The 114,134-nt window shown below is 71.0% G+C and carries 96 protein-coding genes and 1 pseudogene (1 of these 97 running past the window's edge); 21 read left to right on the forward strand and 76 right to left on the reverse strand.

The features are described from left to right. Positions 1-231 precede the first annotated feature (231 nt). The 30 genes from B5F23_RS08475 to B5F23_RS08620 form a co-directional block, all read right to left on the reverse strand. A complete protein-coding gene (locus B5F23_RS08475; protein ID WP_087353735.1) occupies positions 232-1,155 on the reverse strand; it encodes a TIGR02452 family protein in 924 nt (307 codons plus the stop codon). A gap of 130 nt (positions 1,156-1,285) precedes the next feature. After that, a complete protein-coding gene (gene recN, locus B5F23_RS08480) occupies positions 1,286-2,923 on the reverse strand; it encodes a DNA repair protein RecN (RefSeq protein WP_087353739.1) in 1,638 nt (545 codons plus the stop codon). Positions 2,924-2,966: 43 nt separating this feature from the next. Continuing rightward, complete coding sequence (locus B5F23_RS08485) at positions 2,967-3,824, reverse strand: NAD(+)/NADH kinase (RefSeq protein ID WP_087353742.1); 858 nt, start codon at positions 3,822-3,824, stop codon at positions 2,967-2,969. 96 nt (positions 3,825-3,920) lie between these two features. Beyond that, complete coding sequence (locus tag B5F23_RS08490) at positions 3,921-4,658, reverse strand: TlyA family RNA methyltransferase (RefSeq protein ID WP_087353745.1); 738 nt, start codon at positions 4,656-4,658, stop codon at positions 3,921-3,923. Between the two features lie 2 nt (positions 4,659-4,660). Then, positions 4,661-4,960: an exodeoxyribonuclease VII small subunit gene (locus B5F23_RS08495; RefSeq protein WP_087353747.1), complete on the reverse strand. Its 300-nt coding sequence runs from the start codon at positions 4,958-4,960 to the stop codon at positions 4,661-4,663. A 4-nt stretch (positions 4,961-4,964) separates the two neighbouring features. After that, positions 4,965-5,489 carry a transcription antitermination factor NusB gene (gene nusB / locus B5F23_RS08500; RefSeq protein WP_087353750.1) on the reverse strand — a complete coding sequence of 175 codons (525 nt, stop codon included), beginning with the start codon at positions 5,487-5,489 and terminating at the stop codon, positions 4,965-4,967. A 1-nt stretch (position 5,490) separates the two neighbouring features. Continuing rightward, complete coding sequence (locus tag B5F23_RS08505) at positions 5,491-5,853, reverse strand: Asp23/Gls24 family envelope stress response protein (protein ID WP_087353753.1); 363 nt, start codon at positions 5,851-5,853, stop codon at positions 5,491-5,493. 159 nt (positions 5,854-6,012) lie between these two features. After that, positions 6,013-6,576 (reverse strand): elongation factor P, encoded by a 564-nt coding sequence (efp, locus tag B5F23_RS08510; protein ID WP_087353756.1) that lies wholly within the window; start codon positions 6,574-6,576, stop codon positions 6,013-6,015. Between the two features lie 90 nt (positions 6,577-6,666). Further along, positions 6,667-7,050: a DUF956 family protein gene (locus B5F23_RS08515; RefSeq protein ID WP_087353759.1), complete on the reverse strand. Its 384-nt coding sequence runs from the start codon at positions 7,048-7,050 to the stop codon at positions 6,667-6,669. A 121-nt stretch (positions 7,051-7,171) separates the two neighbouring features. Then, positions 7,172-8,116 (reverse strand): PTS system mannose/fructose/sorbose family transporter subunit IID, encoded by a 945-nt coding sequence (locus B5F23_RS08520; protein WP_087353763.1) that lies wholly within the window; start codon positions 8,114-8,116, stop codon positions 7,172-7,174. Positions 8,117-8,135: 19 nt separating this feature from the next. Further along, positions 8,136-8,948 carry a PTS mannose/fructose/sorbose transporter subunit IIC gene (locus B5F23_RS08525; protein ID WP_087353766.1) on the reverse strand — a complete coding sequence of 271 codons (813 nt, stop codon included), beginning with the start codon at positions 8,946-8,948 and terminating at the stop codon, positions 8,136-8,138. Positions 8,949-8,961: 13 nt separating this feature from the next. Then, positions 8,962-9,960, reverse strand: coding sequence for a PTS sugar transporter subunit IIB (locus B5F23_RS08530; RefSeq protein ID WP_087353770.1), 999 nt, complete (start codon positions 9,958-9,960; stop codon positions 8,962-8,964). 309 nt (positions 9,961-10,269) lie between these two features. Next, a complete protein-coding gene (locus B5F23_RS08535; RefSeq protein WP_087353772.1) occupies positions 10,270-11,394 on the reverse strand; it encodes a M24 family metallopeptidase in 1,125 nt (374 codons plus the stop codon). Between the two features lie 26 nt (positions 11,395-11,420). Beyond that, a complete protein-coding gene (locus B5F23_RS08540) occupies positions 11,421-12,656 on the reverse strand; it encodes a hypothetical protein (protein ID WP_087353776.1) in 1,236 nt (411 codons plus the stop codon). Beyond that, the gene (locus tag B5F23_RS08545) at positions 12,653-13,198 is read right to left on the reverse strand and encodes a shikimate kinase (protein WP_087353779.1); all 546 of its coding nucleotides are present in this window, start codon (positions 13,196-13,198) and stop codon (positions 12,653-12,655) included. The genes B5F23_RS08540 and B5F23_RS08545 overlap by 4 nt, the downstream gene beginning before the upstream one ends. A 403-nt stretch (positions 13,199-13,601) precedes the next feature. Continuing rightward, a complete protein-coding gene (locus tag B5F23_RS08550; protein WP_087353780.1) occupies positions 13,602-14,105 on the reverse strand; it encodes a YqeG family HAD IIIA-type phosphatase in 504 nt (167 codons plus the stop codon). Between the two features lie 3 nt (positions 14,106-14,108). Further along, complete coding sequence (mltG, locus tag B5F23_RS08555; protein ID WP_087353783.1) at positions 14,109-15,389, reverse strand: endolytic transglycosylase MltG; 1,281 nt, start codon at positions 15,387-15,389, stop codon at positions 14,109-14,111. A 9-nt stretch (positions 15,390-15,398) separates the two neighbouring features. Next, entirely contained in the window at positions 15,399-15,812 is a 414-nt protein-coding gene (gene ruvX / locus B5F23_RS08560) for a Holliday junction resolvase RuvX (RefSeq protein WP_087353785.1), read from the reverse strand. A 13-nt stretch (positions 15,813-15,825) separates the two neighbouring features. Further along, positions 15,826-18,489 carry an alanine--tRNA ligase gene (gene alaS / locus B5F23_RS08565; RefSeq protein ID WP_087353788.1) on the reverse strand — a complete coding sequence of 888 codons (2,664 nt, stop codon included), beginning with the start codon at positions 18,487-18,489 and terminating at the stop codon, positions 15,826-15,828. A 270-nt stretch (positions 18,490-18,759) separates the two neighbouring features. Beyond that, positions 18,760-20,079: an AI-2E family transporter gene (locus B5F23_RS08570; protein WP_087353791.1), complete on the reverse strand. Its 1,320-nt coding sequence runs from the start codon at positions 20,077-20,079 to the stop codon at positions 18,760-18,762. A 42-nt stretch (positions 20,080-20,121) separates the two neighbouring features. Next, on the reverse strand, positions 20,122-20,907 hold the full coding sequence (locus tag B5F23_RS08575) for a SigB/SigF/SigG family RNA polymerase sigma factor (protein ID WP_087354027.1): 786 nt from the start codon (positions 20,905-20,907) through the stop codon (positions 20,122-20,124). Positions 20,908-20,971: 64 nt separating this feature from the next. After that, on the reverse strand, positions 20,972-21,340 hold the full coding sequence (locus tag B5F23_RS08580) for a hypothetical protein (protein WP_087353795.1): 369 nt from the start codon (positions 21,338-21,340) through the stop codon (positions 20,972-20,974). Between the two features lie 8 nt (positions 21,341-21,348). Then, positions 21,349-21,894, reverse strand: coding sequence for a DUF948 domain-containing protein (locus B5F23_RS08585; RefSeq protein ID WP_087353797.1), 546 nt, complete (start codon positions 21,892-21,894; stop codon positions 21,349-21,351). Positions 21,895-21,943: 49 nt separating this feature from the next. Beyond that, positions 21,944-23,314: a replication-associated recombination protein A gene (locus B5F23_RS08590; protein WP_087353800.1), complete on the reverse strand. Its 1,371-nt coding sequence runs from the start codon at positions 23,312-23,314 to the stop codon at positions 21,944-21,946. A gap of 274 nt (positions 23,315-23,588) precedes the next feature. Next, positions 23,589-24,836, reverse strand: coding sequence for a deoxyguanosinetriphosphate triphosphohydrolase family protein (locus tag B5F23_RS08595; protein ID WP_087353804.1), 1,248 nt, complete (start codon positions 24,834-24,836; stop codon positions 23,589-23,591). Between the two features lie 13 nt (positions 24,837-24,849). After that, the gene (locus B5F23_RS08600) at positions 24,850-26,235 is read right to left on the reverse strand and encodes a hypothetical protein (protein WP_087353806.1); all 1,386 of its coding nucleotides are present in this window, start codon (positions 26,233-26,235) and stop codon (positions 24,850-24,852) included. A 201-nt stretch (positions 26,236-26,436) separates the two neighbouring features. Beyond that, entirely contained in the window at positions 26,437-28,251 is a 1,815-nt protein-coding gene (locus tag B5F23_RS08605; protein WP_087353809.1) for a GNAT family N-acetyltransferase, read from the reverse strand. A gap of 104 nt (positions 28,252-28,355) precedes the next feature. Next, entirely contained in the window at positions 28,356-29,129 is a 774-nt protein-coding gene (locus B5F23_RS08610; protein WP_087353811.1) for a metallophosphoesterase family protein, read from the reverse strand. 120 nt (positions 29,130-29,249) lie between these two features. Further along, on the reverse strand, positions 29,250-29,801 hold the full coding sequence (locus B5F23_RS08615; protein ID WP_241145841.1) for a very short patch repair endonuclease: 552 nt from the start codon (positions 29,799-29,801) through the stop codon (positions 29,250-29,252). Further along, the gene (locus B5F23_RS08620; protein ID WP_087353818.1) at positions 29,795-30,772 is read right to left on the reverse strand and encodes a zinc dependent phospholipase C family protein; all 978 of its coding nucleotides are present in this window, start codon (positions 30,770-30,772) and stop codon (positions 29,795-29,797) included. Before B5F23_RS08620 ends, B5F23_RS08615 begins: the two co-directional genes overlap by 7 nt. A 174-nt stretch (positions 30,773-30,946) precedes the next feature. Between B5F23_RS08620 and B5F23_RS08625 the strand changes: the two genes are divergently transcribed. After that, entirely contained in the window at positions 30,947-32,188 is a 1,242-nt protein-coding gene (locus tag B5F23_RS08625) for an MFS transporter (RefSeq protein WP_087353821.1), read from the forward strand. Between the two features lie 315 nt (positions 32,189-32,503). Here the strand turns inward: B5F23_RS08625 and B5F23_RS08630 are convergent, their stop codons facing one another. The 14 genes from B5F23_RS08630 to dnaE form a co-directional block, all read right to left on the reverse strand. Then, on the reverse strand, positions 32,504-33,562 hold the full coding sequence (locus tag B5F23_RS08630) for a type IV toxin-antitoxin system AbiEi family antitoxin domain-containing protein (protein WP_087353823.1): 1,059 nt from the start codon (positions 33,560-33,562) through the stop codon (positions 32,504-32,506). A gap of 490 nt (positions 33,563-34,052) precedes the next feature. Next, the gene (locus B5F23_RS08635; RefSeq protein WP_241145842.1) at positions 34,053-35,315 is read right to left on the reverse strand and encodes an acetylornithine/succinylornithine family transaminase; all 1,263 of its coding nucleotides are present in this window, start codon (positions 35,313-35,315) and stop codon (positions 34,053-34,055) included. Between the two features lie 20 nt (positions 35,316-35,335). Then, a complete protein-coding gene (gene argB, locus B5F23_RS08640; protein WP_087353827.1) occupies positions 35,336-36,211 on the reverse strand; it encodes an acetylglutamate kinase in 876 nt (291 codons plus the stop codon). A gap of 76 nt (positions 36,212-36,287) precedes the next feature. After that, positions 36,288-37,574 carry a bifunctional glutamate N-acetyltransferase/amino-acid acetyltransferase ArgJ gene (argJ, locus tag B5F23_RS08645; protein ID WP_087353830.1) on the reverse strand — a complete coding sequence of 429 codons (1,287 nt, stop codon included), beginning with the start codon at positions 37,572-37,574 and terminating at the stop codon, positions 36,288-36,290. 21 nt (positions 37,575-37,595) lie between these two features. Then, positions 37,596-38,669: an N-acetyl-gamma-glutamyl-phosphate reductase gene (gene argC / locus B5F23_RS08650; RefSeq protein WP_087353833.1), complete on the reverse strand. Its 1,074-nt coding sequence runs from the start codon at positions 38,667-38,669 to the stop codon at positions 37,596-37,598. A gap of 333 nt (positions 38,670-39,002) precedes the next feature. After that, positions 39,003-39,584: a DJ-1 family glyoxalase III gene (locus tag B5F23_RS08655; protein ID WP_087353836.1), complete on the reverse strand. Its 582-nt coding sequence runs from the start codon at positions 39,582-39,584 to the stop codon at positions 39,003-39,005. Between the two features lie 69 nt (positions 39,585-39,653). Then, positions 39,654-40,112, reverse strand: a complete 459-nt coding sequence (locus B5F23_RS08660) for a PTS sugar transporter subunit IIA (protein WP_087353838.1) — start codon at positions 40,110-40,112, stop codon at positions 39,654-39,656. A gap of 128 nt (positions 40,113-40,240) precedes the next feature. Next, entirely contained in the window at positions 40,241-41,305 is a 1,065-nt protein-coding gene (gene ruvB / locus B5F23_RS08665) for a Holliday junction branch migration DNA helicase RuvB (RefSeq protein ID WP_087353841.1), read from the reverse strand. Then, a complete protein-coding gene (gene ruvA / locus B5F23_RS08670) occupies positions 41,305-41,940 on the reverse strand; it encodes a Holliday junction branch migration protein RuvA (RefSeq protein WP_087353843.1) in 636 nt (211 codons plus the stop codon). The genes ruvB and ruvA overlap by 1 nt, the downstream gene beginning before the upstream one ends. After that, on the reverse strand, positions 41,937-42,443 hold the full coding sequence (ruvC, locus tag B5F23_RS08675; RefSeq protein ID WP_087353846.1) for a crossover junction endodeoxyribonuclease RuvC: 507 nt from the start codon (positions 42,441-42,443) through the stop codon (positions 41,937-41,939). Before ruvC ends, ruvA begins: the two co-directional genes overlap by 4 nt. 70 nt (positions 42,444-42,513) lie before the next feature. Further along, positions 42,514-44,364, reverse strand: coding sequence for a hypothetical protein (locus B5F23_RS08680; protein WP_087353849.1), 1,851 nt, complete (start codon positions 44,362-44,364; stop codon positions 42,514-42,516). 78 nt (positions 44,365-44,442) lie between these two features. Beyond that, positions 44,443-45,192: a PASTA domain-containing protein gene (locus tag B5F23_RS08685; protein WP_087353852.1), complete on the reverse strand. Its 750-nt coding sequence runs from the start codon at positions 45,190-45,192 to the stop codon at positions 44,443-44,445. Between the two features lie 85 nt (positions 45,193-45,277). After that, complete coding sequence (locus B5F23_RS08690; RefSeq protein WP_087353856.1) at positions 45,278-45,658, reverse strand: desulfoferrodoxin; 381 nt, start codon at positions 45,656-45,658, stop codon at positions 45,278-45,280. Between the two features lie 112 nt (positions 45,659-45,770). Continuing rightward, positions 45,771-49,601 carry a DNA polymerase III subunit alpha gene (gene dnaE / locus B5F23_RS08695; protein WP_087353859.1) on the reverse strand — a complete coding sequence of 1,277 codons (3,831 nt, stop codon included), beginning with the start codon at positions 49,599-49,601 and terminating at the stop codon, positions 45,771-45,773. Positions 49,602-50,204: 603 nt separating this feature from the next. Here dnaE and B5F23_RS08700 point away from each other — a divergent pair. After that, positions 50,205-51,260: a type IV toxin-antitoxin system AbiEi family antitoxin domain-containing protein gene (locus B5F23_RS08700; protein ID WP_087353862.1), complete on the forward strand. Its 1,056-nt coding sequence runs from the start codon at positions 50,205-50,207 to the stop codon at positions 51,258-51,260. Between the two features lie 205 nt (positions 51,261-51,465). On the opposite strand, the gene B5F23_RS08705 is transcribed toward B5F23_RS08700, so the two are convergent. The 3 genes from B5F23_RS08705 to B5F23_RS08715 form a co-directional block, all read right to left on the reverse strand. Next, a complete protein-coding gene (locus B5F23_RS08705; RefSeq protein ID WP_087353865.1) occupies positions 51,466-55,005 on the reverse strand; it encodes a UvrD-helicase domain-containing protein in 3,540 nt (1,179 codons plus the stop codon). After that, positions 55,002-58,277: a PD-(D/E)XK nuclease family protein gene (locus B5F23_RS08710; protein ID WP_087353867.1), complete on the reverse strand. Its 3,276-nt coding sequence runs from the start codon at positions 58,275-58,277 to the stop codon at positions 55,002-55,004. The genes B5F23_RS08705 and B5F23_RS08710 overlap by 4 nt, the downstream gene beginning before the upstream one ends. A 264-nt stretch (positions 58,278-58,541) precedes the next feature. Beyond that, the gene (locus B5F23_RS08715; RefSeq protein ID WP_087353870.1) at positions 58,542-58,832 is read right to left on the reverse strand and encodes a YerC/YecD family TrpR-related protein; all 291 of its coding nucleotides are present in this window, start codon (positions 58,830-58,832) and stop codon (positions 58,542-58,544) included. 136 nt (positions 58,833-58,968) lie between these two features. On the opposite strand from B5F23_RS08715, the gene B5F23_RS08720 reads away from it, so the two are divergent. The 3 genes from B5F23_RS08720 (at position 58,969) to B5F23_RS08730 (ending at position 63,294) form a co-directional block, all read left to right on the forward strand. Then, on the forward strand, positions 58,969-59,808 hold the full coding sequence (locus B5F23_RS08720) for an HAD family hydrolase (RefSeq protein ID WP_087353872.1): 840 nt from the start codon (positions 58,969-58,971) through the stop codon (positions 59,806-59,808). Positions 59,809-59,884: 76 nt separating this feature from the next. Continuing rightward, on the forward strand, positions 59,885-62,854 hold the full coding sequence (locus B5F23_RS08725; protein ID WP_087353874.1) for a glycoside hydrolase family 2 TIM barrel-domain containing protein: 2,970 nt from the start codon (positions 59,885-59,887) through the stop codon (positions 62,852-62,854). A gap of 74 nt (positions 62,855-62,928) precedes the next feature. After that, a complete protein-coding gene (locus B5F23_RS08730) occupies positions 62,929-63,294 on the forward strand; it encodes a phage holin family protein (protein WP_087353877.1) in 366 nt (121 codons plus the stop codon). Between the two features lie 202 nt (positions 63,295-63,496). Here B5F23_RS08730 and B5F23_RS08735 read toward each other — a convergent pair whose 3' ends face one another. The 6 genes from B5F23_RS08735 to fucO form a co-directional block, all read right to left on the reverse strand. After that, entirely contained in the window at positions 63,497-64,675 is a 1,179-nt protein-coding gene (locus B5F23_RS08735; RefSeq protein ID WP_087353880.1) for an Mbeg1-like protein, read from the reverse strand. Positions 64,676-64,868: 193 nt separating this feature from the next. Next, positions 64,869-66,269, reverse strand: a complete 1,401-nt coding sequence (locus B5F23_RS08740) for a CotH kinase family protein (protein ID WP_087353883.1) — start codon at positions 66,267-66,269, stop codon at positions 64,869-64,871. Between the two features lie 2 nt (positions 66,270-66,271). Continuing rightward, positions 66,272-66,943 (reverse strand): DUF4956 domain-containing protein, encoded by a 672-nt coding sequence (locus B5F23_RS08745; protein ID WP_087353886.1) that lies wholly within the window; start codon positions 66,941-66,943, stop codon positions 66,272-66,274. 52 nt (positions 66,944-66,995) lie between these two features. Next, a complete protein-coding gene (locus B5F23_RS08750; protein WP_087353889.1) occupies positions 66,996-67,673 on the reverse strand; it encodes a polyphosphate polymerase domain-containing protein in 678 nt (225 codons plus the stop codon). Next, the gene (locus tag B5F23_RS08755; RefSeq protein WP_087353892.1) at positions 67,663-68,685 is read right to left on the reverse strand and encodes an anti-sigma-I factor RsgI family protein; all 1,023 of its coding nucleotides are present in this window, start codon (positions 68,683-68,685) and stop codon (positions 67,663-67,665) included. Before B5F23_RS08755 ends, B5F23_RS08750 begins: the two co-directional genes overlap by 11 nt. Positions 68,686-69,233: 548 nt before the next feature. Then, positions 69,234-70,397 carry a lactaldehyde reductase gene (gene fucO / locus B5F23_RS08760; protein WP_087353896.1) on the reverse strand — a complete coding sequence of 388 codons (1,164 nt, stop codon included), beginning with the start codon at positions 70,395-70,397 and terminating at the stop codon, positions 69,234-69,236. Between the two features lie 193 nt (positions 70,398-70,590). On the opposite strand from fucO, the gene B5F23_RS08765 reads away from it, so the two are divergent. Continuing rightward, positions 70,591-71,754: a M20/M25/M40 family metallo-hydrolase gene (locus B5F23_RS08765; protein ID WP_087353899.1), complete on the forward strand. Its 1,164-nt coding sequence runs from the start codon at positions 70,591-70,593 to the stop codon at positions 71,752-71,754. Between the two features lie 74 nt (positions 71,755-71,828). Here B5F23_RS08765 and B5F23_RS08770 read toward each other — a convergent pair whose 3' ends face one another. Further along, positions 71,829-72,056 (reverse strand): hypothetical protein, encoded by a 228-nt coding sequence (locus B5F23_RS08770; protein ID WP_087353901.1) that lies wholly within the window; start codon positions 72,054-72,056, stop codon positions 71,829-71,831. A gap of 183 nt (positions 72,057-72,239) precedes the next feature. On the opposite strand from B5F23_RS08770, the gene B5F23_RS08775 reads away from it, so the two are divergent. Then, entirely contained in the window at positions 72,240-72,926 is a 687-nt protein-coding gene (locus B5F23_RS08775; protein WP_206392345.1) for a C39 family peptidase, read from the forward strand. Positions 72,927-73,003: 77 nt separating this feature from the next. Here the strand turns inward: B5F23_RS08775 and B5F23_RS08780 are convergent, their stop codons facing one another. Both B5F23_RS08780 and B5F23_RS08785 read right to left on the reverse strand, forming a co-directional pair. Next, entirely contained in the window at positions 73,004-74,212 is a 1,209-nt protein-coding gene (locus B5F23_RS08780) for a sensor histidine kinase (protein WP_206392346.1), read from the reverse strand. Then, the gene (locus B5F23_RS08785) at positions 74,202-74,915 is read right to left on the reverse strand and encodes a response regulator transcription factor (protein ID WP_087353907.1); all 714 of its coding nucleotides are present in this window, start codon (positions 74,913-74,915) and stop codon (positions 74,202-74,204) included. The genes B5F23_RS08780 and B5F23_RS08785 overlap by 11 nt, the downstream gene beginning before the upstream one ends. A gap of 124 nt (positions 74,916-75,039) precedes the next feature. On the opposite strand from B5F23_RS08785, the gene B5F23_RS08790 reads away from it, so the two are divergent. Next, a complete protein-coding gene (locus B5F23_RS08790) occupies positions 75,040-75,900 on the forward strand; it encodes a LysR family transcriptional regulator (RefSeq protein ID WP_087353910.1) in 861 nt (286 codons plus the stop codon). 294 nt (positions 75,901-76,194) lie between these two features. Here B5F23_RS08790 and B5F23_RS08795 read toward each other — a convergent pair whose 3' ends face one another. The 4 genes from B5F23_RS08795 to B5F23_RS08810 all read right to left on the reverse strand — a co-directional run bounded on the left by B5F23_RS08795 (position 76,195) and on the right by B5F23_RS08810 (position 78,802). After that, on the reverse strand, positions 76,195-76,404 hold the full coding sequence (locus B5F23_RS08795; protein WP_087353912.1) for a Sec-independent protein translocase subunit TatA/TatB: 210 nt from the start codon (positions 76,402-76,404) through the stop codon (positions 76,195-76,197). Between the two features lie 140 nt (positions 76,405-76,544). Continuing rightward, positions 76,545-76,973 carry an amino acid-binding protein gene (locus B5F23_RS08800; protein ID WP_087353915.1) on the reverse strand — a complete coding sequence of 143 codons (429 nt, stop codon included), beginning with the start codon at positions 76,971-76,973 and terminating at the stop codon, positions 76,545-76,547. After that, positions 76,973-78,283 carry a phenylacetate--CoA ligase family protein gene (locus B5F23_RS08805; protein ID WP_087353918.1) on the reverse strand — a complete coding sequence of 437 codons (1,311 nt, stop codon included), beginning with the start codon at positions 78,281-78,283 and terminating at the stop codon, positions 76,973-76,975. The genes B5F23_RS08800 and B5F23_RS08805 overlap by 1 nt, the downstream gene beginning before the upstream one ends. Positions 78,284-78,382: 99 nt before the next feature. Next, positions 78,383-78,802 carry a hypothetical protein gene (locus B5F23_RS08810; RefSeq protein WP_087353921.1) on the reverse strand — a complete coding sequence of 140 codons (420 nt, stop codon included), beginning with the start codon at positions 78,800-78,802 and terminating at the stop codon, positions 78,383-78,385. 541 nt (positions 78,803-79,343) lie between these two features. Here B5F23_RS08810 and B5F23_RS08815 point away from each other — a divergent pair. Next, complete coding sequence (locus tag B5F23_RS08815) at positions 79,344-80,423, forward strand: 6-phosphofructokinase (protein ID WP_087353925.1); 1,080 nt, start codon at positions 79,344-79,346, stop codon at positions 80,421-80,423. 208 nt (positions 80,424-80,631) lie between these two features. On the opposite strand, the gene B5F23_RS08820 is transcribed toward B5F23_RS08815, so the two are convergent. From B5F23_RS08820 to B5F23_RS08845, 6 genes are all read right to left on the reverse strand, one after another. Further along, positions 80,632-81,972: a M18 family aminopeptidase gene (locus B5F23_RS08820; protein WP_087353928.1), complete on the reverse strand. Its 1,341-nt coding sequence runs from the start codon at positions 81,970-81,972 to the stop codon at positions 80,632-80,634. A gap of 59 nt (positions 81,973-82,031) precedes the next feature. Further along, positions 82,032-82,994: a 3'-5' exonuclease gene (locus tag B5F23_RS08825; protein WP_087353931.1), complete on the reverse strand. Its 963-nt coding sequence runs from the start codon at positions 82,992-82,994 to the stop codon at positions 82,032-82,034. 382 nt (positions 82,995-83,376) lie between these two features. Beyond that, positions 83,377-83,901, reverse strand: coding sequence for a nitroreductase family protein (locus B5F23_RS08830; protein WP_087353934.1), 525 nt, complete (start codon positions 83,899-83,901; stop codon positions 83,377-83,379). A gap of 36 nt (positions 83,902-83,937) precedes the next feature. Next, on the reverse strand, positions 83,938-84,417 hold the full coding sequence (locus B5F23_RS08835) for a phage tail protein (protein ID WP_087353937.1): 480 nt from the start codon (positions 84,415-84,417) through the stop codon (positions 83,938-83,940). 554 nt (positions 84,418-84,971) lie between these two features. Continuing rightward, complete coding sequence (locus B5F23_RS08840) at positions 84,972-85,328, reverse strand: hypothetical protein (RefSeq protein ID WP_087353940.1); 357 nt, start codon at positions 85,326-85,328, stop codon at positions 84,972-84,974. A gap of 35 nt (positions 85,329-85,363) precedes the next feature. Beyond that, complete coding sequence (locus B5F23_RS08845) at positions 85,364-85,618, reverse strand: hypothetical protein (protein WP_143786397.1); 255 nt, start codon at positions 85,616-85,618, stop codon at positions 85,364-85,366. A gap of 267 nt (positions 85,619-85,885) precedes the next feature. On the opposite strand from B5F23_RS08845, the gene B5F23_RS08850 reads away from it, so the two are divergent. Continuing rightward, positions 85,886-87,799, forward strand: coding sequence for an alpha-amylase family protein (locus tag B5F23_RS08850; protein WP_087353946.1), 1,914 nt, complete (start codon positions 85,886-85,888; stop codon positions 87,797-87,799). 211 nt (positions 87,800-88,010) lie between these two features. Here the strand turns inward: B5F23_RS08850 and B5F23_RS08855 are convergent, their stop codons facing one another. Beyond that, positions 88,011-88,892 (reverse strand): LysR family transcriptional regulator, encoded by an 882-nt coding sequence (locus B5F23_RS08855; RefSeq protein ID WP_158096156.1) that lies wholly within the window; start codon positions 88,890-88,892, stop codon positions 88,011-88,013. Positions 88,893-89,014: 122 nt separating this feature from the next. Here B5F23_RS08855 and B5F23_RS08860 point away from each other — a divergent pair, with 122 nt between their 5' ends. After that, positions 89,015-91,393, forward strand: coding sequence for an HAD-IC family P-type ATPase (locus B5F23_RS08860; RefSeq protein WP_087353954.1), 2,379 nt, complete (start codon positions 89,015-89,017; stop codon positions 91,391-91,393). 315 nt (positions 91,394-91,708) lie between these two features. Next, positions 91,709-93,514, forward strand: coding sequence for an ABC transporter ATP-binding protein (locus B5F23_RS08865; protein WP_087353957.1), 1,806 nt, complete (start codon positions 91,709-91,711; stop codon positions 93,512-93,514). Positions 93,515-93,528: 14 nt separating this feature from the next. On the opposite strand, the gene B5F23_RS08870 is transcribed toward B5F23_RS08865, so the two are convergent. Then, positions 93,529-96,036, reverse strand: a complete 2,508-nt coding sequence (locus tag B5F23_RS08870) for an ATP-binding cassette domain-containing protein (protein WP_087354037.1) — start codon at positions 96,034-96,036, stop codon at positions 93,529-93,531. Positions 96,037-96,670: 634 nt separating this feature from the next. On the opposite strand from B5F23_RS08870, the gene B5F23_RS08875 reads away from it, so the two are divergent. The 8 genes and pseudogenes from B5F23_RS08875 (at position 96,671) to B5F23_RS08910 (ending at position 105,652) form a co-directional block, all read left to right on the forward strand. Then, positions 96,671-97,654 (forward strand): LacI family DNA-binding transcriptional regulator, encoded by a 984-nt coding sequence (locus B5F23_RS08875; RefSeq protein ID WP_087353960.1) that lies wholly within the window; start codon positions 96,671-96,673, stop codon positions 97,652-97,654. 159 nt (positions 97,655-97,813) lie between these two features. Further along, positions 97,814-98,974 (forward strand): PTS transporter subunit EIIC, encoded by a 1,161-nt coding sequence (locus B5F23_RS08880; protein ID WP_241145843.1) that lies wholly within the window; start codon positions 97,814-97,816, stop codon positions 98,972-98,974. Then, a pseudogene (locus B5F23_RS10005) lies at positions 98,859-99,293 on the forward strand (hypothetical protein). The gene B5F23_RS08880 and the pseudogene B5F23_RS10005 overlap by 116 nt, the downstream one beginning before the upstream one ends. A 215-nt stretch (positions 99,294-99,508) precedes the next feature. Beyond that, a complete protein-coding gene (locus tag B5F23_RS08890) occupies positions 99,509-100,495 on the forward strand; it encodes a DMT family transporter (protein WP_087353967.1) in 987 nt (328 codons plus the stop codon). A 126-nt stretch (positions 100,496-100,621) separates the two neighbouring features. Then, positions 100,622-102,052 (forward strand): 6-phospho-beta-glucosidase, encoded by a 1,431-nt coding sequence (locus B5F23_RS08895; protein WP_087353970.1) that lies wholly within the window; start codon positions 100,622-100,624, stop codon positions 102,050-102,052. 31 nt (positions 102,053-102,083) lie between these two features. Beyond that, entirely contained in the window at positions 102,084-104,006 is a 1,923-nt protein-coding gene (locus B5F23_RS08900; RefSeq protein WP_158096157.1) for a glucose PTS transporter subunit IIA, read from the forward strand. A gap of 204 nt (positions 104,007-104,210) precedes the next feature. After that, the gene (locus tag B5F23_RS08905) at positions 104,211-105,164 is read left to right on the forward strand and encodes a carbohydrate kinase family protein (RefSeq protein ID WP_087353973.1); all 954 of its coding nucleotides are present in this window, start codon (positions 104,211-104,213) and stop codon (positions 105,162-105,164) included. A 233-nt stretch (positions 105,165-105,397) separates the two neighbouring features. Further along, entirely contained in the window at positions 105,398-105,652 is a 255-nt protein-coding gene (locus B5F23_RS08910; protein WP_158096158.1) for an HPr family phosphocarrier protein, read from the forward strand. A gap of 16 nt (positions 105,653-105,668) precedes the next feature. Here the strand turns inward: B5F23_RS08910 and B5F23_RS08915 are convergent, their stop codons facing one another. The 7 genes from B5F23_RS08915 to feoB all read right to left on the reverse strand — a co-directional run bounded on the left by B5F23_RS08915 (position 105,669) and on the right by feoB (position 112,645). Beyond that, the gene (locus tag B5F23_RS08915) at positions 105,669-106,178 is read right to left on the reverse strand and encodes a DNA-deoxyinosine glycosylase (protein WP_087353979.1); all 510 of its coding nucleotides are present in this window, start codon (positions 106,176-106,178) and stop codon (positions 105,669-105,671) included. A gap of 54 nt (positions 106,179-106,232) precedes the next feature. Then, entirely contained in the window at positions 106,233-106,928 is a 696-nt protein-coding gene (locus tag B5F23_RS08920) for a TVP38/TMEM64 family protein (protein ID WP_087354040.1), read from the reverse strand. 199 nt (positions 106,929-107,127) lie between these two features. Then, the gene (locus B5F23_RS09790; protein ID WP_158096159.1) at positions 107,128-107,271 is read right to left on the reverse strand and encodes a hypothetical protein; all 144 of its coding nucleotides are present in this window, start codon (positions 107,269-107,271) and stop codon (positions 107,128-107,130) included. 390 nt (positions 107,272-107,661) lie between these two features. After that, the gene (locus tag B5F23_RS08925) at positions 107,662-108,429 is read right to left on the reverse strand and encodes an LOG family protein (RefSeq protein WP_087353982.1); all 768 of its coding nucleotides are present in this window, start codon (positions 108,427-108,429) and stop codon (positions 107,662-107,664) included. 621 nt (positions 108,430-109,050) lie between these two features. Then, positions 109,051-109,467, reverse strand: coding sequence for a hypothetical protein (locus B5F23_RS08930; protein ID WP_143786399.1), 417 nt, complete (start codon positions 109,465-109,467; stop codon positions 109,051-109,053). A 10-nt stretch (positions 109,468-109,477) separates the two neighbouring features. Continuing rightward, entirely contained in the window at positions 109,478-109,828 is a 351-nt protein-coding gene (locus tag B5F23_RS08935; RefSeq protein ID WP_087353988.1) for a hypothetical protein, read from the reverse strand. A 459-nt stretch (positions 109,829-110,287) separates the two neighbouring features. Next, positions 110,288-112,645, reverse strand: coding sequence for a ferrous iron transport protein B (feoB, locus tag B5F23_RS08940; RefSeq protein WP_087353991.1), 2,358 nt, complete (start codon positions 112,643-112,645; stop codon positions 110,288-110,290). Between the two features lie 117 nt (positions 112,646-112,762). On the opposite strand from feoB, the gene B5F23_RS08945 reads away from it, so the two are divergent. Then, positions 112,763-113,698, forward strand: coding sequence for a D-2-hydroxyacid dehydrogenase (locus B5F23_RS08945; protein WP_087353994.1), 936 nt, complete (start codon positions 112,763-112,765; stop codon positions 113,696-113,698). Between the two features lie 254 nt (positions 113,699-113,952). Here B5F23_RS08945 and B5F23_RS08950 read toward each other — a convergent pair whose 3' ends face one another. Beyond that, positions 113,953-114,134, reverse strand: partial view of a DegV family protein gene (locus B5F23_RS08950; RefSeq protein ID WP_158096160.1) — the 3' end only. It continues 673 nt past the right edge of the window; 182 of the gene's 855 nt are visible here — the last part of the coding sequence; its start codon lies beyond the right edge, outside the window; the stop codon is at positions 113,953-113,955.

Raw genomic sequence — 114,134 nt, forward strand, 5'->3', positions numbered from 1 at the left:
CGCGCTGGCTCGCACCCGGGCGCGGTCCTAGGCGGCGAGAAGAGCGTTCTTCTCGCCAGACGGCGAGGTGCGTGCAGGTTGCGGACGGTTCGGCCGAGAAAAGCGTCCGCAACCTGCACCCTCCCTGGGAACGTGCAGGTTGCGGACGGTTCGGGACCGAAAAGCGTCCGGAAGCAGCATACTCCTCGGAAACGTGCGGGTTGTGGACGGTTCGGCCGAGAAGAACGACGGCTACAGGTACTTGCGCCAGTCGTCTTCCTCGTCCTCGGCGGCCTCGGACGCGGCTCGCTCGGCCTCGGCGGCGCGCTCGGCGCGGCTCACGTACGACGCCGCGTTGGCCTCGGGGAAGGTGGCCAGCGCGTGCTCGAAGACCTCGAGGTTCTCGTCCGCGCGCCCGCGCGGCACGGCAAAGACCACCTCGCGCGCCACGTGCGCGCCGCCCGCGAGCTCGGCGCGGAAGGCCTCGGCCACCGTTGCCGCGTCCCAGCCAAAGACGCCGCAGCCGAAGGCGCCCAGGACCAGCCTCTGGTGCCCCAGCTCGTCGGCGATTGCCATGACCAGCCGCACGCGGTCGGCGAGCGCCGCCGCCAGGGCCTCGTCGGCCACCTTGTACTCCTCGCGGGCGCGCCGCGCGTCGGGCGCCGCGGCGACGATGACGTCCGCGTAGGAGTGGTAGCCGTCGCGCTCGAAGCGCACGCGCGGCACCACGAGCGCGCGGTTGCGGTACAGGTGGCAGTTCACGTTGCGCCGGCGGTTCTCGGCGTACCAGCCGCCCTTCTCGGAGAGCACGTTGTAGAGGAAGCTCGAGGCGCAGAGCGCCTGCTCCTGGCCCCAGGCACCCCGCTCGTAGGAGCCGCCGGGCCACAGGAAGCTCGCGAAGTCCAGGACCGCCAGGTCGCAGGCCGAGGCCAGGCCCCGCCCCAGGCGCAGCACGGCGGCAACGGAGTCCTCGTCGACCACGGTCACGCTCGGCACGCAGCCCTCGGCGCCGGAGGGCGGCTCGGGGGCTCCGTCAAAGGCACGCGTGGCCAAGACGGCGCGCGCGATCTCGTCCGGGAAGCGACGGCCCATCTCCTCGACGTGGCGCCTGGCCTGCTCCGAGCGGCTCGGGCCGCGTCCCCCGCGCTCCCCGCGACGTGCGTTCCTCTCGGCCATGTGCGCTCCTCTCGACGTCTGCCAACGCCGCCATTCTCCCACAACGCGCAGGGCCCGGCCCGAGAAGTGCGGCGGGCGGGCCCGGCGAGAAAAGCGACCGGTCGAGCGCCCCGAGCCCGCGGCGGCGACGCTACGCGCGCCCGCGCGAGGCGAGCATCTCGCGGGCAAGGTCCCGGCTCGCCTCGCCGGTGTCCCCGGAGAGCATGCGCGCGACCTCGGCCACACGGTCCTCGCCGGAGATCTCCACGAGCGAGGTCTCCGGCACGCCGCCCTCGCCGGCGGACTTGCGCACAAGATAGTGCTTCTCAGCGGCCACCGCCACCTGCGCGAGGTGCGTGACCACGATGACCTGGTGCGTCTGCGCCAGGCGCGCCAGCACGCCCGCGAGCGCCACCGCGGTCGCGCCGCCCACGCCGGCGTCCACCTCGTCAAAGACGAGCGTCTCGCAGTCGTCCGCCTCGCCGAGCACCACCTTGAGCGCCAGCATCACGCGGCTGACCTCGCCTCCCGACGCGATCCTGCGCAGCGGCCGCGCCGTGAGCCCGGCGCCCGGGCGGTACAGGAACTCCACGCGCGACGGCCCCCGCCGGCCCCACTCCGCGCGGGGCAGGCGGCCCTGCTCGACCTCGAGCGAGGCGGACCCCATCTCGAGGGACGCCATCTGCTCGGTGACCGCCGCGGCCAGGCGCGGGGCCGCCTCGGCGCGAACCGCGTCGAGCGCGTCGGCCGCCTCGGCCAGCTCGGCCTCCCGGCGACGCAGCTCCCGCTCGGCACGTCGCTCGAGCTCCCCGCCGTCCCCGGCGGCCGCGACGACCTCGCGTGCCTCCTCGCGCCGGGCGAGGACGTCGTCCATGCGCGGCCCGTAGGCACGTCGCAGGCCCTCGAGCGCGGCGAGGCGCGCCTGGAGGCGCTCGAGCTCCTCCGGGTCGAAGTCAACCTCGTCCGCGTAGTCGCGCAGCTCGCCGGACACGTCCTCCACGTCGATGAGGGCGCTCTCGAGCGCCTTGGCCCACCGCCCGAGCGACTCGTCGAAGCGCGAGGCCTCCTCGAGGGCGCGCACGGCGTCGGCGAGCGCGTCGCACGCCCCGGCGTCCCCCGAGAGCAGCTCGCGCGCGCCCGCGGCCGCGGCCATGAGCGCCTCCCCGTGCTCCACGCGCGGCAGCTGCGCCTCGATCTCCTCGAGCTCGCCCTCGCGCGGGTCGACCTCGTCGATGCGCCGCAGCACGAAGGCGGCCTCGTCGAGCCGCTCGCCCGTCGCGCGCCCGAGCTCGCGCACGCGCTCGAGCTCGCGCGCCGCCTCGTCGGCCGCCGAGAGCGCGTCGCGGTAGCCGGCGAGCGCGTCGGCGGCCGGCGCGCCGATCCAGGAGTCGAGCAGCTCGACGTGGGTCTGCACGGCAAGGAGGCGCTGGTGCTCGTGCTGGCCGCACAGGTCGACGGAGGCGCCCACGCGCGTCGCGAGCTCGCGCACGCTCGCCATCCTCCCGTCGAGCTCGACGCGCCCGCGGCCGTCCGCAGAGACGCGGCGGCGCACCACGACCCCGTCCTCATCGGCGTCGCGCAGGAACAGGCGCCCCTCGACCTCGAGCCCGGGGGCGCCCTCGCGGACCTGGCCCGCGTCGGCGCGCTCGCCCACGAGCAGCTTGATCGACGAGAGCAGCGCCGTCTTGCCGGCGCCCGTCTCCCCCGTGAGCACGGTGAGCCCCGCGGACGGCTCGATGGTCGCGTCGTGGATGAGCGCGACGTCGCGCGCGTGCAGCTCGGCGATCATGCGTCCCGCCGTCCGTTTCCGCGCGTCGCGCCTCCCCGGGGAATCACTTTCCCACCTGCCCGTAGAACACCCTCGAGACCGAGTCGTAGAAGCTCTGCGAGCTCCGGTCGAGAAGGACGAGGTCGCCCGGGCCGCGCCGCACGCAGGCGCGCACGCCCACGCTGTCCTTCTCGCGACGCACGGGCTGCCCGTCCGCGAAGAAGTGGCGCATGGCGGGGCGCTCCGGGCTCATCTCGATCTCCACGACGTCCGAGGGCGAGGTGAGAAACGCCCGCGCCATGATCGTGTGCGGGGCTATGGGCACGCAGACCATGCCCCTGAACTCAGGCGTGACGATGGGGCCTCCGGCCGCCAGCGCGTAGCCGGTGGAGCCGGTTGCGGTGGAGACCACGAAGCCGTCCCCGCGCAGCCGGTCGATGTGCTTGCCCGAGACGGAGACGTCGAACTCGACCATGTCGCCCGCGCCGCCGCGCGAGAGCGCGAAGTCGTTGAGGGCGAAGCTGTGGCGCGTGTAGGTGGTGCCGTCGGGGCGCTCGAACTCGCACTCCACGTCGAGCGTGGCGCGCCTTGACACGTGAAGCTCCCCGGCCAGGGCGTCGCGCACCGTGACCATGAGGTCCTCCGGCCCCGCCGCGGTGAGAAACCCCAGGTGGCCGTAGGATATGCCGAGCACGGGAACGCCCGCGTAGCCCACGATGCGCGCGGCGCGCAGGAGCGTCCCGTCACCCCCGAGCGACACCACGAGGTCGCAGTCGTCGGCGCTGTCCACGGCAAGCGGGAAGCGCCTCTTGTCGTGGGCCCACGCCACGTCGACGCCCCGCTCGTCGAGCCAGTCCTCGAGGCGGCGGGCGCTCTCCATGGCGTCCTCGCGCGCATGGTTGACGACGATGAGAACCTTCACGGCAGCCCTTCTCCCGAAAGCGTACACGCATTCGATTCTACCCCGCCCGGGGGCGCTTGCGACGCGCGATCTGCGCGCGGGCCCTCGAAGCGCGCCCTAGGCGCCCAGATTGCCGCAGAGCAGGTACTCCACGTTGCCCTTGTGGCCGGTGATCGGGCTCTCCACGCTGCCGCGCACGCTCAGGCCCCCCTCGACGAAGGCGCTCCGCACCCGCTCGAGCGCCGCGGCGCGCACGGAGGCGTCGCGCACCACGCCCCCCTCCCCCACGTCCTCGCGCGCGGCCTCGAACTGGGGCTTCACCAGCGTGAGGAAGGTGCCTCCGGGCCTGAGCAGCGCCAGCACCGCGGGGAGCACCGTGGTCACTGAGGTGAACGAGACGTCGCAGACGGCAACGTCGACGACGCCCGTGCCCAGGATCGCCGGAACGTCCACGACGTTGGTGCGCTCGAGCAGGCGCACACGGGGGTCGCGGCGAAGCTCCCAGGAGAACTGGGCGTAGCCGACGTCAACGGAGGTCACGGACGCGGCACCGCGCTTGAGCAGGCAGTCGGTGAAGCCGCCCGTCGAGCAGCCCACGTCGAGGCAGTCGCGCCCGCGCACGTCCACGCCAAACGCCTCGAGCCCGCGCTCGAGCTTGAGGCCGCCGCGACTCACGTAGCGCGCGCGGCCGCGCACGTGCAGCTCGATTCCCGGCAGCACCTGCTCGCCGGGCGAGTCCATCCTGCGGTCGGTGGTGGAGACGTCGCCGGCCAGCACGGCGCGCAGCGCCACGTCGGCGGACGAGAAGAACCCCTGCTCGACGAGCTCGGCGTCAAGGCGGCGGCGTCGGGGCATCGCTACTTCCCGGAGGCGTCGGCGTCGCCCTGGCCGGCGGGCTCGCCCTGCCCGGCCTCCCCCTCCGGCTCGGCCTCCCCCTCCTCGGAGGGAGCCTGCGCCAGGCGCGCCTCCTCCTCGGGCGAGAAGTCCGTGGCGTCCACGAGGCTCACGGCCTTGGACCCGAGCGCGATTGCCTCGTCGAAGAGGTCGAGCGAGCGCTCGAGGGAGACGTCCTTGTCGCGCACCTGGGCGACGATGTCGTCGAGGCGCTCGGTGATCTCGGAGAAGCTCTGGTAGCGCGAGACGTCCACGCGGGCCATGGGGCTAGGCCTCCGCGACGCCGTCGGCCGGGGCGGGAGCCTCGTCGGCGGGGGCCTCGTCACGCTCGGCGGCACGCGTGCGCGCGGCCTCCCGGGCGGCGGCGACGACGTCCACGCCCGCCTCGAGGTCGTCGGCCACGCGGCCGAGCACGCCGTTCACGAAGCGCGAGGACTCGTCGGTGCCGTAGGCCTTGGCGAGCTCCACGCACTCGTCGATGGTGATGGGGACGTCGACGTCGTCCACGAGCAGCATCTCGTAGAGCGCGAGGCGCAGCAGGTTGCGGTCGACGGCGTTGAGCCGCGAGAGCGACCAGCCGCGGGCGCGCATCGAGATGACGGCGTCCAGGTCCGGGCGGACCTCGTCGGCGCCGAGCGCGAGCCGGCGGGCGTAGTCGTCGAGAGGGCCCTCCGAGAGGGCGTACTCGCCGTCCAGCACCTCGATGACGGCACGGCCGTTCGCCTCGGCCTGGAACAGCAGCTGAAGGGCCTGGCTGCGGGCGAGGGTGCGCCCGCCGAAGTGAGTGCTCAAGTTACTCCTTGGGGAAGACGAGGCTGTCAATGCACACGTCGACGGCGGAGACCGCAACGCCGATCTGCTCGGTCACCGCGCGCGCGACCTCCTCGCGGACGTCGGCGGCCAGCTTGGTGAACGGGTAGCCGTAGAACACGGCGAGGTGGACGGTCACGTGGAGCTTGTCGTCCTCGACGAAGGACTCCACGGCCTTCTCCGGGGCGACGCTCCTGCTCGTGAAGACCGAGATGAGGCTCGAGGCGATGTCGTTGCCCCCGACGGATGCGACGCCCTCGACGCGACGCGCGGCGATGGAGACGATGGTGGAGACGACATCCTTGGAGATGCCGATGCCAGAGACGTGAAGCTCGCTTTCGGCCATGGAGACCCCCTTGTCGAACCCGGGCGCGCAGCCCTCTATCCAGTCATCCAAACAGTATACCCGTTGGCGGGCGCGCCCGCCGCGGCCGGGCGGCGGGCGACAAAAAAGCCCGCGGGACCGAGGCCCCGCGGGCGGCTCTGCCTGCGAAGGGCGACGAGTCTACACGCGGCTCACGAACTTGCCGGTGCGCGTGTCGACCTTCACGCGCTCGCCCTGGTTGAGGTACATCGGGACCTGGATGACGGCGCCGGTCTCGATGGTGGCGGGCTTGGTGCCGCCCTGGACGGTGTCACCCTTGAAGCCGGGGTCGGTCTCGGTGATCTCGGCCTCGATGAACATCGGGGGCTCGACGCCCAGAAGCTCGGTGTCGGCGTAGAGGAGCTGGGCGTTGTCGTTCTCCTTGAACCACTTGGCGTTGTCGCCGATGAAGTCGGCCGGGAGCTCGACCTGCTCGTAGGTCTCGTTGTCCATGAAGTAGTAGGTGCCACCGTCGTTGTAGAGGTACTGCATCTCCTTGGTGATGAGCTGCACGTTCTCGAACTTGGTGCCGGCGTTGCAGGTCTGGTCGATCACGCGGCCGGTCTTGAGGTCACGGATCTTGTAGCGGACGAAGGCGCCGCCCTTGCCGGGCTTGACGTGCTGGAACTCGACGATCGTGTAGTACTTGTCGTTGATCTTGAGGCCCATGCCGTTCTTGAAGTCTGCCGTGCTGATGGTTGCCATGTTGCGCCTTTCTGGTCGTACTCGCATACGGGCAGGTATTTTAGCACGCCTCCCGCCCGACCACCAAAACGCTAAACTGCGCCCGAGACGCTAGCCGCGGCGCGTGACCTTGTGCCAGAGGCCCGCGACGCCGGCACGAAGGACGTCGAGGAAGTCCATGGAGCGCAGGACCTTCTCGTTGCCTATGTGGTTGCGCACCACGCGCAGCGCCGCCTTGTTGTCGCGCGTGGAGAACGCGAAGTGGCCGTTCTGCTTGGTGAAGACCGCCCAGCGCGAGATGTGCCGCCCGAAGATCACCGACGCGCTCACGTAGTCGACCTCGTCCCACGGGATCTGGATGTAGTCCTCGACGTTTCGGTCGTTGTAGAACTCGAGGGCCTTGTCCCCGAGCATCATCTTGCCGTACGTGCCGAGCCCGACGAAGAAGGTGGCCGGGATCGTGAGCTCGACCTCCTTGTTCTGAGACTGTGCCATGGTGATCTCCCCTTTCGCATTGCGGGGCCGCGCCCCCGCCGCAAGGTGCCATTGTGACACTTTTGGCGAGGGCGCGGCCCCTTTGAGCGCGACGACGGGCGTCGCGAGGTCGGCTCCGATCCTAGAGCAGGCGGGCGAGATGGCCGAGGATGCCCACGGCGAACATGCCGATAATGATGACGATCGGGGAGACCTTCTTCTTGAGCAGCCAGCAGCACAGCAGCGTCACGCCCACGGCGGCGAGGCCGGGGATGAGCTGGTCGAGGTTGGCCTGGAGCGTGGTGACCTTGTCGATGCTCAGGCCGGTGGCGCCGAGCGAGCTGTACTGGGACAGCGCGCTCTGGATGGCGTCCGCCACGCCCTGGCCGCCGCCGTTGGCGGTCTCGGCGATGGCGTTCCAGTCGATGTAGGCGCCCTCGGACTGGGTGACCGTGGAGACGATCGGGGTGAACTTGATGGACACCCAGCGCTCCACCAGGCCGCCGATGACGAACATGCCGAGGATGGAGGCGCCCTCGGTGATCTTGCCCATCAGGCCGCCGGAGAGGTCCTTGGTGATGGAGGTGCCGAGCTTGTAGCCAAACTCCTGCGTGTACCACTCAAAGGCCAGGCGGATGACGTTCCAAGCCACGAAGAACAGGATCGGGCCCATGATGGAGCCACCCATGGCGAGCGAGGCGCCGAGGGCACCGAGCAGCGGGCGAAGGGTGAACCAGAAGACGGGGTCGCCGACGCCGGCGAGCGGGCCCATCATGCCGACCTTGACGCCCTGGATGGCCGCGTCCTCGACGGGTGCGCCGTTGGCACGGTCCTCCTCGAGGGCGAGCGTGACGCCGATGACCGGGGACGACACGTACGGGTGGGTGTTGTAGAACTCCATGTGACGCTTGAGCGCCGCGATCTGGTCTTCCTTGTTGGGATAGAGCTTCTTGATGGCGGGAATCATCGAGAAGCACCAGCCGCCGTTCTGCATGCGCTCGTAGTTCCAGGAGCCCTGGAGGTACTGGTGGCGGAACCAAACCGCAAGGCGGTCGTTCTTGGAGAGCGTAATCTTCTTGTCTGCCATTTAAGCCTCTCCTCCCTTCCTACTCGTAGTCGTCCAGGATGTCGCCGAGCGGGTCGCCCGAGCCAGCGGCGCCGGCACCGGACTTGGCGACCTCCTTGAGGCCCAGGTAGATGAGGGCCAGGGAGATGCCGATGACGCCGAGGGCGATGAGGGTGAGCTGGGAGATGGCGGCGAGGCAGAAGCCCAGCGCGAAGAACGGCCAGACCTCCTTGGTCGCCATCATGTTGATGACCATGGCGTAGCCGACGGCCGCGACCATGCCGCCGCCGATCGTCATGCCGTCGCTGAGCCAGGCGGGCATCATCTGGAGAGCGCCCATGACGGCCTCGGACGGGATGAAGCACAGGGCCGCGGCCGGGATGGCGATGCGGATGCCCTGCAGGCAGATGGCGATGATGGACCAGAGGTCGATGGCGAAGAAGTCGCCACGCGCCGCCGCGCCGTCCATGATGTGGACGATGGGGATGGCGATCGTACGGACGATCATCGTGAGGAAGAGGCCAGCCACGGACAGCGGCACGGCCACGGCGATGGCCGTGGTGATGGCCTGGCTCTGGTCAGCGCCGGAGTTGAGCGCGAGGACCATCAGGATTGCCGAGGCCACCGACGCGAGCGCCGCGTCAGGGGCGACGGCGGCGCCGACGTTGGCCCAGCCGAGGGCCATCATCTGCAGGGTGCCGCCGAGGATGATGCCGGCGTCGAGGTGACCGCTCACCAGACCGATGAGCGTGCACGCGACGAGCGGCTGGTGGAACTGCCACTGGTCAAGAACGCCTTCCATGCCGGCGAGGAAGGCAACGATGACAATCAGGATGATTGTGAATACCGACATGTTTCCCTCCTTCTTATGCCTGTGCGGCCAGCTCGGACTTGGCCTTCTTCATCATGGAGTCGAAGTTCTCGGGCGAGTCCGCCGGGACCTTGCGGACGTCGAACTCGACGCCCAGGGAGGCGAGCTTCTCGAGGCACTCGACGTCGGCCTGGTCCATGGCGATGGCGTTGGTCACGACGACCTTGCCCACGGAGTGGGCCATCGAGCCGAGGTTGACCTTCTTGATGTCGACGCCGCCCTCGATGCAGGCCAGGAGGTCCTGCGGGGTCTCGAAGAGCAGCATCGCCTTGGTGGCGCCGAAGCGCGGGTCCTTGGCGACCTCGATCATCTTCTTGATCGGCACGACGTGGGCCTTGACTCCCGGAGGCGCGGCCTGCTGGATCATCGTCTTGCGCAGCTCGTCGTGAGCCACGCCGTCGGAGACGACGATGATGCGGTCCGGGTTGGTCTGCTTGGTCCAGGTGGTGGCCACCTGGCCGTGGAGCAGACGGGTGTCGACGCGGCACATCACGAACTTGATGTGGCCGTCGCCGAGCACGGTGCCCTCCGGGATGGCGCCGGCCGGGGCAGCTGCGGGCGCGACGGCGGCAGGGGTTGCCTCCGCGGGAGCGAGCTCCTCGGGCTTGATGCAGACGCCGGCCTTGGCCTCGGGGTAGATCTCCTTGGCCACGTCGGCAGCGGTCTCGGCGCCCATGCGGGCACCGTAGGCCGAGATGAGCATCGGCAGGTTCATTCCGCCGACTGCCACCCAGTTCTCGTGCCCCTCCTCGCCGAGCAGGAGCGAGACCTGGTTCCAGGGCGTGCCGCCCTGGAGGTCGACCAGGAACAGCACCTGATCCTGGTCGTCGAAGCCTGCGACGGCCTCGAGGATCTTGGCCCTGAGGTCGTCAGGCCCCATCTCGGGCATGAGCGTCACGGCTGCGACGTTCTCCTGCGGGCCAAAGATCATCTGGCCGGACATCTTTATGCCCTCGGCGAACGTGCCATGACTGGCTAGAACAATGCTAACCACCGCTTACCTCCTTCGTTGTTTCGCGGACCCTTACCTACGGACAGATGCGTGCGGCAACGGATTCCCCCTGCACAACTTCTCCCCCGTTGCTCCACGCACCGTCCACATTCTACCAACTTGTGAACACCTCGTGAAGACGTTCCGCTCACATTTCTGGGGATAGCGGCGGGGGCGGAGGCGCCGGCCCGGCAGTTCCCGACCCATGCGCGAGCAGGGGGTTCTTCTCGCCGGGCGAGAAGAACCCCCTGCCGTGTCTGCCCTCGTTTGCGCAAGGCCCGAAGACGCGCGCGGACGACCCCCGTGCGGCGGCTAGGCCCCCACGACGACGAGGTCGTGCGTGGAGCGCGTGAAGGGCTCGAAGCCGCCCTCGGTGACCACGCCGAAGTCCTCGAGCCTGATGCCGAACCTTCCGGGCAGGTAGATGCCCGGCTCGATGGTCACGACCGAGCCGGCCGGGACCGGGCGGTCCCAGCTGCGGTTGAAGTTGGGGCGCTCGTGGATCTCGAGGCCCACGCCGTGGCCGAGGCCGTGCTTGAAGTAGTCGCCGTAGCCGGCCTCCATGATGACGTCGACGGCCACCTGGTGGACGTCGCGCCCCACCACGCCCGCGTGGACCGCGGCGGCGCAGGCCTCGTGGGCGCGGCGCACCACGTCGTAGACCGCGCGCTGCTCCTCGGAGGGCTCGCCCACGCAGACGGTGCGGGTCATGTCGGAGTGGTAGTCGCGGTATCCCGCGCCGTAGTCCATGACGATGAGGTCGCCCTCGCGGACCACGTAGGGGCCGGGCTGGGCGTGCGGGTTGGCGCCGTTGGGCCCGGCGGCGATGATCGTGGAGAAGGACAGCTCGTCGGCGCCGTGGGAGAGCATGTAGTTCTCGAGCTCGACGCGGATCTCCTGCTCGGTCTGGCCGGCGCGGATGTAGCCGCAGATGTGGTCGAAGGCCGCGTCGGTCACCTCCTGGGCGCGCGCCATGAGCTCAATCTCCTCGGCGTCCTTGACCGAGCGCAGGTCGCAGATGTCACCGTGCAGGCGCGGGGTCAGGCAGGCGATCCCGGCAGCGGAGCACGCGGCGAGAAAGGCGTCGTAGAACGCGAGGTCGCAGGTGTCCTCGACGGCCACCACGCGCGCGCGGGCCTGGGCCACGCGCGCCGCGGCCCAGCCGGCCGGGTCAACGAGGTCCTGGTCGATCAGCCAGGGGCAGTCCTCGCCCAGGCGCTCGCGGAAGGTGTTGTAGTAGCGCGAGTCGGTGTGGAGCCACAGGCCCTCCGCGCTCACCACGGCCGTGTGGGCGTGCTCGAAGTCGAAGGTGCGCTCGGCCCCGGTGAGCCAGCGCAGGTCGGGGTTGTTGCGCAGCACGACCGCGTCGTAGCCGCGCTCCTCCATGAGCTCGCGCAGGCGCGCCACGCGCCCGGCGACGGTCTTTGCGTCTGCCATGTTCCTGTCCTCCCTGTCTTGGTGTTCTATGCGCGGCCGGCGGCGTCTGCGGCGGGCCGGCTCGCGCACCAGGCCCCCACGTGCTCGGCGAGCGTCTCCTGGGCGACGGCCGCGAGGCGCACGCGCCCGAGCGAGCGCGGCAGCGCGAGCATGAGGCGGTTGGTGCGCCGGAAGCGCTCGTCGACCAGGGCCTCGAGCAGCGCGCGCTCGTCCACGGCCACGCCCGTCTCGCCCACCCCGAGGCGCTCGAGCAGCTCGTCGACGGCAAACATGTCGTCCACCGCGAGCGACTCGAGCGCGACGCCGAGCCGCGAGGCGAAGCGCAGGCCGTCGCCGAGCGCCGTCGAGGCGGCCACGTCGGACCCGGCCACGCGCATGAGGGCGTGCGCGAAGCTGCGCCCGAGCTCCATCGACTGCCTCACGGCCGCAGAGGTCGACGCGACGACCTTGCCACGCGACTTGACGCTGTCCTGCAGCTGGGCCACGAGGGCCGACTCGCTGCCGGAGGCGAGCTCGTCGGCGGCGTCCCACAGGCGGCCGAAGGCCTTGTCGGACTCGCAGACGGCCGTCTGGACCATGAGGGCGAAGGCGAGCCGCATGGGCTCTGACGCGACGTCGAGGTCGAAGAGCTCGGTGTCGATCGTCGAGAAGCGCGCCGTCCCCTCGCGCTCCACCATGCGCGGCAGGCCCGGGAGGTCGAGCGCGCGGGGGGTGGTCGCGGCGGCCACGGCCGCGGCGGGGTCGAGCGGGACCTCGGCGAGCGAGACGCCCCCGCACCACGTCGAGCACGCGAACGACGCCACGGAGAGCGCCTCGTAGCCGCCCACGGCGACGACCACGTCGTCGGCGGTGATCTTGAGCTCGGCGAGCAGCTCGTCGGTCGCCGCCACGGCGGCGAGGTCGCACGTGGACGCGGGGAGCTCGGCGATGCGCAGGTCGAAGCCCTTGTCGGAGATGCTTCTGCGCAGCGTTTCGAGCGCGGCGTCGGCGGTGGCGCCGGCCTCGTAGACGAGCGCGCAGCCATGCGGCCGGCCCACGGCGGACTTCAGCGTCTGCGCGAGGTCCGAGAGTATGCCCGTGCCCGCGCGCAGGTCCATCGAGCCCGAGCGCAGCGTGACCCACTGGCGCACGCGCGGCGGGGTGTAGGACTTGGCCGGGGCCGCCTTCTCGGCGACCGCGTCCTTCTCGGCACGCACGTCCTTCTCGGCGCCCTGCCCCGCCTCGGCGTCCGGGCGAGCCTCGGCCGTCGTCTCCTCGCTCATAAGAGCCCCCTCTCCCAGAGCAGCTGCCCCGCCTCGGAGGCCACCTGCTCGAACGTCTTTCCGCGAATGTCGATCCTGAGGTCGGACGCCGCCTCGTAGAGCGGGCGGCGGTGTCGGTAGACCTCGGCGGCGTGCTCGGCCGACCCGAGGTCGGGGCGCCTCTCGGGACAGCGGATCTGGCGCAGCGAGTCGGCCAGGTCGCCGTCGAGAAACACCACGACGCCCATCTCGCGCATGAGCGCACAGTTCTCGGGGCGCTCCACGATGCCCCCGCCGCAGCTCACGAGCAGCGACTTGCGGCCGGCGAGGCGCCTGAGCTCGCGCGTCTCCGCGGCGCGGAAGGCTCCCTCGCCCTCCGACGCGAAGATCTCCGCCACGCTCAGGCCGAGCGCGCGCTCCACGAGACGGTCCGTGTCGACGCTGGGGCGGTGGAAGAGCGCGCCGAGGTTGCGGGCGAGCGTCGACTTGCCCGCGCCGAGAAACCCCACGAAGAAGATGTGGTCGCACCCCTCGTGGACAACGTATCGAGAATCCCCCGGCACCTCGCTCCCCTTCTGCCGCTGACGTCAGGCCATGATTCTAGCAGTGCGCGCCGATGAGAAGAACCTCGCGGGCGCGCGGCGGCGGGCCAGCGCCGCTCTTCTCGCCGCCGCGTCCTTCTCGCCCATCCGCCCCCCGCGCGTCGCACGACGCGGGTTTCCTAAGCGCGAGAAGAACCCCAACAGGCGATTTGCGGCCCCGCCCGCCCGGACGGCGCACAATTCCGGAATTGTGCGGCGCCCGGAGAGCGTCGCGGGGCAAAAGCCCTGTTGGGGGCTCTTCTCGCTTAAGAAAACGCCGTCGTGACAGGCTGCGCGCCGCACAATTCCGGAATTGTGCGACGCGGGGGGGGCACGGACCCGCGGGCCGCCGGCGAGAAGGACCTCGCGGCAGCACGCAGGCGCCCTACTCCCCCTCGAAGCGGGCGCCGCGCAGCGCGAGGCGCTCGAAGAGGCGGAAGACGTGCGTGTACCAGAGGTCGCTTCTCGACTGCGGGCGCACGAGGATAGTCCGCACGCCGGCGAGGTTGCCGGCGACGACGTCGGTGAAGACCTGGTCGCCGACCATCACGGTGCGCTCGGGCGTCGCCCCCATCAGGCGCATCGCGCGGCGCAGGGCGAACGGCGCGGGCTTCATCGCGTGGTCCACCACCGAGCAGCCCATCTGGCGCGCGGTCTCGCCCACCTGGGATGAGTGAAAGTTGTTGGACACGAGGCACAGCGAGAGCCCCGCCTCGCGGGCGCGCGCGAGCCACGCCATGACCTCGGCCGGGGGCTCGCCGACGTCGCGCGGGACGCACGTGTTGTCGCGGTCGAGCAGGACGAGCTCGACGCCGGCGCCCACGAGCTCGTCAACGTCGACGAGCGGCAGCGACGCCACGTAGCGCGTGGCGCGAAAGACCGACCCCATGCGCTACTCCTGCGGGCGGTTGGCGATGGCCGCCTCGTGCTCGGCCAGCGTCTCGGAGAACGCCGAGTAGTCGCCGCTCAGGAAGAAGTAGTAGTAGCTCGTGTCGTTGGGGTTGCAGGCCGCCTGGATCGACGCGAGGCCCGGCGAGCAGATCGGCGTGGGCGTGAGGCCGGCGCGCGTGTAGGTGTTGTAGGCGCTGTCGACCTCGAGGTCGGCCGCCGTGACGTCGCGCCCGAGCTCGTAGACGAGCGTGGCGTCGCTCTGCAGGTTCATGCCGGTGGACAGGCGGTTGTAGAAGACGGAGGCCACGTCGGCGCGGTGCTCGTCGGAGCCCGCCTCGCGCTCGATGATCGAGGCGAGGGTGATGATGTCGTGCTCGCTCATCGTGACGCCGTAGCGGCTCTGGATCTGCGCCGCGCTCGCGGAGAAGTCGATGCCGGCGACCTCGGCCTGGTACTGGTCGAGCATCGCGCGAATCACGGCGTCGGCCGTGAGGTCGCTCTGACCGGAGAAGTCGTAGGTCTTGGGGAAGAGGTAGCCCTCGAGCGTGCCGTCGCCCGCGTCGGCGAGAAACGCGTAGTCGCCGACGTAGTTGGCCGCCATCGCCTGCGCCGTGAAGTCGGAGGCGGAGATGCCGAGCGACTCCTCGACCGTCGCGGCGATCTGCGCGAGCGTGTAGCCCTCGGGGATGACGAGCTGCGCGGTCGAGGCGTTGGGGCCCGCGGTGAGCAGCTCGATGATGCTCGTGAGGTCGGCGCCCGTCGTCAGGCTGTAGGCGCCGGGCTTGAGGGAGGACTCGGCCTCGGTGCGGCGCACCTGGGCGAGAAACTCGCTCTTGTTGGCGATGACGCCGTTGTCGAAGAGCAGGTCGGCCACGGCGGCGGCGCCCGAGCCCTCGGGGATGGTGATGGTCACCTGGTTGCCGGGCACGACCTCCTGGGTGGCGTCCCCCTGGCTGCCGCCCGTGAGGGCGGGGACCACGACGAACACGGCGAGGCCCACCACGACGAGCGCCGCCACGACGGCGCCGACGATCGCGGCGACGCGGCCGCCGCCCCCGCCGCCCTGCTGGCGCCGCACGTTGCCCGAGCCGGCGCGCTGGGTCGCCGCGGCGGTGCGGCTCGAGACCCTGCCCCCGGCGAGCGCCGAGCGCGGCGCGCGCGCCTGCGTGGACGGGCCCGCGGGGGCGTGAGGCGTGGGGTCGCCCGCGTGCGCGCCGCCCCGGGATCCGCCTGCGAAGTGGGACCCCCCGCGACGGGGGGGACGGTTGGTGGGTGCTGCCATCGTGCCCTCTCAGATATGCCTGGCGTCGAGCCAGGACTGAAGGAACAGGGACGCCGCGACCATGTCCACCCTGCCGCGCATGCCCCGCTCCGTGAGACCCTGCTCCCTCAGAATACGCTTCGCCTCCGCCGACGAGAGCCGCTCGTCGGCAAACTCCAGCGGAAGTCCGCAGGAAGCCGCAATCCTATGGGCTGCATCCTTGATGCGCTGAGCCTGGGGCCCCTCCTCGCCGGCGAGCGTCATGGGCAGCCCGGCGAGAAGGACCTCGGGCTCCCAGTCCTCGAGCACGCGCCTGAAGCTCCGCGCGTGGGCGAGGACCTCGGCCGCGGGCAGGACGCACACGGGGGAGGCGACGCGGCCCTCGGGGTCGCTCACGGCCACCCCCACGCGCACCTCCCCTATGTCGAGCGCGAGGACCCGCACGTCTCCGCCTGCGCTACCTGAGCCCGAGCGCCGCGCGCGCCGCGTCGAGCGCCGCGTCGATGCCCGACGGGTCGGAGCCGCCGGCCTGGGCCATCTGCGGCTTGCCGCCGCCGCGGCCGCCCACGAGGCCGGCGACGTCCTTGATGACGGCGCCCGCGGAGAAGCCGTGCTCCACGGCCCCGTCCGTGCCGCCGGCGAGAAGGGCGACCTTGCCCTCGGGCGTGGCGGAGGCGATCACGCAGGCAACGGGCTCGCCGCCGGCGGCGTCGCGGATGCCGTCCCAGGCGGAGCGCATCTCCTTGCCCGAGAGGCCGTCCAGGCGCGCAACGACCACCTTGTAGCCGTCCATCTGCACGGCGCCCTTGAAGGCCTCGGCGACCTTGCCGGCGCCGGCGCCGGTCGTGGCGGCCTCGAGGGCCTTGCGCGTCTCGCGCAGCTCCTGGCCGAGGGACGCCACGCGCTCGGCCACCGCGTCCGGGCGGCACTTGAGCTCGTGGGCCGCCTCGTCGAGGACGAGCAGGCGCTCGTCGAGGTACTCGATGGCTCCCATCGAGGTCACGGCCTCGATGCGGCGGGCGTTGGAGCCCACGGAGCTCTCGGAGACGATCTTGAACAGGCCCAGGTCGGCGGTGTTGCGGGCGTGGGTGCCGCCGCACAGCTCGCGCGAGAAGGGCTCGTCGGACTCGCCGGTGGAGACCACGCGCACGACGTCGCCGTACTTCTCGCCAAAGAGGGCCACGGCGCCGGAGGCCTTGGCCTGGTCGAGGCCCATGACGCGCGTGACGATGGGCTCGGCGGCGAAGATCTCCGCGTTCACCAGGCCCTCCACGCGGGCGAGCTGCTCGGCGGTCATGGCCTCGAAGTGCGTGAAGTCGAAGCGCAGGCGGTCGGGGGCCACGAGCGAGCCGGCCTGGGAGACGTGGGCGCCCAGGACCTTCTTGAGCGCGGCGTCCAGCAGGTGCGTGGCGGTGTGGTTGCGGCGGATGAGCTCGCGGCGCCCGGCGTCGATGGCAGCCGTGACCTCGTCGCCCACGGCGAGCGCGCCCTCCTCCACCACGGCGGCGTGCGCGTAGAGGCCGCCCTTGGCGTGCGTGCCCGTCACGCGCAGGCGCGCGCCGGCGGCGGCGATGGAGCCCGTGTCGCCGCACTGGCCGCCCATCTCGGCGTAGAACGGCGTGACGTCGAGAACCACCTCGACCTCGGCGCCGGCCTCGGCGCGCTCGACGGAGGCGCCGCCCTCCACGATGGCGAGGACGCGAGCGGCGGACTCGTTCGCCTCGTAGCCCACGAACTCGGTGGCCGCCAGCGTGTCGGAGAGCTCGGTCCAGACGTCGTTGAAGGTGCCCCAGGCGTCGCGGTTGGCGGAGGCGCGGGCGCGCTCGCGCTGCTCGGTCATGCAGGCGTCGAAGGCATCCATGTCCACGGCGTGGCCGGCGGCCTCGGCGATCTCGCGCGTGAGGTCGATCGGGAAGCCGTAGGTGTCGTGCAGCTTGAAGGCCACCTCGCCGGGCAGGACGGCGCCGTCGGACAGCGCGTCCAGCTCCGCGTTGAGGCTCTGCTCGCCGGCGTCGAGCGTGGCCGAGAAGCGCTCCTCCTCGGCGTGCACGATGCCCTCGATGAGCGCGTGGTTCTCCACGATGGCCGGGTAGACGTCGCCCATCAGGCGGCAGACCTCGTCGACGTAGGTGCCGAGGAACGCGCCCTCGATCCCGAGGATGCGGCCGTGGTAGACGGCGTGGCGCAGCAGGCGGCGCAGCACGTAGCCGCGGCCCTCGTTGCCCGGGATGATGCCGTCGCCGATCATGAAGGTGACGGCGCGCGCGTGGTCGGCCAGGATGCGCAGGCTGCGGTCGCGCCCGGCCTCGGCGCCGTAGGTCACGCCGGAGAGGCGCTCGCCCACGCCGATGAGGCCGCGCAGCAGGTCGCCGTCGTAGTTGGTGGACTTGTGCTGCATGATGGCCGCGATGCGCTCGAGGCCCATGCCGGTGTCGATGTTCTTGTGCGGGAGGTCGGGCATCGAGCCGTCCTCCTGGCGGTCGTACTGCGTGAAGACGAGGTTCCAGAACTCCAGGAAGCGGTCGCAGTCGTCGCAGCCCGGGCCGCAGTGCTCGCCGCCGCAGCCGAACTCCTCGCCCTGGTCGAAGTAGATCTCGGAGCACGGGCCGCACGGGCCGGTGGGACCGGCCGCCCAGAAGTTGTCGTCGGCGCCGAGGCGCGAGATGTGGTCGTAGGGGACGCCCTGCTCGTGCCAGAGCTCGATCGCCTCGTCGTCGTCCTCGAAGACGGTCATGTAGAGGCGCTCCTTGGGCAGGCCCAGGTGCTCGGGGCTCGTGATGAAGTCGTAGGCCCAGGCGATGGCGTCGGCCTTGGAGTAGCCGCCGAAGGAGAAGTTGCCGAGCATCTCGAAGAAGGAGAGGTGCGTGGCGTCGCCGATGTTGTCGATGTCGTTGGTGCGCAGGCACTTCTGGCAGGACGTGGCGCCGATCTCGGCCATGGTCCTCTTGCCCTGGTAGTACTCCTTGAACTGGTTCATGCCCGCGTTGGTGAGCAGAAGCGACGGGTCGTCCGGGACGAGCGAGGAGGACGGGCAGAGCTTGCAGCCCTTCTCCTCGAAGAACCGGAGGAAGTCCTCGCGGATCTCGGCGGTGGTCATGGTCTTGTAGTCGGCGGTGCTCATGTGTCTCCCCCAGGTTGGGTGCTGGCTCGTGTGTAACCGCGACATTATAGCGCGAGCGACGCGGCGAGAAGAACCTCGCGGTCCTTCTCGCCCGTCACGGCGTGTAGGAGCCAAGCGACACTCTGGAGCTCAGAACTGTCGTTTTGCTCCTACGGCCGGCAATTGTAGGCACAAACCGTCATTTTGCCGCGTGAAAGCGTCGCTGCGCGCCCACAGCCAGCACCCGTGGGCACGCGCAGACGCTCCGCCGAGAAGACCGTCCGCACGCTCCTACGACTCGGCGCCGGAGTCGTCCCCGCCGCCGCGGCGAGCGCCGAGGCGGTCCCAGAGCCGCTTCCAGGGGCTGTCCGGCCGCGGCGCCGCCGTGGCGTCCGCCCTGTCGCGCGGGGCGGGCATGATCTCGGACTCCGCGAAGCGCTCCTCCCCGAGGGCGTCGCTCGCGGGAACGGGCCTCCCCTCCCCGTCGTGGAAGGGCGTCCCCCTGAACAGCGCGCCGTCATACGAGACGATCTGCTCGCCCGAGCGCGTCTCGAAGTAGAAGACGAAGAGGCCCTTGGCGATGGCGCACAGCGGGATGGCCACCACCATGCCGAGCGGCCCCATGAGAGCGGAGCCCACCATGATGGCGAGCAGCGACAGGACGGGGTGGATCTGCATCGTGGACTGGTTGATGCGCGGCACAATGAGGTTGTCGGTGACGTTTTGCGCCACCATGGCGGCCACCATCGTCCAGAAGGCCATCGTCGGGCTGTAGAAGAGCGCCACGCCGGTGGCGATGATCGCGGAGACCGAGGGGCCGACGACCGGGACGAAGTTCAGCACGCCGGAGAGCACGCCCATGAGCCCGGCGTAGGGGTGGCCGGCGAGCATGAAGCCCACGCAGGCGAGGCTGCCCTGGATCAGCGAGTCGATGAGGGTGGAGCGCAGGTAGCCTCCCACGGAGCGCGAGACCACGGCGAGCGTCACGCGGTAGTCGTCCGCGCGGCGCGGGCCCAGCACGAGGCAGATCTCCTCGTTGATGCGCGGGTAGTCGCACACGAGCCAGAACGCGAAGACCAGGCCGAGAAACACCGTGAACACCGTCGAGGCGATGTTGCTCACGGCGGGAACGAGCCCGTTGCTGATCGCGGAGAGCAGCGCAGAGACGAGCCCGGTGAGCATGCTCTGCAGCGAGCTGACGAGCGCCCCGGTGTCGACGTACTCGCCGATCTGCTGGAAGAGGTCGTACTGGCGCTCGAGCCCCGCCGCCCACGAGCCGAGCCCCGAGATGCGCGCGGGGAGGTCGCTCAGGAGGTCGGTCATCTGCGAGAAGAACAGCGGGATGATGAGCGAGAAGAGCAGCACCACGGCGAGCGCCACCACCACGACGCCCACGATCGACGCGACGCCGCGCGGCACGCGGTGACGCGAGAGCAGGTTGACGAGCGGCGAGGCGACGTAGGCGGCGAGGCAGCCGACGGCGAGGAACAGAAGGACGCTCGAGAGCCTGTCCAGCACGGCGAGCACGACCGCCGCGACGACGAGGACCCCCACGACCGTCCACACGCGCACGAAGGCGAGGCGGGCGCCCCCCTCCCTCGACTGGCCCATGTCTCTCCTCTCGTGTCCGCACCGCGGCGCGCAGGCGCGGACCTAGGCGACCCCGATCCCCTCCGGGTCGATCTTGTCCTGGATGCGGCGCAGGGTGCGGCGCAGCAGCCTCGACACCTGCACCTGGGAGACGCCGAGCCGCTCGGCTATCTCCACCTGCGTGAGGCCCTCCACGAAGCGCATGCGGATGACGTCGCGCTCGCGCGGCGAGAAGTCCGCGATGGCCTGCTCGAGCACCATGCGGTCGTCGGACGCGGCGAGGTCTGCGTCCTCGGTCGCGTAGTGGTCGATGACCGCGGGGCTCTCGTCGTCCTCGCCCGACCCGCCGCCCTCGAGCGGCACGGAGCTGTAGGCGGCGGAGGACTCGATCGCCTCGAGCACCTCGTCGACCGAGGCGCCCACGTGCTCGGCGATCTCGGCGACCGAGGGGCTCCTCTGCAGCGCGTTGGTCAGCTCGTCGGTCGCCACGTTGATCTTGGCGGAGAGCTCCTGCAGGCGGCGCGGGACGCGCACCGACCAGCCCTTGTCGCGGAAGTGGCGCTTGATCTCGCCCATGACGGTGGGCGTGGCGTAGGTGGTGAACTCGAGCCCGCGCTCCGGGTCAAAGCGGTCGATCGCCTTGATGAGGCCGATCGTGCCCACCTGGACGAGGTCCTCGAGCGACTCGCCGCGGTTCTTGAACTTGGAGGCGAGGTAGCGCACGAGGTTGATGTGGCTGACGATGAGCTGGTCGCGCGCCTCGGCGTCACCCTCCTGCTTGTAGCGGCGGAAGAGCTCGCGGGTGCGGTCCTTGTCCCAGGCGGTGTGCCCGGAGCGGACGCGGCGCATCCGACGGGCGGAGGCCCGCTCGGCGAGCTCGGCGCGGTCGTCGTCCCTGCGCTCGGCGCCTCCCCTACTCTCCATGGGTGCCTTCCGCCCGCTTGACCAGGTGCAGCGTCGCGCCGTCGTCGACGAAGGTGAACTCGTCGCACACGGCGTCGAGAAGGACCTCGACGAGCTCGGTCGAGTCGTCGTCGGCCTCGAGCCCGCCGAGCGAGAAGTCCATCGTGATGGCGCTGGCACCGAGCGTGAAGGCCACGTCGACCGCCCCGGGGTCCGTGGCGCACGCGTACACGAAGCCCTCCTCGGCAATCATGCGGACGTCCTCGACGTCCTCGACGCTCATGTCGCAGCTGACGGCGAGCGCCGAGGCGGTCATGCGCACGCAGCGCGCGAAGGCGGCCTCGGCGGGGATGGTCAGCTGCACGTTCTTGGTTTCCATCGTCTCTCCTACTCGGCGTCTGCGGCGGAGTCGGCGGCGCGCTCGGGGGCGGGGGCCACCTCGGCGTAGTCGACGTAGCGGGTCGGCGCCTCGTCGCGCGGGGCCTCGTCGGCGCGGCCGCCCTCGGCGTGCGCGTCGAGGCGGGCCACCTCGTCGGAGGTCGCGCCCCTCAGGCGCGAGACGACGCTCGCCACGCCCGACGCGGCGCTCTCGGCGACGCGGTTGACGGCCCCGGTGACGGTCGAGGCGGTGCCGGAGACCGAGGAGACGTCCTCGAGGATGCCGCCGACGCGCTCGAGCGAGGCGTTGGCGGAGTCGAGGGTCGCCTCGGCCTTCTCGATCACGGGGACGACGCGCTTGGAGGCGGGCTCGAGCTCGTCCATGATGCCGTCAAGCTTGGCCACGATGGGCTGGGCCTGCTCGATGACCTCGTTTGCCGAGGTGGTGAGCTTGTCGATGTCGCGGCGCGCCGAGCGCATGGTCAGCGCGACCTCCACGGCGGCCCACACGCCCGCCACGGCGAGCACGACGAGTGCGATCTGCAGGTAGTCCATGGTTCCTCCTCAGCGCGCCCGCGGGGGCGCCTCTCCCTGAAGTCCTATTCTACCCAAGTGGGGTCCCCCCGATTCCGGCGGCCGGGGACGGGCCCTCAGCGGCGCCGAGCGCGTCGGCCACGTCGCGCCCGATCGCCTCCTGGCGCCAGGCCTCCCAGCCGCGCGGGCTCGCGTGGTAGAAGCACCCCCGCTCGAGCCCCTCGGGCAGGTAGCGCTGCTCCACCCATCCTCCCGGGTAGTTGTGCGGGTAGAGGTAGGGGCCGTACTCGTCCGAGCCCGGCCGGTGGCGGTCGCGCAGGTAGCTCGGCACCTCGCGGCGGGGCCCGCGGCGCACCTCCTCGAGTGCGGCGTCGATGCCGGCCTCCGCGGCGTTGGACTTGGGCGCCAGGGCCACGTAGGTGGCGGCCTGCGCCAGGTTGATGCGGCACTCGGGCATGCCGATGACCTCGGTGGCCCGAAACGCGGCGTGGGCGACGAGAAGGGCCTGCGGGTCGGCGTTGCCCACGTCCTCGGAGGCGCAGATCATGATGCGGCGCGCGATGAACTTGGGGTCCTCGCCGGCGTCGAGCATGCGCGCGAGCCAGTAGAGCACGGCGTCCGGGTCGGACCCGCGCATGGACTTGATGAAGGCGGAGATGACGTCGTAGTGCATGTCGCCATCTCGGTCGTAGGCGAGCCCGCGCCGCGGGTTGGCCTCGACCACGTGCTCGCGCAGGATGGGGGCCGGCGTGCCGTCGGGCCTCTCGTCCACCATCTGGCTGGCGAGCTCGAGCGAGGTGAGGGCCGCGCGCCCGTCACCGCCGGCGAGCGTGACGATCTCGTCGGCCGCCTCGGGAGTGAGCTCGAAGGCCCCGCCCAGGCCGTCGGGAGACGCCACGGCGCGGCTGACGAGCTCGCGGATCGAGTCGTCGTCGAGGGCCGTGAGCTCCACCACGCGGCTGCGGGAGATGAGCGCGGAGTTGACCTCGAAGTAGGGGTTCTCCGTCGTGGCCCCCACGAGCACGACGGTGCGGTCCTCCACGGCGTGGAGCAGCGCGTCCTGCTGCCCGCGGTTGAAGCGGTGGATCTCGTCCACAAAGAGGATGGTGCGCCGGCCGAAGGACAGCAGGCGGCTCTCGGCGGCCTCTATCTCGCGGCGCAGGTCCTTGACGGTCCCCGTGACGGCGGAGACGTCCACGAACTCGGCGTGCGTGGTGTTGGCGATGATGCGCGCCAGCGTCGTCTTGCCCGTTCCGGCCGGGCCGTACAGGATGACCGACGAGAGCGTGTCGTGCTCGATGGCGCGCCTCAGCCAGCTGCCCGGCCCCACGGCCTTGGCCTGGCCGACGAAGCCGTCGAGCGTGGTGGGCCGCATGCGGACGGCGAGCGGGGCGTTGCTGTTTTTGCGCGCGGTCTCTATGCGCGTGAACAAGGTATCCATGGGAACGATTGTACGCCATCGCGCGGGGCGACGCCGCGAGGGGTTTGTCCCCGTGCTCAAACAGCTTCGCTGCGCGAAGAACTGCGCCGGGGACAAACCCCTCGCGGCGCACGCTCCGGGCCACGGAATCTGCTTGCGAGAAGAACGTGCGGCTTGCGGACGATTCTTCTCGCCAAAGCGTCCGGAACCTGCGCGTACGAGAGGTGCGTGCGGCTTGTGGTCGACTTGGGGACGGAAAGCGTCCGGAACCTGCGCGTGCGGGAGGGGGCCGCCGCTAGGCCCTCACGCCGTCCGAGAAGTACCCGCGGCTCGGGAAGATGCCGGCGACGTGGGGAAACGCCGCCGCGCACGTGGCCATGAAGTAGTCGTCAGTCATCGAGGAGATGAAGTCGACCACCGTCTGGTCGGGGTCCGCCTCCCAGTCGTAGGTGCGCCCGTACCAGCCCAGGCGCCGCTCGGTCGGGCGCACGTGGTGGGCAAAGATGGCCGCGGACTCGTCGCCTGCGGCAAGCGCCTCCAGCTCGTGCTCGTAGAGCTCGCCGAAGAGCTCGGCGACCTCGGCGGAGAAGTCCCCGTTGACCTCGCCGGCACCGTAGATCTTCTCGTAGTTCTCGCGCTTGGCGCGGCGCAGCTCCGAGAAGCCCTCCTCGCTCATCTCGATGCGGTCCCGGCCGGCGCTCGCCTCGACGATGTCGGCCACGAAGGCCGAGAGCGCCCAGGCGTTGTAGGCCCCGCCGAGGCCGTCGTCAAAGCTGTCCTCGGAGCAGATTCCGGCCCGGATGGCGTCCTGGCGGTCCTTGCCCACGTAGGCGATGATGTCGGAGACGCGCACCACGCAGCCCTCGAGCGTCATCGGGCGCAGGTGGGAGATCGCGGCGTCGCCCTTTGCCCAGCACGAGGCCACCACGCGCTCGAAGGTGTCGAACGTCGCGAGGCCGCTCGTCTCGAAGACCTGCTGCTCGAACTCCCCGTTGTGGGTGAGCGCGCCGTCGATGACCTGCAGGCTCACGTTGCGGCCGGCGAGCTCGTCCAGGACGCGGGCGCTCTGGACGTTGTGGAAGAACCACCGCCCGGTGCGCGCGTGGAAGACGTCGTTCAGGAAGCGCTCGCCCGCGTGGCCGAAGGGCGTGTGGCCGAGGTCGTGGCCGAGCGCGATGGCCTCGATGAGGTCGAGGTTGAGCCCGAGCGCGCGCCCGATGTCGCGCGCGACGCGCGCCACGAGCTGCACGTGGAGGCCACGGCGTGCGAGGTCGTCGTTGGCGCGGAAGGAGAAGACCTGGGTCTTGCCCGCAAGGCGGTTGTAGGCCGGGAGGTGGACGACCTTCTCGGCGTCACGCACGAAGGCGGGGCGCAGGAAGGTGTCGCGGTCGCGGTCGCACGGGTCGCGGCGGATGGCCGAGGCGTCGTGGCAGGCGAAGGGCGCGAGCGAGCCCGACGCGAGCCGCTCGGACACGACGCGCGTCGCGCGTTCGGAGAGGCGCCCGGTAAGGCCGGGCGCGAGCCTGTTGGTCAGCTCGGCCATCGCGGGACGGTCCCTAGTCGCGCACGACGAGGACGCCCATGTCGAGGCGCTGCCCCCAGTCGCCCATGACGCCCTCGTAGCCGCCGCGGGCGTACACGCCGCCGAACTTGCCGCGGAAGAGGTAGAGCCCGAGCAGGTTGCTCACGCTGACCTCCTCGCCACCACGGGCGCCCGTCGGGCTGTCGCCGCCGACGACCGCGGGGGTCTGGAAGGACGGGTCGCGGTGGATGACCACGCCGCCCTCCTCGCAGCAGGCGAGAAGGACGCGCCACCACTCGTCGCGGTCCATGCGGTCCACGCCGGCGACCGACTCGGGGGCGCGGTAGGCCCCGGCGGGACGCACGAGCCACTCGTCCTGCTCGGCGAGGTAGCGGTTGATGTCGTCGCCGTGGCGAAGGACGTGCGCCTCGGGCACGTGGGCGCGCACGAAGGCGAGCTCCTGGGCGTCGAGCACGGACTCGACGGCGTCGGAGGAGAGGACGGGGAAGAGCGCGGTCGTGGAGACCGGCCAGGTGCGGAAGCCGCCGATCACGCAGGCGAGCCCGCGGCGGGCGGCCTCGACGAGGGCGTCGACCCCGTCGCAGGGCTTCTCGAGCATCTCTCCCACGAGCGCGCGGCGGTAGACGCACACGATCGGGCCCTCGGAGTCGACGAGGCGGCGCACGCCGGCTGCCTCCTCGATGCGCAGGTCGCGGATGTCCACGAAGCGCGCGAAGACGCCCTCGTCGGCCATGCGGTCTACGAGCGCGGCGATCTCGCCCTCCGTGGCGCTCTCGGCGTAGTCCACGATGCCCACGACCGGGTGGTCGGGGTGGTGGGTGCCGGCGTCGGAGTTGGCCCACGACGAGTAGGTCTCGCGCAGGGCGTCCACGACGCCGTCGGCGAGGTCGAAGGTCTCGATGCCGTGGTGGCGCTCGGCGAAGCGGCGGTAGGCGCCGGAGAGCTGCGTGGCGCGCGTCACGTCGACCGAGGCGGTCATGCCCATGGCGCTGTCGGTGGAGACGCCGGCGAAGCGGAAGTCGCCGGTCTGCTCGTCGAACAGCACGTCGAGGCGGGCGAACGGGATCAGCTGCTCGTAGCCGGTCGGCACGAGCGCGAGCTCCTCCTCCGCCTCGGACAGGCCGAAGAGGGCGCGGAAGTCGGGGTCGGACAGGTAGCGGGCCGTGACCTTCTCCAGGATGCGCCCCATGGTCTCTGCGGCGTCGCCCAGGACCTCGAGCTCCGCGGAGCCGAGGATCTTCGGCGTGAGCGCCCAGTTGGTGGTGTCATCCTGGTTGGTGACGGGGTGGACGGACGTCAGGTAGGAGTCGCCTGCCTGGCGACCCTCCGCGTCTCCGTCAAGCTCGCGCACGATGTCGCAGAACTCCTGCTCGAGCGCGCGTCCCCTCAGATTGGCCATTTTCTGCTCTCCGATCCCGCTGGCACCCGCCGCGTGCGGGCGCACGTACGTCTCTGCGCAGCGCATTGTAGGTGTTGGCGCGGATATTCGCAAAAGCCGCGGCTCAAAAGTGCATCGCTTGTGAATCTTTGATGAAGTGCGCGCGCCGCGGGCTCGCGGCGGCCGCCCTTGGCCTACGGGGCGCGGCCGCCCGCGAAGCGCCTAGGCGACGACCCAGAACTCGTCGGCCGGACGGACCTCGAAGCCCATCGCGCGCTCGAGCGCGAGCGACGCCTCGTTGTCCGGCCACACCTCGGCCCAGGGCGTCTGGCCGGCCGCGAGGTGGCGCGCGACCTTGGCCGCCGCGAGCGCCGTCCCCCACCCCTGCCGGCGGTGGTCCTCGGCGACCTCGAGCGCTCCCATCGCGCCCTCCGCGTGCTCGCCGACAAACGCCACGAGGCGACCCGCCTCGAAGCCCCCGAGAAACGCCCCGGCGTCGAGGGCCGCCTCCAGCTCGCCGGGCGCGAGGTACTCCGCGTGCGAGTAGGACCCGCGAATCGCCCCGGCGTAGGCGCTCGTGAGCACCCGGATGTCGCGCGCGGCGCCCGCGGCCGGCGCGGGGGCGCCCTCCGGCCACACCACCACGTGGCAGGCGCTCACGTGGCGCCCCGTGGCCCGGCCGACCTCGCGCGCCAGCGTGCGCCCGCCGCAGACGAGCGTCACGCCGGGACCCGGGCCCAGGCAGGTGAGGGCGCGGCGCACCTCGCGCCGGCTCGACCCCATCACGAGGCGCGTGCCGAAGGGCAGCTCCGCCACGAGCGCGCCCTTCTCGGCGACGAGCACCTCGCCGAGCCCGCGACGCAGGCACTCCGCCACGGGAAAGCCCGCCTGGCCGGCCTTCTCGGCAAGCTCGAGCGCGCGCTCGCGGCGGGCCTCGGGCGCGTCGCGCGTGGCGTCGACCACGAAGGAGAGCCGCTCGAAGAGCATGCGGTTGCCCTCGGTGCCCGGGTGGTCGCAGCCGTCGGCGAGAAGGGCCGGCAGCTCGGCCTCGTCGAGCAGCGCGCGTGCGTCCACCACGCGCATCTGGGGGTGCTCGGCGGCCGAGCCGCGGATCATGTCGTCCACGAGCGCGGCGCAGCTGCGCGGGTGCGTGGGGTAGGCCTCCTCGATGTGCGGCGGGCAGGTGAGGACCCAGGTGGGCACCTCCGGCCAGGCCTCCGAGACCTCGTAGAGGAAGGTCCGCACGTCGCGCCCCACCATGGACGACCCGCACGGCTCGAACCGGTAGTTCTCGCCGTACTCAACGACGATGGCCGCCGGGCGCACGCGCTCGGGCAGCCCCGCGAGCGAGCCCGGCTGGAAGACCTGCCCGCCCACGCCCTGGTTCACGAGGTCCAGGCCGAGGTGGTCGGCGAGAAGCGCCGTCCAGCACCGGGCCGGGTCGCCGCACACGTAGCCCTGCGCGATGGAGTCGCCGAGCACGAGCAGCTGCTCGCGCTCGGGCACGGCCGTGAGGTAGGTGCCGTCGTGGGTGAGCCCGCGCACCGAGCACGGCGAGAGGCACGGCAGCCAGACGCGCACGTGGTGGGGCTCCCCCATGCCCGGCAGGCGCACGAGGCCGCGCTCGGGGGCGGCGCCCGGGTCCTCGAGGTAGATCTCCACGAGGTCGTCCTCGTCGGGCAGGCAGGTGGGCAGCGCGCGGCCGTCGATCACGGCCGTCACCCCGTCGTGGGGCGCGCCCGAGACGCCGGTGTGGCGCTCCACGTCCTGGATGACGGAGCGGGTGCCGCGCGGGGTCTGCCCCATGCGCAGCTCCAGGCCCACGCGCGTGGCGTCGGTCTCGAACTCCAGGCACACGCCCGCGGTGCAGGCGGCGAGCTGGCGGTAGTAGCCGGGGTGCCAGGCGCGCACGCTCCCGAGGGCGCGCAGCTGCTCCGGCGCGAAGCGGACGGGGCGGACCCAGCCGTCCCTCTCTGCGATGGTGTCGAGCGCTCCGTGCAGGAGGTCTGCGGCGCGGGCGCTGGTGGTGAGGCTCATGCTCTGTGTCTACCTTGCTGCGGTTGTGGCTCGTTTAGGGCAGCCACAATTGTCGCACACGTTCGCGCGCGTTTGCGGGCCGTCCCCAAACGTGCAGAAGCGCGTCACTCGCCGTCGCGCACGGGCTCGTAGAACTCCTCGCCGTCGTCGAGGCGCAGCACGAGCACCTGCCCGATGCCGGAGCCTCCCGCGGCGCAGCAGTCGATGTCCCATCGGTCCGCGCCGACGCGCACCATGCGCGCCCGGCCGTCGGAGGCGAGCGCCGGGCGGTCGAGGCTCGCGGCCATGCGCTCGAGGTAGGGCGTCGGCGTGTGGCCAGCCACCACGACCGGGCCGTCCCCGCCCGCGCCCGAGAGCCCCTCGGGGGCGCCCCAGAACTCCTCGCGGATCCAGGAGAGGTCCTCGGGGTCCTGGGCGTCCAGCCACGCCGCGGCGGAGGCGTCGTCCCAGGCCTCGGGCACGCGCGCGCCGAGTCGCACCCCCGCGTGCACGAGCAGGTAGCGCCGGCCGCCGACCACGGCCTGGGCCCAGCGCGGGAGGGAGCGCACCCAGTCCACGAGCTCGTTGGCCTCGTCGGCCGAGATCGCCGCGAGCCCCTCCGAGGTCGCGGCGCCCCCGTTGAGGCCCCAGTTCATGGCGGCGAGCGGGTCGCGCGGGTCGCTCAGGCACGAGACCATGAGGTCCTCGTGGTTGCCCATGAGCGCGCACGCCCCCGGCAGGGAGCGGCACACGCGCAGCACGCCCACCGGGTCGGGCCCGCGGTCGATCATGTCACCGAGGCAGAAGAAGCGGTCGCCCTCCGACGGGCTCACGCGCTCGAGGGCGCGCTCGAGGGGCAGGCGGTGGCCGTGCACGTCCGAGAAGACGTAGGTTGACATGGTCTCAGAACCCTCCTGAACGAACGGCGGCGTGCCCCTCCTCGCCCCCAGCCTAGCAGACGGCCGGCGCGCGGGGCCGCCCCGCACGGGCGAGCGGTCGCCCCGGGCGGGCGAGAAGGGCTAGCGGCGCCGCGAGCGGCGTCTCGCGCGCAGCCGCCGGAGGCGCCAGGCGCCCGGCGACCCCACCTCCACCACGCGCGGGGCGCCCATCCCCTCGCGCGCGCGGCGCACCTCCTCGACGAGCTCGGCGAGCGTCCGCTCCCGCGAGGCGCGGCGCAGGCGGCACTCCCAGACCACGATGACGGTCCAGCCGGCCGAGACGAGCAGCGCGTTGTCGCGCTCGTCCCGCTCGCGGTTGCGCGCGAACTTCGCCTCCCAGAACTCGGGGTGCGTCTTGGGGCGCGACGGGGAGCAGTGCGGGCAGCGGTGCCAGAAGCAGCCGTGGACGAAGACCGCCACGCGCCGGCCCGGGAAGCACACGTCGGGACGGCCCGGGGCCTTCTTCCAGTGCAGGCGATAGCCCGTGAGCCCCGCCTCGCGCAGCGCCGCGCGGACGAGCAGCTCGGGCTTGGTGTTCTTGCTGCGGTTGGCCTGCATCACATGGCGCGTGGCCTCGGAGGAGGCCGGCGGCGGGCTGGGGACGGCAGCGGGGCCGCCTGCGGGGGCTACCACGTACGCACGCCGTCCCTTCCCTGCGGCTCGCGCACCGCGCCCTCGAAGTTGACGTCGCGCGTGAGCTCGCGCGCGGCCGCAAGGTCGAACTCGTCTGAGAGCAGAAGCTCGTCGACCGTGGGCAGGACGCGCCCGCGGGCCGAGTCGAAGAGGTCCCAGAAGCTCGCGCGGCTCGCCTCGTGCGTGAAGGGGTTCTCCCAGCCGCGGTGCTCGCGGTTGTCGAAGTCCGAGGCCTCCTCGGCGCGGGCGCGGTGCGACATCGACCTCACCAGCGAGAAGGGCTCGCGGGTGAGCGCGCGCTCGAGCGTGCCGAGCGCGGCGCGCTTCCGGCCCGACGGCGAGTCGAACACGCGCTGCACCAGGCGGAACTCCACCACGGCCGTGGAGAAGGTGCGCGGGTCGATGGCGCGCCCGTACACCCACAGCGCCATGTAGAAGTAGAGCTTGTTGATGGCGTCGAGCGCCTGGCGCGAGGCCGCGAGCGCGTTGTCGTGCGGGCGCCAGTCCTCGACGGTCTTGCCCGTGAGCGAGTAGAGCACCATCTCGTCGATGTCACGCTCGATCTCGGCGTGAACGCGCGAGCCGGCCGAGGCGTCCAGCCCCGGCACGCCCGCGGCGCAGATCCCGTTCTGCCAGAAGTAGACGAAGGGGTGCACCGTGGAGTCGAGCAGCCAGTGGCACGCAAATCCCGCCACGTAGGCGCGCGCGATCTGCCCCTCGCGACCCTCCAGGCGCGCGGCGGCCTCGCGCATGGCGAGAAGCACCTCGGCCGGGCTCGACTCGTGCATCGCGCCCCCCAGCGGCGACCACTTGCGCATCAGCGGGTCGACGACCAGGTAGAACAGCGGGTCGGGGCCCTGGTTGCCCAGCAGGAACGCCTCCTGCTCGGCGTTGGTGCGCAGCGGGAGCAGGTCGCAGACGTCCTCGAGGACGCTGCGGCCGAAGAGGTCGTGGGTGAGAATCGCAGGCATGGCGTGACCTTTCGTTCGTCGTCGGGCGCCGCGCCGCCGCGCGGCCGCCTCACTCGATTATGCCCCAACGACGCTGCGCGGTCCTTCTCGCCGGCCCTTTTACGCAGTTCTTACCGCCGTCGGCCGCCGCTGCGACTAACATAGATATGTTGTGCAACCAAGGAGAGGACATCCATGGCAAACCAGAAGATGACCAAGGCCGAGAAGAGCTGGATCGCCTACGACGTGGGCAACTCCGCGCTCGTCCTTCTCGCCACGAGCGTCATTCCCATCTACTTCTCGTCGCTTTCCCCGGAGGGCGGGGTCGTGGTGGCGTGGAGCTGGGCCGAGACGGTGGCGTCGCTGATCATCGCGCTGCTCATGCCCGTCCTGGGCTCGATCGCCGACATGCAGGGCATGAAGAAGAGGTTCATCGTGGGCTGCGTGGGCACCGGCGTGGTGGCCACGCTGGCGATGGGCTTCGTGACGACGGCGCTGGCGTTTCTGGTCATCTACGTGATCTCGTCGGTGGCGCTCAACTCCTCGATGGTCTTCTACGACGCGCTGCTCGTGGACACCACCACCGACGAGCGCATGGACGAGATCTCCAGCCAGGGCTACGCCTGGGGCTACATCGGCAGCTGCGTGCCGTTCATCGCGTGCCTGGGCGTAGTCCTGGGCTACGAGGCGCTCGGCATCACGCTGCAGACGGCCATGCAGATCGCGTTTGCGATCACGGGCCTGTGGTGGGCGGCCTTCACGGTGCCGCTGCTCAGGAACGTGCGGCAGATGCACTACAAGCCGCGCGAGCCGCACGCCGTCAGCCGCGCGATCCGCGGCCTCGCCGGGACGCTGCGCGAGATCTGGGCGAACCGCGCGATCCGCTACTACATGATCGCGTACTTCTTCTACATCGACGGCGTGCACACGATCATCAAGCTCTCCACGAGCTACGGGACCGACCTCGGGATCGACTCCACCCAGCTCGTGCTGGCGCTTCTGGTGACGCAGTTCGTGGCGTTTCCCTCCGCGATTGCCTACGGGCGGCTGTCCGGGAGGTACGGCACGCGCCGCATGCTGCTGATCGCCATCGCGGCGTACTTCGGCATCACGCTCTTCGCGGCCTTCTTCCTGCGCTCGGCCGTGGAGTTCTGGTTCCTCGCCATCCTCGTGGGCATGTTCCAGGGCGGCATCCAGGCGCTCTCGCGAAGCGAGTTCGGCAAGCTGGCACCCAAGGACCGCGCCAACGAGTACTTCGGCTTCTTCGACATCTTCGGCAAGTACGCCGCCATCCTCGGCACGTTCCTGGTGGGCACGTTCACGGCGCTCACCGGCAACTCCAGCATCGGCGTGCTCTCGATCGCGATGCTTTTCGTGGTCGGCTTCTTCATGATGCTGCGCGTGCCGGAGGGCGCGGAGGCGAGCTCGGGCGAGTAGGCGTCCCTGACAGCCGGCCGGCAGACCGTCCGGAAGCCGCATGTCGTCGAGACTGGCGCGGCTTCCGGACGGTTTTTCTTTGCGGGGCGTCCGCGCGCCGCACGTTTCCGGGATACGCGCAGGTTATGGACGGTCTGCCGAGAAGAACCGACCGGAAGCTGCGCGTACCTCGGGAACGTGCAGGTCCCGGACAGTCTGGGGCCCCGTTTCGACCGCAACCTGCACGTACCCGCAGAACGTGCAGGTTGCGGTCGGTTCTTCTCGCCAAGGCGTCCGTAAGCTGCACGTACTTCTCGCCGGCGAGAACCGTGCCCATCACCTCCGGTTGCGCCGCAGGGCCTCCCAGTCGGGGACCATCGGGGTCCCCTCCGGCAGGGCGAGCGGGCCGCCGCGCTTGGGGACGCCGTACTCGTCGAGGATCGCGGCAAACTCGGCGGGCCGCTCCGTCACGGGAAACCCGAACCGCATGAGCGACACGTCGTAGAGCGAGAAGCGCGACCCGCGGACGTTCTCGTCGGAGAGCACCTCGCCCAGATCGCGCCCGCCCATCATCTCCTCCTCGGTGTACTTTAGCCTGCCGTCGAGCTCGCCCAAGATGACGAGGCCGTCGGCGCGCACCCAGCAGAAGTCGGCGCGATACGGCTCCCCGCGCTCGATGACGCAGGGCACCTCCACCTGCAGCTCGGGCCGCACGTACCCGAGCAGCAGCATGCGCCCGCGTGCGATCGACTCGCCGCCGTTCTCGCTGCGCGGGTCCGCCCAGGCAAGGGCCGCAAGGGCCCGACGCGCACCGCGGCGTCGGGGCGCCATCCTCTCCGCGTGCTCGGCGAGCTCGTCCCCGCAGACGGCACCGACCCTGAGCGCCGAGTCTATGACGCCCAGGCCATGGGGGAAGTCGGTCCAGCGCAGGCAGTCGAAGACCGTCTGGAGCGGCGGCGTCACGCGCAGGCCGCCCGCCTCCTCGATCCCTCCCCCCGGCTCGCACGATTCCAGAACGGGGTGCCTGACCAGCGGTCCGGCGTTCGAGCCGCCGCGAAGCGCGGGGACGGCCACGTGCGTGTCTGCGATCAGCGCATCCGAGACGTCGATACCGTGGGCGAGCGCGGCGGTCGGCCCGCAGAAGACCCAGTCGGGGTGGAGGGTCTGGAGACCGCGGGCAACCCACAGCGCCCGCTGGGCGGGCTTGAGGGAGTCCCATGCCTCCGCGTCGACGAAGAGCCCGCGCCCGGGCGACAGGACCGCGCCGTCCGCGACCCTCCTCGAGAGGGCGCGCCGAATCCTTTCCGCATCATCCCCGGACGGCACGTAGCAGCTCCCCCGCTGCGCGGCACCCAGGAGCAGCTCGCCGATTCTCTCGTCTACGACATGGCTCATGGCACATCCCCTCCCCTTCTGGCGTGAGGGGATTCTTCCACGTCCCATCGGAAGCGGTTTGCAACATTATGTTAGCCATTTACAACGTGATGCCATTCCGGGAGACGCGAGCGATGGAGCCTCAGGCAGGACACAACATGGAGTTGCGTGGAAGAGAACGGTAAGCTCCGTGGAAGGTTCGCGAACGGCACATGGGGCCCGTGAGCGGTAGCCGGCGCGGCCCACGGGGGCGAGAGGAACCGTCCGGAACCTGCGCGCACTCCTGGAACGTGCAGGTTGCGGACGGCTCTTCTCGCCAAGGCGACCGGAAGCTGCACGTACGTCTTGAACGTGCAGGTTGTGGACGGTCTGAAGGTCTGTTTCGACCGGAAGTTGCGCGTACGTCCAATACGTGCAGGTTATGGACGGTTTGGAGGTCAGTTTCGACCGGAACCCGCATGCACACCAGGTACGTGCGGGTTCCGGACGATGTGACAGCTGGGACCTGCCCCTACGCCAGGCGGGCGAGAAGGGCCTCGAGGCGGTCGCAGGCCTCGTCGACCTCCTCGCGGGTTATCACGAGCGGCGGGAGGAAGCGCAGGATGGAGTCGCCGACGTGGTTCATGACGAGGCCGCAGGCCAGGCCCTCCTCCACCGCGCGCGCCGCGACCGGCGCGTCGAGCTGGGCTCCGCGCATGAGGCCGTGGCCGCGCACCTCGACCACGTGGCCCATCGCGGCGAGGCGGTGGCGCAGGTGGCGCCCGACGGACAGCACGTGCTCGCCGATCTCGTCCTCCACGAGGGTCCGCACGCACGCGAGGCCCGCTGCGCAGGCGAGCGGGTTGCCGCCGAAGGTGGTGCCGTGCTCGCCGGGCCCCAGCAGGTCCGCGACCTCGGCGCGCGCGGCGACCGCGCCCATGGGGAAGCCGTCCGCGATGCCCTTGGCCATCGAGACCACGTCCGGCTCGACCTGCGAGCGCTGGTAGCAGAACGGCGAGCCGCAGCGGAAGAATCCGGTCTGGACCTCGTCGCAGATCATCAGGATGCCGCTCTCGCTGCAGAGCTCGCGTACGTCGCGCAGGTAGTCGTAGTTGGCGTTCCACACGCCGCCCTCGCCCTGGACGCACTCGAGCATGACGGCGCACACGCCGCCGGACGCCACGGCCTCGCGCAGCGCGTAGATGTCGTTGAGCGGCACGGAGGAGAAGCCGGCGGGCATCGGCCGGAAGCTCTCGTGGAAGCGCTCCTGGCCGGTCGCCGCGAGCGTGGCGAGCGTACGGCCGTGGAAGCTCTGGCGCGCCGTCACGATGAGCGAGGCGCCGTCGAGGTTCTTCTCGCCCCAGCGGCGCGCCAGCTTGATGGCGCCCTCGTTGGCCTCCGCCCCGGAGTTTGCGAAGAAGGTCTTCCAGCGGGTGCCCGTGGAGCCCATCTCGTGGCCGCCCTCGTCGGTGGTGGTGGAGAGCAGCGCGGAGAGCGCGGCGGCGAGCTCGCCGCGGTTCTCGGCGTAGAAGTAGTTGCTCGTCTGCCAGACGCGGTCGACCTGCTCGTGCAGGGCGCGGGCCACGGCCGGGTGGGCGTGGCCCAGGCTCGCGCAGCCGATCCCGGCGAGCAGGTCGATGTACTCGGCCCCCGACGCGTCCACGAGCGTGGCGCCGTGGCCCGAGACGAACTCGACCGGCAGGCGGCCGTAGGTGTGCATGACGTAGGCGTCGTCCAGGCGGACGGCCTCGTCGGTGACGGCTTGGGGCGCGGGGGTGTTCGAGTCGGCGGACATGGTGCTCCCTTCGGATGGGTTTAGTCCTGCGTGAACATGGTACCGCAGCCCGCGTCGGTGAAGATCTCGAGAAGCAGCGAGTGCGGGAAGGTGCCGTTCAGGATGACGACCTCGGAGACGCCGGCGTCAAGCGCCTCGGCGATCGAGCGAATCTTGGGGATCATGCCGCCGTCGAGCTCGCCGGACGAGAGGATCTGGTGCGTCTCCGCGCGGGTGAGCGTCTGGATGAGGGAGTCCTCGTCGTGGATGTCGCCGTACAGGCCGTCGACGTCGGTGAGGTAGATGAGCTTGTCGGCACCCATGGCCTCGGCGATCTTGCCGGCCGCCACGTCCGCGTTGATGTTGTAGAATCCGTCCGCTCCGCAGCCCACCGTGGCGATCACGGGGATGTAGCCGTCGTCGAGGATGGTCTCGATGAGGCTCGGGTCGACCTCGCGGATGCGGCCGACGCGCCCGAGCTCGGGATCGATCGGCGCGGCCTTGAGCGTCTTGCCGTCGGCGCCGGAGATGCCCACGGCGTTGTGCCCGTACTCGTTCAGGGCCCAGACCAGGCGCTGGTTGACCTGCCCCACGAGCACCTGCTGCACGGCGGCCATGGTGGCGTCGTCGGTCACGCGCAGGCCGTCCTTGAAGGCGACGGGGATCCCCAGGGCCTTGAGCTGGGCGTTGATGGCCTTGCCGCCGCCGTGCACCACCACGATGCGGATGCCCATGAGCTTGAGCAGCTCGATGTCGGCCACCACCTGGCGGCAGAGCTCCTCGTCCTCCATAGCCGAGCCGCCGTACTTTATGACGAAGGTCTTGCCGCGCATGCGGTTGATCCACGGCAGGGCCTCGGTGAGGACGTCGACCTTCGACGCCGCCGCCTCCCGCTCCTGCCTGTCACGCTGCTTCATGGTTTCCTCCTTCGGTCGAGAAGAACGTTGGGTCGCCCGGGCCTCGCGGGCGCACCGCCCTCCGGCGCGACACGGCCTACGTGCGGTAGTCGCCGTTGATCGTGACGTAGTCGTGCGTGAGGTCGCACGTCCAGACGCGCGCCGAGCACGCGCCCGCACCGAGGTTCACGGCGATCTCGACCTCGCTCTCGTCGAAGCGGCGCAGCATCTCCTCCTCGTCCATGGGAACGGTGAGCCCGGAGCGGCACACGGGCACGCCGAGGAAGTCGATGTCAACGCGGTCCTGGTCAAACGCCACGCCGCACTTCCCCGCCGCCGCGGCGACGCGCCCCCAGTTGGCGTCGTGGCCAAAGACGGCGGTCTTGACGAGCGGCGAGTTGGCGATCGCGCGGGCCACGGTGTCCGCGTCCTCGGGCGTCGCGGCCCCCATGACGCTCACGGTCACGAGCTTGGTGGCACCCTCGCCGTCGGCCGCGATCATGCGGGCGAGCTCGACGCACGCGCCGCGCACGGCGGCGGCGACGGCCGGGTAGGCGGGCGAGTCCACGTCGATCGGCTCTCCCCCGGCGGCGCCGGTCGCGAGGAGCAGCGCGGTGTCGTTGGTGGAGGTGTCGGAGTCCACGGTCACCTTGTTGAAGCTCACGCGCACCGCGGCGAGAAGGGCCTCGTGGGCCGCCTCAGGCGTGAGCGGGGCGTCGGTGGAGAGCACGGCGAGCATCGTTGCCATGTTGGGCTGGATCATGCCGGAGCCCTTGACGAAGCCGCCCACGTGGACGGTAACCTCGCCGCCGCGCCCGTCGGGCACGTTCCCGACGAGGGCGACCTCCTTGGGTCGGGTGTCGGTGGTCATGACGGCGCACGCCGCGTCGTGGGCGTGCGCCGCGTCCGCGCCGAGGGAGGCGACCGCGGCCGGCACGCCCGCCTCGAAGGGCGCGACCGGGAGCGGCACGCCGATCACGCCGGTGGAGGCCATGAGCACGTCCTGCGCGTCGCAGCCGAGCTCGTCGGCGACGATCTGCGCCGAGCGGCGCGCCACCGCGAGGCCCGGCTCTCCGGTCGCGGCGTTGGCGTTGCCGGAGTTGAGCACCACCGCGCGGGCGCGCCCGCGGGCGGCCCGCTCGCGGCTCAGGGCGACGGGGGCGGCGCAGAAGCGATTGGTGGTGAAGGCGCCGGCGACCACGCAGGCCTCGTCGGCGACGACGAGGGCGAGGTCGAGGCGGTTGGGGTTCCTGCGGAATCCGGCCGATACGCCCGAGGCGCGCACGCCCGCCGCGGCGCAGACGCCGCCCTCGCAGGGGGCGAAGCCGTACGCGGAGGGCGCGTCGGGGGCGTCCTCGACGCAGAGGGGCTCGATGTTCTCCATGTGGTCCTCCCTTTGGGCAGGCTAGATGAGGGGTGCCGCGGCGAGAAGCCCCGTGGTCTCGGGGAGGCCGAGCACTACGTTGGCACACTGGACGGCCTGCGCGGCGGCGCCCTTGCCGAGGTTGTCGATCGCGCAGGAGGCGACGATCGTGGGGCGTCGTCGCGCGTCGAGCGCGACGCCCACCTGGGCGCGGGCCGTGGCGGCAACGGACGCGGTGGCGGGCATGGTGCCGGCGGGCAGCGTCGTGACCAGCGGCTCGTTTGCGTAGGCGCGCTCGTAGGCGGCCTGGACGTCCTGCTCGGCCACGCCCGGGGCGGCCTCGAGGTAGACCGTGGAGAGCAGCCCGCGCGTGAGCGGGGCGAGGTGCGGCGTGAAGACCACGCAGACCTCGCGGCCCGCCACCTCGGAGAGCGTCTGCTCGATCTCGGGGGTGTGGCGGTGGTGCGCGACGCCGTAGGCCTCGACGGACTCGTTGGCGTGGCAGAAGTGGGTGCGCGCGTTGCAGCCACGCCCGGCGCCCGACACGCCGGAGATGGCGTCGGCAATCACGAGGTCTCCGGTCGCGAGGCCCGCGGCGAGGGCGGGGGCCGCGGCGAGCGCCGTGGCGGTGGGGTAGCAGCCCGGGACGGCCACGAGCACCGCCTCGCCGGCGGCGCGGCGGTCGGCGAGCGAGGCCAGGCCGGCGCGGTTCAGCTCGGGCAGGCCGTAGACGGTCTGGGAGAGCAGCTCGGGGCTCGTGTGGGGGGTGGCGTACCAGTCCTCGTAGACGGCCGGGTCATGGAGGCGGTAGTCCGCGGAGAGGTCGAGCACGGTGACCCCGCGCGCGAGCAGCTCGGGCGTGAGGGCGAGGCTGGCCGTGTGCGGCACGGCGAGAAACGCGACGTCGGCCGCCGCGGCGATGGCGTCGGCGTCCGGCTGGACGAGGGTCAGCTCGCAGGCGCCCGCGAGCTGCGGGTAGAGCGCGTCGAGGCGCGTCCCCGCCTCCTTGCGGTCCGTGACCATCACGAGCTCGAGCTCCGGGTGGGCCAGCACGATTCGGCAGACCTCGATGCCCGCGTACCCGGTCGCCCCCACGACGCACGTTCTTGTCGCCATGCGTAACACCTTTCCTTTTATTGCATATTTCGCTATGAATATGCATCAAAGCCGAGATTTGATACGGAAAAGATAAGCACTCGGCATAGGCGCGTCAACCTCGGGGGCGATTCGGTCACGCGCTTGACACACTTCTCCCCGACGCCGGGGACGGGGCACACGCAGATCTTGCCCCGCGTCTCTCGCCGAGTGCACGATATTCGGCACTTCCCTTCTCGCCCGCGACCTACGCTCTTGGCTGCCAACTGCGGAAACGACGAGTTCGTGTCGGTGAACTCGAAAAGCTCGGGCGGAATATCGCGCACTCGGCGAGAGACGCGGGGCAAGGCGGGCCTACGGCATCACCACACCGTCGCGGACGCGCTCGACCGCCTCGTCGCCGAGGAAGTGGCGCACGATCTCGAGGCCGAAGAGCATGGCGGTGCCCGCCCCCTGGCTCGTGATGACGCCGCCGTCCGCCACGACCGGCTCGTCGGGCACGAGAAGGGCGCCCCGCTCGGCAAGCACGTGCTGGAAGCCCGGGTTAGCGGTCGCGCGCCTGCCCTCGAGCAGGCCGAGCTCGGCCAGGACGGAGGGGGCGGCGCAGATGGCGGCGAGCGCGCGGCCGGAGCGCGAGAACTCCACAAGCGCAGAGCAGAGCGGCTCGCAGGCGCGCAGGTTCGGCGTCCCGGGGATGCCCCCGGGCAGCACGAGCATGTCGTAGTCGTCGAACGAGAAGCCCTCGTCGGCGATCGAGCGGTCACAGACGATCGTCACCTCGTGGGACGAGGTGACCTCGCGCCCGCTCGTCACGGACACGGTGTCGCACGGCACGCCCGCCCGGTAGAGCACGTCCACCACGGTGAGCCCCTCGATCTCCTCGAGCCCCGGCGCCACGAACACCGCGACGCGCCTCTCGGTTGCCTGCCTGAACATGGTCTCCCCCTTCCTTGGGCCCCGACCGAAGCGGGGCCGCCACGCGTCTTTGCGCCGCAAGCGCCGGCGCTAGGCCTCCTCGATGCCCGCGTTGATCGCGTCGGCGATCTGGGACGCGTCGTCGGTGCCGCGGATCAGTGCCTTGAACTCGTCCTTCATGAGCAGCACCGCGGTCTTGGAGAGCAGGCGGATGTGCATGGTGCCCGACTCCCCCTCGGGGACGAGCAGGGCGATGGCTACGTCGATGGGCTTGTCGTCGAAGCTCGGCCACTCGATCGGGCGGTCGTTCTTGACCACGATGACCGCGGGCTCCAGGATGGAGGACGCCTTGGCATGCGGCACGGCGAAGCCGTCGGTCATGCCCGTCTCGCCCATCTCCTCGCGCGCCACAAAGGCGTCGTAGACCGCGTCCGCGTCGTGCGTGACGCCGAGCTCGGCGGCCCGCTGCGCGATGAAGCGCAGGACCTCCTCGCGGCTTCCCATGCTCTGGTTGACGTAGACGCTCTCTGCCTTGACGAAGTCGCTCACGGGGTCTCCTTTGCTGAACGTGGCGCGCGCTCGCGATGACGCCACCATCATAACCCGTAGGCTCCGTCCCGCGCGTGAAACGGCCGCGCCCGGCGAGAAGGACCTCGAAGCCGGCCGCGCCCGGCGCGCTATCGCGCGGGGGGCGGCTCGATCCCCAGATGGTCGAAGGCGGCCAGCGTGGCCTGGCGGCCCTGCGGCGTGCGGACGATGAGGCCGCGCTGCAGCAGGTAGGGCTCGTAGACGTCCTCGAGCGTGGAGGGGTCCTCGGAGACCGCGCTCGCGACCGTGGTGAGCCCGACCGGGCGCCCGCGGAAGGTCTGGCAGAGCGCCGTCAGGATGCGCACGTCCATGGTGTCGAGGCCCAGGGCGTCTATCTCGAAGAACTCGAGCGCCTCGGCGGCCACCTCCCAGGTGATGCGCCCCTCGCGCTTGACCTGGGCGTAGTCGCGCACGCGCTTGAGCAGGCGGTTCGCGAGGCGCGGCGTGCCGCGCGAACGCGAGGCGATCTCGCTGGCACCCTGCTTGTCGATGTCCACGCCGAGGATGTGCGCCGAGCGCCCCACGATGACGGCGAGCTCGGAGGTCGTGTAGTAGTCGAGCCGGTAGGAGATGCCAAAGCGGTCGCGCAGCGGGCCGGTGAGGAGCCCCGTGCGCGTGGTCGCCCCCACGAGCGTGAAGCGCGGCACGTCGATGCGTATGGAGCGGGCCGCCGGCCCCTTGCCGATCACGATGTCGAGGAAGAAGTCCTCCATCGCGGGGTAGAGGATCTCCTCGATCTGGTGGTTGAGGCGGTGGATCTCGTCGACGAACAGGACGTCGCCGGCCTCGAGGTTGGTGAGGATGGCCGCGAGGTCGCCGGCGCGCTCGATGGCGGGGCCGGAGGTGGTGTGCATCTTGGCACCCATCTCGTTGGCCACGATGCCGGCGAGCGTGGTCTTGCCCAGCCCCGGAGGGCCCGAGAAGATCACGTGGTCGAGCGCCTCGCCGCGGTCGCGGGCCGCCTGGATGAGCACGCGCAGGTTCTCGCGGACGCGCTCCTGGCCGATGTACTCGTCGAGGGTGCGCGGGCGCAGCGTACGGTCCTGGTCGAGGTCCTCGGACGTGAGCTCGCCGCTCACCTCGCGCGGGCCCGCGGAGCGCGCGGGGCCGGAAGCCGCCCCGGCGAAGAGGTCCTTCTCGCTCGCCTCCCACATCAGCGACCGCTCCCCAGGCGCCTCAGGGCGTAGGCGAGCACCTGCTCGACGGTGACGGCCCCGGACTCAGCGTGGCCCTCGAGCGCGAGCTCGGCCTCCTGCGAGGTGAAGCCCATGGAGAGGAGCGCCTCGGTGGCGTCCGCCTCGACGCCGGCGGGCGCCCCGGCGGAAAGCGGCAGCGAGGCGTCCGACGGGGCGGTGAGCCCCACGAGCCCGCGCAGCTCGGCGTCCTTCGAGAAGACGTCGGACAGCTCGACGATCAGACGGCTCGCCTTCTTGCGGCCCACTCCGGGCACCTGCGCCATGCGCGCCGTGTCCTGCGTGGTCACGATCTGGGCGAGGACCGCGGGGGAGAAGGTGGAGAGCACCGAGAGCGCGAGCTTGGACCCGACGCCCGTGATGGCGCGCAGCTGGTCGAACAGCGCGCGCTCCTCGCGCGTCGCAAACCCGTAGAGCTCCATCGAGCCGTCGCGCACCACCATGCGCGCGAGCACCGTGACGCCCGACTCCCCCACGTGCGGGAGCGAGGCCGCCGTGGTCGAGGAGACGCCGAGCTCGAAGCCGACACCGCCGACGTCGAGCACGATGTGGGTCGGCAGCACCTCGACGAGCGTGCCGGTGAGCTGGACTATCACGTGAGGACCCTCCTTGCCTGGCCGAGGCTCTTCGTCCTGGTGACGTTTGCGTGGCAGACCGCCGCGGCCAGGGCGTCCGCCGCGTGGTCGGGGCGCGGGTCGTGGTCGAGCTCGAGCACGGTGCGCACCATGTAGGTGACCTGGCGCTTGTCCGCGGCACCCGTGCCCACCACGGCCTGCTTGATCTGCATGGGAGTGTACTCCCCGACCGAGAGCCCCGCCGTCGAGCAGGCCACGATGGCCGCCCCGCGCGCCTGCGCGGTGGCTATGGCGGACTTGGTGTTCTCCCCGAAGTAGATGCTCTCGATGGCGAGCTCGGTGGGCCCGTACCTCTCGATCACGTCCCTGAGCTCGCGATAGATCCGCCCGAGCCGCACGTCGATCGGCTCGGCGGCGGTGGTGGCGACGCAGCCGTACGCCCGCGCGCGGCACGCCGGCCCGCGCGTCTCGACGACGCCCCACCCCGTGTGGGCGAGGCCCGGGTCTATTCCGAGGATGACCATGGGCCCCCTTCCCGGTCCGTGCATTAGAACGTTCGTTCTATCATAGCACAGGGGCACGGGAGGGCAAGGGTCAGTTCTCGGAAAACGGCCCGTCCCAGAACGGTCCCTGCGGGCCCTCCCCCTGCCCGGGCGAGCCGTGCCGGCCCGACCCCTCGTCCGAGCCCCCCATGGGCGAGAAGCCCCCGCCCGCGGAAAAGTCCCTCAGGTAGCCGAGCAGGTCGCGGACCTCGCGCTCGTGGCTCTCGCGCTCGCCGCCCGCCTCCCGCCCCTCGCCCTCGGGACCGTCGTCCCCCTCGTCGCCGACCTGGTCGGCGAGCGCCGAGAGACGTCCCGCCAGGCGCTCCTCCTCGGGCCTCGCCACGTCGTGCCACGCGAGCCCCACCGGGCCGCGAGCCTCGGCGAGCGTCCGCGACGAGAGCGTGATCGCGCGGACCTCACCCGCGCGCCGGGAGTCCACCTCGCGCAGGCGCGCCAGGATGGCCTCGACGAGCCCGGCGTGGCCACGCTCGGCGGCAACGTCGGAAACGGGCAGCTCCCACTCGAGGTGGCTCGAGAGGACGAGGTCGACAAACTCGAGGCGCGTCTCGTCCGAGCCGAGCGCCTCGGCGAGCCCCTCGACGTCGGGCACCTCGTAGGAGGCGAGCGCCGCGGCGGGCATCACCGGCGAGATCGTGTTTCTCAGGTGGGCGAGGCTGAACACGTCGGAGCGGTAGAGGTCGGCGAGCGGGTGCAGCCGCGCCGCGTCGGCGAAGGTGCGCTCCTCGAGCGCGAGGCCCGTCTTGTCGAGCGTGCCGAGGGGAACGCGGGAGGTGCGGCGCGCGAGGGCCGCCAGGCGCGCCTGCGCGAGGTCGGCCGCGAGCGCGCGGTCCTTCTCGCCAGACCCCCCGCGCCCGCCTCCGGGGAGCTCCAGGGCCTCCACGTTGGCGGCCGGGATGCGCAGCGCACGCACGAGCTCCGCCGCGGGGCCGCCCTCCCCCGCCAGGACCACGCCTACGTTGGTGGGCCCGAGCGCGTCGGTCGCGAGCGTCGCCACGACCATGGAGGCCAGGGTGTCGTCCACCACCACGCACGCCCCTCCCGCCCCGAGCTGCCGCACGGTGCCGGCGAGCCCGGCCGCAAGCGCGCTCCAGGTCATGAGCGGCGCGTCGTAGACCTCCGGCGTGAGCGGGGCCTCGAGCGGCCCCTCGGCCGAGGGGTCGACGTCGCAGACGAGCAGCGCCTCCTCGAGGCTCGGGGCCTGCGCCGCGAGCTCGCCCCACGGGGCGAGCACGAAGCTCGAACCGCAGAAGACCTGGGCGTCGTAGCAGCCGAGCGAGCCCACGCCCACGATCCACGCCCCCGTGGCCTCGGCGTCGGCCATGAAGCGCCCCTCCGTGAGCGAGGTCCCGAGCGCGCTCGACGGGTCGTCCACGGCAAAGCCGTAGCCGGAGAGGAAGACGATGACGTCGACGTCGTACTCGTAGTCCACGTAGACGTCGAGGTCGTCGTAGGTGAACGCGACGCCCAGGCGCGCGCCGGCAAGCTCGAGCTCCGGCAACGTCCCGCTCCGCTCGTCGACCGGCTCGCTCTGCGCCGCCGCGGCCATGGCCTCGATGCGCGCCGCGAGCCCCACGGGCACGATCTGGGAGTCGCGTATGAGCAGCGCGTCCGGCACGCTTGCGCCCCCCATGTCCGTGAGCACGGGGACGAGGCAGGGGCATGCCAGGTCCTCGGCGAGCCCGAGCACACAGCCCGCCAGGTCGAGCAGGAACCCCTCGCGGTCGACCGGGCCCACCGACGAGGCGCCGCAGAGCGCCGTCATGGGAAAGACGAGCAGGTCAACCCCCTGCCGCGCCGCCCGCTCGGAACACTCGACCATCTGGCGCGCGGTCTGGGCAAAGTCACCCGCGCGCGTGGAAATCTGCGCGACCCCGATCCTCATGTGCTCTCCTATCGTCGTGTCTCGCCCCATTGTGCCACACGGCCGGGACACGGCGAGAAGAACGGCGACCTCGCGGCCCTACGGCGCGGTCGTGTACGTGAGCTCCACCACGTCACCCACGCGAAGTGGCGCGCCCGGCTCCGCGGAGGCCCACTCGACCGTCGGGATGAAGCCGTCTTCGACCATGTACTCGGTGATGGCCGGGTCGGCAACGAGGCCCCTCTCGCGCAGGCGCTGTGTTGCCGTGAGGGGGTCGTCGCCCAGGACGTCCGGCATCGTGACGTCGCTCGTCACCGTGATGGTGACCGGCTCTCCGTCCACGACCCACGCGCCGCACGGCGGCGAGGACGCCGTGACCACGTTCGCCGCCTCGTCCACGTCCCCGGAGTACGCGACCTCGACCTCGGCGATCCCCGCCTCCTCCAGCTGGGCGCGGGCCTCGGCCTCGGAGTTGCCGAAGGTGAGCTGCAGGGGGACCTGGCTCATGCCGCACAGGCCACAGACGGCGGTTGCCTTCCATGAAACGCCATCGTACTCCTCGTGGGCCTCGCCGTTGGCGTCAAGGATCAGCGAGACTGCGTCTGGAACCTCTCGCGCGAGAACCGAGACGACCGTTCCCGGCTCGCCCTCGTCGTCGGAGCGCTCGAAGCTCGGCACGAAGCCGGCCTCCACGAGCGTGGTCCACGCCTCCTGGGCCTGCATGCCCACCACGTTGGGCATCTCACCCCACTCCGTCGCAACGGTCGCGGGTCCGTCGCAGCCAGAGGCGCAGGCCGCGGCGACTGCGGCCAGCACCCCCACGAAGGACCTTCTGGAAAGCGTGCTCATCGTCTCACCCTCCTCGATAGGGTCCACATCTACCAAAAAGCCCCCACGGACGTGCCGAGGGGGCCTCGAGTCGCCGGCGAGAAGCCTAGACGTCGGCCTTCCAGAGGCCGTGGAGGTTGCAGTACGCGTAGACGGTGCCGCCCTCGCTGCAGCAGGCGCCGAACTTGGTGCTCGGCTCGTCGCCGGGCTTCAGGTGCTTGATGCAGAGCTTGCCGTCCGTGGCGAGCGCGATCCACTCGATGTAGTGCTCCTCGAGCATGGGGTGGGCGACCTCGCCCACGGTGACGACGATGTGGTTGCCGTCCTTGGTGACGACGGGCACGTGCTTCTCGGTGGCGGCGTCGGTGGAGCCGGCGACGAGCAGCTCCATAGGCTCGCCGCAGCAGCTGGGTGTGACCTTCCCGTCCTTGACGACGGCGACGATGTTTCCGCAGTGGTTGCAGCGATAGAACTTGACCTCGGCCATGACTACCCCTCTCGGTTGCGCGCGCCGCCCTTCTGCGGGGCGCGTTGACTCATAGATACCCGTTCGCGGGCGCCGCCAACGCGCGATGGCCCCCTCCGCAAAAGTCGCACGCCTACGCCACCTTCACGTGTCCCTGGCGGCCCACCAGATCGATCATCTCGGCGAGAAGGACCATGTTGCGCGCGTCGATGCGGCAGGGCAGCTCCATGCGCATGACGTCTCCGGAGGTTGCCTCCACGCGCAGCTCGACGTGGTCGAGGCCCGGGTAGCGCGTGAGGATCGAGCCCATCGAGTCCATGTAGGGGCGCGTGAGCAGCGCCGCGGGGATGTTGACCTCCATGACCTTGGGGCGGTTGGCCTTCTCGTCGAGCACGAGCGGCTCCACGCCCATGCAGATGATCTGGTTGCCGCGGTCGGAGCGCTCGAGCTTGCCCTCGACCTTCACGAAGACGTCGCCCGAGCTCTCGCCGGTCTCCGGGTCGACCTGCCCCACGAGCGCGCCGGAGCACTTCTTGTAGAGCTTGGGGAAGACCACGAGCGTGACCTCGCCCTCCATGTCCTCGAGCGTGACGATGGCCATGGAGTCGCCGTTCTTGGTGGTCTTCTTCTGCACGGCCGTCACCATGCCGGCGAGGCGGATGACCTTGCCCTCGGGCACCTTGAAGCGCTCGTGCACGGCGCCCGTGGCGTCGGCGACCTCCTCGGCGACCTCGATGTCCGCGACCGTGAAGTCGCGGTTCTTGGCGAGCGCGTACTCGTAGGGGCGCAGCGGGTGGTCGGAGACGTAGAGGCCGAGCACCTCGTGCTCGCGGCGCAGCTTGTCGGAGCGGTCCCACTCCACGCCGTCGGGCTCCGGAACGGTGTTCTCGAAGCCCGAACCCTCCACGTCGCCAAAGAGGTCGAACATCGAGAACTGCCCGGCGGCGCGCTCCTTCTGGCGGCGCGTCGCCGCGTCGATGATGTTCTCGGGGTTGGTCTTGTCCACGAAGCGCATGAGCTGCATGCGGGTGTAGCCCGTCGAGTCGAACGCGCCCGCGCAGATGAGCGCCTCGACCACGCGGCGGTTTGCCTGGGAGGTGTCCATGCGGTCCACGAAGTCGTGGAGGTTGGCGAACGGGCCGTTCTTCTCGCGCTCCTCCATGATGGCCTCGCCCACGCCCTCGCCCACGCCGCGGATGCCGGCAAAGCCGAAGCGCACGCCGTCGGCCGTGGCGGTGAAGTCGCGACCGGACTCGTTGATGTCCGGGGGCAGGATGGCCACGCCCTCGTGGCGGTAGGCCGTGACGTAGTGGACGATCTTGTCGGTCTTGCCCATGTAGGACGTGAGGACCGAGGCCATGTACTCCTTGGGGTAGTGGGCCTTGAGCCACGCCGTCTGCATGACGAGGATGGCGTAGCCGGCGGAATGGCTCTTGTTGAACGCGTAGGACGCGAACTCCAGGACGTCGTCCCAGATCTTCTGCGCGATCTCCTTCTTGTAGCCGTTCTTGACGGCGCCGTTCATCCAGTGGTCGTAGGTGGTCTCGTCCTTGCCGTCGTCCCAGTGGAAGACCGTCGAGGTGAGGAGCTTGATCTTCTTCTTTGCCACGGGCTTGCGGATGCGGCTGTCCGACTCGCCGGCCGAGAACCCCGACATCTTCATCGAGATCTTCATGACCTGCTCCTGGTAGACCATGGTGCCGTAGGTCTCGCCCAGGATGTCGTCGAGGCGCGGGTCGTAGGAGACGGCCTCCTCCTTGCCGTTCATGCGGTTGATGTAGCTCGTGACCATGCCGGCGCCGAGCGGGCCCGGTCGGTACAGGGCGATAAGAGCCACGACCTGCTTGTACTCGGTGGGCCGCATGTTCTTGATCGTGGACGTCATGCCCGCGGACTCGATCTGGAAGACGCCGGCCGTGCGGCCCTCGCGCATGAGCTTGAAGATCTCCGGGTCGTCGAAGGGGATCTCGTCGACGTTGATGTCCACGCCGTGGTTGGCGCGGATGTTGGCGAGCGCCTTGGAGATGACCGTCAGCGTGCGCAGGCCCAGGAAGTCCATCTTGAGCAGGCCCATGTCCGCGACCGAGTGGCCCTCGTACTGGGTGATCTCCACGCCGCCCTTGGTGTCCACCTTCGTGGGCACGTGGTCGTTGACCGGCGTGGGGGCGATGAGGACGGCGCAGGCGTGGACGCCCTCGCCGCGGTGCAGGCCCTCGATCGAGAGCGCGGCCTCGATGATGCTGCGCATCTCGGGGTCCTTGTCGTAGGCCTCCTCGAAGTCCGGGGAGTACTGGTCGGGGGCCTTCTCGGACTTGTGCAGCGCGTGGTCGAGCGTGAGCTTGGGGTCGTTGGCGAGCATCTTGGAGAGCTTCTGGCCCTGCCAGACGGGAAATCCCAGCACGCGCGCGGCGTCGTTGATCGCCTGCTTGGCCTTGATCGTGGAGTAGGTGATGACGTGGCAGACGCGCTCGGGGCCGTAGAGCTGGCGGACGTGCTCCACGACCTCGAGGCGACGCTCGTCGTCGAAGTCCATGTCGATATCGGGCATCTCGGAGCGCTGCGGCGAGAGGAAGCGCTCGAACATCAGGCCGTTGTCCAGCGGGTCGAAGGTGGTGATGTCCATGGCGTAGGCCACGATGGCGCCCGCGGCCGACCCTCGGCCGGGACCGACGCCGATGCCGTTCTGCTTGGCCCAGCGCACGTACTCCTGCACGATGAGGAAGTAGTCCGCAAAGCCCTTCTCGCAGATGACCTTGTACTCGTACTCGAAGCGCTCGCGGACGTTCTCCCCGCCTATCGTGAGCTCGCGCCAGTTCTCGCCGTAGCGGCGCGCCAGGCCCGTCTCGCACTCCTTGCGGAAGCGCTCCTCGGAGGTCTCGCCGGGGTCGAGGTCCGGGAACTTGGGCAGGTACATGTGGGTCCAGTCGAGCTCGAAGGAGCACTTGTCGGCCACCTCGAGCGTGTTGTCGATGACCTCGGGCGCCCACGAGAAGAGCTCGCGCATCTCCTGCTCGCTCTTGATGTAGAACTCGGTGCCCGTCATGCGCTTGCGGTTGGCGTCGTCGAGCTTGGAGGCCGTGCCGATGCAGCTGAGCACGTCCTGGGTGGGGGCATCCTCGCGCGTGAGGTAGTGGTTGTCGTTCGTGGCGATGACCTTGATGCCGAGCTCGTGGCCGAGTCTCAGGATCTGCTCGGAGAGCGTGCGGTCGGTGAACCCGCCCCAGTTGGGGTCGGCCAGGCCGTGGTCCTGGACCTCGAGGTAGAAGTCCTCGCCGAAGATCTCCTTGTAGGTGAGCGCCCAGCGGCGCGCCTCCTCGGGCTGGCCCGAGAAGTACATGCGCGGGATGATGCCCGAGACGCACGCCGAGGTGCAGATGATGCCCTCGTGGTAGCGGCGGAGCATGTCGAGCGTGGTGCGCGGGTAGTAGTAGAACATGTCGCCCGAGGCGGCCTCGCTCATCATCTTCATGAGGTTGACGTAGCCGGTCTCGTTCTTGGCGAGCAGGATCAGGTGGTAGCGGTGCTGGCGGGTGCCCTTCTCGATGCAGTCGTCCGTGATGAAGTAGGCCTCGCAGCCAAAGATCGGCTTGATGAGCAGGCTCGGGCGGTTGGCGCGGACGGCCTCGAGGTCGTGGGTCTGGTTCCAGACGGCCACGTCGCTCTCCCACTGGGCGTGGACGCGGTCGTGCGGGGCGGCGTCCGCGGCGTCGGGCTCCGGCTCCTCGAGCTCCCAGCCCTTCTGGAAGCACTCGAGGTCGTGGCGCCACTGGCCCATGTCCTTCTGCGCGTCGTTGTACTTGCGACACTCCAGGTCGAAGTCGGGGATGCCGAACATGTAGCCGTGGTCCGTGAGCGCCAGCGCCGGCATCTCCAGGTCGACGGCGCGCTTGACCATGTCGGAGACGCGCGTGGCGGCGTCGAGGATCGAGAAGTCCGAGTGGTTGTGCAGGTGGACGAATGCCATGTGGTTTCCCCTGGGTCGCTCTCTGGTTTTCCTCACTAGGATAGCCGTTTGGCCGGACGCAATTGCCGGGCGCGCGGGCGGGGCGAGCAGGGCGTTCGCACGAACGCGCAGCTCAGGCGGGCGAGAAAATCCACGGCATGCACGCCAGCGGCGGGCGGCCGGTTCTTCTCGCCGCGCGCGGGCCCTTCTCGCCGCGCGCCGAGTGTAGGCACGAAACGACAGTCCCGAGATCCAAACTGTCGCCTTCTTCCTACACACGCGGGCTGTAGGCGCCAAACGACACAATCTGCCCCCGAAGTGTCGGCAGCTTCCTACAAGACGAAAGCGTGGGAACCAGCCGTCACTTTTGTCCGGGAAAGCGTCGACAACCTCCTACAGCCCCCGCTGAACCCGCACGCATACCGCCTGCCGAGAAAAACCGACCGCAGGTGAATCTTCCACGAATCTTACGAGGCGTGTCCCGGGCCGAACCGCGCGTCGTTTACCTGCGAAAACGGACTCACATCTCATTCAGGAGTATCAAATTCCAATTTAAACGGGCTTTCTCGAATGGCATCGCGCTTGACATGGGGGAACAATCTGCGTCCAACGAAGGGAGGGCGCATGAGCCATAGCGTAGACAGCGAGGTCGGGGGTCTGCTCGCCGCCGCGGAGGAGCTGGGGAGCTGCCTCGTCGTTTCGGACGAGATTCCCGAGAGGCTGCTCAGGGCGCTGGAGCGCCGCGTCGGGTCGGGGGAGGTGGCCTCGCCCGCGCGAGGCCTCTTCGTGCGGGCGGACCTGTGGGACGAGCTCAAGCGGGACCAGCGGACGCTCTTTGTGGCGCGCGGCCTGCAGGCACTGCACCCGGACTGGGTCTTCTGCGGCCCGACCGCCGCCGTGGCCTACGGGGTCGACGTCTCGTGGTCGCTGCAGGACGCGATCCATGTTGCCACCACGCGCTCGGGGTTTCGCGGAGGCGCGGGACCGGTGAGGCGCCACGCCGTCTTGCCCGAGGACGAGGGGCTCGCGGACGTCCGGGTGGCGGGCGGCCTGCGCGTGACGCCGCCGGAGCGCACGGTCTTTGACTGCCTGCGCCGCACGGACTTCCCGCTGGGTCTCGGAGTCGCGGACTCTGCGCTCAGGCAGGGCGTGGTGACGGCATCGGGCCTCGCCGCCTTCGTCGACTCCGTGCCCTACGACCCGCGCGGGCGCGCGCAGGCGCTCGGGACGCTCGCGTGGGCCGACCCGCGCAGCGAGAACGGCGGCGAGTCGATAGCGCGCGGCCGGATGCTCGCCCTCGGCTACGCGCGACCCGAGCTGCAGGTCGAGGTCCCGCGGCCGGCGGACGGGGGCGCGCCGTACCGGGCGGACTTCTGCTGGGTGCGCGCCGACGGCCTCGTGATCCTGGGCGAGCTCGACGGCACGGACAAGTACGTGTGCGAGGAGATGACGCGCGGTCGCACGCTCGACGAGGTGCTCTCCGACGAGCGGGCCCGCGGCTCGCGCATCACGCTCTACGACGTGTCCGTCCTGCGGTTTCGCTTTGACCTCACGGACGACCCCGCGCGCTTCTCGGCCCTGCTGGACGAGTACGGCGTGCCGCGGCGGGGCACGGCGCTGGCCCAGCCGGACGGGGTGCGCGTGCTTCCGGACTGGAGCGCCCTGCGCCGCAAGGTGTAGGCGCGAAACGACGTTCTTCTCGGCAGAAGTGTCGTTTGGCGCCTACAGTTTGGGAAATGTAGGCAGAAAACGACACTTCGAGCGGCCAAACCGTCGCTTCGCGCCTACGGTTGGGACCGGGCGAGAAGAACGGGCGCGCCGGCCGGCTACGCGCCCAGGTCGTGGCGGGTGCCGTGGCTGAGGAGCTCGCCGGCGGCACCGTCCATCAGCGTCCCCCGAACTCGTAGCGCACCACGAGCGGCTCGCCGGGTGCGGCCTCGTCCTCGCGCTCCACGCAGACGAACGCGCACTCCACCCGCTCGAACCCCTCGGCGAGAAGGACCTCCGCGTAGAAGCGCGCCTGCATCGCGTGGCGCTCGCGGACCTCGTCCGGCGTGAGCCCGGCGTCTCCGGTCTTGTAGTCCACCACGAGCGCGCGTCGCCCGTCCGCGTCCGTGCAGAGCAGGTCGATCGCGCCCTCGAGGTAGTCCCCGTAGGGCGAGTCGACCCGCTGGAAGAACGGCACCTCCGCCCGCACGACGGGCCAGGAGAGCGCCTCGGCGCGCAGCGCGGAGCCCTCCCAGCGTGCCAGCGCGCGGCGCAGGCGGCCCTCCGCGCGTGCGGAGAGGTTCCAGCGACGGACCTGGGCGGCCACGCCCTGCTCCCCCACCGAGCCCCTGCACTCGACCATGGCCTGCGCGAGCTCGTGGAAGGCCGAGCCCAGGTTGGTCGCGCGGTCGGCGTCCTCTGCTGCGGGCGCGCCCTCGGCCTCGGCGGCGCGCTGCTCGCGTGTGGGCGCGGGCGGCCGCTCCCGCTCGGCGAGAAGCGCCGTGTGCACGCTCGAGTAGCTGAAGACGCCCTCGCGTGCGCGCCAGGTGGCCGGAGCCCACGGCAGCGCGCCGGCGTCCACCTCGTAGAGGTCGAACGGCGCCGGCCCGACCGCGGGCTCGCCCTCGGCCCCGTCCACCCCCAGGCGCACGAGCTCGGCCACGTCTGCCGGGAGCTCCCCGTCGAAGCCGGCGAGCGTGCCCGCGGAGTCCGCCGTCACCGTGCGCTCGGCGCCGCGGCCCTCGCCCGCGACCACCACGCGCCGCACGCGCGCCGGCTCGCTGCCGCCGTAGTCGAGCGAGCCCTCACCCGCCACGCCGGGGTCGATTCCCAGCGCCTCGAGCGTGGCGGCCGCGAGCGCGGACGAGACGCCGCCCCTGCCGTGCGCGGCGGCCACGCCGAGCACGAGCGCCTCGCGGGCGCGCGTGAGCGCCACGTAGAGCAGGCGCGCTCGCTCTGCGGCCTCGGCCTCGTCGTCGGCGGCGCGCAGCGCCAGGTAGCGCGCCGCGAGCGGCGGGCGAGCGGACTTGTCGGCGCTCGGCTCGAGCTCCTCGGGGTCCACGCCGGCGAGCCACTTGGGCAGGTCCTTCTCGGCGGGTCGCACGATGACCTCGCGACCGCCGCCGGCCGTGCGTCCCACGGCGAGCTGGCCGTCGCCGCGCGCCCCGCCCCAGCACTCTGCCACCGCGCACACGCCGAACTCGAGGCCCTTGGAGGCGTGGATGGTCATGACGCGCACCGTGCCGCCCGAGCCCGCGCCCTCCCCGCCCGCGAGCGACGCCGGCGGGACCTTGGCCGCGGCGAGCCACGCGTCGAACTCGAAGGCCGCCCGCGCCGCGCCCAGGCCGAGCTCGGAGGTGAGGTCGCGCACGTAGCGCACCGCGGCGAGCACGTTGGCCGCCCGCGCGAGGCCCTCGGCGCCGCCGGCCTCGAGCCGCGCCAGCCAGCCGGAGTCGCGCACCACGTCGGCCACCACGTCGGCCACCGGGCGGCGGCGCACCTCGTCCAGGGCGCGCGCCAGCACCTCGTGGGCCCGGCGCAGGCGCGCGGAGGGCACGGAGCCCCCGTAGAACTCCATGTCGGCCAGCCCGCGGTCGATGCCGCGCTTGGTGGGCGCGTCGAGCTTGTCCTGGGCGCGCGTGCCCAAGTCGCAGAAGTCGCCCGCGTCCAGGCCGAACATCTCGCTCGCAAGCAGCGGGAAGAGGCCGGACTGCGTGTCGGCGGGGTTGGCCAGCGCGTGCAGCAGCGCCCGCACGACCTTGACCTCGTCGGTGCCCGTGAAGGTGGAGCCCCCGGTGACCACGCACTCCATCCCGCGCGCGCGGACGGCGTCGATGTAGAGGTCGGCGTGGGTGGTCACGCCCAGCAGCAGCGCCATGTCGCCGGGGCGCTCGCCGGCGTCGCGGTAGCGCGCGAGCGCGTCGGCCACCTGCGCGGCCATGACGGCCGTCTGGTGGCGCGTGGGCCGGCCGGACTGGCCCGGCCCGCCGCAGACCTCGATGTCAATGCGCGGCAGCTCGCGGGCCCTGTAGGCGTCCTCGCGCCCGGGGTTTGCGTCGAGATGCATGAAGCCTGCCATGGTGCCGCCCGCGGGCCCCTCGCCGCCGGTGCAGACGCGCTCCACGAGCGCGAGCACGTCGGCGTGGCTGCGGTAGTTGGTGTCCAGCCGCACCGTGCCGGACGCCTCGACCTGCTCGCCGCGGCCGCGGAACACGCTCACGTCCGCGCCGCGGAAGCGGTAGATCGACTGCTGCGCGTCGCCGACGGTGCACAGGTGGCGCGCCCCGGGGCCGGCAAGAAGCCCGATGAGCTCGAGCTGCATCTCGTCGGTGTCCTGGAACTCGTCGACCATCACGAGGCGGAAGCGCCCCTCGTAGTCGCGGCGCACCTCGGCCTTGTCCCGCACGGCGAGAAGCGCGAGCCGGATGAGGTCGTCGTTGTCCAGGCAGCGCTCGTCGCGCTTGACCTCGTCGTAGCGGCGCTCCACGCGCCGGACCAGCTCGACGAGCGTCCCGGCCACCGGCGCCACGCCCAGGAAGGCTAGCTCGGCGCGGGCGAGGCACAGGGCCGACCTGGCGGCCGCCACCTGCTCCTTGATCGCTCCGCGCGCCTGCGGCAGAGAGACGCCGGCGAGCACGGCCGCCATCGCCTCCGGCGTGCGCTCGCGCGCGGGCGCGTCAACCAGGGCGCGCAGGGTCTCGAGCGCAGGCGCGACCTTCTCGGCGGCAGCGGCGGTGAGCTTGCAGGCACCGAGCTCCTCCAGGCGCATGTGCAGCGCGCGGACCGCCTCGAGCGCGCCCTCGGGCCCCGAGGCGGCGGGCTCGAGCGCGTCCACCCCGCCGGCCGTGGAGCGCCCCTGCGCCACGAGCCGCGCGACGACGCCCATCGCGCCGGTGTAGGTGCCCTGCTGCGTGCGGCCGCCGAGCTCGAAGGCCGCAAACGCGCCGGAGAAGGCGTCGTCTGCGCGCGCGGCGCGGAACACCTCGTCCATCGCGCGGTCGAACAGGGCCGCCTGGCGCGAGTCGGCCACCACCGAGAAGGACGGGTCGAGGCCCAGGTCGAGCGCGTGGCGCGCCAGGATGCGCCGGCACATGCCGTGGATCGTGGAGATCCAGGCGTCGTCGACGGCGAGCGCCTGGGCGCCCATGCCGGCACGCCTGAGCGTGGAGCGCACGCGCTCCTTGATCTCGCGCGCAGCGGCCTCGGTGAAGGTGATCACGAGCACCTGGTCGAGGGAGTCGAGAAACGCCCCGCCGCACTCGCCGGAGCCCGGGGAGAGCGCCCAGGCGATGCGCTGCGTGAGGGTGAAGGTCTTGCCCGAGCCGGCACCCGCCTCCACGAAGAGGGGCTCGTCGAGCGTGGTGGCTATCCTGAGCTGGCGCTCGTTGAGGCCGGAGAGGTCGACTCCGGGCGCCGCGCCGAGGTTCTTCTCGCTCACTTGCGCAGCCTCCTCTCGCAGTTGAGGACCGGGCAGAACTGGCAGGCCGCGGCGTCCACGGGCCTGGCCTCGATGTCGCCGTCGAGCATGCGGGACAGCGCGGCGGCCACGGACTCCTCGCACGCGTCGAGAAGCGCCTCCATGCCGCGGGCGTCCGCGCGCCCGAAGGTGGCCTCGCGCGGCACGCAGGCGCGCGCGAGGCGCTTGGCCGTGGGCCCGCGCTCGCCGAAGACGTTGTCGGCGAGGTTCTCGTCCACGGCGCCCGCCAGGGCGTGGGCCCCCTTGGTGCAGAGGTAGACGGCGGCGCGCACCGTGAGGCCCGGGAAGGCGCGGCGCACCACCTGGCCGTAGATGAGCGACTGCACGCGACGCGGCACAAAGGGCGCGCCGAGGTCGGGGGCGTCGGCGCCGAAGACGTCGTACTCGCCGGCAAACCCGGCGTCGGACTTGTGCTTGTAGTCGATGACCACGGCCTGGCCGTGCGCGTCCACGTCGATGCGGTCCACGGTGCCCGTGAGGCGCACGCCGGCGTAGGTCACCTCGGCGCCCCCGCGCCCGAAGCCCCACTCGAAGAAGCGCGGCTCGAAGCCCGTGAGCAGGCCCGACTCGTAGTCGAGCAGGGTCGAGAGGTCGCGGCGCAGCCCCCGCAGGCTGCCGAGCTGCTGGGCGCTGTGCGGCACGAGCGCCTGCGGCAGCGGCCTCCTGCCGCCGACGAGCTGGTACTGGTGCGCGAGGTGGGCGTCGAACTCCTCCCCCAGCACCTCACGCGCCTCCTCGAGCGCGGCCGCCTCGGCGAGCGACGATCCCGCGAGGCGCGCCGCGGGGTCGGCCTGCGCGCGGGCCACGAGCTCGTCCACGAGCTCGCGGTACCCGCCGTCCTGCATCGCGCCCGGGCGCGCGGCACGCGCGTCGGCGAGCGCGTGCGTGCCCGCCGCGCGCTCCACGGCGCGCGCGAGCTGCTCGCGGCGCGTGACCTCGAGCACGCGGTGGGCGAAGGTTCCCATCTCGGCGCCGGTGAACCCCGCGTCGGCGTCTCGCAGGCGCAGGCGGCGCAGGCTGAACCACTTGTACGGGCACTCGAGGTAGGACTCGATCTGCGAGGCGGAGAGCAGCGGGCGGGCCTCCTCGGCCGAGACGCCCTCGGGCGGCGGCGAGACGAGCGCGCGGCGCTCGGCCCCGATGATCCCGGCGGGCGCCGGGCGCTCGGTGAGCTCGCGGCGGGCGGGCGTGCCCGCGCTCGAGGCGTTCTCGCGCACGGGGGTCTCGGAGCGCACGAGCACGCTCTTCTCGCCCAGGGACTCCACGAGGTCGGAGACCTTGGCGTCAGCCCGCACCCCGTAGCAGGCGAGAAGCTCGGTCAGCATGACCGAGGGGTAGCAGGCCTTGCCGTCCGCGCCAAAGAGCAGCCGCTCGAGGGTGAGCGAGCGGCGTGCGGCGCGCACCGTGGCCGAGAAGCGCGCGCGCAGCGCGTCCATGGGTCGCGGCCTCCCCTCCACGCCGTAGGCGGCGAGCAGCGCGGAGAGCACGTCGTCGGCCGCGGGGACGGCGGACTCCGTGGAGGTCTGCCCCAGCAGCACGAGCGCGTCCGCCGAGGCCGGGGCCAGGCGCGCCGCAGCGGCGGGCGTCATGACGCGCGCCGTGACCGAGGCGCCGGGGACGGGGCGCTCGAGGCGAAGCGAGGCGCGCGCGGACGAGAGCACGACGTCCGCCACGCGCACGAGCTCCGCGAGCGTCACGTGGCCCTCGGCGGACGGGTCGGCCGTGAGGCCGAGCTCCTTCAGGCTGCGCGCGGCGTCGAGCACGCAGGAGAGCACCGCCGCCGCCTCGGCAGCCACGGGCGAGGCGGCCTTCTCGCCCTGCACGAAGGGGGCGAGGAGCTTCGAGGCGGCAGACCCCAGCCGCCCGCGCAGGAGCTCGCGCGTGGCCGCGGCCACCTCGGGCGAGACGTCGCGCTCGGAGGTCAGCTGACCCAGGAGCACGGCGGGCGTGAGCAGGCGGTTGGCGCGCCACTGGGCGTCGAGGGCGCGGGCGCGGGAGGCCGGCACGTGGGAGACCTCCGACAGCAGGAAGTCGGAGAGCTCGCGCGGCGGCCACCACGACATGTCCTCGAGCTCCACGCGCACGGTGCCGGCGCGCGGGGCCTCCGGCACGGGGACGGGCGCGGGCCAGCCGCGGTCCAGCTCGACGAGGCGGGAGACGCAGCGCACGTACTCGAGGTAGGCGCGGCCGCACTCGAGCGACTCGAGCGGCACGGAGAGCTGCGCGCGCACGCGGACGCCGCGGGCCGCGAGCCGGGGCGCGAGCTCGCGCCAGGCCGCCGCCGCGTCGGGCGCGGAGACGACGATGTCGGCGCAGCCGGCGTCGACGAGCTCGCGGACCTCGCGCGCGCAGGCCTCGGCGCGCGCGGAGGGGCCCGCGGGCAGGAGCAGGCGCACCGCGCCGGCGGGCTCCACGCCCGGCGCCTCGGACGAGAAGAGCGCCCCGGCGAGACGCGAGAGCTCGGCGGCGCGCGCGGGCTCGGCGGGGGCGTCCGGGACCGCGGACCACACGGCGTCCACGCCCCTCTCGGCCGCGAGGTCGGCGAGCTGGGCGAGAAGCGCCTCGGCGCTCGCGCAGGCCGGCCCCTGCCCCGCGCGGGCGACGAGCGTGACGTCGTGGCGGGCGGCCAGGCCCACGACGAGCTCGCGCTCGGCGCGGGGCAGCTCGCAGAAGCCGGAGCACACGACGCCGGGCACGGCGGCCCCGGCGGCGTCGAGCGTCCCGGGCAGCGCGGCGCAGGCGCAGCAGGGCTCCACGAGGCCCGCGGCCTCGAGCTCGCGCCCGTAGTCGGCGAGCAGGGCCACGAGGGCGCGCTCCGCCTCGGTCACGCCCTCGGGCGCGGGCGCGCCCGCGAGCCAGGGCAGGCCGCGGCGCGCCAGGTCGGCGAGGAGCGCCGCCGCGCCGGGGGTGTCGGACAGCGGCGAGCCCGGCGCCCAGGCGGCGCGGGCCAGGACGCGCGAGGCGAGCACGGCGCGCGAGGCGTCGTCGACCGGGCGGCGGCCGTCTCCCCAGACCTCCCAGCGCTCGGCGGCCCACGCCGACGGCGTGCTCACGGTGACGCCGAGCGAGAGGCCTCCCGCCGCCGCGAGGGCGCGCTGGGCGTCGAGCGCCTGGGCGAACGACGGCACGAGCAGGACGGCGCGGCCCGTCGCGGCGAGCGCGGCGCGCAGGCGGCGCTCGACCTCGGGGCAGGTTACGCCCTCGTCGGCGCATCTCACGAGCTGCAGGGACATAGGATCCTCCCGGACGCGGGTTCTTCTCGCAAAATCCTACCGCAGGCGCGCGACGATAACTCCCGCCGCGCCCGCGCCGAGCCTCGCCGAGTGCGCGATATTCAGGACGAGCTTTCCGAGTTCACCGCCACAAACTCGACGTTTCCGCAGTTGGCAGCTAAGAGCGTAGGTCGCGGGCGAGAAGGAAAGTGCCGAATATCGCGCACTCGGCGATGGAGAGGGACCCCGAGGCCCCTGGATCCCGGGGCCGCGGGGCGCGCCCGCCTACTCCCCCAGCCGGGAGAGGACCATCCGGTAGCCGCCCTTCTCGCCGTTCAGGCACTTGGAGACGCGGCTCACCGTGGTGGACGAGGCCCCCGTCGTGCGGGAGACGTCCGCGTAGGACGCGCCGGCGGCGAGCATGCGCGCCACCTCGAGGCGCTGCGAGAGGTCCTCGACCTCCCGCGGGGTGCACAGGTCGGCGAGAAGCGCCCGCGCCTCCTCGGTCGTCTCGAGCGAGCAGAGCGCCTCGAGCAGCCTCCCGAGCTCGTCGTTCTTCTCGCCAGCAACCGTCATGCGCGCCCTCCCGTCGTCGTCTTCGCCAGATACTTTAGCGGATTAAAGTGACGCGGTCGACCGGATTTCGTCGCCGGGCGGGATCTGTCCGCCCCGCACGCTAGAATGGTCCCGTCAGGCCCGGGAAGGAGGACCCATGCTGGGATACGAGGAGGACGTCGACCTCTCCAGGATCCGTGTCGTAGCGAGCGACATGGACTTCACCCTGCTCGCCGACGACAAGTCCATGCCCGAGGGCATGAGCGAGCGCATCGAGGCGCTCGACGCCGCGGGAGTCACCTTCGCCGCCGCGAGCGGGCGGCCCCTCTACACGCTGCGCAGCCTCTTCGAGGGGCTCCACGACAAGATGGCCTTCGTCTCCGACAACGGGGCCGCGGTGGTCTGCCGCGACGAGGTGGTCTTCAAGAGCCTCATCGACCCCAAGACCGTCCAGGAGCTCACGGACTTCTCGCTGTCGCGCGGGCTCATCCCCACGGTCTGCGGTCTCGACGCGTGCTACGTACGCTCGTGCGACCGCGCCTTCGACGAGGTCTTCCGCACCTTCTACTACAACATCGCCTACGTCGACTCCCTCGACCACCTGGGAGTCGAGGTCAACAAGTTCACCCTCTACCTGCCCGAGGGCAACGCCGTGGCCCTGTGCGAGGAGCTCTTCCGTCCGGCCTTCGGCGATCGGCTCTCCGTCACCTGCGGCGGGCCCGTCTGGATCGACATCATGAACTACGGCGTGGACAAGGGAACGGGCCTGGCGCGGCTCTGCGAGCACCTCGGCGTCTCGACGGCCGACGCCGCCGCCTTCGGCGACACCGACAACGACGTCCAGATGCTCGAGCTCGCCGGCCACAGCTACCTCATGGCCAACGCCGAGAGCCGCATGGAGCGCCACGCCCGCTTCCGGGCGCCCTCCAACAACGACCGCGGCGTGGCCGTCGTGGTCGACCGTATCCTCGAGGCGAGGCGCTCCGCGCTGGGCTAGGCCCCGGACGCGCCGCCAGCCCCGGGCGCGCCAGACGTCCCCGCCGAGGCGAGGGACCGACCGAGAAAGGACCGCCATGAGCACCGTGCCCGTCGTGCGCATCCCTCCCGTGCCCGCGCTCCTGCCGGGCACCGCGCGCCCCGAGCTCTGCCTGAACGACCGCTCCGGCGCCGCCTGGGAGCTCCTGCCCGCGCCCGCAGAGGGCCTGCCCGCCGTGGACGCCGCCTGCCAGGACCTCCCGGAGGGCGCGCTGCCCCGCGAGGGCTGGGTGCCGCTGGCCGTTCCCGGCGAGCTCGCGATGCAGGGCTTTGACATCGAGAACAACGTGGAGTACCTGTGCCGGCGCCGCGTGGAGGTACCGGCCGACTTTGCGGGCGCGCGCGTGCTCGTGCGCTTTGACGGCGTCTACAGCAACGCGCGCGTCTGGGCGGACGGCCGGCTCGTCGGCGCGCACGTGGGCGGCTTCACCACCTGGGACTGCGACGTCACGGACGTGGCGCGCCCCGGCTCGTCCTTCGAGCTCGTGGTGGGCGTGGCCGACGTGGAGGGCGACAACCCCGGTGCCCACAACCCCGACGGCTCCCACCGCGGCGACCCGTCCTGGGCGAGCTACTACGCGCACCACAACATCGGCGGCATCCTGCGCGACGTGACCCTCGTGGCGCTGCCGGCCACCCACGTGGCGAGACTGCACGTCTCCACGACCTTCGACGACGCCTGGGAGGACGCCACCCTCGGCGTTGAGGTCGAGCTCGCCGGCGAGGGTGCGGGAGAGGGGGCCGCGGTCCTTCTCGACCTGCTCGACCCGGCGGGCGAGAAGGTCCTCGAGGAGCGAGCCGCCTGCGACGGGCGCGGGCGCGCGTCCCTGCGCGCTGACGTGGCCGCGCCGGCCAAGTGGGACGCCGAGCACCCCAACCTCTACCGCCTCGAGGTGACTCTCGAGCGCGAGGGCGAGGTCGTCGAGGTGGTCCGCGAGCGCGTGGGGTTTCGCGAGATCTCTTTTGGCGGCGCGCGCGGCAGCGAGCCCAACCGCGTCTACGTCAACGGGCGCGAGGTCAAGCTGCGCGGCACCTGCCGCCACGACGTCTCGGACGCCTACGGCCGCTCCACCACGCGCGACGAGGACCGGGCCGAGATCGAGGCCTACCGCGCGGCGAACGTCAACCACGTGCGCACCTCCCACTACCCTCCCTCGCGCCACCTGCTCGAGGCCTGCGACGAGCTGGGCATGTACGTCGAGGAGGAGACGGCCGCGTGCTTCCAGGGCACGGGCGGCAAGCACATCCACGCACGCCCCGAGGACTTCCTCGGCACCTTCGCCGAGATGATCGAGCGCGACCGCAACCGCCCCTGCGTGATCATCTGGTCTCTGGGCAACGAGTCGGCCTTCGAGCGCACGCCAGCCTTTGCCGCCGAGCTCGCGCACGCGCGCACCGTCGACCCAAGCCGCCCGCTGATCTTCAGCTACCCCTACACCGTCGAGCGCATGCCGCTGCCCTACGACATCGTGAGCCGCCACTACGAGAGCGTGGACGGCATCCTGGGCGGGGCGCACCTGCCCGTGCTGCACGACGAGTTCGCCCACGTGCCCTGCTACGACATAGACGAGCTCAAGCGCGACCCCAACGTGCGCTCCTTCTGGGGCCACGGCCTGCGCGCGGCCTGGGACAACGTCTTTGGCACGAGCGGCGCGCTCGGCGTGGACCTCTGGAGCGGCGTCGACGACGTCTTCCCCCTGCCCGAGGGCACCGGCGGCCGCTGGCAGCGCCACTCGCGCGGCACCTGGCCGGGCTACGGAGAGTGGGGCGCCATCCTGGACTGCCACAGGCGCGAGAAGCCCGAGGCGTTTCTCGTGCGCAAGGCCTTCTCGCCGGTGCGCATGGACGAGAAGGACTTTGTGGTCTCAGGCGGGCGCCTGCTGGTGCCGCTGACCAACCGCTTCGACCACACCTGGCTCTCCGAGCTGGGCCTCGTTGCGCGCGCGGACGGCCGCGAGCTGCCGGCCGCGTACGTGCGCGTGCCCGACCTGGCGCCGCACGCCTCCGGCGTGCTCGAGGTCGCGCTGCCCGGGGACGCCGGGGAGGTGCGCGAGGTGAGCCTCGCGTGGACGCTCGCGGGGCGCGAGGTGGACTCGTTCGTGATACGCCTGCGCCCGGACGTGGCGGGGCTGCCCGCCGCGGGCGCCGGCGCGCCGACGCCCGAGCTCGAGCTCACGCCGGCAGAGATCAAGGTGAGCTGTGCCAACGGGGCGACCTTCCGCTTCTCGCGGCGCACGGGCACGCTCGAGGCCGCTGAGTGGGGCGGGCGCGCCGTGGTCGTGGGAGGGCCGCGCCTGCACCTCACGGGGGCCGAGCTCTTCCGTCCCTGGAGCCCCACCCTCACGCCGTGGGCGGCCGTCGAGGGCGACCACGTGACGGTGGCGCTGCAGGGCGGCTACGGCACCCGCGTCCCGCTCCAGTTCTTCTGCCGCATCTACGGCGACGGGCGCATGGACGTGGAGTGGCAGACGCGCGACACCAACCTGAGCGCGTCGGCGCTCTCCGAGGTGGGCCTGTCCTTCGAGCTCGCCGACGACGTCTGCGCCGTGAGCTGGGAGCGCGACGCCCCCTACGCGCGCTACCCCGAGGGCCACATCGCGCGGGGGCGCGGGACCGCGCGGCGCGTGTGCCCGGAGGCGCTCGAGGCGGGCTACGGTGCGCGGCACCCTGGCTGGGCCTGGGCGGACGACATGTTCGACGCGTACCTGTCCGAGCCCGGCGACGGCGCCTGGCGCGTGGCCACGAGCGACTTCAAGGCCCTGCGCGAGCACGTCCGGCGCTACGACGTGCACTTCTCGGCCGGCGACGCGTGCGTGAGCGCGCTCTCCGACGGGCGCGACGCGGCGCGCGTGGAGCTGATCGGCGCGCACCCGCAGCTCGTGGTCGACAACCAGTGGTGGTACCCCCAGCTCGCCTGGGGCAACGACTGCGGCCGACCGGTGCAGTTCGTGGAGGGCACCACGCGCGGCGAGGTCTGCCTGCAGGTGGGGCCTGCGGCGCGCGACTAGGGCGCGCCGCGATGGGGTACGCTCTTTGCTACGCCGCACCCCGCGGCGACCAAACCGTCGAGAAAGGGACCCCCATGCGTTTCGTAGCCAAGTGGCTCGTCCTGACCATCGCGTGCGCGGTGGCCGTGTGGCTCGTGCCCGGCATCGTCCCGGTGGGCGGGAGCTGGCTGGGGCCGCTGTTCTGCGCGCTCGTGCTCGCGCTGCTCAACGCCACCGTCAAGCCGCTGCTGCAGGTGCTCGCCATCCCCGTGACCGTGGCCACGCTCGGGATCTTCTACCTGGTGGTCAACGCCTTCGTGCTGGAGCTCGCGAGCTTCCTGTCGCGCAACATCTTCCACGTGGGCATCGCCATCGACTCGCTCTTCTCGGCCATCCTTGGCGCGATCGTGATCTCCCTGGTGAGCATGGTCGTCGGCGGCGTCGTGGGCGCGGACGACTAGCGCCCTGGCGCGAAGTACGTGCGGCTCGCGGACGTTTTTCCTGGTCAAATCGTCCGGAACCTGCATGTGCGAGAAGTACGTGCGAGTTGCGGACGGTTTCTCGGGTCAAAGCGTCCGGAACCTGCGCGTATGGTGTTCTCGCCCCTTGCACACGCAACCATGCCGCCGGAGCCGTGGCGCGGCGCCGTGGCGGCGGCCACGGCTACGCGTCCTTCTCGCCGGGCGAGAGGCGACCGGCAACGGCGCGGGCCACGTCGCTCGCGCCCTGCTGCGCACCGCGCACCATCGCATCCCAGGTCGCGGCAGCCGACGCGCCCACGAGCTCGCCGAGGAGCGCGAGCACCACGTCGCGCGTGCGGACGTCCACCCCGCCGAGCGCCGCGAGCACCTTCTGCGCCGCCGCCGGGCTCGAGAGCAGGTCCTCGAAGGTCTGCGCGCCGCCTGCCGCCAGCGCGTCGAAGAGCTCGGCGGTGAAGGCGCGCCGGTCCTCGGGCGCAAGCCGAGCGAGCCACGCGGAGAAGGCCCGCTCCACGACCAGGCACTCCGGCTCCGGAGCCTCGGCCTCCACGAAGCCGGCCGGCCCCACCTGCCAGGTGAGCGGGTCGTGCTGCAGCGAGCGCGTCGCCGAGCTGCGCACGATGGTCGTCGGCGCCTCCTCCGCGAAGAGCCGGCCCACCACGCTGTAGGCCGGGATGATGCGGCGGTAGCGCTCCCCCACCACGTCGTGGCAGCTCACGGGCATGACGGCTCGGTCCATGCCGGGGCCGTCGTTGTTCCAGACCCGCCCGAGCGCGCCCACGAGCGCCACCGGGCTGCTCGCCGCCGCGTACGCCGCGAGGTTGCCTCCCTTGGAGTGGCCGCCCACGTGCACGCAGCGGCCCTCCCCCGCCGCGCGCTCGAGCTCGCGGACCAGGTAGTCGGCCGCCGCGCGCTGGGCCTCGGTGATGGCAAAGCTCAGGATGAAGTTCTCGCGCCAGCCCACGAGCGTGGTGTCGGTGCCGCGAAAGGCCACGTAGCTCCTGCCGTCGCCAAGGTCGGCGGTCACGGCCGCGAACTGCATGACGCGCCCGTCGTCGCGCACGTCCACGTAGTCGCGCAGAACGGCGTCGCCGAAGCGCACCGAGGCGCCCATCGCGCGCACGAAGCGCTCGTCGACCGTGGCGAGCGAGCGCACGCGGGAGGCCAGGTCGTCGCCAGCCGCCGCGAGGAGCCGCCCGCAGGCGTCCGCGAGCCGCACGCCCTTCTCGCCGGGGCCGCCCACGATGCCGGTGAAGTCCAGATAGGACAGGGTGGACAGCGCGAGGTTGTCCACGTCGTTGAAGGTCCGCTCCGCAAGGGTGATGTCCCCGCGCAGCTCGAGGTAGTCGTGAAGGTTTGCCATGCGCCCCTCCCTGGGAACCCGTCACCCCCAGTATGCCCCACCCAGGCGCCGGCGAGAAGAACGTGCGGCCTGCGGACGGTTTCTCGGGCAAAAGCGTCTGGAACCCGCACGTTCGAGAAGTACGTGCGGCCTGCGGACGTTCTTCTCGCCCAAAGCGTCCATAACCTGCACGTACTTCTCGCCACGCCGGCCCTCACCCACCGAGCAGGTCCTCCAGGCAACCGAGGTCGCGCAGGTCCAGGTGCGACGCGTCCACGCGCGCCCCGGGGCGCTCCTGCTGCCCCGCGATGGTGGCCGGGACCTCCCCCGAAAGCTGCGCGCGCACGCTCTCGGCGCGCAGCAGGCAGAACTCCCGCAGCGCGTCCACGCCCTCCAGGAACTCCGCGTGGCCCACGAAGGCCGTGGGGTCCACCGCCACGTACGGCGAGATCATCTGCGCCACGCGGGCGAGCTCCGCCTCGAAGCGCCCGCTCTCGAAGTAGCCGCCCACCAGCTCGTCCAGGAGCTCGCGGTAGCGCGCGTGGTACTCGTCCACGAGCATCAGGTTGTGGTAGAGCGGCCGCCCCAGCATGACCTCGCCCGAGGCGGGCGTGTCTATCGGCTGGTTGACGTGGGTCGTGGCGTCGTCGGGCAGCTCCTCGCGGCCGAGCGCGTAGGTCCCGAAGGCCAGGTTGTAGTCCCATGGGAGCATGGAGAGGCGCCCGCCCTCCACGTAGAGCAGGTAGTTGTGGCCCGTGCGCCCCAGGTAGCTGTCGAGGTTCACCACGAAGGACTGCACGGCGAAGTAGCGCAGCACCTCCTCCACGTCCACGGCCCCCTCGAGGTCCTCCCCGGCCGAGAGCGCCCGCAGCGCGCCGATGAGCTCGTCGACGTCCGCCTGCGTGAGGTCGAAGCGCGCCGTGCGCAGGATGTTGTCGTAGAGCGCCGGGTCGTCGCCCGTGTAGCGCAGCGCAACGTCGGCGTTCTCCTGGGACAGCCAGCGGTAGTCGGGCTTGTAGAGCATGCCGTGGTCCTGCCCAAAGACGCGCTCGGCGAAGGCGTCCTCGGGGTCCTCCACGGCCAGGTAGAGCCCCCACGCCTGCCCGTTGACGCTCACCTGCACGAAGCTCGCCTCGGGCGTGGGCACGCCCATGAACGCCATCATGTCGAGCGCCACGTAGGTCTTGAGGTAGCTGTTGTCCTGGAACGAAGCGTCCAGCGAGAGCTTGTCGAGCCCCAGGTAGCTGAGGCCGTCCTCGTAGTGGTCGAACTCGATCTTGAGGCCGTAGCGCACGTGCCCCGCCTGCTCCACGAGCCGCTTGGAGTTGTTGCCCTTGGCCCGCAGGCCCACGCCGCGCACCGTGTGGCCGTCGAGCGTCACGTCCGCGCGCACGTAGCGCTCCTCGGGCGCGACGGCGAGAAACGCCTCCCAGTCGTCGATCGCGATGTCCAGCTCGTGCACCCGGTCGTCCGAGAAGAACGCGAGGTAGGCGGGCTCGTCCCTCTCGGCGGCTATGAGGCCTGCGGCCCCGGCGGCGTAGAAGGCCCCCGCGACGAGAAACGCCAGGGCGAGCGCGAGGCCGCAGACGGCCGTTGACCAGCGGCGGGCGAGCACGGCTAGCCCAGGTAGTCGCCGTTGTAGGAGACGAGCGCCACGTCGGAGACGCCCTCGCGCGCGGCGAGCTCGTCGACGAGCGCGGAGTCCTCGCCGCGCAGGCGCACCTCGAAGTCGAGCTCGATGCAGCCCGGGGCCACGGTCTTGCTCTTGAGCGAGGCCGCCCGGGCGCGCTCGCGCACCAGCGACTCGGCGGCGCGCGCCACCTCCTCCGTAGACGCGCGCATCACGAGCAGGTACGGCCGGTCCACGTTGCGCCGCGCCGAGAACGCGAGCAGCACGGCCCCGATGAAGACGCTGCCGAGAAGCGCGAGCGGGATGAGCCCGGCCGCGAGCACGATGCCCGCGGCGATGCACCAGAAGAGGAAGACGATGTCGAGCGGCTCCTTGACCGGCGTGCGGAAGCGCACGATGGAGAGCGCGCCCACCATGCCCAGAGACAGCAAAACGTTGCTCGAGACCGCCAGGATCACGAGGGTGGTGACGAGCGTGAGGGCCACGAGCGTGGCGCCGAAGCTCGCCGAGTACATGACGCCCGAGTAGGTGCGCCGGTACACGAAGACGACGAAGAGCCCCACCAGGCACGCCAGCAGGAGGGCGAGCGCCATGTCGAGCAGCGGCACGGCGTCGACGCGCTCGAGAAACGACGAGGTGAAGACGTCCTGGAAGGTCATCGTGCCTCCTTCTGGGGGGCGGGGTCGGGGCTGCGCGCCGCGGGCGGGCGCGCTACTCGTGGCGGCGGCAGGCGGCGTACTTGGAGTGCGAGGCGTGACGGCGGCCCGAGAGCTGCACGGCGGCGGCCACCACGTCGGGCAGGAAGCGGTCCCACTTGACCTCGAGGGTGGCGAAGCCGGGGTCCACGGGCAGCATGAGCGCGTCCGGACGCAGGAAGTCGCCCGCGCTGAGGCCGGCGCGCAGGCGCGCGTCGATGGTCACGCGCACGTTGCCGGGCGCGTACGTGAAGGCCGTGCGCTCGTAGGCGACCACCGTCCGTGGCCGCAGGAGCTGCGTGCGCATGCGGACGCGCAGCTCGCGGGCAACCTCGGCGCCCGTCTCGAGAAGGACGTCGGCGTCGCCGGCGAGCAGCCGCTCCACCTGAGCGCGCGTGAGCTCCGCGCGCGCCTTGGTGCCCAGTCCCGCCGCCTTCGACTTGCGCTCGAGGCGCACGCGGCGCGCGTCCGTGCCGTAGTAGCGCAGGCGGAACTTGTCGCGTCTGCTCACACCGTCGATCTTCTCGAGGAGCGCCTCGTCGTAGGGGGTGTCGAAGTAGAGGCTCGTGACGCGGTAGCCGCCCTCGCCGCCGTGGGCGTCATGGGGCAGGACGTGGCGGAGGCGGCGCGCGAGGGCGTCCGCCTCCGCCTGGGTGAGACGGTGCTTGAGCTCGTGGCGCGCCCTAGTCGTCATATCCCGAGTCGCCGTATCCGGAGTTGCCCGAGTCACCCGAGCCGTAGGACGAGTCGCCGTATCCGGAGTTTCCGGAGTCGTAGCCGGAGTCCCCGTAGCCGGAGTTCCCGCCGCCCGACGCGGGCGGGGTCGTGGTGGCCGGCGGCGTGGTGGTCGCGGGCGGGGTCGTGGGCGTGGTGGTCGCCGGCGGCGTGGTGGTCGCGGGCGGCGTGGTGGTCGTGGTGGTGGAGCCCCCGCCGGAGCTGCCGGAGCCGTACGCGGAGTTGCCGTAGTCGGTCACGCCGTCGGAGCCCGCGCCGTAGTCGGTGTTGCCGTAGTCGGTCACGCCGTCGGAACCCGCGCCGTAGTCGGTGTCGGTGTAGTCCGTCACGCCGTCGTTGTTGGGACCGTAGTCGGTGTCGTCATAGTCGGTGGCTCCGTCGTTGAGCGGGCCGTAGTCGGTGTCGTAGTAGTCGGTCACACCGTCGTTCTCGGGACCATAGTCGGAGTCGCCGTAGTCAGTCCAGCCAACAGCCTCGTGGCCGGAGACCTCCATCGGCGCCACAACCGACTGGCTCACCACGTAGGTCTCGGTGTCGGAGACGATGTTGCGCAGGAAGTCGTCGCTCGGCAGCGTGGAGCCCTCGCTCACGTCGAGGTAGATGGTGCGGCCGGAGCCCGTCTCCACGTCCACGAGCATCCCCGCCTCGTGGATCTTGGTGACGAGCCAGCTCACCACCGCGCGGGCCTCCTTGCCCTCGTAGTCCACGGGGGCGAGCGCGATCGTCTTTGCGGAGTCGTTGACGGCGGTCACGTCGACCACGTTGCCGGCCTCGTCGTAGCGAAGCACGAACTCGGGGTTCACGCGCAGCGTGAGCTCGCCGCCGCCGTCAAAGCTCGCGGCCTGGTCCTCGGCCTGCGCCTCGGGCTGAGCGCCCGCGGGCTGCACCGTCTGGCACCCGGCGAGCGCGCCGGTCAGGACGGTGAGAGAGAGCAGCGTGGCAAGGACGATCGGAGCGGTCTTCTTTGTCATGTTGTTCCCCTTTGTCGAGAGATACCCTTCCTCTGCACAGAGACGTCTTGCGACGCGAGGGGCCATCTCCCTTACCCGGGCCTGACGCGGGGCGCGCGCCCGGGGGACGGGGGTCGAGAGGGAAAAGCGCGACCGGCCCCTGTTGCCACCGCCATTTTCACATGGAAGACCTTAAGGCAGCCTGCCAACCCTGTAAGGACTCTGTAAGCAAAGGGGCGAGAAGAACGTCCGCAACTGCACGTCCTTCGGGTACATGCTGGTTCCGGACGCTTCCGGGCTCCAAACCGTCCGCAACCTGCACGTTCCCAGAGAAGGTGCTGGTTCCGGTCGTTCCTGGGCGCCAAACCGTCCGCAAGTCGCACGTACCGCAACAAGATGCGGGCTGCGGACGGTCTCACGTCAAGAACCGTCCGCAGCCCGCACGTACTTCTCGCCAAGTAGCCCCAATACGACGGGCCCCGCCCCTCTCGCCAAGCAGGCTTTCTGAGCGCAAAGCGCGAAGCAGCCTGCGTGCGAGAGGGACGGGGCCCACGGCGGCGGAGAGGACGCTACGCCATGACCTTGCGGAAGAGCTCCACGACCGCGGCGTGGTCGGCGTCGCGCGGGTTGCCCGGGAAGCAGGCGTCGGCGAGCGCGTCCTCAGCGAGCTGGTCGAGGTCGGCCTCGACCAGGCCGTCGCAGGTGGGCTTGATGTCCACGTCGGCGGAGAGCTGGCGCACCGCGGCGATGGCGGCGTCGGCGGCCTCGTCGACGCTCATGCCCGCGGTGTCGACGCCCATGGCGCGCGCCACGTCGGCCAGGCGCTCGGCCACGACCGGCTTGTTATACTCCATCGCCACCGGCAGCAGCATGGCGCAGGCCACGCCGTGCGGGGTGTCGTAGTGCGCGGAGAGGGTGTGCGCCATGGCGTGGTCGATGCCGAGGCCCACGTTGGAGAAGCCCATGCCCGCGACGTACTGGCCGAGCGCCATGCCCTCGCGGCCGGCGCCGGGCTCGCCGCTCTTGGCCTCGGCGACGGCGGCGCGCAGGTTCTTGGAGATGATCTCGATGGCCTTGAGGTGGAACATGTCGGAGAGCTCCCAGGCGCCCTTGGTGGTGTAGCCCTCGATGGCGTGCGTGAGCGCGTCCATGCCGGTGGCGGCGGTGAGGCCGGCGGGCATGCTCGCCATCATGTCGGGGTCGACGACGGCCACGTCGGGGATGTCGTTGACGTCCACGCACACGAACTTGCGGACCTTCTCGGGGTCGGTGATGACGTAGTTGATCGTGACCTCGGCCGCGGTGCCGGCGGTGGTGGGAACGGCCACGGTGAAGACGGCGTGCTTCTTGGTGGGAGCCACGCCCTCGAGCGAGACGACGTCGGCGAACTCGGGGTTGGCGACGATGATGCCGATGCCCTTGGCGGTGTCCATCGAGGAGCCGCCGCCGATGGTGACGATGCAGTCGGCACCCGAGGCCTGGTAGGCGGCCACGCCGTCCTGGACGTTCTTGATCGTGGGGTTGGGCTTGATCTCGGAGTAGAGCTCCCAGGCGATGCCCGCCTCGTCGAGGAGGTCGGTGACCTTGGAGACCACGCCGAACTTCACGAGGTCGGGGTCGGAGCAGACGAAGGCCTTCTTGTAGCCGCGGCGCTCGAGCTCGCCGGGGATCTCCTTGATCGCGCCGGCGCCGTGGTAGGAGATGTTGTTCAGGACGAAGCGGTTGACTGCCATGTGTGACCCCCTTGGGTTGCGCTGACGCGCGGCCGCGCGCCGTCAGAAGTATGCGAGCGCGCGGGGTCCTTCTCGCCCGGTTTTCCGCGCACGGTGCCCACCTGTCGGCGAGAAGGACCGTGCGCGCCGCGCTTCTCGCCCGCGGCCCCATGCGCTAAGCTCGTGGCAGCTGCACGCCGCCGAGGGAGCGACCATGAACGAGAAGACCCGCCACATCGCGACCGCCTACGCCGACGAGGCCTACGAGGAGGAGCTCGAGCTGCTGCGGGCGCTCGCCCAGATACCGGCCCCGTCCGGCCACGAGGAGCGTCGCGCGGAGTTTGTCCGCGACTGGCTGCTCGCGCAGGGCGCCCCGGTGGGCTCGGTGCGCGTCGACGGCGCCAAGAACGTCATCCTGAACCTCCCGGCGGGCCCGGGGACGCCCGGCGACGGGGGCCTCGCGGTCTTTGCCGCCCACACCGACGTGGTCTTCCCGGACACCGACGCGCTGCCGCTCGCGGAGAGCGCAACGCGCCTTCTGGCCCCCGGCGTGGGCGACGACACCGCCAACCTCGTGGGCCTGCTCATGGCCGCGCGCTGGTTCCTGCGCCACCGCCCCGCGCTCGACCGGCCGATCCTGGTGGTGGCCAACTCGTGCGAGGAGGGGCTCGGCAACCTCGCCGGCACGCGCGAGCTCTTCTCCCACTACGCGGGGCGCGTGGCCGAGTTCACGAGCTTCGACCTCTACCTCGGAACGCACGTCACGCACGCGGTGGGCAGCCACCGCTGGCGCGTGATCTGCCACACCGAGGGCGGCCACTCCTGGGAGAACTTCGGGCGTGACAACGCGATCGAGGCGCTCTGCTCCTTCATCGAGGACCTCTACGCGCTCGAGCTGCCCACGCGCGCCAAGACCACCGTCAACGTGGGGCGCTTCGTGGGCGGCACGACGGTCAACTCCATCGCCGAGGAGGCGAGCGTGCTCGTGGAGTACCGCTCGAGCTCGGAGGAGTGCCTCGAGGAGATGTACGGCAAGTTCGTGGTGCTCGTGGAGGAGCACCTGCGCGAGCACACCCGCATCGACGCCAAGCTCATCGGGCGCCGGCCGGCCTCCGGCGAGGTGGTTCCGGACGGCCAGGAAGGTCTCATCGCCCGCACCGACCGCATCATCCGCGACCTGGGCGGCGTCACGCCCGAGCACCACGAGTCCTCGACCGACGCCAACATCCCCTTCTCGCTCGGCATCCCCGCCCACACCGTGGGCACCGTGGTGGGAGACCTGCTCCACACGCGCGAGGAGTGGATCGAGAAGGACAGCCTGCGCCGCGGCCTGGCCGTCATCCTCGCCCTCATGCTCGAGCACGCGACCGAGATGTAGCGCGCCCGTGCCGCGCCGGCACAAAAAAAGGAGCCCGCAGGCTCCTCCTCCCCTTCTGGGATGTGCTTCGCGCCTTACGCCGCGCGCACGCACTTGACGAGCAGCGGCGAGTCCGCGTGGTTCTGCTCGTGGGAGGAGAACCACTGGTCGACGTCGTTGAACAGGATGCGCTGGCTGTCCGCCCAGAAGCGCCGCTCGTGACCGCCCACGAGCGCGCGATACTCGCCGCCCATGAACCAGCCGTTGTGGCACGCGTCGAGCACCTTGCGCTGACGCCTGTCCATGTCCTTGATCTTGGTCATGCCTTCCCTCCTTTCTGTTTGCCAACACGCTCGTTATACCCAACTTAGCCGTTCGCGGAAACACACTTGACAAAAGCACTACAAATCTATCCACAAAGATTAGGAGAACGTTAAGGGCCGGTTCATGCGGCGTTATGGGGGCCGCGCGCATCCTTGGCAGCGCCACCGATGCGAGGAGGAACCATGCCAAACGTGAGGATCGCCCCCAGGCGCTACACCCGTCGCCGCAGGGCGAGAAGGACCCCGGCCCTGCTGCTCGCCTGCGTCCTCGTCGCGCTCGTCGTGGGCGCGTCCGCCGTCGCGCTCTGCCACGCCGCCCCGGGTGCGACCGCGTCGTCCGCGGGCGAGGCGGCGGCCTCGACCCCGCGCTCGGAGTGGCGCGCCGGCGAGGTGCCCCACCTCTACCAGACCGACCCCGCGTGGGCCGACTCCCCGTACGCCGGGGGCACCATCCGCGAGAACGGCTGCGGGCCCACGGCGCTCGCCATGGCCTACGTGGCCCTCACCGGACGCGACGACATGGGCCCCGTCGAGATGGCGGCCTTCGCGGAGCGCGGCGGCTACGTCTCGGACGGCATGAGCACATGGACGCTCATGAGCGAGGGCGCCGCCGAGCTGGGGCTCACCTCCGAGGAGCTCCCCGCCGACGAGGGCAGCGTGCGCGCCGCCCTTCTCGCCGGCCACCCCGTGATCTGCAGCGTGCGGCCGGGGGACTTCACCACCACGGGCCACTTCATCGTGCTCGCCGGGCTCGCCGACGACGGCGAGGTCGTGGTGCGCGACCCCAACAGCGCAGAGCGCAGCGGGCGCACGTGGGACCTCGGGCGCGTGCTGGGGCAGTGCGCGAACCTCTGGGAGCTCTCCGCGTGAGAGCGGCGCTCGGCGGCGGGCGCGGGTGGCGCACCCGACGCCCTTCTCGCCCCGGTCCGTAGGACGCGGCCGAGGCGCTACCCCCGCCCGGGCCCGGGCGTCGGGAGCGTCACGGTGAAGGTCGTGCGGCCCGCCTCGCTCGCGGCAGAGATGGTCCCGCCGTGCAGCCCCACGATCTCGCGCGCGATGGCCAGGCCGAGGCCCGCGCCGCCCGTGGCCGAGCCGCGCGACTCGTCGAGGCGGTAGAACTTGTCGAAGATCGAGCGCAGCTTGTGGGAGGGGATCGTGGCGCCCGTGTCGGAGACCTCCACCACGACGCCCTCCCCCTCGCGGCGCGCGGAGAGCTCGACCGGGGTGCCCTCGTCGCTGTAGGCGATCGCGTTCTTGATGAGGTTGCCAAAGACGCGCGCGAGCCGGGCCGCGTCCGCCTCGACCACGAGCGGCTCCCCGGGGTCCTCGGCCGTGCGCGCCGTCCCCTCCACCTCGACGCGCGCCACGTTGCCGTGCGCGGCGAGCGCCGGGTAGAACTCGTCGGCCACCTGCGCCAGGAGAAACGCCAGGTCGACCGGGACCAGCTCGAGCTCGATGTGCGTGAGGTTGTAGCGCGTGATGTCGAAGAACTCGTTCACCAGGCGCTCGAGGCGCAGCGCCTTGTCGAGCGCCACGCCCACGTAGCGGAGGCGCTGGGGCTCGGGCATCTCGGGCACCTCGTCGATCAGCGAGAGGTAGCCGATCACCGAGGTGAGCGGCGTCTTGAGGTCGTGGGCGAGGTAGGTGATGAGGTCGCTCCTTCGGGCGGACTCGTCCTCGAGGCGACGCTCCTGGTCGGCCGCGGCGCGCTTGGCCTCGGCCGCCACGAGCGCGAGCTCCTCCCACCCGGCCGGGAACGCCTCGGCGGCGTCCAGGTCGTGGGCGAGAAACGCGCGCAGCAGCTCGGCCGCGCGCGCACGCTGCTCGCGCTCGGCGCGACGCCGGGAGACGCGCGCGGAGGCGAGGCCCGTGGCCACGACCAGTGCCGCGCCGAAGAGCCCGAGCTGGAAGAAGAGGTAGCGCGTTCCGACGATGTCGAGCGCGACCTCGGCCGAGACCCCGAACTCGTTCAGGTTGTGGACGTTCAGCACCTGGCCCGAGACCCAGTCGATGAAGGCGCCGTTCAGCGCCACGTCGACGAAGTTCACGAGCACGTTGTAGGCCACGACGGCCAGAAGGACCGCGGTGGCCGCGATCCCGACCGTGCGCAGCGAGCCTGCGAGCCGCGGGCTCTTCTCGCCATCCCTATCGCTCAATCTTGTATCCCAATCCCCAGACGGTCCTGATGTACTTGGGGTCCTCGAAGGAGTCCCCCATCTTCTCCCGAAGGTGGCGCACGTGCACGGTGATGGAGCCGGAGCCCTTCTCGTAGTAGGCGTCGCCAAAGATGCGCTGGTAGAGCTCGCGCGCCGAGACCACGGCGCCGTCCGCCTCGAGGAGCTCCCTCAGCAGGGAGAACTCCGTGGGGGTGAGCGAGAGCGGCCGGTCGTTGAGCGTCGCCTCGTGGGCGGGGACGTCGAGCGTGAGGGCCCGGCAGGTGAGCACCTCGCCCTCGCGCCGCGCGCCGGGTTCGAGGGAGTTGTAGGTGGTGTAGCGCCTGAGCTGAGCCTTCACGCGCGCGACGAGCTCGAGCGGCAGGAAGGGCTTGGTCACGTAGTCGTCCGCGCCGAGCGAGAGCCCCGCGATCTTGTCGGCCTGCTCGCCGCGCGCCGTGAGCATGATGACCGGGTAGCCGTGGCGGCGCCTGATGGCGCGGCAGACGTCGAGCCCGCTTGCGCCGGGCAGCATCACGTCGAGGATGGCCAGGTCGACGGCCGGGGCAGCCTCGTCCGCGACGCGCGCGAGCGCCGCGGCGCCGTCGTGCAGGCACTCCACGGCAAATCCCTCCGCCTCCAGGTAGACGGCCACGAGCTCGCAGATCTCGGGCTCGTCGTCCACCACCAGTACGCGCTCTCCCATCGCGCCTCCCTTCGCCTCAAGGATACGCGGTGGACGGCCGGCAGTTCCTAACGTTTGCTTAAGGGCGCGCCGACGGCGGCTGCCATACAATCTTGCTATCGCAAAGCGTCTCGAGGGAGGGCCCTTGAATCTCAAGCAGCTCGAGTACTTCGTCGCCATCGCCGAGGAGGGCCAGATCACCGCGGCCGCCCGGCGCCTGCACATCTCGCAGCCGCCGCTCTCCTACGAGCTCGCCCAGCTCGAGCGAGAGCTCGGGACGCAGCTCGTCCGCCGGGGACCGCGAGGCGTCACACTCACGGAGGCGGGCCGGCTCCTCTACGACCGCGCCCGGCGCATCCTGGCCATGGCCACCGCCACGGCGCGCGAGGTCTCCAGCGTGGGCCGCGGCCTCACCGGGACGCTCGGCCTCGCGGTCTGCGGCGGCGTCGCCGGGCTCGCGCCGAGCGCGCGGCTCGCGGAGCTCGCCCGTCGCCACGCGGACGTCTCCCTCGAGGTGCGCGAGGGGTCGGTCCCCGAGGTGATCGAGCTCGTCGCGAGCGGCATCGTTGAGGTCGGGGTGGTCCGCACGCCGTTCCCGACCCAGGGCCTGCGCTGCCGCTACGCGCCCGCCGAGCCGTTCGTGGCCGTCATGCCACCCGAGCTCGAGACGGGCGGCGAGCTCTCCGTCGAGGCGGGCGAGCTCGCCGGCTCCCCCATCGTCTGCGACCGGCGCACCTCGTCTGCGCTCGCGCGCGCCTGCCCGGGCCTCCCCGCCCCCTTCTGCCTCACCGAGGACGAGCGGACGACCTGCTCGTGCGCCGCGGCGGGCCTCGGAGTGGGCCTTGTCCCGCGCTCGCTGCTCGCCGTCTGCGACACCGGGCCGTGCTTCATCAAGACCGTCGCCGAGAAGGCGCTCGAGACGCGCGCCGCGGTCATCTGGAAGGCCGACCGGTCGCTCTCCCCGCTCGCGGAGCGCGCCGTCGCGCTTCTCGGCGAGCTCGCGTAGGCCAGGCGCGTGCAGTTTGGCCCTTCAGTCCATGAAACCCGGGGTCCGCTGTGCAGTTTTGCCTCTCAGTCCATGGATTTTTGCCTCGTGAGGCTCATTTGTTTTGAGCTTTGATTTTCTTTCCTGGGCAAACGTCGACGCGTCTCCGTCAGAGCATCAAAAACGCATGTCCCGAGAGGCAAAACTGCACAGCGGACCCGCCCGTTCATGGATCGAAGGGCCAAATTGCACAAAAAAGCGCCCCCGGCGGGAAAGGGTCCGGGGGCGAAGGGAGGAAAGGCTGGGTTCGGGAGGCTAACTGACGGCGTCGTCGTCATCGGAGAAGCGCGCGACCGCCGGCTCGGCCTCCGGCGTCTCGTCGACGCCGTCCTCCATGCCCTCGCGCACGTTCTTGACCGTCTTGCCGATGGCCGACCCCAGCTTGGGCAGGTTCTTCGGCCCAAAGATGACCAGGACCACGAGAAGGATGATCGCAATCTCGGGAACGCCCATGCCAAGTATCATTCCGTGCCTCCAATGACGTCGCTTGCCACGGCCTATGGTAGGACGAGGCAGACCACCGGTAAAATACATAGTAGAGGGGTCTGCCATACACGCCTTGTATGGCAGACCCCTCTTTGCGGACACGCGCGACGCGACGGCGCCTACTCGAGGTCGCGCTGGTCGTACACGTGGAAGCCCGCGGCCTCGATCGCCCAGGTCGCAGCGGCCGCGGCGGCGGGGTCGGAGATCTTGAGCGCCATGATGGCCGTCTCGTCTGCCGTGGAGAAGCAATACCCGTACTCGATGTTGAGGTCGAGATCGTCGAGCTTCTCGAGCAGGTCGGCGGAGCCCCCGGGGCGGTGCGGGACGGCGATGGCCATCACCTTGGTGATGATCGCGCGATAGCCGCCAGCGTCGAGCGCGTCGAGCGCCGCGTGGGTGTCGCTGCAGATGATGCGCACCACGCCGTAGTCGGTGGTGTCGGCCACGGAGAGCGCGGCCATGTTGATGTTGGCGTTCCCCAGGCAGCGGCACAGCGCCGCGAGGCGGCCCTTCTCGTTCTCAAGAAAGACGGTAATCTGCTCGATCATCACTTGGTCCCCTTCCTGAGGTCGACGATGCGCTTTGCCTTGCCCTCGCTGCGCGCGATGGTCTTGGGCTCCACGAGGCGGACGCGCACGCCCACCGAGAGCGCGGTCTTGAGGCGCGCGGAGATCTCCTTCTGCAGCCGCTCGATGGCCGAGACGGCGTCGAAGTCGAAGTCGGGGTTGACCTCGGCCTTGAGCGTGACGAGGTCGAGCGAGCGCTGGTCGGTGTCGATCTCGATCTGGTACCAGGAGGAGACCTGCGGGAACGTCTTCATGACGTCCTCGATCTGGCTCGGGAAGACGTTGACGCCGCGGATGATGAGCATGTCGTCGGTGCGCCCGTGGATGCGGTCGATGCGCCGGTGCGTCCGGCCGCAGGCGCACTCGCCCGGCAGGATGCGCGTGATGTCGCGCGTGCGGTAGCGCACCACCGGCGACGCCTCGCGGTCGATCGTGGTGAGCACGAGCTCGCCCCACTCGCCGTCGGGCAGCACCTCGCCGGTGTTGGGGTCGATGATCTCCGCGTAGAAGTGGTCCTCGGCCAGGTGCAGGCCGTCCTGCTCCCAGCACTCGATGGCCACTCCCGGGCCCATCGTCTCGGTGAGCCCGTAGACGTCGAGCACGTGGTAGCCCAGCTTGCGCTCGAGGTCGCGGCGGAAGTTGTCGGAGAAGGGCTCGGCGCCGTGGATGCCCGCGCGCAGGTGGAAGTCGCGCGTGGGGTCGAGCCCCATCTCGATGGCGGTGTCGGCGATGTGCATGGCGTAGCTCGGCGTGCAGCAGATGATCGTCGAGCCCATCTCCTTGAGCACGCGGATCTGGCGCTCGGTGTTGCCGGCGGACATGGGGATCACGGTCGAGTCCATCCACAGGCCGCCGTAGTGCGCGCCCAGGCCGCCGGTGAACAGGCCGTAGCCGTAGCAGACGTGCACGACGTCGCTCTCGTCGCCCCCCGCGTAGATGATGCCGCGGGCAAAGCACTCGCCCCAGATCTCGAGGTCGTGCTCGGTGTAGCCGCCCACGGTCGCCACGCCGGTGGTGCCGGAGGACATGTGGATCTCCTTCACGGCGGAGAGCGGAGTGGCAAACATCCCGTAGGGGTAGTTGTCGCGCAGGTCCTGCTTGGTCACGAAGGGGGCGCGCCGCAGGTCGTCCAGGGAGCGCACGGAGTACGGGTCAAAGCCCGCCTCGTCGAAGCTCTTGTGGTAGAACGGCACGTTCTCGTAGCACGCCACGACGGTCTTCTTGATGCCCTCGAGCTGGACCTGCTCGATCCGCTCGTGTGGCGCGGTGAGGATGTCCTGCTTCCTGCTCATGCGCTGCCCCTTCCTTCGGCCCACGGACAACAGTGAGTTTAGGCAACTAAAGCGCCGAGAAGAACCTCGCGTCGGTGGGCGGTGGCTGGGGCGCGGCGCCTACCGGGCCGCCTCGAGGCGCGCAAGCACCGTGCGCGTGGCGGCGATCGCGGCGGCCACGTCGTCCTGGGCGTCGTCGATCTGGCGCTGGACGTAGATGTCCACGAGCGGGTTGTCCACGAAGATGTCGACGGCGGTGGCGAGCGTGCCTATCCTGACGCGCAGGTCGTCGACGCCGCTCACGTCGTCGAGCTCGCGAAGGAAGGCGCGCAGGTACGCCCTCGCCTCCCCGAGCGCCGTCTGCGCCTTGCTGATGCGCACGTGCTTGAAGGCGCTCGTGAGGCCGCCACCCAGGAAGATGTCGGCGACGCCCCACCTGCCCGCGCTCTCGAGCGCCTCGGATGCCTCCTCGAGGCTCGCGAGCGCGCGCCGCCCCGCGGCGACGGCCTCGTCGACCTCACGTCTCTGCTCCGGCGTCATGGCTCCCCCTCCGCGATCCGGCGCTCCGGCGCCCCGCAACGGGCCCAAGTGTAGCCCATCCGGCGCGCCAGGGCCCGCGGGGGCGCCCGGCACCGCGCTCCCGCTGCCACGGCGGGGGCGCGATTGGGTGGCATTCTTTATATAAAGAAGTGCCTACACGTTAGCTCTTCTCGCCCTCAAGGCTCTGAGCTGGGAAAACGTCGGACCGCAAGGCAACGGGAGCGGAGTCACGGCCGCAGGGGGCGCCTCGGGCATCAAACATCGCACCCAATCGCACCCCGTTTCGGGCAGGACGGGGGCGGCGAGAAGCGCGGGCGGCCCCAAAGGACGCCGCGCGGGCCCGCACCCGGGAAAAGTCTTAACCGTTGGCGACAGTCGGACCGGGCGGAGCGGCCGGCAGGCGGCCCGGGCGGAGCGGGCCGCCCCGCCCCGCGGGGAGACGCAAGCGCCGGCATCGGTACCGTTTGCGGAGAAGAGTGCCCCGGCGGCCGGGGGAGGCGCATACTTTGTCTATCTGTGACTCCACGAGGAAGGGACACCCATGCTGAGAATCGGACTCCTCACGAGCGGCGGCGACTGCCAGGCGCTCAACGCCACCATGCGCGGCATCGTCAAGACCATCTACCGCAACGCGGGCGAGCCCGTCGAGGTCTACGGCTTCGAAGACGGCTACCAGGGCCTCATCTACGAGCGCTTCCGCCTGATGGACAACCGCGACTTCTCCGGCCTGCTCACGGTGGGCGGCACCATCCTCGGCACGAGCCGCACCCCCTTCAAGCTCCTCGACACGCCCGAGGCCGACGGAGTCAACAAGGTCGAGGCCATGAAGCACACCTACGCCAAGCTCAAGCTCGACTGCCTCTTCATGCTCGGCGGCAACGGCTCCACCAAGACCGCCAACCGCCTCTCCGAGGAGGGCCTCAACGTCATCGCCCTGCCCAAGACCATCGACAACGACACCTGGGGCACGGACATGACCTTCGGCTTCGCGAGCTCCGTCGAGGTGGCCACGCGCTGCATCGACGAGATCCACACGACCGCCAACTCGCACGGCCGCGTCTTCGTGATCGAGATCATGGGCCACAAGGTCGGCTGGATCCCGCTGTACGCGGGCGTGGCCGGCGGCGCCGACGTCATCCTCATCCCCGAGATCCCCTACGACATGGACAACGTCTGCCGCGTCATCGAGGAGCGCGACAAGGCGGGCTCGCGCTTCACGATCGTGGTCGTGGCCGAGGGCGCCATCTCCAAGGAGGAGGCCGCGCTCTCCAAGAAGGAGTACAAGAAGCTCGTGGCCGCGCGCACCACGCCCTCGATCGCCTACGACATCGCGGCGGAGATCGACCGGCGCACCGGCCGCGAGATCCGCGTCGCCATCCCCGGCCACACCCAGCGCGGCGGCGACCCGGACGCCCAGGACCGCATCTTCGCCACGCAGTGCGGCGTCGAGGCGGGCCTTGCGTGCCTCAAGGGCAAGTTCGGCGTCATGATCGCCCAGGTCAACGGCAAGATGACGCGGGTGCCGCTCAAGGAGGTCGCCGGCAAGCTCAAGTACGTCGACCCCAAGAGCGACCTCGTCCGCGAGGCGCGCGCCCTCGGCATCAGCTTCGGCGACGAGTAGGTACAGGGCCGCTCCACGGCGAGAAGGACCGGCGGGTCGGGGACCTCGGCTCCCGGCCCGCTTTTGTAGGCGCGAAGCGACACTTTGGGGCGCAGGAGTGTCGTTTGGCGCCTACAGTTCTGATTTGTAGGCGCGAAGCGACGTTTTTCTCGCCAGAAGTGTCGTTTGGCGCCTACAAAAGGGGCCGGCGCCGGCAGTCCGGGCTGGTCTAGCGCAGCTCCACCGAGTCCGCGCCGTCGATGACCAGGTCCGTCTCGTAGAAGGCCGCTAGCGCGTCGATCGCGAGCGCGGTGTCGCGCGCGCCGGCGGTCTCGAAGACGGAGTGCATGGCCAGCTGCGGGCAGCCCACGTCCACGGCGTGCACGCTGACCTGCGCGTTCGAGAGGTTGCCGAGGGTCGACCCGCCGCGCTTGTCGCTGCGGTTGGCAAACACCTGGTACGGCACGCCCGCGCGCTCCAGGACGGCCACGAGCGCCGCGCGGCTGAAGGCGTCCGTGCAGTAGAGCTGGTTGGCCGACTCCTTGACCACGAGGCCGCCGTTCAGCGCGCAGCGGTTGGCCTCGTCGCACTCCGCGGCGTGGTTGGGGTGGACGGCGTGCGCGTTGTCGCAGCTCAGAAGCATCGAGGCCGCCAGCGCGCGGCGGTGCGCCTCGTCCGTGGCCCCCAGGCCCGCGCTCACGCGCGCGAGCGCGTCCGCCAGCAGCGTGGAGCTCGCGCCCTGCTTGGTGAGCGAGCCCACCTCCTCGTTGTCGAAGCACGCAAAGACGCTCACGTCCCGCGCGTTGTCCGTGGCGAGAAACGCGCGGAGCGCCGCGTAGGCGCACTGCAGGTCGTCGATGTGCCCGCCGGAGACGAACTCCCCGGCCACGCCCCATACGCGCGGCTCCTCGTGCGCCACGAGGAACAGGTCGTAGCCCAGCAGGTCCTCCACCGCGCACCCGGCCGCCTCGGCCACCACCCGCGCGAACGCCCCGCGCTCGAGCGCGCCGGCCGAGAAGAGCGGGCAGAGGTCGACGGCACGGTTGAGCCTGGGCGCGAGCCCCCGCTCGCGGTCGAAGTGGATCGCGAGGCTCGGGATGAGGCAGACGTCCTCGCGCACGTCCACCAGGCGACTCTCCACGCGCGCGCCCACGCGCACGAGCGCGCGGCCGGCCACGCCGAGCGGTCGGTCGAGCCAGGTGTGGTCGAGCATGCCGCCGTAGCCCTCGACGTCCAGGCGCAGGTACTCGCCCGGGCCCGCCAGCTCCGGCACCGCCTTCACCTTGTAGCTGGGCGAGTCGCCGTGCGCGGCGCACATCTGGAAGTGGTGCGGCGCGGCGGTCGGGTCCACATCGGCGCCCACCTTCCAGGCCACCACGCTCGAGTTGTTGCGCACGGTGTAGTAGCTGCCGCCGGCGCGCACGTCCCACGCGGCGCCCTCGCTCAGGTAGGCAAAGCCGGCTGCGTCAAGGCGCCGGCGGATCTGGTCCACGGCGTGGAAGGCCGTCGGGCAGGCGCGGAGAAACTCCACGAGGCCGGCGGCCGCGTCCCTCTCGTCAGTCTTGGTCATGCTGACTCCTTCGGTCGTCTGTTGCGACCGACTAGCCTAGCACTTCTCGCCGGCAGGCCCTACAGCATGTTGCGCGCCGTGAACTCCGCCTGGACCGTGGCCAGCATGAGCTCCACGTCGTCGAGGCCGAGGTGGCGCTCGGACTCGCCCGCCTTGAGCGTGCCGCGGCGGCGCGCCCAGCTCTCGAGCGAGGCGGGGCGCTGCTCGTGCGGTAGCGTGCGCGTCTCGGGGTCCACGCGCCGGCAGATGTCGCGCGAGTCGATCGGCACCACGCGGCCGGCCTTGCGGGCCTCCGCGTAGCCGTCGATGTGCAGCATGAACCACGAGTCCTCGAAGGCGGCGTTGTGCGCCATGAACGGGTAGGCGCACATCGTGGCGAGAAGCGCCTCCTGGACCTGCCTGTCCTCGCGGAAGGGGCGCTTGCCCTCGAGGTCGCTCCATTGGATCTTGTGGATGTCCGCCAGCGGCACGCCCTTCTCGGCGTACATCTCGGGCAGGCCGAAGTAGCCGGCAAACGGGTCGTGCGGCTTGGCGTCCGGGCCGATGGTCATGAACTCGAGGCCGACGTTGATGATGTAGCCGCGCGCCGGGTCGCGGTCGGTGGTCTCGATGTCGATGCCCACCACCATGCCGGAGACCGGCGCGTCGACCCAGGCCACGTTGAGGTCGCGCGCGTCGGGGCCGGCAAGCGCCGTGACCTCGGCGTCCGTGCGATGCTGCAGCACGGCCACGGCGTGGATGAGGTCCTGGTTGGAGAGGCCGCGCGCGAGGCTTGAGGCAGAGACGTCGCGCAGCTTCTCGATGCCAAAGCGGTCGCAGACGTCGCGGTTGCGGTCCGCGAGCGAGCGCACGAGGTCAAAGGAGAAGGGCTCCCGGCCGGCCGGCGCGTCCGCCCACGCCGCGCGCAGGACGCCGAGGGCCTCCTCGTTTCTGGCGCGCTCCGCGGAAAGCGACGCGTCGTCGGTGAGAAAGCCCGGGAAGACGAAGGCGTTCGCGCACTCTATGGCTTGGCTGAGGTCCATGTCACGTCTCTCTCGGTCGACTTCTGCGAGGCACTAGCAAGGCTAGCACAGCGGCAGGGCGCGGCGGCGAGAAGAACGCGCGGGGCGGCGGGGCGGCGGCACCGGGCGAAAGCGACCGCAATCTGCACGTACCCCTCGAACATGCAGGTTGCGGACGGTATATAGCCCGGAAGCGTCCGCAAGCTGCACGCACCCCTCAAACGTGCAGGTTGCGGACGGTTTTGAGACCCGAAGCGACCGCAATCTGCACGTATCCCTCGAACATGCAGGTTGCGGACGGTTTCCCTAGCCAAAGCGACCGGAACCTGCACGTACCGTGGGGAACGTGCCGGCCGCGAGGTTCTTCTCGGCAAAGGCGAGAAGAACGCGGCCGCGGGCGCCCCTAGCGGGCCCAGACCAGACGGCCCTCTCGGCGCGGCTTGGGCTCGGGCACCTCGGCGGCATAGCCCAGGATGCAGTGGCCGACGCCCTCGTAGTCGCCCTCGACGCCCAGGTCGGCCAGGATCTGGCGGCCCTCCGGGGTGTCGAACTCCTCGCGGGCGCGGTGGATCCAGCAGCTGCCCAGCCCCAGCTCGTGCGCGGCGAGCATGAGGTTGCCCATCACGAGCGAGCCGTCATAGACGTGGGTGGGCACGCTGCGGTCCGCCAGCACCACAAGGACCACGGGCGCCCCGTAGAACGGGTCGGTCCCCTCGGGCGCGCCCATGATGCGCGCGTTCATGGCCGAGAGGCGGTCGCGCAGGGCGCGGTCGGTCACCGCGAGCACGATGGGAGACTGGCGCCCGCGGCCGCTCGCCGCCCAGAGCCCGGCGTCGACCACCCTCTCGACGAGCTCGTCCGACGGCACCTCCTCGGTGTAGGCGCGCACGCTGCGGCGCTTCCTCATGGCCTCGATGACCTCGTTCATGGCTGCCTCCTCGACTCGTGGGCTTCCTTGGGTTCGTTATACCCCAAAGACCGAACGCGTCTCCCGTCGAAACGCGCCGAGAATCTCGGTCGCCTGGGCATTGGCCCGAGCCAATGGATTTCTCACCGGGAGCACCGAGGCATCCGTACGACGGCACTTGCTGGAACGTGCCATCATTTCGGACCAACATAGCTTCGACTGCGCAATGCCGTCGGCGAGGCCGCCCATGATCGCCTTGCCGGCAGGAAGCAGCATCCGCTTGTCGTAGGTAAGCGGTCCCTTGTGGGAGATGATCCAGTCGCCTATGCCGCCAATGAAGTCCATGACGCCGTTGAACGCGGCCTTAAGTCCGTCGAGAAGGCCATTGATGATGCTTCGTCCTGCCTCAAGCAGCCATGACCCCGCTCCGGAGAACACCCCCAGGATCTTGCCGGGAAGATCGCCGAGAAGCGCCATAACTTGTTCGTTGCCACCCGAGACAGCGGAGACGATTCCGTTCCACGCCTCGTTGAGCACGTTGTTGCCCCTAGCTTTCTTGAGCTTGACTCCGAGGAAATTGTAATTCGCACCTAGAACAGGAAGAAGATTTACGGAATCGTTCCCTACGATCAAATAGTTGGCATTTCCGCTGGCACTTTTACCAAATCGTCGAACCTCTATCTTCGAAACAGCACCCTCGACGCTGGCGAGAACAACGAGGGCGTCCTACCCCCGCAAGCCGATGTTGAGAAACTACTTGGACAGGGACATGTCGACGAAATTCGAAGCGATGTTGAGTCTCACGTCAACACGCTTAGAATGGTCTATCGTGATCGCGCTGGAAAGTATCTTCGTATCTTGATTTGTTGTGATTCTGATCGAGATAATCCAGCGGACTATGTCGGCTTTGCCAAGCTCGTTCAGGATCGAATGAAGAATGAGACAGCCAAGCCAACCCCCAGCAAGACTTCCACTCTCCCCACTTCGGTGGGAAACTCCTCGCAGGCGACCCTCCCCTCCCTCACAGATGTCGCTCGGTGGGCAGGCGCTTATGGCTACCTGCTCGTTCCGAAGGATGGCACCCAGCAGGGCTAAGCCTTTCCCCCGTCCCACCAGGCATCGAACTCGCTGACGGGGATGGGCTTTCTGCCCACGCTTTCGTCTTGGGCCTTCACGCCCGGTCTCGGGTAGGGCCTCGGTCTCTTGGGCCGAGACTTTCCCTTTGGCGTGTTCGCGCACGCAAACTCGTAGCGCAGCCAAGAGAGCTGATCGAACACGTCAGCCAGAAGCATCGCAATCCTGGAATCGCCCTGCCAGTGGGCGTTCTCGGGCGAGAGCTCGCTCACAAGCTCGCTCCCCGCGTCGAGATGACCCACGAACGAGCGCAGGGCCCGCCAGGAGAGGTGCTCCGGGACGTCCTCAAGGGTCGTCCCGGAGCACCTTGTCATGAGGTCGTACTCGAGCGCCCCTCCGTGCTCGTCGATTAGTCGGAGGAGGGCCGAGATTCCCCCCCCCCCGCCGTGATGCCGGAGGCCTCCTGCCAGCCGACCATGACCTGCTGCAGCTCATCGAGCGTGAGCTCGTCGGTCAGTCCGGGGCAGAGCCCCTCGAGGAGGTCGACGAAGACGTCAAGCGCTTCGTCACCGTCATCCTTATCAAGACTCGCAAGAACCTTGACCTTCTTTGCGGGAAGGGACCCCATGAGGGGAAGGGACCACACCTTCTTGGAAGACCCCACCTGAAAGCGCCACTCCCGCCTCGTCGAGGCGATGACGGCATCGGTTGTCAACCCGAGCCCGGAATGGCGGCACACGGCGAAAAACCTTGCTGGCGCGGAGCCCCCCGCAACTCGCCGGAGGTCTCCCCGACCCGCGCGCCGCCGCCCCCGCCCAGAGCGTGTGAGAACGCTCCCACCCCTCAATCGACACGCTCGGGGGGATTTCCGGGCCCGCGCGGGCCCGACGACCCTACCATGTACGCAGCCAAGAGACATGAGGGAGGAACCATGACAAAGACGAGGAAGCCCGCCCCCGCGCGCCGCCAGCCGCTCGCGCGCGCCGCCGCGCGCGCCAAGTCTGACGCCGTCTTCCAGCGAAGGATCGACCGCCACCACGACGAGCTGCGCTGGCTCTACATGGAGCTCTACGACAACGGCTCGATGTTCGCCGAGCTCTGCGAGCAGTTGCACGCCTTCTTTGAGCGGCGCCCCGAGCCGCTCAAGCGCCTCGACGCCGAGCGCGAGGCCGCCGGCGCGTGGTACCGGCGCCGCGACCTTCTCGGCATGCAGCTCTACATAGACAACTTCGCCGGGACCATCCCCGGCGTGGAGGACCGGCTCGACTACATCGAGCGCTGCAACGTCAACTACCTGCACCTGATGCCGTTTTTGGACACGCCCGCCGACCGCAGCCGCTCCGACGGCGGCTACGCGGTACGCGACTTTCGCGCCGTCAAGCCCGAGCTCGGGACGATGGACGACCTCGCCCGCCTGGCCGAGCGCTGCCACGAGCGCGGCATCAGCCTGTGCATGGACTTCGTCATGAACCACACCTCCGACGAGCACGAGTGGGCCCGCCGCGCCCGCGCCGGCGAGGGCGAGTACATGAGCCGCTACTTCATCACGGACGACCAGGGCGCGATGGAGCGCTACTCCCGCGACGTGCCCCAGGTCTTCCCCACCACGGCGCCCGGTCACTTCACCTACCTGCCGGAGCTCGGCAAGCACGTGATGACGCAGTTCTACCCCTACCAGTGGGACCTCAACTACAAGAACCCGCGCGTCTTCAACGAGATGATGTACAACTTCCTCTACCTGGCCAACCAGGGCATCGACATCATCCGCCTGGACGCCGTTCCCTACATCTGGAAGCAGCTCGGGACCAACTGCCGCAACCTGCCGCAGGTCCACACCATCGTGCGCATGATGCGCATGATCGCCGAGGTGGTGTGCCCGGGCATCGTGCTTCTGGGCGAGGTGGTCATGGCGCCGGCGGAGGTGGTTCCCTACTTCGGCACGCCGGACAGGCCCGAGTGCCACATGCTCTACAACGTCACGACGATGGCGACCACCTGGCACACCGTGGCCTGCCGCGACACGCGCCTGCTGCGCGAGCAGCTCGCGACCGTCTGCGACCTGCCGCGCGAGTACACCTTCCTCAACTACCTGCGCTGCCACGACGACATCGGCTGGGGCCTGGACTACGACGCGCTGCGCCGCTGGGGCATGGAGGAGGTCCCGCACAAGGCCTACCTCAACTCCTACTTCCAGGGCCTCGAGCCCGGCAGCGTCTCGCGCGGTGAGCTCTACAACGCCGACCCCGTGACCGGCGACGCGCGCTTCTGCGCGACCACGGCATCCATGTGCGGCGTGGAGGCGGCCGGCTTCGAGGGCGACGAGGCGGCGATGGAGGTGGCCGTCCGCAAGGACGTCATGCTCCACGCCTACCTGCTCACGCAGTCGGGCCTGCCGATCATCTACAGCGGCGACGAGGTGGGCCAGGTCAACGACTACGCCTATAAGGACGACCCGGAGCGCGCCGACGACTCGCGCTACGTCCACCGCGGGCGCTTCGACTGGTCGCTCGTCGATCAGGTGGGCGAGAAGGGCAGCGTCGCGGCGCAGATCTTCGGCGCGCTCTCGCGCCTGGAGGCCGTGCGGCGAGGCGACGAGCTGTTCGACGCGGACGCGCAGGCCCACGTGGTCGACTACGGCGACCAGGCCATCCTGTGGATCGTGCGGCGCGCGGGCGGACGCGAGCTCAGCGCGGTCTTCAACTTCTCGGACGGCGAGAAGCACCTCTGGATGCCCGGGGAGGACGAGTACGTCGACCTCGTGAGCGGGGAGTCGTCGCGCTTCCAGGAGTTCGACCTGGCCGCATGGGACTTCCGCTGGTGGGTGCGCCGAGCGCCGGGCGCTTAAGAACTCGGGGTTATGGCAGTCGGCGGCCCCGGCGCGCTTAGGAATCCGGGGTTATGGCAGCCCGAGACCCGTCCCGTGGCGAGAAGAACCTCAAGGCGGCGTCTCTACCTGGGGGTTCTTCTCGCCGCATGCGGCACGTGGCGGCACGGCGCTGCCACAACCCCACATTCCTAAGCGCGCCGGGGCCGCCCGCTGCCACAACCCCGCCTTCCTAAGCGCGCCCGCCGACGCCCGCCGCGCCCAGAAACGCCGCCATGGCGGGGCTGACGCTGCGGCGCCGGTGCCTGACGACGAGCAGCTCGCGGCCGAGCTCGAGCCCCTCCACGGCAAGCGGCGCGAGCCGGCCCTCGGCGACCTCGCGCTCCACGAGCGCCGCCGGCAGCACGGACACGCCGAGCCCCGAGGAGACCGCCGCCTTGATCGCCTCGGTCGAGACGCTCTCCCACTCCGCCCTCGCCGCGAGGCCGCGCTCGGTGAGCGCCGCCTCGAGGAGCTCGCGCACGCCGCTCCCGCGCTCGCGCAGGACGAGCCGCTCCGCCGCGAGGCCCGCGGCAGAGAGTCGCTCGCCTCGGCGCCCCGGAGGCCCCACCACCACGAGCTCGTCGCGCGCGAACGGCACCGCGTCGAGCTCCGGCTCGTGCACGAGGCCCTCGATGAGCCCGAGGTCCGCCTCGCCCGAGGCCACGTCGCGCTCCACGGCGCGCGAGTCCTCCACGCGCACGAGCGCGCGCACGTCCGGCGCGGCCTCCGCCAGGCGCGCGAGCATCCCCGGGAGGTGGCACGTCCCGCACGTGATGCTCGACGCCAGGCGAAGCGTCGCCACGGCGCCCTCCCCCATCGAGCGCTCCAGCTCACCGAGGTCGGCCAGCACGCCGCGGGCGTGCGCGAGCAGCCGCCGCCCCGCCTCCGTGGGGACCATGCGCCGCGCGAGGCGGTCAAAGAGCCGCACCCCAAAGCGCTCCTCGAGGTCGCGCACCGCCTGGCTCACCGACGGCTGCGACACCCTCAGCTCGCGCGCGGCCGCGCTCACCCCGCCGGCGTCGCACACCGCCGCGAAGATCTCCAGGTGCCTGATCGTCATGCGCTCCGCCATCGCGCCTCCCGTGCGGCAATCCATAGATATTCTCGATAGGTCATATAGCAATAATAGTATTTTACATATAGCTTGGGCCGGCGTAGCCTCATGGCGAGAAGAACGCGGAGGCGGGAGGCCCCATGAGCGCACGCACGACCCCAGAACCACGCGACGTCACGCCCGCCGGGCTCAGCTCGGCCGAGGCCGCGCGCCTGCTCGCCGAGCTCGGCCCCAACGAGGTCCCCGAGCACCGGCGCAACCCCGTGCTCGCGTTTCTCGGGCGGTTCTGGGGCCCCATGCCGTGGCTCCTCGAGCTCGCGGCCGTCCTCGCCCTGGCGGTCGGCCACGCCACGGAGGCAGTGGTCATCCTCGTGCTGCTCGTCGTGAACGCCGTCATCGGGACGGTGCAGTCCTCGAGCGCCCGGCGCGCCCTCGCGCTGCTGCGGCGCGACCTCGCCGTGAGCGTCACCACGCGCCGCGACGGCGCCTGGGGGCCCGTGCCGGCGCGCGAGCTCGTGGTCGGAGACGTCGTGGCGCTCGAGCTCGGCCAGATCGCCCCCGCCGACCTGCGCGTCACCTCCGGGGGCGCCGAGGCGGACCTCTCCTCACTCACCGGCGAGTCCCTGCCGCGCCCCGTCGGCGCCGGGGACGAGCTGGGCGCCGGGGCCGTGGTCTGCCGCGGCTCGGTGCGCGGCGTCGTCACGGCGACCGGGGAGCGCAGCGCCGCCGGCCGGGCCGCGGCGCTCGTGCGCGACGCCGCCCCGCGCTCGCGCCAGCAGGAGCTGCTCTTCTCCATCGTGCGCTCCATGATGTACGTGGGCGTGGCCGCCTCCGTGGCGGTGGGCGCCTACGCCCTGGCCTGCGGGCGCGACCTCATGGACGTGGCCTCGCTCGTCGTGACCTTCCTCATGGGCGCGGTGCCCGTGGCGCTGCCGGCCGTGCTCGCCATCGTCCAGGCCGCCGGCGCCATGGCCCTCTCGCGCGAGGGCGTGCTCGTGACGCGGCTGGACTCCGTCGAGGACGCCGCCTCCATCGACGTCTTTTGCCTGGACAAGACCGGCACGATCACCCAGAACCGCCTCGAGGTCACCGAGGTCGTGCCCCTCGGCGGCCACGGCGAGAAGGACGTGGTGGCCGCGGCCGCCCTCGCGAGCGACGCGAGCGGCGCGCAGCCCATCGACGCCGCCTGCCTCAGGCGCGCGGGCGGCGCCCCCGCGGCCGTCCCCGGCTGGCGCCAGGTCTCCTACCTGCCCTTCGACCCCGAGCGCAAGCGCACCGAGGCCGTGGTCGAGGGCCCGGGCGGCACGCGTGCCCTTCTCGTCAAGGGTGCGCCGCGCACCGTGGCCGCGCTCGCCGGGGCAGACGGAGGCGAGCTTGCGGCCGCGGTCGCGCGCCTCTCGGAGCGCGGGCTGCGCGCCGTCGCGGTGGCCGCCGGCGACGGGGGCGCGGCGGAAGGCAGCCTCGAGCTGCTCGGGCTTCTCGGCCTCTCGGACCCGCCGCGCGCGGACGCCGCCGAGCTCGTGGGGCGCATGCGCGACCTGGGCATCCGCCCGCTCATGCTCACCGGCGACGACGTTGCCATAGCCCACGAGGTGGCCAGCGAGGTGGGGATCGGCCGGCGCGTCCGGCGAGCGGGCGAGCTGCGCGAGCTCCCGGCGGCCGAGCAGCTCGCCCTGGTGGAGGACTCCGACGGCTTTGCCGAGGTCCTTCCCGTCGACAAGCACCTCATCGTGCGCCTGCTCCAGGACGCGGGCCACTCCGTGGGCATGACCGGCGACGGCGTGAACGACGCCCCGGCGCTCGCGCAGGCCGAGCTGGGCTGCGCGGTGGAGGGCGCCACCGACGTCGCGCGCGCCGCGGCCTCGGCCGTGCTCACGCGCGGCGGCCTCGGCGGGATCGTAGACGCGCTCACCGAGAGCCGCCGCAGCTACCAGCGCATGCTCACGTGGGTCATCAACAAGGTGACCAAGGTCATAGAGGTCGTGGCGCTCTTCTCGGCAGGCTACGTGCTCACGGGCGAGATGCCCGTCACGCTCCTGGGGATGAGCCTGCTCGTGTTTGCCAACGACTTCGCCACGATGTCGATCGCCACAGACAACGTCGAGGCCACGGACTCGCCCAACTCGTGGAACCTGCGCTCCATCGTGGCCGCGGCCGGGGTGCTCGGGGCGCTCTTCGCCGCGGAGGACCTGCTCGTGGGCTGGCTCGGCGGCGCCGCGCTGGGCCTCGCGCCGGAGGCGGCGCAGACGCTCGTGATGTACGCGCTCGTGGTGAACTCGCAGGTGCGCATCCTCACGGTGCGCGAGCGCGGGCGGGCCTGGGCGAGCGCGCCGTCTGCGGGGATGCTCGTGGTTGCCGCCGCGGTCACGGCGGGCTTCACGGCGCTCGTCCTTCTCGGCTGGGCGGTGCCCGCGGTGCCGCCGGCGGCCGTGGGCGTGACGCTCGCGGTATGCTGCGTCGGCGGGCTCGCGCTCGACGCCGCCAAGGTCGCGCTCTTCCGCCGCCTCCACGTGGCGTAGCGGCCGCGGCGGCACGTCCTTCTCGCCGCTCTGCAGGCACTTGGCGACACTTTTGCCGCCAGAGGTGTCGTTTGGTGCCTACGACACGGCGGAGTAGGAGCTTGGCGACACTTTGGCCGATGAAAGCGTCGTTTGGTGCCTACAGATGCAGAGCAGTAGGCGCCGGCCGACACTTTGGCAGCCAGAAGTGTCGTTACGCGCCTACAAACACGAAGCCGCAGGCGCGCCCGCGCACCCTCAAAGTGACGAGACGTCGCCAAAGTGCTACCCTCCGGGGGCGAGAAGAACGCCGAGAGACCCGAGGGGGAACCCGGAATGGCACAGAGAAACGTCGCGCCGCTGCAGCGCTCGACCGTCCGCCGCACGCTCAGGCGCTTCTGGGACGTCACCCGGATGCAGCCCGGCATCACCGCGCTCGCCGTCGTCACGTCGGCCGGCTACATCGCGCTGCTCACCTACGCCAACACCTACGTCATGGGCCTCATCGTGGACCGCGTGCAGGCCTCGCCGGTCCCGGCCGAGCAGGTGGTCCCCGTCTTCGGCCCGTACGTGGTTGCGCTTCTGGTTGTGAACGCGGTGGGCCAGGCCTTCTCCAAGCTGCAGGACTACGCCGTCTACAAGCTCGAGATCAACGGCAACTACCACCTCTCGCGCCTGTGCTTCGACACGCTGTCAAACCAGTCGATGACCTTCCACACCAGCCGCTTCGGCGGCAGCCTCGTGAGCCAGACCACGCGCTTCACCGGCGGCTACACGGCGCTCGTGGACGTGGTGGTCTACTCGCTCATCCCCACGGTCGCCTCGGTGGTCTGCACCTTCGTGACGCTCGCGCCGGTGGTGCCGAGCTACATGGCCATCCTCACGGTGCTCCTGGTGGCCTACGTGGCGGTCGCCACCCACCTCTACCACAAGATCCTGCCGCTCTCGCAGAGGACGGCCGCCGCGCAGAACCGCCTCTCGGGCGTGCTCTCGGACGCGGTGACCAACATCCTGGCCGTCAAGACCTGCGGGCGCGAGGACTACGAGCGCGGCCTCTTCGACGACGCCGCGCAGGCCGCGCGCGAGGCGGAGTCCCACAGCATGCACGCCACCATGCGCCGCGGCTTTGCCACGAGCACCCTCATCACCGTCATCATGCTGGTGGTCTCGGTCTTCGTGGCCGGCGGCAACGCGTGGTTCGGCATCTCCGCGGGCACGCTCGTGATGATGTTCACCTACACCTACCAGCTCTCCATGCGCTTCAACTACATCAACTCCATGATGCAGCGCATCAACCGCGCCCTCGGCGACGCCTCGGAGATGACGCGCATCCTCGACGAGCCGCGCCTCGTGGAGGACGAGCCGGGTGCCGCGGAGCTCGCCGTCGCGCGCGGCGCCATCGACTTCGACCACCTGGGCTTTGCCTACCACGACGCCGCGCCGGGCGAGAAGGTCTTCGAGGACCTGACGCTCCACATCCCCGCCGGCCAGCGCGTGGGCCTCGTGGGCCGCTCCGGGTCGGGCAAGACCACGCTCACCAAGCTGCTGCTGCGCCTTGACGACGTGCAGGACGGCCACGTCTTTGTGGACGGCCAGGACGTGAGCCGCTGCACCCAGCAGAGCCTGCGGCGCAGCATCGCCTACGTGCCGCAGGAGGCGCTGCTCTTCCACCGCTCCATCCGCGAGAACATCGCCTACGGCCGCCCGGACGCCACCGACGACCAGATCTGGCGCGCGGCGCGACTGGCCAACGCGGCCGAGTTCATCGAGCGGCTCCCCGCGGGGCTCGACACGATGGTCGGCGAGCGCGGCGTGAAGCTCTCCGGCGGGCAGCGCCAGCGCGTGGCCATCGCCCGCGCGATCCTGGCCGACGCGCCGATCCTCGTGCTCGACGAGGCCACCTCCGCGCTGGACAGCGAGTCCGAGGCGGCGGTGCAGGGCGCGCTCGAGAACCTCATGGCCGGCCGCACGAGCATCGTGGTGGCGCACCGCCTCTCCACGGTGGCCTCGCTCGACCGCATCGTGGTTCTCGCCGACGGGAAGATCGTGGAGGACGGCACGCACGCCGAGCTCGCGGAGGCCGGCGGCGAGTACGAGCGCCTCTGGGACCGCCAGACCGGCGCCTTCCTCGAGGGCGAGTAGCGCGTCGACGTCCCCTACCCGGTGAGCTCCTCGGCCAGGTAGCGTCCGGTGACGCTCTCGGCGCACGAGGCCACCTGCTCGGGCGTGCCGGCGACAACCACGCGCCCGCCGGCCTCGCCGCCGCCGGGCCCCATGTCGATCACCCAGTCCGCGTTTGCGATCATGTCCAGGTCGTGCTCGATCACCACCACCGTGGCGCCGTTCTGGATGAGGCGCTCCAGCACGCCCAGGAGCACCTCCACGTCGAGCGGGTGCAGGCCGATCGTGGGCTCGTCGAAGACGAAGAGCGCGTCGGCCTGGTCGCGCGTGAGCTCGCTGGCGAGCTTGAGGCGCTGGGCCTCGCCGCCCGAGAGCGCCGGCGTGGCCTCCCCCAGCGTGAGGTAGCCGAGCCCCAGGTCGTGCAGCACCTCGAGCTTGGCGCGCGCCGTGCGAAGGCGCGTCTGCCCGAGCGCCTCGCGCGCCTGGTCCACGGTGTAGCCCAGAAGCTCCGGAAGGCTGATGCCGCCCGCGAGCCGCACCTTCGAGGCGGCCGGCGAGAAGCGCGTGCCGCCGCAGTCCGGGCAGGGCACGTCCACGTCCGGCAGGAACTGCACGTCGAGCGATATCTGGCCCGTGCCGTCGCAGGTGGGGCAGCGCAGGCTGCCGGTGTTGTAGGAGAACGCGCCCGCCTTGAGGCCGCGCTCGCGCGCCGCGTCGGTCTTGGCGTAGGCGCGGCGCAGGTCGTCCAGCACGCCGGAGTAGGTGGCCACCGTGGAGCGCACGTTGGCGCCGATCGGCGTGGCGTCGATGAGGTTCACGCGCGCCAGGCCCGCCGCGTCCGCCGAGCGCACGTGGGCCGGCAGCGGCGTGCCCGCGATGGCCGCGCGCATGCCCGGGATGAGGCTCTCCAGCACGAGCGTGGTCTTGCCGGACCCCGAGACGCCCGTCACCGCCGTGAGCCGCCCGCGCGGGACCTCCACCGCGAGCGGGCGCACCGTGTGGACGGCCCCCGTCTCGAGGCGCACCGCGCCGCGCGCGAAGACGTCCGCGGCGGCCGCCCGCCCGCGCACCCGCACGCGGCGCTCGCCCGTCAGAAACGGCGCGATCCGCGAGCCCGGGTCCTTCTCGACCTCCGCGACCGGGCCCTGCGCGATGACGCGGCCGCCGTCGGCGCCCGAGCCCGGGCCGATCTCCACGAGCCAGTCCGCATGGCGCAGCACGCGCACGTCGTGGTCCACGAGCACCACGGAGTTGCCGTCCGCCAGGAGGTCGTCCACGACGCCGAGCAGCCCGTCCACGTTGGAGGGGTGCAGCCCGATGGAGGGCTCGTCGAGCACGTAGAGCACGCCGGTGGTGCGGTTGCGCACGGCGCGGGCCAGCTGCACGCGCTGGCGCTCGCCGGTGGAGAGCGTGGAGCTCGCGCGGTCGAGGGAGAGGTAGCCCAGGCCGAGCTGCGCCAGCCGCTCCATGGGCTCGGCCATCTCGGCGCAGATGGTCTCGGCCATCGGCCGCAGCTCGTCGGGCACGCGGGGCGGCACGCGCGGCACCCACGCCGCCAGCTCGTCGAGCGTCATCGCCGTGGCCTCGGCGAGCGTGATGCCGTCCACCACGGGACCTCGCGCCGCGGCCGACAGGCGCGTGCCGCCGCAGTCCGGGCACACGTCCTCGCGCAGGAACCGCGCCACGCGCGCGAGGCCCTTCTCGTCCTTGGCCTTTGAGAGCGCGTTTTCCACCGTGTAGGTGGCGTTGAAGTAGGTGAAGTCGAGCTCCGCGAAGTTGTCGCCCTTCTTGGCGTGGTAGAGGATGTGCTTCTTGACCGCCGGGCCGTGGAAGACGATGTCGCGCTCGGCGGGCGTGAGCTCGCGGAAGGGCACGTCGGTGCGGACGCCCATCTCGCGGCAGACCTGCTTCATGAGGTCCCACATGAGGGTGTTCCACGGCGCGACGGCGCCCTCGTCGATGGTGAGCGACTCGTCCGGCACGAGGCTCGCCTCGTCCACCGTGCGCACGATGCCCGTGCCGCCGCAGGTGGGGCAGGCGCCGGCACTGTTGAAGGCCAGGTCCTCGGCGCCGGGGCCGTAGAACTCCCGGCCGCAGGAGGGGCAGGTGATGGGCTGCATGAGCGCCACGGCCATGGAGGGCTCGGCGTGCGCGCCGCAGTGCGGGCACCGGTGGCTTCCCAGGCGCGAGAAGAGCAGGCGAAGGTAGTTGAGCAGCTCGGTGGCGGTGCCGAAGGTCGAGTGCACGCCGGGTATGCCGGGGCGCTGGCGTAGCGCGAGCGCGGCGGGCACGTGGCGCACCTCGTCGACGGTGGCGCGGGCGGACTGGCTGATGCGGCGGCGCGTGTAGGTGGAGAGCGCGTCCAGGTAGCGGCGGCTGCCCTCGGCGTAGAGCGTGCCCAGGGCCAGCGAGCTCTTGCCGGACCCGGAGACGCCCGCGACCCCCACGAGGCACCCCAGTGGGACGTCCACGTCGACGTTCCTGAGGTTGTGCACGCGCGCGCCACGCACCTCTATGTTGGTTGGCTGGTCGGCCCTCGGCATGAGGCGCTCCTCTCGACGGTCCTTCTCGCCCGGCGGCCCCGCCACCCGACGGCCCTTCTCGTCCCTTGATGATACGCCTGGGCGAGAAGGACCCGGGGCCGGGCGCCGTGACGGCCCCGGACGGCGGGGTGGCCCCGGGCGGTAGGGCGGCCCCGGGCGGCGGGGTGGCCCCGGACGGCGGCGCAGGACCGTCCTGCCCGAAACGCGGCCCGATTGGGCGCGATGTTTGATGCGCCCCGGGCCCGAGGGACGCCGGGTCCGACAAAACCGCAGGTCGCGGGCATCTCGGAACGCCCGGGACGTTCGAGTGCGGGCCCTTCTCGCCCAGTCGCATCAAACATCGCGCCCAATCGCACGGGAAACGTGGCAGGAGGCGCCCTCCGGAGAGCGCGCGAGGGGCCAAACGCACAATCGGCCGGGTTTTCTGGCAGGAGGCCGGGCCCTCTGGCGGGAATCCGGCCACGGCGGAAGGCAGGATTCCCCGCGGGAGGCCGGGCCCTCTGGCGGGAAGCAGGCCCCCGGCAGAAGGCAGCCCCCCGGCACCGGGCGCGACGCCGCGGCGAGAAGACCGCGCCATCCGCCCGCACGCCCTTCTCGCCGTGTGATACGCTCAGGCGTTGGAAGGGGGCACGTCATGGACATCAACCAGATCGCGCAGATGGCGGGGGTCTCGCGGGCCACGGTCTCGCGCTACCTCAACGACGGCTACGTCAGCCAGGAGAAGCGCGCCGCCATCCGCCGCGTGATCGAGAAGACCGGCTACGTGCCGTCGCGGCAGGCCAAGACCCTGCGCACCGGCAAGACCGACGTCGTGGGCGTGGTGCTGCCCAAGATCAACTCCGCCTCGGTGAGCCGGATGGTCGCGGGCATCACGCTCGTGCTCAACGACGCCGGCTACCAGGTGCTCCTTGCCAACACCGACAACGACGTGGCGCGCGAGGTCGAGTTCCTGCGCCTGTTTGCCGAGAAGAGCCGCGTCGACGGCGTGATCCTCATAGCCACGGTGCTCACCCCCGAGCACGAGGCCGCCTTCTCCGCGCTGGGCGTCCCGCTCGTGGTGCTCGACCAGAACGTGGCCGGGCGCACCTGCGTCTACCAGGACGACTTCGACGCCGTCCGCGACGTGACGCGGCTCGCCCTGCGCGGCGCGCGCCGCCCCGCCTACATCGGCGTGCTCGAGGAGGACGTCTCCGCGGGCCGCATGCGCCGCGAGGGGTTCCTGGCGGCGTGCGCGGAGGCCGGCGTGGAGGTTCCGGACGAGGCGCTGGCCGTGGCCGAGTTCACCGTGGACTCCGGCTACGAGCAGGCCGAGGCGCTGCTCGGGCGGGTGGGCGACCTCGACGCCATCGTGTGCGCCACGGACTCGATCGCCTACGGCGCGCTCACCTGCCTGCGCGAGTACGGCCGGCGCGTCCCCGAGGACGTGGCCGTGACCGGCGTCGGCGACGCCGAGCTCTCGCAGATCGTCACCCCCACCCTCACCACGGTCCACCATCACTACAAGACCTCCGGCGCCGAGGCGGCCAAGATGCTCGTGGGCATGATGACCGGCGACGACTCCGTGGGCCGCGAGCTCAAGATGGGCTACGACGTGGTGGCGAGAAACTCCACGAGGTAGCGGGGTGTCGGGGGCCGCGGCGCGGCTTGCCCCGGGACAGCGCCGTCGGCGACCCGCAACAACCGTCTGCCGACAAAACCCTACCGCTCGCAGCCAAACTCCCTGCCAGACCGTTCTTCTCGCCTGCCGCGCCGTATTGTGAGAACGATTTCACATACCGTGACCACATGGGATACACTAGGGAGAGAAGAGAAAGGGGTTCCAATAGCACTGGACTACCGGCAGGCCGCCCAGGAGATCCTCGACGCGATCGGCGGGCCCGGCAACGTGGTCTCCGCCGCGCACTGCGCCACGCGCCTGCGCCTCGTGCTCGCCGACGACGCGAAGGCCGACCAGGCCGCCGTCGACAACGCGGCCGCCGCGCAGCAGCAGACCAACCCCCTCATGCGCGCCATCAAGCTCCTCGGCGACGTCTTCGTGCCCATCATCCCGGCCATCGTGCCCTCGGGCCTGCTCCTGGGCATCATGAGCGCGCTCTCCTTCATGGACGCCAACGGCTTCATCACGCTCCAGACCGACAACGCGTGGTACCAGATCCTGAACCTCGTCTCCAACACGGCCTTCACGTTCCTGCAGATCCTCATCGGCTTCTCCGCTGCCAAGGCCTTCGGCGCCAACCCCTACCTCGGCGCCGTCATCGGCATGCTGCTCATCAACCCCGCGCTGCAGAACGCCAACACCGTGGCCACCGAAGGCGTACAGCAGACCTACGCCGTGATCCCCGGCCTCTACTCCATCGAGTGGACCGGCTACCAGGGCCACGTCATCCCCATCGTCATCGCCTGCGACATCCTCGCCTTCGTCGAGAAGCGCCTGCACAAGGTGGTCCCCGAGGCCTTCGACCTCTTCGTGACGCCGCTCGTCTCGGTGGCCGTCACCGCCTACGTGACCATGCTCGCCGTCGGGCCGGTCTTCGTCTGGGCGGAAAACGCCATCCTCGGCGCCATCCAGTGGCTGATCACCCTGCCCGCCGGCATCAGCTCGCTCATCATGGGCGCTCTCTACGCGCCGACCGTCGTCACCGGCATCCACCAGATGTACACCACCATCGACCTGGGCCAGATCGCCCAGTATGGCGTGACCTACTGGCTGCCGCTCGCCAGCGCCGACAACATCGGCCAGGCCGGCGCCGCACTCGCCGTGGCCCTCAAGACCAAGAGCGTCAAGATCCGCTCGCTGGCGCGCCGTGGACCGGGAGTTCGTCATCGCGCCGGACACGCCGGACGAGGCCTCGGGCGCCTACTCGGGGTGCGCCGTGCCGCACGCGGGAGGCGTGCGCTTCTACTACACCGGCAACGTCAAGGAGCCCGGAGACTTTGACTACGTGCACGACGGCCGGCGCTCCGTGCAGATCATCGTGGAGAGCCCGGACGGCTATCGCATGGGCAAGAAGAGCGTCCTGCTGAGAAACGCCGACTACCCGGCGTTCTGCACCCGTCACGTGCGCGACCCCAAGGTCTGACGCGAGGGCGGCGCCTGGTGGATGATCCTCGGCGCGCGCGACGTGGACGACCGCGGCCTCGTGCTCGTGCAGCGCTCGGACGACGGTCTAAGGTGGGAGAACGCCGGGACCGTCCGCCCCGCGGAGCCCTTCGGCTACATGTGGGAGATGGGCGACGGCATGGCGGGCACGTACTGATCAGGTTTTTCCTTGACACCTCCCAGATTTGATGTAACAATCTCATCGTCTAAAAACGCGTGGACTTTTCTGGACGATTTGTCACCTTTTCGCCACGCAACCGAGCAGTCGGTTGCGTGGCTTTTTTCATGGGAACTCCCCAGGCCACCCCAACCGCTCGGCGCAAGCACTCGAGGCAGTCGTGCCCGCGGCGCCCGCGGGCGGAAGGGGACAACATGGAACATATCACCCAGCAGCAAGGCGTCGTATCCGGCACCAGCGGCAGGCGGGGCGAGAAGAGCCAGATCACCGCCGCCCTGCAGGTGTTCGCGGGCGGCGCCTGCTACGGCGCGATGGCAACCACGTACAAGCTCGCCTACGCGGCGGGCTTCACCTCCGCGCAGGTGGTGGCGAGCCAGGCGTGGTTTGGCTGCCTCTTCTTTGGCGTCGCGGTCCTGGTCGGCCACGCCCGGGGGCGCCGGTGGGAGCGCCTGGGCCCGGCGCTCGCGCTCAGGCTCATGGTCCTGGGGGCCCTCACCTGCCTCACCTCGATCCTCTACTGCCACGCCATGAGCGTGCTGCCGGCCCCGGTGGCGCTCACGCTGCTCTTCCAGTTCACCTGGATGGGGCTCGTCTGGCAGACCGTCATGACGCGGCGGGCGCCCAGGCCCCTCGAGCTTGCCTCGGCCGCGGTCATCGTGCTGGGAACCGTCTTTGCGAGCGGCGTCTACAAGACCGGAATCGCCGGATATGACCCGATCGCCCTGGCCTGCGCCCTCGGGGCCGCCGTTACCTGCTCGCTTTTCGTCACGCTCTCCGGCAAGGTGCACGCCCCCTGCTCCAACGAGCAGCGCGGCCTGTTTGTGACCGCCGGCTCCGTGATTATGTCGCTCACCGTCTGCCCCGACTACCTCGTCTCGGGCGTGCTCGGGGAGGGAATCCTGCCCTTCGCCGCCGTGGCGGGCTTCTTCGGCCTCATGTGCCCGGTCCTGCTCTTCGGCATGGGCTCCCCGCACCTGCCCGCGGGCCTCTCCACCGTCATGGCCGCCGCGGAGCTCCCCGCCGGCCTGCTCATCGCCATGATCGTCCTCGGCGAGCCGCTCGGCGTCGTCGAGTGGCTGGGCGTCGCCATCATCCTCGCCGGCGTGTGCCTGGCGCAGCTGCCCTCCCTGCTCGGCGGCAGGGCGGCCCGTCGCGCCGCCGCGGGCCAGGCAGCCAGCTAGCAGTCATCCCTTCGTGAACGGTTCCGCGCGTTCCAGGGGGAGGGCCCGAGGGCCCGGCGCGCGAGACCGCAAGACGTGGCACAGCGCCCCCCGCGAAGGTGGGGGCACCAGAGAGAAGGAGGCACCATGCCGTTTCCAGAAGGGTTCCTGTGGGGAGGGGCCACCGCCGCCAACCAATGCGAGGGAGGCTATGACGAGGGCGGCCGCGGCCTTGCCAACGTCGACGTCATCCCGCACGGGCCGGAGCGCAACGACGTGAGCCGCGGCCTGAGGCGCATGCTCGACTTCGAGCCCGGGTACTACTACCCGGCCCAGACGGGCATCGACTTCTACCACCGCTACCGCGAGGACATAGCCCTCTTCGCGGAGATGGGCTTCAAGGTCTTTCGCCTCTCCATCGCCTGGAGCCGGATCTTCCCCAACGGCGACGAGGAGGAGCCCAACGAGGCCGGGCTCGCCTTCTACGAGGACGTGTTCCGCTGCTGCCGCGAGCACGGGATCGAGTCCCTCGTGACCATCACGCACTTCGACTGCCCCATCCACCTCGTCGAGAAGTACGGCGCCTGGCGCAGCCGCACGCTCATCGACCTCTACAAGCGGCTCGTGACGGTGCTCTTCAACCGCTACCGCGGCCTCGTGCGCTGGTGGATCACGTTCAACGAGATGAACATGATCTTGCACCGTCCCTTCATGGGCGCCGGCATCGTGCTCGAGCCCGACGAGAACCCCCGCGAAGCGGAGTACCGCGCCGCGCACAACGAGCTCGTGGCGAGCGCCTGGGCCACCAAGATCGCCCACGAGGTCGACCCCGAGAACAAGGTGGGCTGCATGCTCGCCGCGGGAAGCTACTACCCCTACTCCTGCCGTCCCGAGGACGTCCGCGCCGCGCAGCTCAAGAACCAGGAGGACTTCTTCTTCGTGGACGTGCAGGCGCGCGGCCGCTATCCCGGCTACGCCCTCAGGATGCTCGAGCGCGAGGGCATCGACGTGGGCATGACCGCCGAGGACGAGCGCATCCTCGCCGAGAACACCGTCGACTTCGTCTCGTTCAGCTACTACTCCTCGCGCTGCGCCGCGGGCGACCCCGACTCCGTGGGCGGCATCGCCGAGGGGAACGCCTTCGCCGGCGTGGAGAACCCCTACGTGCGCAAGAGCGACTGGGGCTGGGTCATCGACCCGCTGGGCTTCCGCATCACGATCAACGACCTCTGGGACCGCTACCAGAAGCCGCTCTTCGTGGTCGAGAACGGCCTCGGCGCCCATGACGAGGTGCTCCCCGACGGCACGATCGAGGACGACTACCGCATCGCCTACCTGCGCGAGCACATCGAGGCCATGCGCGACGCCATCGAGCAGGACGGCGTCGAGATGCTCGGCTACACCACCTGGGGGCCAATCGACCTCGTGAGCGCAGGCTCCGGCGAGATGGAGAAGCGCTACGGCTTCATCTACGTCGACCGCGACAACCTGGGGCGCGGCACGCTCGAGCGCAGGCGCAAGAAGAGCTTCTACTGGTACCGACAGGTCATCGCCACCAACGGAGGCGACCTGGGCTAGCCGCCCGGGCAACATCCCTAAGGAGAGACTCATGGCAGGAAAGTACGACGATCTGGCCAGGTCCATACTCGAGAACGTGGGCGGCGCCGAGAACGTCACGAGCGTCGCGCACTGCATCACGCGCGTGCGCTTCAAGCTCAAGGACGAGTCGCGCGCCAACACGCCCAAGATCGAGGCCCTGAAGGGCGTCATCCAGGTCATCCAGGCCAACGGCCAGTACCAGGTGGTCGTGGGCAACATCGTGGAGGACGTCTACGACGCGGTCCTGGAGGCCGGCGGGCTTGCGGGCGGCGGCAGCGCCGCCGAGGACGAGCCTGAGGGCGAGAAGACCGTGGCGTCGGTCATCATCGACCTCATCTCGGGCATCTTCCAGCCCATCCTGGGACCGCTCGCCGCCGCGGGCATCATGAAGGGGCTTCTCGCCCTCTTCACCTACTTCGTCCCGGACTTTGCCAACGACGGCCTCTACACGCTGCTCTACACCGTGGCGGACGGCTTCTTCTACTTCCTCCCCGTCGCCCTGGCGTTCAGCGCCGCGCGCAAGTTCCGCATGAACGAGTTCACCGGCGTGGCGATAGGCGTGGCGCTCGTCTACCCGACGATGGTCGCCCTGACCTCGGGCGAGGTCCTCGGCAGCATCGACCTCGGCGTCGCCGGCACGTTCTCGTGGTACGCAACCGCCCTCGGGATCCCCATCATCATGCCCGCCTCGGGCTACGCGAGCTCGGTGATTCCCGTCCTTCTCATGGTGTGGTTCGGCTCGCTCGTGGAGCGCTGGCTCAAGGGCTGGATGCCGGCGGCGCTCAAGATGTTCCTCGTCCCGCTCGCCACGATGACGGTCTCCATCGTCCTGGGCTACCTCGTCATCGGCCCGGTGGCCACCCTCATCACCAACCTGCTGAGCGCGGCGTTCTCGTTCATCTTCCAGCTCCCCGTGGTGGGCGCGGTCCTGGGCAGCGCCCTGGTCGGCGGGCTCTGGATGTGCCTCGTCATCTTTGGCTTCCACTGGAGCCTCATCCCCATCTCCATCATGAACCTGAACACCCTCGGCCACGACTACGTGCTCGCCGCCACCATCGGGCACGGGTTCGCGCTCGGCGCGGTCATCTTCGCCATGTACCTCAGGAACAGGGACGAGCGCTTCCGCGGCATCGCCCTCCCCGCGATGATCTCCGCGTTCTTCTTCGGCGTCACCGAGCCGGGCATCTACGGCGTCGCCCTCCCCAACAAGCGCGCGTTCGTCGTGGCGTGCCTGAGCTCCGCCGTGGGCGGCGCCATCGTGGGGATGACGGGCGCCCTCATGTACATCTCGGGCGGGCTCGGCGTCTTCAACCTGCTCAACTTCATCGACGAGACCCCCGGCGGCGTCGGGATCTCCCACATGGTCTTCGCGATCGTCGCCTCGCTCGTCTCGGCGGTCCTGGCCTTCGTCGTCGAGTTCGTTACCTACCGGCCTGATGCCGAGGAGGGCGCGCCCGAGCTCGCGCCCGTCCAGACCGAGTACGAGCGCGGCACCGTCTGCTCCCCCGTCACCGGCTCCGTGGTCCAGCTCTCCGAGACCGCCGATCCCGTGTTCTCCTCCGGGGCGATGGGCGCCGGCGTCGCCGTGAGCCCCGCCGAGGAGACGGTCTTCTCGCCGGTCTCCGGCACCGTGCTCTCCGCCATGCCGCACGCCGTGGGCATCCTCGCCGACGACGGCTCCGAGGTACTCGTGCACGTGGGCATCGACACGGTGGAGATGGCCGGTGACGGCCTGACCTGCCACGTCCAGCAGGACGCCCGCGTGACGGCGGGAGACCCCATCGTGACCTTCTCCAAGGCCAAGGTCGCCGCGGCGGGAAAGCAGGACACGGTCTTCGTCATCGTGACCAACGCCGACGACTTCGCCTCCGTCCAGCCGCGCGAGGACGGTCCCGTCACCGCCGGCAGCCCGGTCATCCGCGTGACGCGCTAGCCTCCCGGCGCGTCCATCCCCTCCTGGCCCCGCCGGTCTCCCCCACCGGCGGGGCCCTTCTGTGGGTGGCCCCGCCCCGGCGGCGCTCCCCGCACCGCGCGCGCCGCCGTTGGCCGAGAAGGGCGCGAGGCAGGCGGCACGGGCTTTCCCGACGGGCGATAATGGGCATGGAATCGATTTCGTACACAACCGAAAGGATCACTCATGTTCTCTGTCTCCGCACTGGGAGAGCTCCTCATCGACTTCACCGACGCCGGCACGTCCGAGGGCGGCCAGCAGCTGTTCGAGCGCAACGCCGGAGGCGCGCCCGCCAACGTGCTCGTGGCCCTGCAGAAGCTCGGGCACAGGACGGCGTTTCTCGGCAAGGTGGGCGACGACATGCACGGCGCGTTCCTGCGCGCCACGCTCGAGGCCAACGGCATCGACACCACGGGCCTGATCAGCGACCCGGACGCCTTCACCACGCTCGCCTTCGTCGCCCTCTCCGCAAACGGCGAGCGCGAGTTCTCCTTCGCGCGCAAGCCCGGCGCGGACACCCGCATCACCGCGGACGAGCTCGCCCGCGACGTGATCGGCGACTCGCGCGTCTTCCACGTGGGCTCGCTCTCGCTCACCGACGAGCCCGCACGCTCCGCCACGCTCGCCGCCCTCGACGCCGCGCGCGAGGCCGGTTGCGTCCTCTCCTACGACCCCAACTACCGCGCGAACCTCTGGCCGAGCGTCGACGCGGCCGTGGCGCAGATGCGCTCCGTGGTGGGCAGGATGGACCTCATGAAGCTCTCGGACGAGGAGTGCGAGCTGCTCACCGGCGAGAAGGACCCGCGCGCCGCGGCCGACGCGCTGCTCGGAGCCGGGCCCAAGGTCGTTGCCGTGACGCTCGGCGCAGGCGGCGCCTACGTGGCCTGCGCCGACGGCGGGCGCGAGGTCGCGGGCTTCCCCGCCGAGGCCGTTGACGCCACGGGCGCCGGCGACTCGTTCTGGGGCGGCTTCCTCGCCGGCTTCTGCGAGAGCGGCCTCGCGCCGGCCGACGTCACCGCAGACGACGCCGCCGGCTTCGCGCGCCTCGGCAACGCCGTGGCGTCGCTGTGCGTCCGCAGGCGCGGCGCCATCCCCGCCATGCCGGAGCGCGAGCAGGTCATGGAGCTCCTGGGCGCCTAGCGGCGCGGGCGCGGGCGAGAAGATCGACGTCCCGGGGCGGGACGGCGGGCGGGACCCCTCGCGCGCCGCCCCGCCCCTCCCCTGCTGCCGGTGACCGCGCGGCCGCGTCGCGCGCGCCCTACCGCCCGGCGATGCACGCGCGACGCTCGTCGCTTTCCCGGCGCCGCGGGGACGCGCGGGGATTAGGGTTTGTGAGGATGGGCACCCACAGCCTCGACCCCCGAGAGGACCCCATGCTCGAGATACCCCGTGACATCACGGACCCGCTGGGCCTGCACGTCCAGCTCGCGGTGCTGCTCGCCAGCGAGGCGCAGCGCTGGCGCAGCCGCGTGACGCTCGAGCACGCGGGGCGCGTCGTCGACGCCTCGCAGGCGATGGACCTCATGATGCTCGGGATCAGGAGCGGCGAGCACGTGGTGGTGCGCGTGGAGGGCCCTGACGAGGCGACCGCCTCGGCCGCGCTCGGGCGCATCGTCGCCACGTTCTAGTCTAGCCGCACGCCCCTCAGCGCACGTACGGGCCGAGCGCCTCCCGCCAGCGACCGACCAGCCGCTCGAGCGACCACGCCGCGTTGGCCGGGCTCGTGGACGGAAGCACCTCGGCCGCCACGCCGAGCCGCGCCTCGAGCCAGCGCCGGTACAGCCGGCCGGCCGTTCCCCCGTTGCAGAGCACCGCCTCGACGGGCGCCACGGCAAGCACGCGCGCGACGTCGTTGGGGACCACGTGGCGTATGGAGGCGTCCGACGAGCCGCGGATGTCGCAGCTCCCGACCACGTCCCAGAGCGCGATCCCGTGGCGCAGCAGCAGGGCGCGCTTGGCGGCCACGTCGTCGTCCGCGGGGACCGGCTCGCCCACCACGGACGCGACCACGCGCCAGAAGCGGTTGCGCGGGTTGCCGTAGTAGAAGCGCGCCTCGCGGCTCGCCGCCGAGGGCAGCGATCCCAGCACGAGCACGCGGCACGCGTCGTCGAAGACCGGGTCAAAGGCGTGGTGTATGCGCTCGTAGTCTGCCATGCGCCCATGGTAGCGCAAGGTCGCGCGGCGAGGTCCTTCTCGCCCGCAAGCGCCCTACCCGCGCACGCGCGACTCGAGCCTCCGGTACATGAGGCCGCCCGCAAGCGCGAGCGCCACGGCCACCGCGAGCGACACGGCCGCCACGGCGTAGTTGCCGTCCCCGAAGGCCGACGCGGCGACCGTCGAGGTCACGATCGAGGGGATGCGCCCGAGGGTCACGATGCCCAGCACCGGCAGGAAGCGCATCCTCGTGAGGCCGGCGAAGTAGGTGAGGAAGTCCTTGGGCGTGCCGGGGATCAGGAAGACCACGAGCATCACGAGCTCGAGGCGCCGCGCGTCGGCGAGCCAGCCAAAGCGCTCGAGGCACGACCGGTCGAAGAACAGCCCCACGAGCGACCAGCCCCACCGCCGCACCGCCCAGTAGATGGCGCTCGAGGCCAGGGCGGAGGCGGCCAGGCACACGAGCGTCCCCTCCCAGAGGCCGAAGGCGTAGCCGCTCGCCAGCTCGACGGGCTCCCCGGGCAGGAACGCCAGCACGATCTGCAGCGCGTTGACCCCCACCATCACCAGGCGCGAGAGCAGCGCGTGCTCCGCCACGAAGGCCCGCACCGCCCTCGGGTCGCTGACCCAGGCGTAGAGCCCCGGCAGCCAGCGCCACGACGCAACGGCCACCACCACGGCCACGGCGAGAAGGGCCCCGATCGCCACGACCCTCCTGCGCGCGCGGCGCGCCTCGTCCCTCTCGGCCATGCTCACACCCCCCACGTCCAGGCGCGCGGTCACGCGCGCCCCCGTCTTCCCCGTTTGCCAGCTCGAGCGCGCCGCCCGAGGGGCGGGGCCGCTTGGTCGCAGACCATGATGCCATGCGTTTGTCGACATTCTTCCAACGTCGGGCGGACCCTTTCAGGAGGCTTACACGAAGCCTGCGGCCGTGACGGACGCCGCCGGGCTACCTGCGCGCCCTTCTCGCCACCATGGCGAGCGCTGCGGCGAGAAGGGCGATGAGGGCCTGGTAGGCCACCAGCTCGCCCGCGGCTCGCAGGAGCCCGGCGAGCCCCCGGTGCCTCCTCCCGCTCCCCGCGCGCGTGTCCACGCCGCCTCCTAGAGGGTGGAGGCGTGGGCCAGCATCAGGAGCGCCACGGTGCCGATCGCGATCGAGACCACCAGGCAGCAGAGAAGGACGACCCTCTCGGAACCCCGTGTCATCATGCCAGCCTCCCGTCCGTCGCCTCGCGCGCCCCGCGGCGGGCGGCGCGCGAGTCGCCGACGACGCCGCCCTGCGGGACACGCACGATTGTCCCCGCTCTGGCGCCGCGTGCCCATCGATTGGGCTTACGCTCGGGTGACGCTTTGGTAAGGTGGGCGCGCGCCGCACCTCCAAGGATGCGACGCGCGCGTAACGAAAACCTAACGGTTCTCTTAAGTTTGTCTGAAGACTCGGCGCGGGGCGGGAGGCGCGCCGGGCCGGGGGCGCGCGGGACGCCTAGCGGCGGATCTCGCTCAGGGCCACGCGCACGGCCTCGTCCTCGTCGTCGGTCACCACGACGAGCTCCGGGTCGAGCGGGGAGATCGCACCCGCCTCGAGGACCGTGCCCTCGAGCCAGTCCATGAGGCCGCGCCAGTACTCGGTGCCGAACAGCACCACCGGCGTGCGCGCCACCTTGTGCGTCTGCACGAGGGTGAGCAGCTCGAAGGCCTCGTCGAGCGTGCCGAAGCCGCCCGGGAAGATGATCGCGCCGCTGGAGTACTTGACGAACATCGTCTTGCGCACGAAGAAGTAGCGGAAGGTCATGCCGAGGTTGACCCACTTGTTGATGCCCTGCTCGTGCGGCAGCTCGATCCCCAGGCCCACGGACTTGCCGCCCGCCTTGGCCGCCCCGCAGTTGACGGCCTCCATGATGCCGGGGCCGCCGCCGGTGATCACGGCCACGCCGGCCTCCGCGAGCTTGCGGCCCACGTGGCGCGCGGCGCGATACATCGGGTCGGTGCGCGGCGTGCGGGCCGAGCCGAAGCAGGTCACGGCCGGCCCCAGCTCCGCGAGCGCGCCGAAGCCGTCCACGAACTCGGCCTGGATGCGCAGGACGCGCCAGGGGTCCATGTGCAGCCAGTCGGTGGACTCCTCCGGGGCGAGCAGGTTGCCGGTCGTGGTGTCGGAGGGGATCATCGGCCCGCGCATGATCACGGGGCCGCGGTGGTAGGTGGTGCCGAGGGGCTCGTCGTGGCTCTCGGCCGGGGTCTTCTCGTCTGCCATGGTCGTCCTTTCGTCAGGGGCACAACGCTACGCGCGCCGCGTCAGCGGCGGGTAAGCGAGGCATATCCGTTGTGTACCCATTTGCGGGGCGCGCGGAGCGCGGGGCGCGGCGCGGGCCCCGTTTCGCCCGCGAGGTCCGCGCCTCCCGCGAGCCCACCATGCGGCCCCGCGCCTCCCGAAAGGCCCGTTTCGCCCAAAACGGCGTGCGATTGGGCGGCATCTTTGATATGACGCACGCCCGCGCATCAAAGATGACGCCCAATCGCGGGGGGTACGTGGCACCACACGCATAAAACGACGAGAAGAACGTCGAGAGGAGACGCCATATATCAAGGATGCCACCCAATCGCACGGGGTTTGCGCCGCAGGGGGCATCGGGAGATGCGCGGGACACCCCCAACACCCAATCGCACGCGTTTCGTGGCACCTGCCCGGCGCGCGCCCCGGCCCGGGCGAGCGCGGCCACCCAGCTCCAGTTCTGGGTGAGAGCGGCCGCCCAGTTCCGGGTCTGGGCGGATAAACGGCCGCCCAGTTCCGGTTCTGGGTCGAGGCGCTCTCCCAGTTCCGGAACTGGGGCGACCTCGGCGGCGGCGCGCCCCATGCGCCCGCGGGTGCAGAGGGCTACGCTCCCCCGAAGTGCTCCGGGGACTCGATGCCGTAGAGGGTCACGGGCAGCGCGACCTGGCCCTCGTCCACGTACGAGACGACCCACGTGGTGCCTACCTTGATGCCGCTCACTCCAGTAAGCAGCTCGGAGCAGCCCAGCGTTCCGGTGGAGCCCGCGGGTATCTGGCCGCGGCGGTGTCCCCCGAGCTCGCCGTCGACGACCTCCACCTCCAGGGCCTGGGCCTCCTCGTCGCGCGCAGTCACCCGAACCCAGAGGTAGGCCAGGTCGGACTCGGCCGGAGCGGTAGCGTCGGGCGCGGCGGCATCGGTACCGGCGCTCCCCAGGGCCATCGCGCCAGCCCAGGCCACCGCCGCGACCACGAGCAGCGCAAGCGCCGCCCGCAGCATCCGCGTTCTTCTCGCCAGCGTCATGAGAGCTCCTTTACGAGTCTGATGCGGGAAGGCCCCGCCGAGCCCGCCACTCTTCCTCCAGCAGCCAGGTCATCTGGCCGAGCGGCGGATCGGCCCGCTCGTACCAGTCCGGGCGAAGGTCGTCGTCCGCGCACGCGTCGGCAATCATGGCATCCAGGCAGGCTCCTGACGCGGTCGCATCGCCTTCCAGCAGGTAGACGCAGTCGTTTCGACGCACGCTGAGAAAGCCCCGCGGCGCGACGCCCTGCGCGGCCAGGCGCTCCGCATAGCGCGCGAGCGGGGGCGCCAGCCAGGCGCCCAGCGCCACGAGCACGGCGGCGGAGACGGCAAGTCCGAGCTTGGTTCTTCTCGCCAGCGCCATGGGGGCTCCTTCCGCAGGTGGTGGAACCATCGTAGCGCCTAGGATGAGTGGCGGGAGGCGACAACGGGCCGCGAGCCTCCGTACGGCCCCGCGTCTCCCGCGAGCCCCGTTTTGCCCGAAACAGCGTGCGACTGGGTGGCATCCTTGATATGGCGGGCGCCCGCGCATCAAGGATGCCACCCAGTCGCAGGGAAAACGCGGCCCTAGGCGCAAAAAGTGGCGAGAAGAACGTCGCATGACCGCGCCCGACATCAAAGATGCCACCCAGTCGCGCCGGGTTTGCGCCGTGGGGGCGCCGGCCGGGACGCACGGACGACGAAACGCCCAACCGCACGCGTTTTGTGGCACCCGGCGCGGCCCCGCCCGGCACGCACCTGGCGCCGCTTCCCGCCCGGCCTCGCGCCGCGGGGGCGCGAGGCGATGAAAGCCGCACGTTCTTCTCGCCGACGCGCACGCGCGCTACGCGAGGCCGAGCGCCATCCCCGCGAGCCGCACCACGAGCGCCACGACCCACGCCACGCCGCACTGCATGGCGATGACCGCCCACATCATCTTCGTCCCCAGCTCGTTTCTCACCGCGGAGACCGCCGCCACGCACGGCGTGTAGAGCAGCGTGAACACCAGGAACACGAAGGCCGTGAGCGGCGTGAAGAGCCCGGCCAGGCCCGCCGTTGACCCGCCGAGCAGAACCGTCAGCGTGGCCACGACGTTCTCCTTGGCGCCAAAGCCCGCCGCGAGCGCCGCCGAGGCCTGCCACGTGCCAAAGCCGAGCGGGGCAAAGACGGGCGCGAGAAGGGCGCCCAGCGCGGCGAGCATGCTCGCGCTCTGGTCGTCGACCACGTTGAGGCGCAGGTCGAAGGTCTGCAGGAACCAGATCACCACGCTCGCCACGAAGATGATCGTGAACGCCTTGGTGGCGAACCCCTTGGCCTTGTCCCAGGCCAGCCGCAGCGTGGTCTTGGCGCTCGGCAGGCGGTAGTTGGGCAGCTCCATCACAAACGGAACCGGGTCGCCGCGGAAGGCCGTGCGCTTGAGCACGAGCGCCACGAGCACGCCCACCACCATGCCCAGCAGGTACATGCCGATCATGACCAGCGGCGCGTGGTCCGGGAAGAACGCGGCCGAGAAGAGCGCGTAGACCGGCAGCTTGGCCGAGCAGCTCATGAACGGGGTGAGCATCACCGTCATCTTGCGGTCGTGCTCGGAGGGCAGCGTGCGCGTGGCCATGATCGCCGGCACCGAGCAGCCGAAGCCGATGAGCATGGGCACGAAGCTGCGCCCGGAGAGGCCGAGCTTGCGCAGCAGCCGGTCCATCACGAAGGCCACGCGCGCCATGTAGCCGGAGTCCTCGAGCACGCTGAGCAGGATGAACAGCACCACGATGATCGGCAGGAACGAGAGCACGCTGCCCACGCCCGCGAAGACGCCGTCGATCACGAGGGCGTGCACCACGGGATTCAGGCCGAAGGCGGCAAGCGCCGCGTCGACCTGCGCGGTGACCCACTGGATCCCCAGGTCGAGAAGGTCGGAGAGCCGCTGGCCCACCACGTCGAAGGTCAGCCAGAACACGAGCGCCATGATCGCCACAAAGACGGGCAGCGCGGTGTACTTGCCCGTGAGCACGCGGTCGACCGCCACCGAGCGCGCGTGCTCGCGGCTCTCGCGCGGGTGCACCACGCACCCGGCGCAGACCCCCTCGATGAACGAGAAGCGCATGTCGGCCAGCGCGGCCATGCGGTCGCGCCCGGACTCCCCCTCCATCTGGGAGATGATGTGCTCGATGGCCTCGAGCTCGTTTTCGTCCAGCGCGAGGGCGTCCGCGACGAGGCGGTCCCCCTCGATGAGCTTGGTCGCGGCAAAGCGCACCGGGACGTGCGCGGCCTCGGCGTGGTCGGCCACGAGGTGCGCCACGGCGTGGATGCAGCGGTGCAGGGCGCCCCCGTCGGCGCCGTCCGCCGCGCAGAAGTCGATGCGGCCGGGGCGCTCCTGGCCGCGCGCGACCGTGAGCACGTGGTCCACGAGCTCGGAGATGCCGTCGCCGCGCGCCGCCGAGATGGGCACCACCGGGATGCCGAGCGCCGCCTCGAGCGCGTTGACGTCGATGGTGCCGCCGTTGGCCGCGACCTCGTCCATCATGTTGAGCGCGAGCACCATGGGGCGGTCGAGCTCCATGAGCTGCAGCGTGAGGTAGAGGTTGCGCTCGATGTTGGTGGCGTCCACGATGTCGATGATCGCGTCGGGGCGCTCCTCGAGGATGAAGCGGCGGCTCACCACCTCCTCGCTCGTGTACGGGGACAGCGAGTAGATCCCGGGGAGGTCGGTGACCGTGACCTCGGCGTGGCCGCGCACCTGGCCGTCCTTGCGGTCCACGGTGACGCCGGGGAAGTTGCCCACGTGCTGGTTGGAGCCCGTGAGCTGGTTGAACAGCGTGGTCTTGCCGCAGTTCTGGTTGCCGGCGAGCGCCAGCGTGAGCGGGGTCCCCTCGGGGATGGCGCGCCCGCCGCGGCGCGGGCGCGCGGGGCTCTCGCCGAGCGCCGGGTGCGCGGAGCGTCCGGTGCCCGCCGGCTCGTCTCGCCGGGCGTGCGCGTCGTGGACGTCCGTGAGCGCGATGCGGGCCGCGTCGTCGCGGCGCAGCGTGAGCTCGTAGCCGCGCAGCCGGATCTCGAGCGGGTCGCCCATGGGGGCCACCTTGACCATCGTGACCTCGGTGCCGGGCGTGAGGCCCATGTCGAGGATGTGCTGCCTGAGCGACGCCTCCCCGCAGTCCACCGACGCCACGATGGCGTCCTTGCCTATCTCCAGCTCGTCCAGCGTCATGCGCGTCCTCCCCACCGAGTTTGCCGTGGCTCATTTTAGCGCGTAACGGCCGGGTGCACGCCGGCCCGGGCGAGAAGTGCCTGCGCTAGAATGGCCGAAGGACCCGAAGGAGGCCCCATGAACGTGCTCGTCCTGCTGCCCGTCAGCGCCGCCCAGCGCGCCCGCCTCGAGGACGCCGCGCCGGGCGCGACCTTCGCCTACGCCACCGCCGCCGACGCCATGGACGAGCAGGTGGCCGCGGCCGAGGTCATCGTGGGCAACCTGCCTCCCGCGCGCCTCGCCTGCGCCCGAGGCCTGCGCCTGCTGCAGCTCAACTCGGCCGGCTATGACGACTACCTCGCCGCGGGCGCGCTGCCCGCGGGCGCGATGCTCGCCTCGGCCTCGGGCGCCTACGGCCAGGCCGTCTCCGAGCACATGCTCGCGATGCTCCTTTCCATGATGAAGCGCCTGCCCGCCTACCGCGACGCCCAGCGCGCGCACGAGTGGGTCGACCTCGGGAGCGTGACCTCGCTTTCCGGCGCGCGCGTGCTCGTCCTGGGGGCCGGCGACATCGGCACGCACTTCGCGCGGCTCTGCGCGTCGCTCGGGGCCCGCGTCACCGGCGTGCGCCGGCGCCCCTCGGAGCCTCACGCTCCCTTCTCGGCGATGGGCACCTTCGACGAGCTGCCCGGGCTGCTGCCGCAGGCAGACGTCGTCGCGTCCGTGCTGCCGAGCGCGCCCGGGACGCGCCGCCTCGCCGACGCGGCGTTCTTCTCGGCCATGCGCGGCGGAGCGTTCTTCGTGAACGCGGGCCGCGGCGACCTCGTGGTTGCCGAGGACCTCGTGGCGGCGCTCGAGTCCGGGCACCTGGCGGGCGCGGCGCTCGACGTCACCGACCCCGAGCCGCTGCCGGCCGACCACCCGCTGTGGGACGCGCCCGGCGCGATCGTGACGCCGCACGTCTCGGGCTGGTACCACCTGCCGGTCACGCTCGACAACATCGTGGGGATCGCGGCGGACAACCTGGCGCGCCTCGCGCGCGGCGAGAAGCCCCGCAACCTCGTGGAGCGATAGCGCCGCGCGCTACAGGCGCCCCGCCACGGCGTGGGCCGCGACGAGCGCGACGCCGGCAGATAAAGTTAGCCTAAGTTCACTCTTATCGCAAGCACGGACGCGCAGCCGCGAGCTGTAGGCACCAAACGACGCTTCGGCGTCAAAAAGTGTCGCTTCGCGCCTACGGCTGGCCCGCGTAGGCACGAAGCGACACATTGGCGGCTCAAACTGACGCCCGGCTCCTACGATTGGCGCGCGGTCGGCCGGGCCCGACCCTACTCCCTGGCGAGAAACGCCACGCCGAGCGCGCCCGGACCGCAGTGGGAGGTGATGACGTTGCCGGTGTCGTACCACTCGACCTGCTCGAAGCCGAGCTCGCGGGCGTGGTCGGCCACCAGGCGCTGAACCTGCTCGGGCAGCCCGGGGCTCTTCACGAAGACCACGCGCCCGCGGTCGA

This window comes from Olsenella sp. An188 (assembly GCF_002160255.1).
GTDB classification, from domain to species: Bacteria; Actinomycetota; Coriobacteriia; order Coriobacteriales; family Atopobiaceae; genus Thermophilibacter; species Thermophilibacter avistercoris.

Coding starts and splice junctions, on each gene's coding strand:
- B5F23_RS08475 (WP_087353735.1), bottom strand. CDS start 1,155: ATGGCCGAGAGGAACGCACGTCGCGGGGAGCGCGGGGGACGCGGCCCG.
- recN (WP_087353739.1), bottom strand. CDS start 2,923: ATGATCGCCGAGCTGCACGCGCGCGACGTCGCGCTCATCCACGACGCG.
- B5F23_RS08490 (WP_087353745.1), bottom strand. CDS start 4,658: ATGCCCCGACGCCGCCGCCTTGACGCCGAGCTCGTCGAGCAGGGGTTC.
- B5F23_RS08495 (WP_087353747.1), bottom strand. CDS start 4,960: ATGGCCCGCGTGGACGTCTCGCGCTACCAGAGCTTCTCCGAGATCACC.
- B5F23_RS08505 (WP_087353753.1), bottom strand. CDS start 5,853: ATGGCCGAAAGCGAGCTTCACGTCTCTGGCATCGGCATCTCCAAGGAT.
- efp (WP_087353756.1), bottom strand. CDS start 6,576: ATGGCAACCATCAGCACGGCAGACTTCAAGAACGGCATGGGCCTCAAG.
- B5F23_RS08515 (WP_087353759.1), bottom strand. CDS start 7,050: ATGGCACAGTCTCAGAACAAGGAGGTCGAGCTCACGATCCCGGCCACC.
- B5F23_RS08520 (WP_087353763.1), bottom strand. CDS start 8,116: ATGGCAGACAAGAAGATTACGCTCTCCAAGAACGACCGCCTTGCGGTT.
- B5F23_RS08525 (WP_087353766.1), bottom strand. CDS start 8,948: ATGTCGGTATTCACAATCATCCTGATTGTCATCGTTGCCTTCCTCGCC.
- B5F23_RS08535 (WP_087353772.1), bottom strand. CDS start 11,394: ATGGCAGACGCAAAGACCGTCGCCGGGCGCGTGGCGCGCCTGCGCGAG.
- B5F23_RS08540 (WP_087353776.1), bottom strand. CDS start 12,656: ATGAGCGAGGAGACGACGGCCGAGGCTCGCCCGGACGCCGAGGCGGGG.
- B5F23_RS08550 (WP_087353780.1), bottom strand. CDS start 14,105: ATGGGGTCGGTCTTTCGCGCCACGCGCTACGTGGCGTCGCTGCCGCTC.
- mltG (WP_087353783.1), bottom strand. CDS start 15,389: ATGGCAGCACCCACCAACCGTCCCCCCCGTCGCGGGGGGTCCCACTTC.
- alaS (WP_087353788.1), bottom strand. CDS start 18,489: ATGAGCACCGCCGACTACAAGACCATGACCACCGCCGAGATCCGCGAG.
- B5F23_RS08570 (WP_087353791.1), bottom strand. CDS start 20,079: ATGGGCCAGTCGAGGGAGGGGGGCGCCCGCCTCGCCTTCGTGCGCGTG.
- B5F23_RS08575 (WP_087354027.1), bottom strand. CDS start 20,907: ATGCGCCGCGTCCGCTCCGGGCACACCGCCTGGGACAAGGACCGCACC.
- B5F23_RS08580 (WP_087353795.1), bottom strand. CDS start 21,340: ATGGAAACCAAGAACGTGCAGCTGACCATCCCCGCCGAGGCCGCCTTC.
- B5F23_RS08585 (WP_087353797.1), bottom strand. CDS start 21,894: ATGGACTACCTGCAGATCGCACTCGTCGTGCTCGCCGTGGCGGGCGTG.
- B5F23_RS08590 (WP_087353800.1), bottom strand. CDS start 23,314: ATGGATACCTTGTTCACGCGCATAGAGACCGCGCGCAAAAACAGCAAC.
- B5F23_RS08595 (WP_087353804.1), bottom strand. CDS start 24,836: ATGGCCGAGCTGACCAACAGGCTCGCGCCCGGCCTTACCGGGCGCCTC.
- B5F23_RS08600 (WP_087353806.1), bottom strand. CDS start 26,235: ATGGCCAATCTGAGGGGACGCGCGCTCGAGCAGGAGTTCTGCGACATC.
- B5F23_RS08605 (WP_087353809.1), bottom strand. CDS start 28,251: ATGAGCCTCACCACCAGCGCCCGCGCCGCAGACCTCCTGCACGGAGCG.
- B5F23_RS08610 (WP_087353811.1), bottom strand. CDS start 29,129: ATGTCAACCTACGTCTTCTCGGACGTGCACGGCCACCGCCTGCCCCTC.
- B5F23_RS08620 (WP_087353818.1), bottom strand. CDS start 30,772: ATGCCTGCGATTCTCACCCACGACCTCTTCGGCCGCAGCGTCCTCGAG.
- B5F23_RS08625 (WP_087353821.1), top strand. CDS start 30,947: ATGGCAAACCAGAAGATGACCAAGGCCGAGAAGAGCTGGATCGCCTAC.
- B5F23_RS08630 (WP_087353823.1), bottom strand. CDS start 33,562: ATGAGCCATGTCGTAGACGAGAGAATCGGCGAGCTGCTCCTGGGTGCC.
- B5F23_RS08635 (WP_241145842.1), bottom strand. CDS start 35,315: ATGTCCGCCGACTCGAACACCCCCGCGCCCCAAGCCGTCACCGACGAG.
- argB (WP_087353827.1), bottom strand. CDS start 36,211: ATGAAGCAGCGTGACAGGCAGGAGCGGGAGGCGGCGGCGTCGAAGGTC.
- argJ (WP_087353830.1), bottom strand. CDS start 37,574: ATGGAGAACATCGAGCCCCTCTGCGTCGAGGACGCCCCCGACGCGCCC.
- argC (WP_087353833.1), bottom strand. CDS start 38,669: ATGGCGACAAGAACGTGCGTCGTGGGGGCGACCGGGTACGCGGGCATC.
- B5F23_RS08655 (WP_087353836.1), bottom strand. CDS start 39,584: ATGTTCAGGCAGGCAACCGAGAGGCGCGTCGCGGTGTTCGTGGCGCCG.
- ruvB (WP_087353841.1), bottom strand. CDS start 41,305: ATGTGGGAGGCGAGCGAGAAGGACCTCTTCGCCGGGGCGGCTTCCGGC.
- ruvC (WP_087353846.1), bottom strand. CDS start 42,443: ATGGTCATCCTCGGAATAGACCCGGGCCTCGCCCACACGGGGTGGGGC.
- B5F23_RS08680 (WP_087353849.1), bottom strand. CDS start 44,364: ATGAGGATCGGGGTCGCGCAGATTTCCACGCGCGCGGGTGACTTTGCC.
- B5F23_RS08685 (WP_087353852.1), bottom strand. CDS start 45,192: ATGAGCACGCTTTCCAGAAGGTCCTTCGTGGGGGTGCTGGCCGCAGTC.
- B5F23_RS08690 (WP_087353856.1), bottom strand. CDS start 45,658: ATGGCCGAGGTCAAGTTCTATCGCTGCAACCACTGCGGAAACATCGTC.
- dnaE (WP_087353859.1), bottom strand. CDS start 49,601: ATGGCATTCGTCCACCTGCACAACCACTCGGACTTCTCGATCCTCGAC.
- B5F23_RS08700 (WP_087353862.1), top strand. CDS start 50,205: ATGAGCCATAGCGTAGACAGCGAGGTCGGGGGTCTGCTCGCCGCCGCG.
- B5F23_RS08710 (WP_087353867.1), bottom strand. CDS start 58,277: ATGTCCCTGCAGCTCGTGAGATGCGCCGACGAGGGCGTAACCTGCCCC.
- B5F23_RS08715 (WP_087353870.1), bottom strand. CDS start 58,832: ATGACGGTTGCTGGCGAGAAGAACGACGAGCTCGGGAGGCTGCTCGAG.
- B5F23_RS08720 (WP_087353872.1), top strand. CDS start 58,969: ATGCTGGGATACGAGGAGGACGTCGACCTCTCCAGGATCCGTGTCGTA.
- B5F23_RS08725 (WP_087353874.1), top strand. CDS start 59,885: ATGAGCACCGTGCCCGTCGTGCGCATCCCTCCCGTGCCCGCGCTCCTG.
- B5F23_RS08730 (WP_087353877.1), top strand. CDS start 62,929: ATGCGTTTCGTAGCCAAGTGGCTCGTCCTGACCATCGCGTGCGCGGTG.
- B5F23_RS08735 (WP_087353880.1), bottom strand. CDS start 64,675: ATGGCAAACCTTCACGACTACCTCGAGCTGCGCGGGGACATCACCCTT.
- B5F23_RS08745 (WP_087353886.1), bottom strand. CDS start 66,943: ATGACCTTCCAGGACGTCTTCACCTCGTCGTTTCTCGAGCGCGTCGAC.
- B5F23_RS08750 (WP_087353889.1), bottom strand. CDS start 67,673: ATGACGACTAGGGCGCGCCACGAGCTCAAGCACCGTCTCACCCAGGCG.
- B5F23_RS08755 (WP_087353892.1), bottom strand. CDS start 68,685: ATGACAAAGAAGACCGCTCCGATCGTCCTTGCCACGCTGCTCTCTCTC.
- fucO (WP_087353896.1), bottom strand. CDS start 70,397: ATGGCAGTCAACCGCTTCGTCCTGAACAACATCTCCTACCACGGCGCC.
- B5F23_RS08765 (WP_087353899.1), top strand. CDS start 70,591: ATGAACGAGAAGACCCGCCACATCGCGACCGCCTACGCCGACGAGGCC.
- B5F23_RS08770 (WP_087353901.1), bottom strand. CDS start 72,056: ATGACCAAGATCAAGGACATGGACAGGCGTCAGCGCAAGGTGCTCGAC.
- B5F23_RS08775 (WP_206392345.1), top strand. CDS start 72,240: ATGCCAAACGTGAGGATCGCCCCCAGGCGCTACACCCGTCGCCGCAGG.
- B5F23_RS08785 (WP_087353907.1), bottom strand. CDS start 74,915: ATGGGAGAGCGCGTACTGGTGGTGGACGACGAGCCCGAGATCTGCGAG.
- B5F23_RS08795 (WP_087353912.1), bottom strand. CDS start 76,404: ATGATACTTGGCATGGGCGTTCCCGAGATTGCGATCATCCTTCTCGTG.
- B5F23_RS08800 (WP_087353915.1), bottom strand. CDS start 76,973: ATGATCGAGCAGATTACCGTCTTTCTTGAGAACGAGAAGGGCCGCCTC.
- B5F23_RS08805 (WP_087353918.1), bottom strand. CDS start 78,283: ATGAGCAGGAAGCAGGACATCCTCACCGCGCCACACGAGCGGATCGAG.
- B5F23_RS08810 (WP_087353921.1), bottom strand. CDS start 78,802: ATGACGCCGGAGCAGAGACGTGAGGTCGACGAGGCCGTCGCCGCGGGG.
- B5F23_RS08815 (WP_087353925.1), top strand. CDS start 79,344: ATGCTGAGAATCGGACTCCTCACGAGCGGCGGCGACTGCCAGGCGCTC.
- B5F23_RS08820 (WP_087353928.1), bottom strand. CDS start 81,972: ATGACCAAGACTGACGAGAGGGACGCGGCCGCCGGCCTCGTGGAGTTT.
- B5F23_RS08825 (WP_087353931.1), bottom strand. CDS start 82,994: ATGGACCTCAGCCAAGCCATAGAGTGCGCGAACGCCTTCGTCTTCCCG.
- B5F23_RS08830 (WP_087353934.1), bottom strand. CDS start 83,901: ATGAACGAGGTCATCGAGGCCATGAGGAAGCGCCGCAGCGTGCGCGCC.
- B5F23_RS08840 (WP_087353940.1), bottom strand. CDS start 85,328: ATGACAAGGTGCTCCGGGACGACCCTTGAGGACGTCCCGGAGCACCTC.
- B5F23_RS08850 (WP_087353946.1), top strand. CDS start 85,886: ATGACAAAGACGAGGAAGCCCGCCCCCGCGCGCCGCCAGCCGCTCGCG.
- B5F23_RS08855 (WP_158096156.1), bottom strand. CDS start 88,892: ATGGCGGAGCGCATGACGATCAGGCACCTGGAGATCTTCGCGGCGGTG.
- B5F23_RS08860 (WP_087353954.1), top strand. CDS start 89,015: ATGAGCGCACGCACGACCCCAGAACCACGCGACGTCACGCCCGCCGGG.
- B5F23_RS08865 (WP_087353957.1), top strand. CDS start 91,709: ATGGCACAGAGAAACGTCGCGCCGCTGCAGCGCTCGACCGTCCGCCGC.
- B5F23_RS08870 (WP_087354037.1), bottom strand. CDS start 96,036: ATGCCGAGGGCCGACCAGCCAACCAACATAGAGGTGCGTGGCGCGCGC.
- B5F23_RS08875 (WP_087353960.1), top strand. CDS start 96,671: ATGGACATCAACCAGATCGCGCAGATGGCGGGGGTCTCGCGGGCCACG.
- B5F23_RS08890 (WP_087353967.1), top strand. CDS start 99,509: ATGGAACATATCACCCAGCAGCAAGGCGTCGTATCCGGCACCAGCGGC.
- B5F23_RS08895 (WP_087353970.1), top strand. CDS start 100,622: ATGCCGTTTCCAGAAGGGTTCCTGTGGGGAGGGGCCACCGCCGCCAAC.
- B5F23_RS08900 (WP_158096157.1), top strand. CDS start 102,084: ATGGCAGGAAAGTACGACGATCTGGCCAGGTCCATACTCGAGAACGTG.
- B5F23_RS08905 (WP_087353973.1), top strand. CDS start 104,211: ATGTTCTCTGTCTCCGCACTGGGAGAGCTCCTCATCGACTTCACCGAC.
- B5F23_RS08910 (WP_158096158.1), top strand. CDS start 105,398: ATGCTCGAGATACCCCGTGACATCACGGACCCGCTGGGCCTGCACGTC.
- B5F23_RS08915 (WP_087353979.1), bottom strand. CDS start 106,178: ATGGCAGACTACGAGCGCATACACCACGCCTTTGACCCGGTCTTCGAC.
- B5F23_RS08920 (WP_087354040.1), bottom strand. CDS start 106,928: ATGGCCGAGAGGGACGAGGCGCGCCGCGCGCGCAGGAGGGTCGTGGCG.
- B5F23_RS08925 (WP_087353982.1), bottom strand. CDS start 108,429: ATGGCAGACGAGAAGACCCCGGCCGAGAGCCACGACGAGCCCCTCGGC.
- B5F23_RS08930 (WP_143786399.1), bottom strand. CDS start 109,467: ATGACGCTGGCGAGAAGAACGCGGATGCTGCGGGCGGCGCTTGCGCTG.
- B5F23_RS08935 (WP_087353988.1), bottom strand. CDS start 109,828: ATGGCGCTGGCGAGAAGAACCAAGCTCGGACTTGCCGTCTCCGCCGCC.
- feoB (WP_087353991.1), bottom strand. CDS start 112,645: ATGACGCTGGACGAGCTGGAGATAGGCAAGGACGCCATCGTGGCGTCG.
- B5F23_RS08945 (WP_087353994.1), top strand. CDS start 112,763: ATGAACGTGCTCGTCCTGCTGCCCGTCAGCGCCGCCCAGCGCGCCCGC.